Raw genomic sequence first — 115,343 nt, 5'->3', positions numbered from 1 at the left:
ATTTTTGTTCCCGCAATACTTTTAAAATATTATCCTTCACCTCTTCATACGCTAGGTAGTCGTGATGAACGCGATCAATCGAACGGATTAAATACAAGCTATCATTTTGATCAATGACATGTGTCATTTCTCCACTTTCCAACTCCATCGCTAGTTCTAAAACATCACCGATTTCTCTTCCCCTTGATGAAAATTCCTCTGATGTGATAGTCAAATGCTGATAATAAGGTTTTAAGTTTTCATAGGTGTCAACGAGGTCCCCAATTGTCGTCACATCTGACATCTCTTTGGAAAGGCTCTGCAAGTCGTCTCTTAATGCCTTTATTTCACTCTCATCTACATCTAAAATTCCATAGTACGCTCTGATGAATTCAATCTCCATGTCATCATTTTTCACATACAGCTTTTCTTTATTTTCTTCGTAATACTGTTTTCCCACTTCGTCGGAAATGTCCATTCCTTCATTATCCAACTCATTGGTATACAGCTTTTCTAGCGTATTCATTTCATATTCTTTGTATAGATCCAGCGTAAACTGTGCTAACCCATAGACAGGTTCGCCATTGCTAATTTTTGTTTCTCTTGTTTTATTTTCCAACTCATATCTTTCGAGTAAGTCACTATAGCCCATCGTCTCTAAATGGCCCTTGTCCTTGGCAATTTCATACACCGCTTGTGTGGCTGTCAAAGCGTCCACTGTCTGATCCGCAACCATCTGATAGGGGGATTCCCCTTCGAAGTCCTTTAACCAAAAGTCTTTTGTAACCTCTGCACCATATTTATTGTGAAAGTATTGTGTAACTGAATATTTTTCATTGCTCATTGCTTGAAGAAACTCCTCTTGTAGGATTTCTTCTTGCCCAATGACCAGCCCAAGCTTATCGCTTCTATTCATCCCAAGCATGATTGAAACAGCTCCAATAAATACTACAACTACACTAGCAACTGCTATTCTTCGCTTGTTCATACATCTATCTCCTCACATCGTCCCTAGTGATAGAAGAAAGGGTATTCCCTAATGGAAATACCCTACCCTTCACTTACTTTCTTACAAGCCCTTTAACTGCCGCCTGCAATTTAGTTAGTGTTGCCATTAATTCTGTTTTTGTTTGAATCGATTCAAGTGCTGTTTTCGCTACTTTAATCTCAGCCTTCAATGCATTGACAGATTCCACTGTATACACTGAACCACTTTTCGTCATAGATTCTGCTACGACTATGAGTTTTTCAAGTATCGATAAGTCTACATCTGGGTCTACGTTCACAATCTTTTCAACCCGTAAATTATCTAAGATAAACGTGCCTGCACCTGTATGCATATTGAGTGGAGTTCCATCACTAAAGATACCGATATACGTTTGTCCATTATCGGAGCCTTTAACTGTAAACTCAGCACGTTTTGTATCAGTGGATGCAGGAATAAGTTCATTGATACTCAATCCTTTTACATCTTTGATATTACGTGCATCATTTTCCTGATCTCCTGAGATAAAGCGGTATGAACCAGCTGTCGTTTGATAATCAAAGGACACTTTATAATCAAAACCAGCTTCAAAACGGAGGTGCTGAGGAATGGTTTTATAAATCAGACCCGCATTCCCTGTATTCACTTTCACAGACCAATCTCCAGCAATGACATCATCGACTAGCTTCGCACCAGCCCACCCTTTTTGTGTATAAGGAGCATGCAATTCAGATAGGTGAATTCGATTGTCTTCTACGCCTTCTGTATTCCCAATGACAAACGGATAGATCCCTTGTACAACCGTTTCAAAATCTTGTTCGAACACTTTTGAATTCACCTTATTATTCAATGATTTTTCAACAACGCGAATATCATCAAATTTCGTCCATCCCGCACCAGGCTCACGGCTTAGTGTCAGTTGCGCCGTATCTGCTTTGGCTGTGAAGCTCACTTGCATTCTTTGCATTTTGCTCGTATAGCCATTATTCGTTGCATGAGAATCTGCTTTAATATAGTTCTTTTGCAAACTACGTAACGTGTAATTACTTGCTTCTTCTACTCCGCCTGTAACTGCAATGGCAGCCCTGACATCACTTTGGTTTTCAACGTAAACCTCAGCCACATAATCTTTGCCTGGCTCTAGATTAGAAATCGTACGAGTAACCGTTGTCAATTTTGTTGGATTTTCAACGTTTAAGTAATAATCGCCACTACTTACTTGACGAGCCTTTCCAGTTTGATTTGTTCTTTTCACACTTAGTGCTTCCTTATCTCCAGCTACAATTGTTTGATCATCGTTAATTGTTCCAGAATTGAAGCCCGTGTCGTAGACAGGAGAACCTGCACCCCAATCAGTGACTTCTAAGCCATTATCTTGTTTAGTTACAACAATATAAGCAGTTGATGCCTCAGCCGTTAACGTGATTTTATTATCAACCACCTTAACCTCTTGCATATCCGTTCTACCTTGGTCCGTCAATTTGTAGACATAAAGCTTTTCTGCATTCGCATATTCGTCTGCAAGTGTCCATGTAGTCGTCCCACCATCGCGATTCCAGTGATACATTTTTTCAGAATCAGGTGTTGGTGTTTTAAAGTCCTGTTCAACCCAAGGAATGAGGTACGTATGATCGTCAAGAACAACATTATCGTTGAGCTTAATTACACGACCCCTTGACCCATCCTTCCTCGTTACAGTGACAACATCACCATTGCTTGGATCAGCCAATTTAATTTCTTTTTCTAAGTTCGTTTTAGTTGTATCACCTGCAACTGTTTCCCAATTTGTTACATAATACTTCTGCAAGAATTTAGTTGACATATTTGTGTCAAATGTCATCCGGATATATTGGTCAAAGTTCTTATCCGATTGCCAACCTTCAAACCCAGCTAATTCAAAACCTCCAAGTAAAGGATTATCAGCTGTTCCGCCTACTTCAGGCCAGTTCAACACCCATGAATCTTTTTGGTGGTTACTGATAAAGCGCAATACTTCTGAGTTAATCCCTTTACTTGCTGCTCCACCGTAGTTTTTATCCGTTGCCCAGTGCTGCCAAGTTGAATTGTTCGCTACTGATGTACCGAACTCAGTTGTCATTCTCCAGCCTCTTTCAAAAAACTGCTCTGCGATTCGGTTGGATTCCCACTGATCCTGATACCATACATCTAGGTAAATAAAATCAAGATCCGGAACTGCAGCATGTAACTCATCTAGTCTCTCCGCACGGTTACCCGTAGATAAATCTTTAATTTTGTCAATCACATATCCTTGGTCAATCCAGCCCCATCCTCTAGAATCTGGACCTTGAATGAGTTCATCACTAAATGCTTTCGCTTCAGGGTAAGATTCTTGTGCATTAATATGGGTACCAAATTCTGCATTATACTTATGTCCTTCTTCAATCAGCTTGTTCATATCTTCAGCGCCACCGATACGTTCACCAATATCGCCATAGTCAGGGTGCGCACTGTCATGTCCTTCATTTCCATAGCCCTTTAATAGAATCGGTTGTTTTAACCCGTCCGTTGCAAGTGCTACCTTTTTAACGTTATCAAGCGTTTTTAAAAATGGTTGCTGTGCTTGTGAACCAAAGTTCATCACAATTCTTGTACCGATTTTGTTATTTACATCTTCAGAATCTGGGATGTCTTGCATGATATCACGGTAAGCGATTGCAGCATCCTGCCAATTCACTTTTCCGTCATCATTTGAATCTTTTGCAATTGCGATTTTAATCGTTGGTAGTACTGTAGGAGCCTCTGGCATAAATGCACGTTGGTAATAGAGGGCGTTCGATCCAATTCCTAATGACTTCACACCTTCTGCATCTTCAGAGCGCTTCGCTACTAAATTGCGATAGCCATCTACTTCTGAACTTGACCACACACCCGCACTCAGTTCAGCATTCGACAACAGCGCTGTATAGTACGAACTTGAAGTACCAGCACCCGTCATTGCCCCATTAACAGTGACATCCACATCGCCAACCTTTGTCACGTCACTGCTTAAATTCGTTAATTTCGCTTTCGCATCCGCCTGATCAGAATTGACAGAGATAAAATTCATATCCGCAAATTCAATAGTTTCGATGATTGCAGTGCTCTTATTATTGATCTCTTCGAAGTTATAAACAACTTGATTGTCATCCACTTTTAAAGAAACTTTAAAGGTAGCATCCAGCTTCTCATATTCATCTTTCACCTTTAATGTATAAAGCGCCTCACTATTACTTTTCTTCTCAAAGCTTACTTCCGGATAATAGAGTGCACCATTAACCTTCAGGCCGTAGACAGGGTTTACCTGACCATTCATGACTTTTCCATCAGCCTTATATTCCACAACACGTGGGAAGACTTGGTCGATCTTCACGTCCATAAAATCTGAGCTTAATGTATCAATAATTGGCGCTGTCGTTGGAGGTTCCGGAATTGCTTCTTCAAGGATTCTTACGTTTGAAATTGTAATGCTACCAGCCCCTCGGCTCTTTTCAAACCCAAGTAATCCAGGTTGATCCACACCACCTGCCAATGTCCAGCTATTCACTTTCTTGTCGTCGATAAATAAAGTTGCAAGATCATCAGCAATCTTCACACGTAAACGGTACGTGTTTCCTTTTTCAAGTGCGACACCCGTAGTCATGCCTGTATACGTATTTGCTGGACCAAATATTTCTCCAAAATACAGATTGTTCGCGTCCCCAGTTCCAACATACGAGTATGCGGAAGGATCTTGTACACGATAAATCATACCAAATCGGTTCATAGTCTGATCCCCAGGCGTAATATCAGCCTCGAAAACACCATTTTTAATCGGCTTCATTTTGTCATAAACAATTTTATTTTTTTGAGTACTCGTCACTTTATAAGTAACAGACCCATCTGCATTGTAAGTAAGGCTGCCATCTCCAGCAAGAACCTTAAAATCTCCCGCTTCAAGCTTATTATCTGTAATATCTACAAGGTCCTGTTGAGTAGATGTTGCAGTCTGTTCTACCACTTTGGCGGCTTGAACTGCCTCGAATGGAACAACATCCCCCGATTTAATTTCCGCTGCTTCTGCCTTAGGGGCCAACATAGTACCCATTGCCAATGGCTGTGCTAACAATACAGCTGCAAGCAGAGCCTTAAATGATTTATTTCCATATTTACTTCCCATTTTTCTTCCACCTTTCAATAGTTTCTTCATTTAGTGAAGGAGAGAACTTGCTAGTACCATGGCCTAACCCACTTCTCCTTTTTCCTTCCACTGTTCTAGTAACATTACATGGTATTATTTGTGGAATTATACAAAACTATGTAACCCGTTCTTTCCACTATACTTAGATTACGTCCGTTAAAGCGCTTCCACAATAACTATATTGCTTTTATTGTTAGGAATATTGCTCTTTTACTAAAGATTAAGTAAATTGAATAAAATCTAGAATGAATGACCTATTCTATAAAAAGGAAAATAGTCATGGAGCGGATTCTATAAATGAAGTAAAACTCCCATTTTCAGGTACAAGGAATGTAAGTACTAAAAAAACCGAAAAAGATGTAAACGATCACATTTTTTCCGGATTTTCTAGGCACCAATAATTGTTCTACCATTCAACCGCCTGAGCCTGAAACCATAGAATCATTTCCCAGTGCTAAGCAATTCTATAAATTTCGCCTCATGTTCTACAGTTGCATATTGCCTATATCCCCAGTACACGAGAATACATTTTTTTAGCCTTTCAAAATTTCTTATTTTATTTGCCACAGTCGCTATATCTAATAGCTCATTTAAGCCTTCTACGAATGCCTTACTTTTACATAAATACAGCGCGTGTGCGTATTTAAAATCCATATACATCTTTTCTTTAATCCACGGTTCTTTACTGATAGCTAAATCTTCAATAACGTCTTGAAACCTTACTAGTAACCTACGAGCATCTTCTAATCGATTTGAATTCACGTATGCCTCCAACACCCTAGGTAATCCAACATAAATATCATCCCTTTTCTCCAGCCATTTCAAATAATCGTCAACATGCTCCAATTGGCCATTCTCTAATAGAAAATATAATCTATTTCCCTCGGCCAATTCATAAAAATAATCATTAACAACTGAGTATCGATCCGTTAGGTGTAAAATTTCTTTCAATGAGCCATCCAGTCGATTTAATGCATAACTTTGGTACATAAGCGCACTTCCAAAGCGTATGTCGCTATCGGCAATCTGCTCTAATTTCTTCGCATAATACAGTACTTCTTCCCATTCTTCACGCCTGTAATAAACCGCCATTATCCACAGAGTCGCCTCAGTTCTGATATTGAAAGGCAAGTAAGCTAAATACTCTAAGACGTGGACTAAAGCATGCTGCACCTTCTCTGCCCCTTTTAAAATATAAAATTGCCTAAAGTAACTAATCGCCACTTGTTCAGTAAATCGATTGGGTTCATTGTCGATAAACACCTCATACAACGACAAAGCCTCTGTTTCTCTTCCCTCTTTAAATAACTTCTCCGCAATGAAAAAGATATAAGTCAAATTTTTATTGCGAATGGTTTTGGACTTCTCCTCTAACATGGCACTAATGATTTTATCGCTATGCTTTTTGTGGCCCAGGATCACACATTTATATAAAAATTGTTCACTTCTACGTTTGTCCAGATGCCCATTTTTGTTAAAACATTCTTCCACATAAAACGAATAGAAATGACCCTCTGGTAACCCGAGGGCATCCGTAATCGCATCTAATTTTTGCATGTTAAGTGGCTGCTTATGGTTAAAAATACGACTGATATCACTGATAGGGATTTCAGAATGTAAAGCCAAATCTGTTCTACTCAAATTCTTCTTTTGCATATAAAACAAAATTTCCTGATAAAGTGCTCCATTCATCCGACTCACCTACGCATTAGTTTCTTTTGTCTATGTTAAAAAATCATTGGCGTTGTATTAATGTAACACTATACCATAAACAGAATCATGCCAAAACTCTAATAACAATTAATTTAAAATGCTTTTTGCACTCTACATCCATACAAAAAAGCAACGATTAAAAGATCAATCGTTGCTTTTTCGCTATTCATATGCAGTTTACTCATTGACTTAGGTAAAAACTAAAGCTTTTACTAAAGGATTACATACCTAGTTCCCGAAGAATATGTTCTAACGTCTTCCCTTTAAACCGTTCCACCGGTTTCGGTGCATTGTCGACTGTTGGATTTCGCATCAAATAGTTCTTTTGAACAAATTCAAGATCTTTTGCATCTACCTTACCGTCATAATTAATATCCGCTTCACGTTTGTTCTTTCCCCAATGAGTCTGGATATACAGTGCATCCATAACATCGATGACATCATCTTTATTGACGTCTCCACCTTGAGCAGGTTGATAAGTTAAATATTTATTTTGGGAAACAATTTTTCCTTTATCCTGGTATCCGATTGTAAACTCGTCGTGTATCGTAAAGTGACCTGGTGCATTCAACTCAAATTTGAACTTGCTATCGGTTAGCGGCAGATTATGAATCTCATATACGGATGCAGCAGTAGCATAATATATTCCTTCATACGCATGACCGTCCGTGCCCGTTGCCGTTACTTTGACCCCTGCTTCCACATAATCAATCTTCTTTGGAGATCCATCAGCCATTATGAAAGCTTCCGCATCGACAGGTCCGCGTGCTAAGGAATATGTCGGCGTTATATAGATATCTGGATTAGCACTCAATGCCTGTATTTTTTTATTATTTTTATCCGTATAAGAAGCAGTCATGTAGCCAGGATAAAAAATCGGTGCTGCAGAATAAATGCTATTCATCTTAAATGCTACATCTACTAGCGTAAGATCTCCCGACAATGCAGGTTGTCCTTCTTTTACCTTTGCCGTAATGGTCAGCTGTTGGTACGCTCCACTGTACGGAGCCTCATCTATCGTAATATCGATCGAATCGCTAACACTCGCATGCGGCTTTACAATTGGCGCTGCAAGATCAGATCGATAATAGAACGAATACACGGCTTCTGTTACGTTTTCGACATTATTTAAACTGAGCGTAGTCTGTGCTGTCTCCCCCATCAATACAGCATTTTTTTCTGGTCGCATAAATGCAAATGCCTCTCCTTCGCGGACGAAATAAATGTTTTTGCTTTCTTTATAAGTCCTGTTTGTCGCTGCATCTGTTCCGAAAAATTTCAGGTGCATAGGTCTCGTTTGATTGACTGGAATATCCACAGAAAATGTTCCGTCTTCCTTCACTGGTATCTCTATCTGCCTGCCCCCAAGCTGGTCTTGATAAAACATTTTGTTATTTCCTTGCGTAAAATCAAATCCGGCCGATTTCATATCTTCAATTTCTTTATCAAAAATTGTGCCAGATACGGTTACCGTTTTTTCCTCTGGTTTGTATTCGTATACGTCTGTTTCCATATCTAGCTTAATTTCTGGAGCAATGCTTTCAATATACACAGGTGTATCTTTAGAGAATGTTTTTCCTGCATCATTCGTACCGATAAACCTTAACTTATATGAACCTGGATCCGCTAACTTTTGGTTGTGAGCAATTGGCCTTTCAGAGTTCCCTGTAAATGGATAATACAGCCCATAAAAGAGTTGTTTGATATAAAGATTGACCTTCTCATTCATTCGTATTCCATCAAGCGTGCCGACCAATCCAAGTTCTTCATTTGTCTCTCCGTCAACTAAAACCACATCGACCGTACGCATATGGGATATTAACTTCATCATTGCATCTGTCTTATTTGCTATCCCGGGATATCTATAATCTCCTGTTGTTGTAATCGCCTTTGGAACCAATTCTACCGATTCTATTCCCTCTTCAGTGGTCCGAATGGCGAACGGGACTTGATAGGTTTCATCTGGATTTTCCTGATTGGTATACGTGACGTAACCTTCATACGTTCCTAAGTCTGCTGTTTTGGGAACAGAAATAAAAACAGTTGTTTTCTTTTTGCCGTTTCCATTCACCGTTATCGTCTGATCAGTATGAATTTGTACGCCATTTTCATCCGCATCGTTTGAACTTCTAAAGTCATTTGGGTATCTTTCGTTCAATGTTTGGAATTCAACTTCTACATCAAATGTTTTCGCTTGTTGACTATTATTATAGATAAAGAGTGAACGTTGATTTAATATATTCGTCTTACCATTCTGTGCAAAGGTCCCGAAGCTGATGGCCCCCGTAAGATCTTTCATGGGCTTCGGATTGCCTTTTTTATCTACCCAACCTGGTGTTTCATCGACTACTTCGATTCGGGTTGTGGAATGGATCGCTTCATACGGATCCACATTGCCCGCCCCCACTTCATACACACTGTACTCGCCGTTTAACGGATCTGCAGTATTCATAATTACTTGCTTGATGTCTGCAGGCGTCAAATCTGGATTGGCTTGTAACAATAATGCTGCAACCCCTGCTACATTCGGACTTGCCATGGATGTTCCGGATAGTCTGTCATACGCATATTGATAGTCCCCCATTTGGTCTGGTCCATTCATATAGGAAGGAACCGTAGAGAAGATTGATTCACCTGGTGCTGTTACTTCCGGTTTAATATCATAGGTTGTACGTGCAGGGCCGCGTGAACTAAAGCTTGCGAGCTGATCCCCTTCTGACATAACTTGTCCTATTTCATCAAACGAAAAAGTCGCTTCTCCTGTTTTCAATTTTTCTTGCATCGCTATTCCTTGGTCATAGGATAACGAAAATGTCGGAATGAGCCCATACCCTTCCCCGAGGTATGTTGGGATAAAGCCTTCTTCCGGAAGGATATTCCATATCATTACGGCTTTTGCACCCTGTTTTTGGGCTTCCATGATTTTTGATTCTAGTGAGTGACTTATTCTATTGACGAACACTATTTTGCCGTTTACATCTTTATTTTTATAGTCTGAAGCAAATCCTGCTCCTACGTCCACAACGGGAAGATCCATCCCTTCTAACTCTTCAATGTTATCCTGATAGCCTTTTGCCAACAGTTTTAAATCAACTGGTACACTCTCAGCTGCATGCAATGAACCTTTTGAAGTAGCAATACTTTCAGATACATTACTCGCTCCAACAGTGATAGCCAATGCTGCAGCACCCGGGGAGCCAAGCGTATATAATCCCTCACCAGTGTTTCCTGAGGCAACAACTGACGTAACGCCTGCAAGAACCGCGTTATTCAATGCCATACTTGTGATAAACAACGGATCATTATAACTTTGCCCTAGCGATAGATTAATCACATCCATCCCCTCTGCCACAGCCTTATCAATACCCGCTAAAATAGCTTCTGTCGTTCCTGACCCCCATGGGCCCAACACACGATATGCATAGAGGTCAGCATCAGGTGCTACGCCTGTTACACTATGTTCAACATTATTTTCCCCTTGTCCCGCAATAATTCCAGCAACATGCGTTCCATGTTGCGTATAGTAGAGATTGCCAAAGAAATCTCTTTCTGAATATCCAGATGCCTTCCATTCATCGTATGTCGTTTCCATTGGATCATTATCATTATCGACAAAGTCGTACCCGCCTTTGTAGGCATCCTTTAAATCAGGATGATTATAATCGATTCCCGTGTCGATAACTCCGACTTTGATACCTTTCCCTGTAAATCCTTCCTGATGCAACTTGTCAATACCAGGGAACGTCACGCGTTTTGTTTCTTCTTCCCCTTCTACTGTTTCCTGCTTGACCGGTGGCTCCATTTGGACAATTTCATTATTCCAAATCGCTTTTACGGTGTTGGATTGCAACAAAGCCTCTACTTTATTGGCCGGAATCTCCATGGATACGCCATTCAGGGTATTTTTATATGTGTTTTTAACCTTGTAAACTTCTTTTCTCTGTTTAACATCTTCTTTATAAATAGTTTGTAAGTCTTGTTTGAACGTCACATGAGCTGCATCGGCCTTTTGTTGCGCTTTTGCCATAGACAATTTAGTTCCATTCGCCGCTTCTTCCAAAACGGCTACTTTGGCAGGCTTGTCCTTAAACTCAACAATAACCGTAATCTCATCTTCACTCTCTAAGTTTACTTCTGCCCCTAACTGTAACCCAGTCTGATCACTGACTTGCAATTGATGTAAGGCCTTACGCTGTTCAGGTGTCAGCTCAGCTAATACTTGTTCAACGGATGGGACTACATTCGCATAGGCAACTGAACTGTAGGTACTAGTTGGTAGAGAACTAAATAATACTCCTGTACTCAATGCCAAAATAGCAGTGCTTTTCATAAATTTATTTTTCATCTTTCTCTTCCCCTCTTTTTCTATCGTATTCACATCCTAAGTATATGGAGATTTGACGGTATTTCACTATTGAAAAATTCCATCAATTCTACCTTTACAACTTAACCGTGTCCTATTCGAAATGATGAGAGGCTGTTGAATCTAGCTATTTATAAGCCTTTTTTATTACATAGTAAAAAATATACAGTCTATTTTCACCATGCCACTCGCCATGATTTATCTATTTTTGTTTCTTTCGAACTGTTATTAATGGAATCTTCATAATAAAATACAATATTATACCAATTCTGATATAATCATATTTGTACTACAATTTGAATAGGGGGTAGGTAGATTTGGGAACTAAACGTTTTTTGTCGCGATTTTTCACTACTGCAAGTATCATGCTGTTAACTGCTTCAACACTTGGAGCTGGTCCAGCTTCGGCTTTAACTACGAGTGACATCGCTGTTAAATCACAGGCCGAAATGATTTTGCCAGAACGAGATGCCATGCATAAACTACTCACAAACGTTTACGATTCTACAAGCTATGTAAATGCCGGGAACACCAATTATTCTCTGAATGGTGTCAGCGCGAGTAGCATTAAGTTACTGATTGAGCGTTTTGAATCAGAAGGAGAATTTGCCAATAGCGTGGCAGCCCGTGCTCTAAAAACCCATATGACAGCATTGGAGCTGTACGAAAAGCAAGCGAATGCTGATAAAATTGTAAAACACATGAATGGCTTTCTTGTTTTACTTGAACAACAACATAGTAAGCAGTTACTATCTGGGACAGCCTATCAAGCGCTAAAGGACTCTACCGATGAAATGGTCGGACAGTGGGATACTACTTTTAGCTCTGACAGGGCTATGACACACCTTCATAATTTAAGTATAGGCATCGGACCACGAGTTACCGGTACCGCTGAAGAAAGACAAGGCGTCGAATATATTAAAAATGAATTTGAAAAACTCGGTTATGACGTTTCCACACAAGAATTTAAACTGCCTGACCTTTTGACCGGGCAATTGCAGATTACCTCCAATGACAATCAAAATGTAAGGGTAGCCATTGCTGATGGATCAGGATATACAGATGAGAACGGAGTAACCGGTCAACTCTATGCAGCCGGTTTAGGTACAGCCGAAGACTTCACAGCTGATGCAAAAGGTAAAATTGCTTTAATTCAACGTGGGGATTTTACTTTCTGGGAAAAGGTCCAGAATGCAACAGCAGCAGGGGCTACTGGTGTCATTATTTATGATAACGTGAATAGTTCTACACCCATTTTACCGGGCTTAAGTAACAAGAGTTCCATACCAGTAGTTGGTATTACAAAGGCGAACGGAGAAGATTTACTTTCGCAAATGACGACGGGTGAGGTAGAAGCTAATCTTGTCATCCATGCAGATAGCACAAGAAAATCACAAAATGTGATTGCTGTCAAAAAACCAAAAAACATTGAAAACCCTGAAATCGTGTATGTGACATCACATCATGACAGCGTGGCTGGTTCCCCTGGCGCAAACGACAATGGTTCCGGTACGTCTACGGTTCTTGAAATTGCAAGAGCTATGCAAAATGTGCCAGTTGACAAAGAAATTCGGTTCATTGCTTTTGGGGCAGAAGAAATTGGATTGGTTGGATCGACATACTATGTGAGCCAACTTTCCCAAGACGAAATTAATAGAAGTATCGTCAACTATAACTTGGATATGGTCGGAACGAATTGGGCGCCAGCTTCCCAGCTGTATGTAAATACGGTTGATGGCAAAAAAAATCTAGTTTGGGACACCGTTTCTGCCGCTTCTAAAAAGTTGAATATAGACGATGGTGTACTCAATCCATATCAATTCAGCCGCTCAGATCATGTCCCATTCCACGACGCTGGCATTGATGCAGCCTTATTCATTTGGATGGAACCTGGAACTGCGAGGATGGAACCTTATTACCATACACCTCAAGACTCCATCGAAAATGTGAGTCCAGAAAGAATTCAAACGATTGGTGACATTATCACTACTGCCGTTACTGATCTTACTAGCACGCAAGCGAAGGTAACCGAAAAAGCTTCATAAATGCAGAAGATAAAAAGCAGCCGGGATTCAAAACAATTACGAATTGTTTTGAGCCTGGCTGCTTTCATTTGGAGATTTTCGGGATCCCCCTGCTTAACTAAAACTTATGAAGCTAGCAGTAGTGATGTCTCTTCATTCTTCTCACTATTTTTCTCGTAACCAATTAGATTAGAGATAGCTTTAAAAACGACATCCCCAGTAAGTTGTATTCTTGCAGGGCTAACATGCTCGATTGTATCCTCTAACGAATGATAGTAAGGCTCAATATACGCTGCCCCAGGTGGTGTTCCAGGTTCCATCCAGATGAAAAGTGCTGAAGGCACCCCTTTTTCGTGGAATGGAACATGATCGGATCTGCTCAGCATATGAAGCGGCAATAAGTTTTTGCTAATCGCTAGGTCATCAGCAGCCTGATGTGTAGATTCCACAACTAGGTTTGATTTCCCATCTACCGTGTTAATATAAAGTTGCGAGCCAGGTACCCATGCTGTACCAACCATATCGATCTGAAACTGAACTTTTGTTCTGTCAACTTCATCCTGCGTCAAATTACCGATATGGTATCTTGAACCGACAAATCCAAGTTCTTCTCCCCCAAATGCAGCGAAGCGTAATTCTTTGTCACCATCATAATCCTTAAAGATCCTTGCCAACTCTAGTAGTGTAGACGACCCAGAGGCATTATCACTGGCACCCGGCCCATATGGAACACTGTCCAAATGCGCGCCAATGTAATAAATTTCAGGATTCTCAATGCCCTGTGGTTTTTTAGTAGCGATTACATTTATTGTTTTTTGATTAGTAAGTGTTTGAATGGAAAGTTGAGCTTCCAAATTACCCGCAGAAATTTCAGCAAGAAGTGCTTCGCCATCCTTCTTGGTAATCCCCGCAACCGGAATGGTACTGCTTACGCCGCTTAGGGAGATACTTGGAAGTGTATATCTTTCAATGTTGTCATATATAATGACACCTTTCGCACCTGCAGCCATTGCGTTTTTCACCTTTTCAGAGACAGGGATTACACCATTCTGTATTAATGCGATATTGTCATTCGCATCTTCAGTGAACTCATTCGCTTGGCCTACTCCTGCCTGATAGACATTCCTTGTGATTCCATCTGCGCTCGTTTGTGGGGATCCAGAGGCAGCTCTTACAGGAATCCCCTTGTTGTTATTATTAGAGATGATCTTCAGCTTCGGCTCAATCCGATTGCTTCTAGGGGCTTCTTCGATAGCAGTCTCATAACCGTAACTTTTTAACACGCTTTCAATATATTCAGCACCTTCTCTTTCCCCCTGGGTACCCGCTTCCCTTGGCCCAATGTCAACACTTAGACGTTTTACATGTTCCATCGCAATATCGGCGTCAAAAGGACCTTCTATTTTTCCTGTCACGTATTGCGCGTACGTATTCAGGACATCAAACGCTACTTCGGAAAGCACCCCGTTGTTTCTTTGATTGTCTAGCAGTTGTTTAAAACCTTGCATGTGCTGAATGACCTTATCTGTCTGTCCTGTTTTTTGAAATTGATTGACTGCGCTAAGGTGCATTTTCAAGGCACGAACCGTGCTTTCATTCTGTATATCTCCATCGTCTTTAAAATAGTTAATTTGTGTGGCCATATCCGCGAAGACATTTCCCGTATTCGGCATATCATTGAATATACGATCATCCGCAGACGCGGACCCCGCCGTTGGGTTCGCTCCCAGTAGCATTGTTAGTATTACCGCCGTGGAAAAAACTTTTTTCAAACCAAATCTTTTCATGATAATCCTCCCTTTTTCGTTTTCTCAATCTAATACATGCTTTTTTATAACATTCCACGCCTTTTAGTTGAGTCCATTAGTAGCGTGACAAACTCTCCACTCTCTCCAAATTCGTAACTAGGTTCTCAAGGCAGCCATCCTCAAATCATTTTACAAAGAAATCGCCTTGATTATGGAATCCAAGAGCCTTTTATATAACCTCAATTCCTATGTAACTTAAGGGAAGCACCTCTTGAGCACCCAAATGGAAAAGTGTTTACAAACCACCTCCCTTCATTTTTATATGAACCATTTTCCTTCGCCCCTTCCTAAGTTTCAAGATTGGTGTAATCATCGCTCACACATCATAAGGAGATTCGAAATCCAATTTGGTCAGATCATACAACAGTTTAGTAATCTATCCATATATTCCTATTAAGACTTTTTTACAGCATGTCCGTCCGGAAAGTTTGTTCACTTTTCCCAACAATTACCGAGTATATCATAATGATTATTAATATATCACAGCTGACTAAATAGTCAATATATTCCGTCAAGAGGTGACGCTTATTTTAATAAACTCCCCCCTTCATGGTTGCAGGTATTGTTTATTTCATCCTTGTAAATCTATATTTGGACATCATCAATTTATTATCAACTAGCTTTTTCGCTCAACGTAAAAAAGCCCCTAGCCCTAAACAATGTTGAATTGTTTGGTTAATCAGCACAAATGTTGTTCAGTATTCAAAAAAGCCTTCCCCCGATTTCATTCCAAGACGTCCGGCCCGCACATATTTTCTGAGCAAAGGAGCTGGACGGTATTTAGAATCATTGGTTTCATTATTAAGAGTTTCCGAGACAAAAAGCATCGTATCAAGACCTAGAAGATCTGCTAACGCAAGCGGGCCGATTGGATGACTTGCACCAAGCATCATGGCTTTATCAATGTCTTCCGCCGAAGCTATTCATTCCAAAAAAACAAAAATCGCCTCGTTAATCATTGGCGTCAAAATTCCATTCACAGCAAACAATGGTGCTTCTTTTACTGATATAGCAACTTTATGAAACTCTTCAGCTAGTTCATGGAAGGTATTCTCGTTCTCGCTTGCCAATCTCTCCCATAAAAACAAAAACAGTTACAACCACATACCTTTAAACGAAAGAAAGGTTCATACGTATTACACACCGCGCGTGCATTTGGAACTACTTGAAATTACTTCGTTTATCTCTTCATTAATGTATACTTAGAACTAGTTAAGCAAGCTACTTCCTGCTACGTGCTCGATATACGAATCAGAAAGATTCAGATGCAAGGTTCAGATAAAAAAATCAATAAGAAGGCAACCAAGTGTTAATATGGTTGCCTCCTTATTGACTTAATGCAATTATTTCGCGTCTTTTTTCATGGGGGTTGAGCAAATCTACTTCAAGTGAGGATGATCATCCTGGTATGAGGGCGTCCGTATTCGTGCACTAAGTGTCTGCTATGATTTGCGCCATGCAATTAATGGGAGACAGAAAAGCCTTGAATGTGCCGAACAGGCTCGACAGTGACCGGATGCGTCATCTTGGGTTACGCAGGCATTTTTTTAGAAATCGTTTCATTACACCCATTTTATTTGAAACTTGGATCCTCCGTACATATATTGAAGCAATGGCCGATCATCTTCCTTTATTCGTCCTATCACATTTACCTTTTCATCGGCTGGAAGATCCCGTTTCGTAATTTGAATCTCTCCCTGATAGCGTTCATACTTTTCATTATCTACGGTAATCGTACCAAGAGGCCTGTCGACCGTATTCAGCGCTTCAACCGGACGGATTCCAATTAGTCCGTATTCTCTTGATTCCATTGATCGGATGCAATCCCGGGCAGCATCCAAACGATTTGTCTGCACGGCTCCCACTAGTTCAAGTATTGACTTATCATGGATTTCCGGTTCGGCCCGCACTAAAAAAACCCCTTCTTGATAGGAGACAAATTGCTCTAGCGATTCTTCAGTCAGTGTAATATCGCCGACCAAGACCTTGTCCACACAACCATATTCAATCAAGTCCAAAAAGGCAAAAAATGGGGAAATGCTTCGATGGTCTTCCAATGTTGGCAGTCTTTCAAAAAGTGGACCGCGTAAGCTCCCATCTCCTGGGATGAAGGCCATTACGGTCACCCCTTCCTCCTTCAGCCACTCATTCACCTTTCTAAATTCATCTCGATCAAGTCCTGTTTCCGGTCGCGGATAAAAATTATGCCACGCCTCAACAGACTCCGTGCGTAACCCTGCATGTTTCAATGTTGCCAAACTATCCTTTGTCAGTGTGCTTGCATTCAGTGCGACTTTCATTTTCTCGGATAGCTTGACAATTGCAGATTCTGATATTCCATAGTCGACTCGTAATCCCGTTAATCCCCACTCAAGAAGTCCAGCTGCATTTTCCCATGTGAAGCCAAGATGTCCAAGTGACTTTGGCGAAATATCTGCCATTAACTCCATATTATATTGTTTCGCTACCTCCCCTAGCCTTTGAAGGCGCTCTTTATACAGCTGCGGATCTTCTTCAGGGATGTGAAGCGACGTGAAGATGGAAGTAAAACCAATTCCCCTCACTTTTTCAATATAAGTTTCAAACGCTTCATTTAAATCATTTCCCAGATAAACAGAAATACCAATCATACTAATCACCCCCTTTCTAAAAGCAAAAAAGGGGGCATGCCCCCTTTTTTAAATACCGTCCGCCATTTCTTCCGTGAATCCAAACAAGTACGTGAACAGGAAGCCGAATGTATAAGCGATTAATAGACCCAAGAAATAAAACAAAAATTTATTGTCTGCAATAAGCGGAATCAACGAAATACCAGATACGCCGATACCAGAAGCAGCTACCTTCATGACCGCCTGGAAGGCACCACCGACTGCTGCGCCCATACAGGCAGTAAGGAATGGGCGGCCTAGAGGAAGCGTGACCCCGTAAAGCAGTGGTTCTCCGATTCCTAGAAAACCTACCGGGAGTGCTCCTTTAATGATGTTACGCAATCGTTTGTTTTTAGTTTTCACAAAAATTGCGATGGCTGCACCCACTTGACCAGCACCCGCCATTGCTAATATTGGTAATAACGCAGTGTAACCAACAGAATTGATCAATTCTAAATGAATGGGAGTCAAGCCATGATGAAGTCCGACCATAACTAGCGGCAGGAAGAAACCCGCAAGAATAGCGCCTGCAACAACACCACCAACATCCAAGACCACATTGATTCCGGCTGTAATTCCATCAGATAGAACACCAGCAACTGGAACTACTGCATAGAGTGAAAAGAAGCCTACAGCCAATACGGTAATTAATGGAGTAACTATAATATCAATTGAACTAGGCATAACAGATCGGACACGCTTTTCAACCCATGACATCAACCAAGCTGCAAAAATGACACCAAATAAGCCACCTCTACCTACCACTAATGCCTTTCCGTAAATCGTAATATCCGCAAGCGCTGGATTGAACAAAAAGGCTCCGGCAATCGCACCAAGTACTGGTGAACCCCCAAATTCCTTGGCTGTATTCCAGCCCACCAAAATCGCTAGATACATAAAGATACCGCTTCCAAGGAGAAGCAATATTTGCATCCATGTTACCGTCGGATCCACACCCGCGTTTTTCGCGAAGTTTGCGGCTCCGTTAATTAGACCTGATGCAACAAGACCTGGAATCAGCGGAATAAAGATACTACCAATTCTTCGAAGTAGCATTTTAAAGGGTGTTTTATTCTTTGCTTTAATACCGGCTTGCTTCCTCGCCGCTTTTTCGCTAAAAGTCAAGTCATCATAATCCGGGTCTGCCTCTTCCCCAATCGCCAGCCCCGTTACTTTGCTCATTTCCGCGGCAACTTTATTGACTGTCCCCGGACCCACTACGACTTGCAAAGTATCATCTTCAATTACACCCATTACGCCATCGACTTTCTTCAACGCGGCAATGTTCGCCTTACTATCGTTTTTTAATACCAAACGCAAGCGAGTCATACAGTGGGATAATCGCTGGATATTTTCCTTTCCGCCGATATTCGCAAAAATATCGTTGGCCATACGCTCTTCCTTTTTCATCCCAATCCCCCATTTCATTTTTTATATAGACTTTCGGACAAAGCCGCCCGTTAGTTTCAATTTTTCAACCGCTTCTTCGTAAGAACTTTGAAGTAGAATCATGACAATAGCGGTTTTCACATGCTGCTGAGCTCTTTCGTAATAGTCCTCGGCAGTCTCATAGTCAACTTGAGTGGCTTCCATGATAATGCTTTTGGAACGCTCTGTTAACTTTTCATTAGTAGATTGAACATCGACCATAAGATTTTCATATACTTTTCCAATTCCAATCATGGATGCCGTAGAAATCATATTCAGCACTAATTTTTGGGCTGTTCCCGCTTTCAATCTTGTTGATCCCGTTAAAATTTCAGGTCCTGTTGCTACTTCAATTGCCATTTCGGCATGCTTGCTTATTTCAGCATCTTTATTACAAGAGATTGCTACCGTTTTTGTACCTTTCCCTCGTGCATAATCTAAAGCACCTATTACGTATGGAGTCCTACCGCTTGCTGCTATTCCGATAACAGTATCCTTAGCGCAAACTGAAGCAGATTCCATGTCGGAAGCGCCTAAGTTCACACTGTCTTCGGCCCCCTCAACTGCAGTTGTAAGCGCTTCCATTCCTCCTGCTATGAAACCACGAACCATTTCAGGCGAAACTCCAAACGTTGGGACACATTCAACAGCGTCAAGAACACCCAGTCTTCCGCTCGTTCCCGCCCCAACATAAATGAGACGCCCCCCTGTTTGAAACGATTGGATAACAGATTCAACTACTTTTTCTATTTCATCAAGCTCGTTTGCGATGGTAGAAGGAACGGAACTATCTTCTTGATTCATCGCTTCTAGAATCCCCCTTACAGACATTTCATCGAGCTGCATCGTCTTGTCGTTTCTCTTTTCTGTAGTTAACTTTTCAAGCATTCTATCACCCCTCTTAAACTAGTCCTTTATATTGCAATTGTACCCACAAGAAACTATATGTCAAGATTATTCAAATTATTACTGAATCTTAGTTTCATAAGTAATTTTAAAAAATACAGGTGTTGATTAACCAAAAATAACCAGAAAACAACTAAATCAAACACTAGGCGCTCCGAGTACAGTTCCTTTAGATCGCTTTGAATTGAACAACTGCTATACCATTACCGGGATATCTTGATCTATAGGGATGCGACTTTTTCGGTAATCGTATGGTCGTCGTTCATCCGTCGCTCTCCAAAGGTAGATGTACAAGAAGTACTAAAGCTTTTTGGGACGAAAGAATAGCTGACTTCTTATCTAGATAAAGGCCGCCAAAGATACAATTTTGGCGGCTCACTCCTTCTCTATGGTTTGTTCTGTTTTCATTTTAAGGAAGTGTTAATTTCTACTGGATACCACATGATGACAAGTGTGATTTTGCTAAAAGTAAGTAAGGGACGCATTGTAGAATGTGCAAGCGTGCCCGAAATTGTATCTTCGGGCACGTATAACTTCTGTGAAGAGTCATCTATTCTTATTTTCCAAGCAACTGCATTTTGCACTTGAACATTGCAGTTACGCGGCGGACAGATAGTCGCAACAGGATTACTGAAAAGGAGTGTCCGGAAATGAACAAATGCTAATTGCAGACTTGTATGTTTTTCGTACAGGTGCATTATAAAAAAAAAAAGGAAACCCCTAGTCGGTTTCCTCATCTCCGTAAACTCTCCATTTCACTTCTTGCTTCATGATATTGTTTGATTACCTTTTCTCCGACATGATGAAAAATACTCATATATAAGGTATCAATGACTGTCAGCTGCGTCATTCTAGAAGGAATGCTTCCAATTCTAAAATCCTGTTCAACGTTTGGGGTGCAAAGTCTGATATCAGCTGTCCTGTATAAGGGCGACTTATCCAGATTCGTAATCGCGATTACAATCGCCCCTTTCTTTTGGGCAAACTGGGCAAGCTCCAATACATCCCTCGTCATTCCCGATGTACTGATCGCAACAAAAATATCATTTTTATTTAAATACGGAATAACCGTAAGCATATAATGAAAATCCAAAGAGGTAATAGATTGGTACCCCAGCCTAGTAAATTTGTAGTGTGCATCAAGTGCAGCAGTGGATGATCCGCCAACACCAAAGAAAACAATTTTTGGGGCGTCTTTTATCGCATCTACTGCTTTCAATAGCTCCTTCTTATCCATGGAGTCAGTACAAGATTCAATTGCGAATTTATTTACCTGTATGACCTTTTGAAATGAGTCATAGGGGGTATCCTTCTGCTGCAAAATTGAAAAATCTGTTAAATTCATTTCTGTTAACGTTAAATCCTTAACGAGCGCAAGTTTAAATGACTTGAAACTTCCAATTCCAATCGATTTGCAAAAGCGGATCACACTCGCCTCGCTTACCTCTATCTTTTTTGACAACTCTTTAGTTGTCATATTCGGGATTAGCTCCGAATGCAAAATAATATATTCACCCACTTTTCTTTCTGCGGCAGATAGATTATCTAAACCTTGCTCAATTTTATCGATTAATGATTTCATTTCTACACCTCCACGACTCTAGTATATACGACTTGGAAAGATAATGAAGAATTGCTGAAATAGAACAAAAGCGCAAACGCCTGGTCAGAGGCGACAGGCATAGCCGGACCGACTTATGACCCGAGCCTCTAGGCGCTAGAGTCTAGACGTGAAATAGCTTCTTTTGGAGGTTATCCACAGTACAAGATTTTATAGTTTCCTATAATACCAAAAAGCGCCCCCTTTTCAAAAAGAGGTCGCTTGATTTCTTATTTATACAACAAATATTTCTCACGTACATGGGTAAACTTGTCTAGACCAGCCTGCCATGCTTTTTTCATTTCATCTACAGACTTACCTGCTTCAATATCAGCCCGGATGGAACCATTTCCGACAAGATTATCAAAGAAGGAAATCCCGTTGCTACCTGGCGCTCTAAACTCGAAATCGTTTGGATACATATCATGGATGGTTTTTACAATATATAACCCGGTTTCAAACGGCTTATACACGTTTCGATTTGTGATATGGATTTGAACTCCATGGCTCAATTTATTCACATGCTTCGAGAATGTCGGCGTAAACGAAGCCGCTCTGAAAGTGACTCCAGGCAATTTGTAAGAATTCAACCTCGCCGCCAAATCCGCGCTATTGATGAAAGGAGCGCCGATTAGCTCAAACGGCTTAGTCGTTCCCCTTCCTTCTGAAACATTTGTTCCTTCAATTAATGCCGCACCTGGGTAGACAAGAGCCGAATCCAAGGTTGGCATGTTCGGTGATGGCAGAACGAATTCCAATGGCGTTTCATCGTAATACATACTCCGCTTCCAGCCTTCCATTTTCACGACCTTTAAATCGGCTCCAATCTTGAATTCTTTATTGAAAAGCTGTGCTAATTCCCCAACCGTCATCCCATGGCGCACAGGAATCGGGTACTCACCCACAAACGAGGAGTACTTATTCTCGAGAACAGGGCCCTCTACTTTTGTACCGCTAATCGGATTCGGACGGTCAAGAACGATAATCGGAATATTATTCTCCTTTGCCGCTTCCATTGCTAGAGCCATCGTGTAAATATACGTGTAAAATCGTGCCCCTACATCCTGGATATCGAATACCAACACATCGACATTTCTCAGCATTTCAGGTGTTGGCTTTTTCGTGGCCCCATAAAGGCTATACACGGGAACCCCTGTCTTTTCATCAATATATTTTTCAACATATTGCCCAGCCTGCGCATCCCCGCGGACACCATGCTCAGGACCATAAAGAGCTGTCAGTCGAACATTGGAATTGGTGTAAAACAAATCTACGATACTCGTAACATTTTTATCTACTCCCGTTGGATTGGTAATCAAACCGACCCGCTTACCCTTGATCAAATCAATGCGATCCTGCAACAAAACCTCCACACCCAAGCGAAACTTCTTATCCTTCTTATCTTTATCATCTTTGTTATTATCTTTGGCAAATACTGCAGAAAAAGTGGATAGTGCTAGAACGAGCGCAAGTAATCCTGCAAGCCATTTCTTCATAAAAAACGCCTCCCTATTTCCAAATAGTGTTTACCGGCAAATACTCTTGATAAAATAGCCGAAACTTTTTCCTGCAAAAAACCTAGATTAATACCCTAAACCATGTCCAAACTTGTATAGAACGTCGCCATCTTGATCGAAAATGGTAACTGGGAGCTTACCAGTTGGGTTATTTAACCCGAAAATCGTTTTAACGGACGCTTCATAGCTTGCTGGTCTGAATCCATACTGAGCCAGATAAGCATCTACATTCGGGTAGGCCATAATATCATACGGATTTCGAATTCCGACACCAATGACTGGTACATCGGTTTGTTCGATGAGTTGATTTGCCAGCCTCATTAAATTATTACTTAGCGCTCTTCCGCTCACTGTGGAGGTATTGGTTCCTAAAATGATATAATCAGCCGCTTTTGCTTGCGCCAATTGTGATGCTGTAAGGAGTGTTGCAGTATTTAAAATCGTTATATTTTTATGGTGCTTCTGAACCTCAGCAGCAAGGAGATCAGCACTTGAACCGACCACAACGATCTTATCTTCGGTGCCTGTTTTTAGCGGGAGTACAGCATTATTTTTTACAAGCGTAATCGATTTAGCCGCTGCTTCGCTTTCTACTGCTTTATGTTCAGATGAGCCTACCACTTGAATGGCATTAGCAATTTTATCATCTAAGCTTTTTTCAACCTCGGCCTTCACAATGCCTCGATTTAACTTCAGCGTTAGGATTCGTTCAACGGACTGTTCGATTTTTCGGGTTGAAATTTCTCCCTTGTTAACCGCATCATAAAGGCCATTAGCGACTGCCTCAAGACCTACAGGCATAAGAACAATATCTGTTCCAGCTTTTACAGTGCGGATGGCCGCATCAACTGCACCAAAATGCTCAACGATTGCACCCATATTCATCGCATCCGTAACAATAACTCCCTTAAAGCCCATTTGCTCACGCATCAAACCCGTTAATACTTTTGGAGAAAGTGTAGCTGGTAGGGCAATTTCTTTTCCATCTTTTTTCGAAATAACTTTTGTATCATCAATTTTCGGGAAGGTCACATGTGCCGTCATAACTGCATCAATGCCAGCATCCATTGCCTGCTGGAACGGATATAATTCTACCTTTTTCAGACGTTCGATATCATATGGTACTTCCGGAAGCCCTACATGGGAATCAACTGCCGTATCACCGTGACCTGGAAAATGCTTAGCCGTTGCGGCCGTTCCACTTTCATGAAGTCCTTTAATATAGGCATTCCCCAATTTCCCAACTAACCCAGGGTCTTCCCCGAAGGAACGAACACCGATAACTGGATTATCAGGATTATTATTAACATCCAACGAAGGTCCAAAGTTCATATTAATACCTTGGGCGTTGAGCTCTTTACCAATGGCCGCGCCGACCTTTTTTGATACCTCTTCGGATTGTGTCGCCCCTAGCGCCATGTTCCCAGGAAAATCTGTACCAGTCTGAAGACGTGTTACAATCCCCCCCTCTTGGTCAATGGAAACTAAAAGACCATACTTTTCTGCTGCCTCCTGATAAGCACTAACTAGTTTCGTCGTTTGCTCGGCTGTCACTGTATTTTCGCGGAATAAAATCACCCCGCCCAGATGATAATCCTTAACAAGTTGCGCAATTTCAGCATTCATTGCCGTAACATTTTGACCCTTCCAGTTTCTAAAGTCAGGCATTAGCATTTGTCCGACTTTTTCTTCCATCGTCATCTGATTAATCGCCTGTCCGATAAGGTCATAGCGAATGCCTTTTTCTTTTTTAACAATAATTTGATCTTGATTTCCTTTGTATTGAATGGATATCCGATCACTGAATTTGCCATTACTTACCGAGATAAATGTTTTTCCATTGTGACCAGATAGGCTAACTTCTCCGTCTTGAGTAACAGAGGCAACATTTTTGTTAGAAGACGCCCAGGTCACATTCTCTGATGCTAGTATAAAGTGGCCATCGTCATATACATGCAGGCCATTTAAATCAAGCTTGTTATTCATCACATCTCTCGTGACTTGCGGTACGTTAAGGTCAATTACTAAATCCTTGACGCCCGAAGTAGCCGATGCCCCCGTGAATGGAATCCCCATTAACACTAAAGCAAATACAATAATTGAGACGATACATTTCTTGACTATTTTACTCATGCTTTGCCTCCCCATTCATTTTTCTACTATATATTTTGAAATATAGAACTCCATTGAATTCGCTATGGCACTCAGGGATGCCTCCCACCCTAAGCTAAGCAGCTTCGCCGCCAGTCTTAGGGCTTCGGATACCCCTTGTAAGGCGCCCTCGCTCAGTTCATATAGGTATTCATGTATTCAACATGTATACATAATTAATAGTTACGTAGTTCCCATTCATTTTTTGTAAAAGAAAGCTTGCTTTTTGAATTGAGCTTTGGATCTAGAATATAAAAACCGCGGCCATTCACGGTAGAATCGGTCCGATAGCTGAAGCGTAGTTTCGTAGCCTCTTTTGAGATGGCGATTTCTTGATTAACCCAGCCATCGCTTGTACCGGTGAATGAGGCGAGTCTTTCCCATACGCCAGCGTTAAATATTTCTACATAGCCAAAATCAGACTTATTCTCAAGCATATGCCATGTACGAAAAGTTAGTTTGGCATCCTTTTCCAATGCAAGATCAGCTTCCATCACTCGGTTTACATTATCTCCGTAACCTGCAAACCATGCTGAATCCTTACCGGGAATGGAGACCGGAATCGAATCCGCTACCTGCCTAACGAATAGTCTCCGCGTTTGATTTGTCGACACAGTCGCTCGACTTGGATGCACGCGATTGGTCAGTAAAATCGCAATCATTTTGTTGTTCGGGCTAATCACAATCGATGTTCCCGTATAACCAGTATGCCCAAAGGAATATGTTCCTTCTGAAAGCGCATCCATATACCATCCCTGTCCTAACTCCCAGCCAAGACCGTGGTCATTTCCAGGGAACGCTGCATTCTCATTTTGAAGCAACAGTTGGACCGTTTCGGGCTTCAGGATTTTTTGCCCGCCATATATTCCGTTATTCAGGAAAACGTGTGCAAGCATGCCAAGATCCTTCGCAGTCGAGAACACACCTGCATGTCCAGCTACACCATCAAGTGACCATGCATTCTCATCATGAACCTCTCCCCAAACAAGGCCCCTGTCCGGCATTGACTGGAATTCGGTTGCTGCAATCCGATTTTTCAAGGAAGCTGGAGGATTATACATTGTATCCTTCATCCCCATTGGTTCGGTGATGTGCTTCTTCACGAACTCATCCTGACGAATCCCAGACAATCGCTCAATTAAAACACCTAATGTAATCATGTTTAAGTCACTGTAGGTGTAAGTCGTACCCGGAGCCTTGGCTAACGGTTGGCTTAGCACTAACTGCATCCGCTCTTCTCTCGAATTCCCCTTCGAATATAATGGAATCCACGCGACGAACCCCGAGGTGTGCGTCAACAGCTGGCGTATTGTTACGTTTTCCTTGCCGTTTGCAGCGAATTCCGGGATATGCTTGGCAACCGGGTCATCTAGTGCAAATAAACCTTTTTCAAAAAGCATCATCGCGGACGTAGCGGTGAAGATCTTACTAATGGACGCCAAATCAAAGATTGTGTCTGTCTGCATTGGGATTGGATTTTCTATTTCCGTAAATGAACCATCCGTGTATTGGGCTGAAAAACCGTAAGCACCTTGCTCCACAATTTTCCCACCCCTCGCTACGAAGGTAACAGCGCCGGGCATTACTTTTTCCGAAATGGCCTGATTCATAATCTGATCAATTTGTTTCAGTGGGGTCTCCACCATACCCGCCCCTCGTGCTGAGCTTGGGTGAAGTGTGTTATTAATAGGGAAGACGGTTGAATTCCATGTGAAAACTGGATGCGGTTTCTGGGATGAGGTGGTGTGCTTCTCTTGCATTTCAATCGATGGTAAATTGGGCAAATCACTGCTAGCAAAAACTGTCGATGTTCCTAACATAATAGTACAAACAGAGGTGATCATAATCGTTTTTCTTTTCATATATTCCTCCTTTTAATCGAATTATAGGTTGCTCCCCCTGAGTATAAAAGTAGTTAGGCGGTAACCTTTACAACCTATAGCTAAAGCATATCTAATATGATGAATAGTCGTCTAGACCACTAAAGACTTATATCCAACTTATTCCATGACAAAAGTAGGATGTCATTCGATTCGTTTTCAGAAGGTTCAGAATAGGTTGAACGCATTAGTTTAGCGAAAGTATTTGATCTTACCACAACGGTAATCAACAGACATGTCCGAATAAACATGTCTGTTGATTAACCATTTTCTCACACGAAGTTTCTGTTAGAAAAGCATAAATTTGCACTTATACATTTCCGGCTCGCTTTCGGCTAAAATAATCACGATTGTTTTACCTTGGGATAGGAATGGCCAGAAGTAACTTCGTCACTTCTGGCCACACCCTTTGGGGAGGAATTGTAGTTCATTCCTCCTTGGTAACCCTGCATCGTAACGATAGTTTTTTTAATGAAATTTGTATTTTCATTTGTATCATACGAGCATTTTGGGTAGCCTATGAATTTCCCCTCAGATATGTATCTATCGGCTCCCAAAAATGTATCTTATCGAAGGAATCATGTAAATATTTAATGCTCCGAACCTAAAAAAATTACTAACAGAACATCGGCGGCTGTCCGGTGTTTTTTGTCGTTAAATGGTTTCCGTAAAATAAATAAGCACTTGTTGTATCCTTTTTCGTTTAAAGTGTCTATATAATAATTGATAAGTATGTCCATATCACTTCTTTTCACCTAACTGATCATGGCCAATCAAGGTGAAGAACACGGGGGATTTCACAGGGACATAGTACCGTAAAGAAGGTAAGAACTGCTCAAAAAAGTTCGCGAAACACAAAAATCTAACAGACAAATCAACACCTCACAATTGACCAGTAACCCTTGTAAACTGTGGAGTTTATCAAGATGTCGACATGACTGCAACAGTTCTATTAACAGACGCGCAACAGACAACTAACAAGAATGAACAGAATGGAAAGAAAAGTAATAGTCGCAAATAGATTTACGACGAATCATCTTTTTTATCAACTCGCTTTTTCATCCTTTGAAGATTGAATCATGAATATAAAAAAGCACCAGGCCCTAAAACAATGTTGAATTGTTTTAGGACCCGGCGGCAAGTTATCACTTCTGCAACATAAGTGCTGCATAACCCTTAATTGTATTTGCAGCTTTCTCACTCAGTAAACCATTTTTCACCTGTTGATCAAGTAACACTGTAAAGCCGTCCATATGTTTTTCAACTTTATCTCCAGCCTGTTGCTTTTCGTAACGATCCACTGCTGTTAAGTGCGTCGTTAATGCGCGAACCGCCGTTGCATTTGTGATGTCTCCATTTTCCTGAAGACGCTCAACCAATGCCTTGATACCCGCAGCAGTGATATCATTCAGTAACACATTCATTTCAGTAGCTGACTTGCTTGCATCTGTTTCTGAAGTCGCTGTGAAGACGAGGTTTGTTGGCGCTTGTTTGCCCTCTGGAATCTCCACATATACAGGAACATCAACCGTTTCACCTGCCGCCACTTCAATCACATTATGCTGAACTTGTGTCTTCCAGCCCGCTGCTGTCTCAGCTTTGATGCGAATGAGGTCTGTTTCTTCACCCGTATTTGTGACGCTGAAATGATGCGTAGCTACGCGTCCAGGTGTTGCCTGTTCAACTGGACCATTTGCGGCAGTTACGCCACGCTCAAATGAACCAGCGCCGTCCATGTGACGCACAGCTACACGGTAGGATAGCGCGCTGTCTTCTGCCGTCTTTTTATCTAACACATAGAAATGAAGCCTGTTGTGTTCATCCTTATACTCACTTACCACATCGCTATCCGTTCCAGCCTTGAATAGGGCGTCTGATAGTTGACGGTAATCTCCTAAAGAGTACATAGCTTCTTTCCCATTAGGTCTTATGAAGTCTACTTTCTCAATATCTTCTGCATGAGAATCGACGACCCAAATATTTGGTGATGTTTCAGCGTTCTTTGTTTTGGCCATCAATACACCAGAATCTGGAGTAAAGGAGTCAAACCCGACTCGGTCAACTACCTCCATTGTGTAGTTGTTATACCATTTTGCCCCACGTTGCATATCCGCACGCCAATCATCTTTCAATGAGTTTGGTGGCGTTAAATCTTCCATCGTTATGTTGATGCCATGTAAGCCTGTACGTCCAAATTCTTCACCAATCGGCACTGCACGGGCTAAAATATCGGTAAATACTGGCCCAGTCATAGCAAGTTCATCACGGTCTACCGTTAGATAGTTGTCTTCAGACATAAAACCTTGTTTGATTTTGTTCCGTAACATATGGTGTGGTGGTGTCGCTCCACCCATTGTCGGCAAAACCATCCATTGCGTGTGCGGCCCACCAGGACCATTGAACGTTCCACGGCTCATTAATTCCCATGGACCTGAATAGGAACGGGAGACGGGATTACCATAAGGATTATTGTAATTATCGGCAAGGTTCATAATATGACCAAATTCGTGTGCAAATGTAGCCATGCCATCATTTTCACCTTGGATAGACACACCGCCACCCGCGCTCGACCAGATACTACTAGCTGCTAACCAAGATGTCCAAGGTACATAGCGCGTTACAGCAGAATTTGGAAGATTATATTTTGACGGAGCACCGAATTCATCCGTTACATCGTCCGGTGTCTGAAACATCACCTCACCAAACTTTTGCCAAACGCCTGATTCGTCATAGCCTGCATGCAGAATAAATATAAAGTCATATTTCACGCCAGACGCGTCAATATCAGCTTTGGACTTATTAACAGCTTCTGATCGTAAATTTTTCCCAGTAAATCCTTCCGGCATATTGACTTGTTGACCAAACTCATTCATCCCATACTGAAACTCGTTGAAATCCATCCGATAAGGGCCGAATGAATCAACTTCCATCTGCCATTTACCATAAGAATTCTCTCTCCAATATTCATTCATCGTGCGATAGTTGTTCAATGGCTGTGGTGTTTGTAAAAAGTCTACCCAGAAATCTCCAATGTCTTCTCGTGGAATATTTCCGACAGCTATCGGATTCCCTACTACATCCGATCCTACAGGCTGACTTAAGATAAATTCTTTATCTGGAAAATCCACTACAACGAGCGCACCCTTGAGTACTCTTTCTGGCTCGATGTCGGAATCACGCCAGTCAATCCCAGGAACTGGACGGTAATCCTCCCATGTCATATCTTCTGGCAGCACCCAAGACTTAGGATCCACCGGTTCAGGGAATGAAGCCCCCCCTGAGTCAGCTGCATATACCGTTGTAGATGAAGCCACAAGCAAAGACATAACGCTGAGAACAAATAACTTGTTGACGAATCGCATTTTTAAACCCTCCTATTTTGTTTACTTTTCAATAAAAGCACTATATATGTTGAACTTATGATTCTCGCCTGATCTCCAGCGAAGGCGCCTTACTGGGGTAGCCGAATCGATAAGACTTAGGAGGGATGCAGTTCAATCCTTCCTTAAGCGCCAAGCGTTGTAGATAGGATTCTTTCATTCAACATATATAGGTCCTAAAACAACACTAAATTGTTTTAGGACCCAGCGACAACTTACCACTTCTGTATCAAAAGTTCTGCATATCCTTTCACCAAGTTTGAAGCCTCTTCCGAGATCAAACCACTTGCCACCTGCTGGTTCAGCAACACTGTAAAGCCGTCCATATGTTTGACAACCTTATCACTAGCCTGTTGTTTTTCGTAACGATCTACTGCTGTTAGATGTGTTGTTAATGCGCGAGCCGCCGTTGCATTCGTGATGTCTCCATTTTCCTGAAGACGCTCAACCAATGCCTTGATACCAGCTGCACTAATATCATTCAGTAACACATTTGTTTCAGTAGCTGTCTTGCTTGCATCTGTTTCAGAAGTCGCAGTGAAGACGAGGTTTGTTGGCGCTTGTTTACCTTCTGGAATCTCCACGTACACAGGTACTTCCACCGTTTCACCTGCCGCGACTTCAATCACATTATGCTGAACTTGTGTCTTCCAGCCTGCTGATGTCTCAGCTTTGACGCGGATGAGGTCTGTTTCTTCACCCGTATTTGTGACACTGAAATGATGCGTAGCTATACGTCCAGGTGTTGCATGGTCAACGGACCTGCTGACAGTCGTCACGCCCCGCTTAAATGAACCCGCTTCGTCCATGTGACGGACAGCTACACGGTAGGATAACGCACTATCTTCCGCAGTCTTTTTCTCCAACACGTAGAAATGGAGTCTGTTGTGCTCATCTGTATATTCACTCACAACTTCTTCGTCCGTTCCAGCCTTGAACAAAGCATCTGCTAGCTGTTCTAAACCACCTTTGGAAAGCATTGCTGTAGAACCGTCAGCTCTTGTAAAGTCCTCCAGATCAATATCTTCTGGATGTGAATCGACTACCCATATGTTTGGCGCTGACTCGGAGTTCTTCGTCTTGGCGAGCAAGACACCAGAATCGTGAACAAAGGAGTCATAGCCTACCTGATCCACTACTTCAAGTGTGTAGTTGTTGTACCATTTTGCCCCACGTTGCATATCCGCACGCCAATCATCATTGATGGAGTTTGGTGGTGTTAAATCCTCCATCGTGATGTTGATGCCATGTAAGCCTGTACGTCCAAACTCTTCGCCAGTCGGAACCGCACGCGCTAGAATATCCGCAAATACTGGTCCCGTCTTAGCCAATTCATCACGATCAATATTTAAATACTGATCTTCTGCTAGAAAACCTTGTTTGATTTTGTTACGCAACATATGGTGAGGCGGTGATGCTCCGCCTTGCGTTGCCGGAATCATCCAGCGTGTATGTGACCCACCAGGACCGTTGAAACTACCGCTACTCATTAATTCCCAAGAACCGGCATAAGTACGCGAGATTGGATTGCCATAAGGATTGTTATAGTTATCCGCAAGACCCATTAGGTGCCCGAACTCATGCGCATACGTAGCCATCCCGTTACTGGACCCTTGAATGGAGACATTCCCGCTGGCGCTTGACCAGATGGATTTCGCAGCAAACCAAGACGTCCATGGTACATAGCGTGTGACTGCCCAGTTCGGCATATCAAACTCAGCTGGGGGTCCAAATTCCTCGGGGATATCTTCAGGATTTTGGAACATCATTTCGCCAAACTCCTGCCAAACTCCTGTTTCAGCGTATCCCGAATGGATGATGAATTTAAAGTCATAGTCTTCACCGGATGCATTGATATCCGCTTGTGATTTACTAACCGCTTCCGGTCTTAGACTTTTCCCTGAGTAACCGGGAGGCATATTTACTTGTTGTCCAAATTCGTTCAAGCCGTATTGAAACTCCTTACCATCCATACGATAAGGACCGTAAGCATCTAGTTCTACCTTCCATTTCCCTTGGGAGTTTTCCGTCCAGTAATCACTAATTGTTCGATTGTTATTAAGTGGTTGGGGCTTGTTTAAATAATCCAACCAAAACTCTTTTAGATCTTCTTGAGGAATATTACCAATCTGCGGATTGCCCGCTGGATCTGACCCTACAGGCTTCGTTACAGGAAATTCGAGATCAGGGAAATCCACAAGAATTAGTGCCCCTTTCAGTACCCTTTCCGGTTTAACGTCGACATCTTGCCAAGTAAGTCCTGGTAATGGCTTATAATCATCCCACGTCATATCCCTTGGTAAAACCCACGACTGAGAATCCACAGGTTCCGGAAATGATTCCCTTCCCGGTTCATCTGCATAAACCGTTGTAGACGAAGCGACAAGCAAAAGCGTAGCAAAAGAAATGATTGACTTGTTTAATAGCCGCATTGTAACACTCTCCTTTTCCCCCATTGTTTACTAGATATCGAGTAGTTCATCGAATACTAACAATGAATCGGTTACACTACTCACCCCTGTTAACCAATTTACACTTGTCCAATTTCCTCCTTTCTATATAAATAGTATTTAGGTTAATTGCGTTCGAATATTCTGAGTTGTCACTCTCACCATAATACAATTTGAGATAAAAAGGTACATTTTCCGCAAAACATTCCCATTTACTTCTTTTTTATATAAAAAAATCTAAAATGCGACAAGACAATAGCGTGACGCCCCTGAAGTCTAGACGACATAAAAAAAGTACCCGGTTCTAAACAATTCTTCATTGTTTAGAACCTAGCACTTATTTAACGTCTTCAAATAGATTTTCAAATTCATCTGCTTTTACATCGATGTTTGCTTCCTTAATCAGATTCGAAATTTTCTCTTGTGCCGTTGTCGGATCAACTTTTTCGCTCTGTAATTCTCGCTGTAGATCCTCTTTCATTTCTTCATAGGCTTTGACACCCTCTACATCACGTTTATCCGTGACTTTGATAACATGGAAACCATATGACGATTGTACAGGATCACTTACTTGATCGATTTCCATACTAAATGCAGCATCTTCGAATTCAGGTACCATTTTACCAGTTGAGAAATACCCTAAATCTCCGTCTTCCCCTGCCTGCTTATCCGTTGAATACTTCTTGGCTACATCAGCAAATTTGGCTCCCCCATCAATTTCTGCCTTCGCTTTTACAGCTGTTTCTTCATCTTTCACTAAAATATGTTGAGCTTTTACTTCTGTTTTCAACTTATCATAGCGTTTTTTAATTTCATCTTCACTTACTTCAATATCAGCTAGTATGGCTTTGTCACTAAGCATGCCTAAGCGTGCAAAATCACGGAACAAATCCTCATCCGTAAAACCTCGTTGGGCCAACCAAGCCAGATAATCGTCACCCAACTCCTCTTTTATTTTTTTAATCTCCGTATCAACTTCTTCATTCGTCACTTTAAATTTTTCAGACAAGACTGCCTCAGTGACCATTTTTTCCAATACTTGTTTACCATAGAGCTTTTTCAGTTCTTCGTAAAAATCTTCTTTGTTAATATTTTTATCTGCACCCAATGCTACGATAATATCGGAATCCGCTTTACTAGACTCAGCTTTACCTGATTCAGCTTTGTCCGGGCTACAAGCTCCTAAACCTAACACAGATGCAGTCAAAATTGATGCAAGTATACGTTTTTTCAACCCTATTCACTCCCATATGTAAAATTCCATTTTAATAACTTGTCTACTAGTTGAAATTAAGAAAAGAAGGCTATCCCGGCTATTTACATAACCTGTTGGGATAGCCCCCTCCTAGTTATCTTACTTTTCTTCGCCCTCAGTTTGTGTTGCATTAAATGTCCAATCTAGTTTTAGAGCATCCCCTTGGAACTGATTTTGATCTTGTCCATTATCAAGGAAATTGAACTTCACAACGAAGTCATGCGTTGTGTTTACTGGAAGACCTTTATCACCAAGTAACGGATAGAAAATATTTTCATTGATTGCATCTACAGACATACCTTGCAATTTATCTAGAGTCGTTTCGAAAATAACTTCATCAAAGTTATCTACGTTATACAAAAACTCAACTTGGATATGCTTACCAAAGTCGTCTGTGTTTTTTCCATCAGCGTCAATTACAGCGTAACCCGTATCCAATGTCACTTTGCCAATATCCAATGTTCCATCATTTCGAAGTTCGAAATCACGGACGATTGAATCACCAGGTTTAATATTATTTACATCAATGATTGCTGTTGGATTCAAAGCTAGATCCAATGTACCTGCCGCAAATGTATTGTTACTTACTTCACTATCGCTGAAGTATGCATACGTACCTCCGCCGATCAATGAAAGACCTAGTGCTGCTGCTGCAATTCCTGAACCGATTTGTTTTTTAATACCCATTATTATTTCCCCCTTAGTTTTTATCATCATTTGGTTTGTTTGTTAGTGTAAAATGTGAACGACTTCTCACCATTTCTGGCTCAAAAGTTCTGCGTATCCATTAATCGTGTTTGAAACTTCTTTAGTTATCAAACCATTCTTCACTTGCTGTTCAAGCAACACTTTAAAGCCAGCCATATGCTTGACAACCTTATCACCAGCTTCTTGCTTTTCAAAACGATCCACTGCTGTTAAATGCGTCGTCAATGCGCGAGCTGCAGTCGCATTTGTGATATCTCCATTTTCTTGAAGACGCTCAACCAATGCCTTGATACCTGCTGCACTGATATCATTTAGTAACACATTTGACTCAGTAGCTGTCTTGCTCGCATCCGTTTCTGAAGTAGCTGTGAAGACGAGGTTTGTTGGAGCTTGCTTACCTTCAGGAATCTCCACATACACAGGAACCTCTACCGTTTCACCCGCTGGAACTTCAATCACGTTATGTTGAACCTGTGTTTTCCAGCCTGCTGCTGTTTCAGCTTTAACTCGGATCAAGTCTGTTTCTTCACCCGTATTTGTGACACTAAAGTTGTGTGTCGCTACTCGTCCAGGTGTTGCTTGTTCAACCGTACTGCTCGCAGTCGTTACCCCGCGTTCAAATGAACCCGCTCCATCCAAGTGACGTACCGCTACACGGTAGGAAAGCGCACCAATGTCATCATACTTTTTGTCCAAAATATAGAAATGAAGCCTGTTATGCTCATCCGTATACTCACTGAAAACGCCTTCATCTGTCCCAGCTTTGAAGAGGGAGTCTGCGAGTTGTCGGAAATCACCTTTGGAATACATGGCTTCTTCGCCGTTCGGTCTTACAAAGTCCACTTGATCAATATCCTCAGGATTAGCGTCGACTACCCAAATATTTGGCGCCGATTCCGAATTCTTTGTTTTAGCTAACAATACTCCGGAGTCTGGAGTAAAGGAGTCAAAACCAACGCGGTCAACGACTTCAACTGTATAGTTGTTGTACCATTTTGCCCCATTTTGCATATCTGCACGCCAATCATCCTTTAAATAGTTTCGTGGTGTGAGATCCTCCATCTTAATATTGATACCTTGTAATCCAGTACGTCCGAATTCTTCGCCTGTCGGAACCGACCGAGCAAGAATATCAGCAAATACTGGGCCTGTTTTAGCAAGTCCGTCACGATCAATGTTTAAATACTGATCTTCCGTTAGGAAACCTTGTTTAATCTTATTACGTAACATATGGTGTGATGGTGCCGACGAACCCAAAGTTGGAAGAACCATCCAACGCGTATGCGGCCCACCAGGACCGTTAAAGGAACCACGACTCATGAGTTCCCAAGGACCCGAGTAAGTACGGGATACAGGAATACCATAAGGATTATTATAGTTATCGCCAAGGGCCATAATATGACCGAATTCATGAGCAAACACGCCCATTCCATCATTTTCACCTTGGATCGAATACCTCATACCATTGCTTGAACCAGCTCTTGACCAAAGACTTTTCGCAGCTACCCACGATGTCCATGGCACATATCGAGTCTTAGCCGAGTTAGCCAATTCTGGATATTCAGCAGGCGCTCCAAATTCGTCCGTTACTGCTTCTGGACTATTAAACATCATTTCACCAAATTCTTGCCAAACACCTGATTCATCGTATCCTGCGTGCAATACAAATGTGAAGTCAAATTGTTCGCCCGATGCATCCATATCAGCCTTGGCTTTGTTTAAGGCTTCGGTTGCGACATTGTAAGTTTTGAATCCGCCAGGCATATTAGCTTCTTGACCCCATTCGCCCATACCGTATTGGAACTCGTTATGATCCATACGATACGTACCAAACGACTCAAGTTCTACTCCCCATTTTCCATAAGAGTTTTCTTTCCAATACTCATCTATCGTTCGATAGTTGTTCAGTTCTGAAGGTGTGTTTAAAAAATCAATCCAAAAATCCCCTACTTCATCCCGCGGGACATTGCCGACTTGCAATGGGTTTCCTGCTTCCATTGAACCCATAGGCTGACTCAAAATAAATTCCCGATCCTGGAAATCTACTATAATGAGTGCACCTTTTAGTACACGTTCTGGTTTGATATCCGTATCGCGCCAGTCAATTCCAGGGACTGCTTTGTAATCAGCCCATGTCATATCCTCCGGAAGAACCCAAGACTCTGGATCTACTGGTTCTGGGAATCCGTTCAACCCTGCATCTTGTGCATAAGCCGGTGAAGATGTAGCCATAAGTATTAGCGCCGCAAAAAGGCCAGCTGATCTATTCCTTAACTTTTTATAGTTCACGTTAACAACCTCCCACTCTTTGCATATAAAGTATAATTAGAACCACGGTTAGGGAAGTTGGGAGACCAAGATCCCGAAATATGACTACACTTGCTTATAGTAGCTACAATATCCCTCCTCTTTCCGTATTCATTGTCCCCTCTCTTTCTCCTCCTTTGTTTAAGTAGTCTTACATCCTAGCAAGCATCGAAACTCGAAGTTGCCACTATAACCATACAACAATTCACAATAAAAAGACACATTTAATATTAAATATTCCGAATAATTACATAACATTACAAATTACGCTATGATTCGACAGAATGATGTCGGATGCCGCTTTTAAAACTCTTAATTTGATTGATTAATACAATTAATCTGATAAGTGTGTTTAAAATTGGAAAACTTTGTAGAATGCATATCTTTTTATTCTGACTTGTTATAAAGTATGGTTGACAACTAGAAGGAATGCACCTATTAAATACCATTTTAGTAAAGGGGGATTATACAGGTAAAAAACGTGGGTGAACAGGAGGAATCCACCCCATTCAACAGGCTAGATAACTACTAAAATAGGAGGTATGAATATGTTAAAGAAAACGAAGAATATACTGACAGGCATTACACTACCATTTGCGCTCATGGTTACGTTTTCCTCACTTGTCACACCTACTGCTAGTGCACAACAGCAACTAACAGATAGAGCTAGTTACCAATTGGCGAATGGTGTCACAGAACCCATCTATAACTATGGAGATGCGATTAAAGAAACCATTTTTGTTGAATCCACTTTAGACACGGATAAGGACGGTAAGCCAGATCGAGTGGCGGCAGACATTATCCGCCCTAAAGAAACGAATGAGGATCTAAAAGTACCTGTTATTATGGATGCAAGTCCCTATTATAATAGTTTGGGTCGAGGGAACGAATCCGAACTTAAAGATCCTGACAGAGATGGCGTCAATGATATGTTCCCGTTGTATTATGACAATTACTTTGTACCAAGAGGCTATGCTGTTGTCCTCCCTGATATGGTCGGAACAAACAACTCTGACGGTTGCCCCCCTACAGGAGGACCTGAGGAAATTGAAAGTGTAAAAGTGGTCATTGATTGGTTAAACGGAAAAGGTAAAGCATGGGATAAGAATGGACAAGAAATCACTGCAGATTGGTCCACAGGTAAAGTAGGTATGATCGGAAAATCATATGATGGAACACTTGCTAACGGAGCGGCTTCTGCTGGAATCGAAGGATTAGAAACAATCGTGCCAATCGGCGCCATTAGTAGTTGGTACGATTACTACCGTTACGGTGGCGTTCTTCGGACGACAAATGGTCCTGGCGGTCTATCGAATACAGTAACGAATCCTGAAAAAAGGGCTTATTGCGCACCTTTGCGTGACGAGCTACGAATTGCTTCGGATGACACGACAGGTAATTACAACGGCTTCTGGAAAGACCGTGATTTTGTCAAAGATGCTGACAAGGTAAAAGCCAGCGTTTTCGTTATTCACGGGATTAATGACTATAATGTAAAAGCAAACAACTTCTCTAATTGGTGGGAAGGTTTGGCTGAGAACGACGTTCCAAGAAAGCTTTGGCTGACACAAACAGGACACGTGGATCCATTTGATTTTAGAAGAGCTGAGTGGGTCGATACCCTTCATGAATGGTTCGATTACTGGTTATTAGATATCGACAACGGCATTATGGATGAACCGATGGTAGATATTGAACGTGCTGCTGATGAGTGGGAAACACACTCTACTTGGCCAGATGTAGATACTGAATCTGTAAAAGTAAGACTAGCTCCTGCAGACGGAGACTTACTGGGGACACTACAAACTAGCCCGGTGTTAGGCGATTTCACCCAATCATTCACGGATAATAACAGACAAACAGATACACAAATGGCTGAAGGTGAATTTACGGCAAAGGAAAACCGACTACTCTTCTTATCGCCAGAATTAACGGGCGATGTACGATTAAGCGGTGTTCCTCTAGTAGATATCCAAGCGATTATTGATAAAGAGAATACAAACCTTACTGCATTAATCGTAGATTATGGAACAGATGAAAGAGTCAATCATCGCGCTAGTGGGGAAGGTATTCGCACATTGACAACTGAAAGCTGTTGGGGTGAGAGCTCTCCAGTAGATGATGCCTGCTATAAAGAAGCAGAAAAAACAACGATTGTCGCACCATATGAAATCGTAACACACGGTTGGATGGCTGCTAAAAACCGCCTATCTCTCGAAACTTCAGATCTGTTAACTCCAGGGGAAAGTTATCGCTTCCAATGGAAGACACTTCCTGAGGACTATGTATTCAAAAAAGGTCACCGGATCGGAATTGTTATTGCAGGAAGTAACTATGGCCGGATGGTAGCTAATAATGACAAAGCAAACTTCCAAGTTGCTCTTGGAAAAAGTAACATTGTGTTACCGATTGTCGGTGGTAAGAAAGCGCTAGACAATGCATTAGGCTTAAACGGCGGGACTTCTCCAGAAAGTGTAACTGATATGCTGACAATTGTTCAACATTACAAAGATAGCGAAGAATTCACTAACGCTAGTGCTGCTCGCGCATTACAGACGCATTTAACGGCAGTGGAACTTTATGAAAAGCAAGGAGCTTCTGACAAAGTGATTAAACACTTGCAAGGCTTTAAAACTTTGCTTGATCATCAGTTGGAAAATAAATTGATTTCGAAAGAAGCTTATCAAGTTCTGACGGCGGATATGGATTATCTCGTACAGAAATGGCAATAACAATTTACGCAATACAATAAAAGTAACCCCCTTCCCTCCGGAAGGGGGTTACTTTTATTGTTCCTGCTATGAATCTGACACCTTAGCGTTACTGGATTGTGACAGTTGCACTTGCAGTACCTGTAACGGTTGAAGCCACATCACCTATTGATCCAGACATTGTGAAGACGACTAACAAACGGTCTCCACAATCTACGGTAACTGGCGGAATAACTGCCATTGCTCCTGTAAGTGTAGTTCCTACAGGTAAGAGACTTGTTAGTGCTGGCGCTAGGTCAACACTTGCTCCTGTAGGCATAAAGATATCACTTCCTGCTGGCGCACGATAGACTTGAGCATGGACGATTGCATCTTGTCCAATAACATTATATACAGTCGTAATCGTGAAAGATGCTGAAATATTTGTTATCGCACCTGCATGCTGTACTGTATAAGCTTCTGGCACTGGACCCGTTGAGTAGATATTGCCATCCGTACTAATCACACCAGCAACAGCAGTACCGCAACCAATAATACTTGGCTCACCCACTACTCCATTAGCGAGAGTAGTCAAAACAACAGGGGAAACACCAGATGAAAATTGTACATTTTTACATCCACTAGGTGGACAAGCCCCAGGCCGAATCACTCCGCGACGACAGCCGCCACAGCAACCATTATTAACATTTGGAAAACTCATATAAACACCTCCTTTCTTTCCTATCCTATTCAAATCAAGTGCACGGTGGACGGGCTATCAACTATTTATTCATAAAAAAACTCCACTTTTTTCGTAGACATGCCGATTCTCTAGGACATCTACACAACTACCGAAACCCTCACCTTGTGTATCAATCCACTTCTTGTCTCTTTGATTATTCCATCAATAATAGCCGCCCTGATGGTGAGTCAGAGAGACTAATGCCAATAAGAGATACAATTTGCCGATTTTAATATAATTTCTATTTTAAGGTAAGCGCTTAAGGAATTAGACTTACACAAAGGACAAGCCCTATTCATTGTTGAAATGAATAGGGCTTGCACAAATAAAACATTCGTTTCTTATGCTTCACTTTGATCTTTGAATCTACCAATTACGCAATCGTGATACCTGCACTTGCAGCACCTGTTACAGCTCCAGCTGCAGTAAGAATGCCTGTTGTAGTTGTTGAGAACACCATTAGCAAGCGATCCCCCGTATTTACGGATAATGGTGCAAAATTCGATGAAGACCCCTCAACTAGCGCGCCGGCAGCTAGGAGACCGATATCCGGGGCTAGAGTAACCGCCACATCTGTCGCAGTGAAGATATTAGTTCCCGCTGGTGCACGATAAATTCGTGCATTGACGGTCGAAGTCCCAAGTAGAGTAGCTGCAACCGTAATAGTGAAAGCAGCAGAAATAGCTGTTACGGTACCTGGTCGTGGAACCGAAAATGCTTCGTTTAACAGACTACCAGTTAAAACTGACGACAAATCGATTGTATTACCAAGAAGTCCCGCAGTTGGCACACTCGTACCGAATCCAATTAATCCACCCGTACTCACTAAATCGCCTATAGCTGTAGTCAAAACCAATGGAACCAGACCTGATGCAAACGGGATAAGCGCACCAGTGATAGCTGGCGGTACGATACAAGCCGCATCAATCGCAGTGAACGGGCCAAAATTCTTACAATTGACCATTCCATTGCCATGACGTCGAGTACCAAAACCGTCTGAAAAACATCCATGATTACTTCCTTGATTACATGTCATATTAACACCTCCTTTCTTCTTTATCCTATTCACGCTAGTAGCAGGGCGGACGGGCTATCAACTACTCCCTTTGGCAGTTTCTATTTTTTTAGCTTTCTACGTATCCCTTTGTGCATTTTTTGACAACGCCAGAACACCACTTTAAAAACCACAAAAAAACAGCCGCCCCGACAAGAATGCTAGGAGGCTGTTAAATATAGAATCCATCGATTTCGACTTTCCACCCAACCTATACTCAGCTTCTCTTCCGAAATAAATTGAATAATGATAGCGACTCTTTATTCTTATATTGCTGCCGCTTCATTGGATACACATGCTCAATCGACACGATTTCCTCTTCAACGACCGCAACTAGCGGCTCTTTTACTTCGACTGCCGCTACCTGGATTACTTTTTCCTCAAGCACTGCTGCCCGGATTGCTTCCTCATCGACTACCGCTACCGGAGACTCTTCTTCCTCGATTACCGTCTCCGGAGTCGCCTGCTCCTTGATAAACGCCACTAGGTTCTTTGCTTCCTCAAAAAACGCAACTGGATTTTTCACTTCCTTCATAAGCGATACTAGTTTCTTCGCTTCCTCAATAAAAGCCATAGAAGTCTCTTCTTCAACGGATTCTTCTTTCTTAATAGAAGGAAGCGGAGTGACTTCCTCTTCTATTACAGCCACCGGAGTGACTTCTTCCTCAATCAAAGCCACTTGATCTGCTATCAGAGTATCCGCCATCACGATTTCTTTTGTTGCCTGTTCGTTCATCGGGACTATTACGGCTTGAGTTGAATTGTCGTTTCTCTCCATTGAAACGGACTGTTTTGTTGAGACGTTATTGAAATGCAGGTTGGATTTCAACCTCGGTGGTCTCCCCAATCCGCCATACATTTGGCTAGGACTAGCCCCTACCGACGGAAAACTTTGTCTACTGCCCTGTTGCGGCACATGCTGGCTATAGGCAGCTTCAGATTTCCTTGGCGGCATTCCACCTTGAGGAATATTTTGACTTCCACCAGCCCTTCCCAGTAGACTTTTCACTTGCGAAAAGGACTCTGGTCGGCCCGATGGTGGAACAGAAGGAAGTACTCGGCGTTTTTGCACGGGTACAGTTTCTTCTATGACAGCCTTCTGTTCCACACGATTAACAGTCCCCTTTAAGCCCTGCGTTTCTTCAGACGAATTCTTTTTGTCTACAGACTCATCGGATAATTTTTTCTTGACAGTTGAAAGTTCTTGATTCAACCCCTCAACAGTTTGGTTAAAGGAGTTCACTTGTTGTGATAAGTTTTCAATCTGTTGTTCATATTCCTTGATTCGCAAGTCTTTTTTGTCATTCAATCGCTCCATTGAATTTTCCAAATCCGAAAACTTCGTTTGATAACCGTTAAAATTGCTTTTCATGAAAAGATAATCATCCACTGAATTTCCCGTTTTTAATGTACGTAAGGTGTCTCGGTATATGGAAATTTTCTGCTTCAGCTTTTCAATATCCTCAGTGGAATACAAATTAGAATCTCCCATCACTTTTCACCCCTTTACAGTACTTTACTAGTCTATTAATGATCTTTTATTTACGTGACAGATTGGTACCTTTCATGACCATTAAAAATAGAATAAAGAGCCCGACACTGTAATGTCGTCATCTTTCTCCAACACCACATGCAACCGAGCTACATCTCACATCCCCTTCAGGATGTAGTTGAAAAATAAAACCCAATAATTCATTTCTGCGCCCATACACAATTATCTACACATCATATGCTACGGGTGAAAGATAAAAAATTTGGAGGTGTCTGCAAAAATGCAAGACCAAAAGCCGTGTGAAGGTCAAGAAATAATTTGTGTTAATGTTGATAAGGTTTATGATTGGATCGTGAAAGAAAAGTCGTTTGAACTAACTCCTTCTGGGGCCATTCCTTTTCCAGCCGTGACAACAGCGACAAGTCTTACAGGTGCAGCCGTTACATGTGACGTCGCACCAGCTGCAGTAAGTCCAATCGTTATCCTGCATCGGGAAGATCGTACATTCTGCGTAGATGGTAAAAATGTATGCCTTCAACAGCTTACGATCCAAAAGAACTTTGATGTTACGGTTATCGTAACATTACCGAATGGTACGACGTTTAGTAGTGCTCCTATCTCAGTTTCTCGTTGTGAGTCAGCTACTCTATGCGCACCTGAAGGAACAGACGTAACAATAACGTACACAGATTTAGATTGCTTCGTATGTACGACTGGCGGGCTCACTGCCGGCGACGGTTCGATCACATTCACCGCTTTAACAATCTCCGTAGATACTTGCCAAAGCATCCAATCTACATTCCCAGTCACTGTTGAACTGCTAGCTGATTACTGCGAACCACGAGCAGATATTGTAGCAGGCTGTTCTCCACCAAGACGACCACAGCCATGCTCTGTTGTATTCCCAGATGCTGGCGGTGGCAATTGCTGTAACTGATAGCCGCCAATGGTGATAATAACCATGTACCTAACATATTATAAAGAGAGGATACTCCTCTCTTTATTTTTTTTGAAATGGAGGATGTAAAGATGAAAAATGTCACTCACGAGCTGGAAGCAACAGCGAAAAAACTTCAACAACAAACAAAATCCTACTTGGATGACATCAAAAAATTGATCGCTGAACCCAATGACTCCAACAAGGTACATGTCATTAGCTATTTCACTTATTCATTAAACATCTCCCATAACTCTGAACACTCGAGCCTATGTCTCGGGTCCTATCATATACATAATATAAGCAGTCATCCCATCACCAATCCTTATATATGCATAAAAATCCCCACTAAGTCCCCCTTCTCTTTTTCAGGGCGTTATGTGTATGAAAACTTCAAGCAATCATTGAAAAATGCCAGTCAATGGGAACGAATCAATGAAAAAACGAATACCGAAGAATTTTGGCTTAGACCTTTAGGAAAAGCATCCATTGAACCCAATGAGACCATTACATTTTCCAATTTCCAGATTAAATGGTCCCCTACAACATCCTATAGTGGTAGCATCATGGGGTTTACCTATAGCGATCAATCGGAAGAAGGCATCGCTGTCATTAATCCCATCAATCTTAACGGAACAATCCCTATATTGGAGGATGAAAAATGACTGACTTACGTAAAGAAGAACAAGTCATACGCCAATTTATGAAAAACCAACTAAACGATCGACAAGATGACAACCGAGAAAACGACAATAGCTTTATTTTTCTAGAAAAAGCTACACTGAATAGGTTGTTAAACCACCTACTGATAAATTCTGGGCAAACAACTTCGGGTGAATCGTCAGGGAGTTCACAAGGGGAGGTTATAGCGATCCTTGAAAAAATCATCGCCGATAGTAAAAATGATTTCGAAGAAATGATAACTTTTCTTAAAGAAGAAATGTAAAAAGACATTTGAAACGGAGGTGTACTGTTGAATAATGTCAACCGCAATGTTAGCGATTCTCTTCAGCTTCAACAAATGAATATCTTTTTAAGAGCGGAATTAGCGCGGCATAAACACGCATTGAAAAAATATCAAGATGGCTACCAGCATTCAGTCATCAAGAAGTTGGAACAAGAAAATAATCAATTAATAAATGAAAAAGAGGATCTTGCCGGGGAATTGTATAGGCTAAACAAAGAATTAGTCAAGCGATCAAGTGAGCATAAAGAACAGGTCCATTTACACAACATCCAACAGATAAAACAGACCCGCTCCATCGATTCCCTGCAAAAAACAACCGAGAAACTATGGACCACCAACAAGCAATTGACTGAAGAGAATCTTCAATTAAAAATCAAATCCCCTCCAAATGCCAACAACTCCTCTGCCCCTCCTGGTGAGACGGCAGAGAAAAGTAAAACGCTGGAACAATTTGAACAGAAACTTATTCAGGTCATCCAACAAGCTGAACAACAACTACACACAAAATTAGAACGTCTCGATAGGACAAACCAAAAACAAAACCAATTAGAGAAAACCATACGACATTTACTCACAGAAATTGAACAAAAAAATAATACAATCGGCACATTACAACACGAACTTGCCACATTAAAAAAGAAAGGCGAACAACAATCAACTACAGCGCCAATTGACAACGACATGCTTATGCAGTTAGATCGGCAAATCAAAGAGCTGTTAGCCCAATCTATGGAGTTTGAAGAAAAATTGGATGCTAAGTTGATTGTGCTCAGTACGTTAGAACACGAATTGGATCAACTTACCTCCGAAATCAATGGAATGACCGTTCTTAGTCCCCTGATGAAGAAATCCTAACTTCCCTCCCATACAATATTTCTGCTAAACTATGATTAGCCCACAAGCGGAATAAAACGACTTTGGTATCAAAAAAGTCGCGGGAGGCGAAAAAATATCGTAAAACGCTTAGTCGTCACAGGGTATAAACAACATGAGCTTGGCATATTTGATGACAAACATCCTGGGATTCGATTCATTAAAAAAGCATTGGAAAAACGGCTCATCGCCTTGATAGATGAGGGATTGGAATGGGTCATCGTAAGTGGACAGTTAGGCACTGAAACATGGGCTGCAGAAGTCGTGATTGACCTCAAGGAAGAGTATAAGGAATTGAAATATGCCCTTATTACTCCTTTCCTTGAACAAGAAAAAAATTGGAATGATATGAAGAAAGAGACCTACCATCGCATTGTTGCGAAAGCAGATTTCCATACAAGTTTGACAAAAAGGCCCTATGAAGCCCCTTGGCAATTTATCGAAAAAGATAAGTTTTTCATGCGAAATTCCGATGGTATATTGATTATTTATGATGAAGAAAATGATGGTTCGCCGAAGTTTGTCAAAAAAGCCGCAGAAAACTATGCAGTGCACTCCGATTACAAAGTCTTCACCATCACCGCTGATGATTTACAAGTCATCGCGGAAGATGAACAATTGAGTGAATGGCAGTGATTTTTTATTGCAACCGTTACTATATATGTTGAACTTATGATTTCTACATAATCTCCAGCGAAGGCGTCTACTGGGGTAGCCGAAGCAATAAGACTGACAGCGTTTTTTTGTCTGGCTTATTGCGGGAGGCATCCCCAAGCGCCGAGCGTTGTTAGTGGGATTCTTAAATTCAACATATATAGCTCTATCGTTTTATTGAATATAATTGACAGCCCACACTGTTAATGGTATAGTAAATTAGTTAACAAATTAGGTAACTGTCAAGATTTGAATATCTGGCATTCTACAAATGTTTTTGAGAATACTTATTCACACTGGCGCGACTATAGGGTCGCAAGGACGCAAAAGTAGGTAGGGTTTGCGTTGCTTAGGTTAGAGAACACCCAGTGGAACAATGACCGCGGCACTGAAAGCTTATCCTTTCTTAGGAAATTATTCCCCGATGATTCGGGATGAAAATTTACATTCAAAACTTCAATGTTACCGACAATATGAAGGGGTGTTCTCAACTATGAGGGCATCCCTTTTCCAATGGAATTTGCTTCACTTTCTCATACATACTACAATATAACAAAAACAATGAGGTGGTCGACCTATGAATATTTACGCACATCGCGGTTCATCCGGCACACATCCTGAAAATACCATTGCTGCTTTCCAGGAAGCTGCACGCCTTCCCATACACGGCGTTGAATTTGATGTTCATCTGACAAAAGACGGGAAACTTGTTGTGATCCATGACGAAACAATTGACCGTACTTCGAATGGAACAGGCTATGTCAAAGACATGACACTTGCGCAGTTGAAAGCCTTTGATTTCGGTAGCTGGTTTTCTCCAGATTTCAGAGGGCAATCCATCCCAACACTACATGAAGTACTTCAAGTATTTGCTGAAACAACGCATCATCTAAACATTGAACTCAAGTCGGATATTTTCCCATATGAGGGCATGGCGGAGAAAGTGGTAGGTATTATTGGAGAGTTGGAGCTTGATGCTCGAGTGGTCTTATCGTCTTTCGATCATGGAGCGATCCGAAACGTAAAACAACTTGCCCCACATTTGGAAACAGCTGCTCTGTTCATGGAAGTGTTAGTGGATCCGTTAGATTATGTACGTGCTATCCCAGCAGATGCGCTGCATCTATTTTTCCCTTCAGCACTGCGACCTTCTATTCGCCAAGTATTGGAGACAGACGCAATCGTGCGCACCTTCACTGTCAACGAAATACAATACGCCCGAGTCCTACAAGACATCGGTGTGACGGCTATCTTTACTGACTTCCCAGAAAAAATCATGATGGATTTAAAAGAAAAAAGCTGAGAATATCAGCTTTTTTCATTTACCACAAGCGGCTATAAACCTGTCAAATATCCGTAAAGAAACGGATTCCCCTTTTAACGCCATTCGCTCAGGGTGCCACTGGACGCCGAGGACAAATTTTTTGTCGACGCTTTCAATGGCTTCTATAATGCCATCACTCGCCATTCCAGAAACAGTAAACACAGGTGGTACATCTTTCAACGATTGATGATGAAATGAATTCACTTGAATGCGTTCACTACACGCGATATCTTCCAGTAAACTTCCCTTTTCCAATCGAACAACGTGGGATTGATGCGCTTGAGGTGCGTTTTGTACATGTTGCAGCATAAGCCCCACATTTTGTTGATGAAGATCCTGGTATAACGTTCCGCCAACCGCAACATTCAACAGTTGAATACCTCTACATATACCCAAGATTGGTTTATCTTCCACCAACATGTGACGCGCCAGTTCAAGTTCAAATAAATCCCTATTCGGCGAAACTTCACCTAGATGTGTGTGCGGCTCCTCATTGAACAATAGGGGATTAATATCATTACCACCAGTCAATAAAAGACCATCCAATAAGGCAACGACTTGGGCAATATCATCCACATTTCCTATTGGAACAATCAATGGCAATCCACCCGCACGGATAATCGCCTGCATATAATCATTTCTCAAAAAATGCTGATCATTTTTCTCCACATCCGGTGTTATTCCGATAATCGGCTTCACCTACTGATCCCCCCGAATTAAGCTGTGATCCTGAAACCCCAAAACATTTGTGACATCCACTGCAGGCTTAACTCACTTCAGCAGAATTTGCATCCCGCTGAATGAAATCGCTATTTTGGATTAACCTCTTCAATCAAACCTGTGGTGCCGACTGAGTAAGTGAATTAATGAACTCCTCAATCTCTGCTTGTGTTTTGCGATCTTTACTAACAAATCGACCTACTTCTACCCCACTATGGAATCCGATAAAGCTTGGAATACCGAAAATATCAAGCTCTCCACATAGATCGATAAACTCATCACGGTCTACATAGATAAATGTATATTCCGGATAATCTGCTTCAATGCCTGGTAAAAACGGCTCAATCACGCGACAATCCGGGCACCAATCCGCAGAAAACATAAAGATTGTACGCTCCTCATTTTTTAGCTGTTCGAATTGTTCCATTGATTGTAGTTTTTCCATTGCTAATCACTCCTATTTTTTAATAATTACACACATGTTAATTGTATCATTTCCGGAACTACTATTTCATATTTTCAGTGAATTTTCATGCCATCCACCTCATTACGTTCACTTATCGAAACGCCACATGCACCACTTTCCAATATCTACAAATCCCAGCCTTTTATAGATCGAACCTGCGGCAGGATTATCATAAAATAGGCAGAGCATCTTGCCCTCACTTAATAATTCAGCACATAAGATGGACATGCACATGGAAGCCAGCCCTTGTTTCTCAAATCCAGGCAAGGTTCCTACACCAACAATCATAGCCGATTGGCTATTTTCCGCCGTACTTGACGCTGAACTAATGATTCTACCCTCTTCTTCAATGAAATATGTGCGTGCTGATCCATTGCCAAGTGTATCGCGTTTATGTTCCACATTGAATGTACTCATAGAAAACTCAGGGATACTCACCATTTGATCAATGATTCGTTCAGCATCATCAGGTTTCGCTTTTTCCACTTCAATTTGCGCAGAAACCTGTTGTAAATCAGCAATACTTTCACATTTTGCATAATACAGCACACGGGGATTGGATGCTTTGACAGCTAGATACGGCTCCAATTTTTGAACAATATGCTCGATTCCAGAAATAAATTCATATTGTTCATCCTGATTAATCGTTTCAGCAAATCCCTTCGCATCGTATTCTCGCGGTGCATAGACAATGAAATTGCCTGCATATTTCAATAAAACGCCACGAAGCTCACCATTATCCGTGAAATCGCCCCACAATTTCTGAATCGGATTGTCAAACCCATATGCTTCAATATCCCCAATAATAAACAAATTTTCCGCCGGTTTTTCAGATACAAAATCCAGCGTACTCGTTCTGTCTTCTTCTGTAAGAATTCGAATCATCCCATCAACCCCATTTTATTTTTAGGGATAATCTTACCATATAGCACTTCCTAAACACAATCCGAAAAATTTATCTAATGGAATCAACTGCCAAAACTTATGACAAATAAAATTCTCCAATCGGGGAATTCTATCTACACGTATCAAAGGAGGTTTTTTCGTGCGTCATTGGTTGTTATTACCGATGTATATCATCATGTTATCTTTATTGTTTTACACAGTTGTTTCGGCCGAAGAGGAACCGACTAACGAACAGCGGATGGAGCTTTATTTACAATTTGACAGCATGGAAGTACCTTGGTTTAACTTGGCTGCTATTGATCAGTTTGAGCGTAATATCCAACAAGTGCGAAAAGATATTCCGACAAGAGAAGGACCCGTAGCCATCCAATTTTCCGATGAGTATTGGGCAGGTGCACTCAATCCAGCTCAAACGGATACTTCCCCTGCATCCATTGATTTTTTTGATGGCAATGGGCAGGATGGTGATGGAGATGACATCGCTGATTCGAACAATCCGAAAGACGTGCTTTCTACAATGGCTACTTATTTAAGCGGCTACGGCCAAGCAGAAGAGGATTTCAAATTGGCTTTATGGGATTATTACAAGCAAGAAGAAACGGTTAACCAAATTATGACCATTGCCAAATTGTATCAGCACTTCGAAACATTGGATTTGGATGAGCACGCCTTTCCCGTCCCCACAAATTACGATTACAGTTATAAAGGGACATGGGGAGCAAGTAGAGGATGGGGCGGCAGACGGATTCATGAAGGCACCGATCTCTTTGCCGGCTATAGTACTCCCGTACGATCCACGTCCTATGGGGTCGTCGAAGTCATGGGATGGAACGAATTTGGCGGCTGGCGTGTCGGTATTCGCGACAATCATAATACGTATCATTACTTTGCCCATTTAGCTTATTTTAATAAGGACATTAAAGTAGGCGATATCGTTGAACCTAGAACCATCATTGGTTTTGTCGGTAGTTCTGGCTACGGCAAAGAAGGAACTTCAGGTAAATTCCCTCCCCATCTTCACTACGGCATGTACAAATATAACGGTCGAACAGAATGGGCTTTTGATCCATATCCGTCGCTTAGAATTTGGGAACAGCAAGACAAAAAACTAAAATAAAAATGCCTGGCACCGATTTTTTTCGATGCCAGGCTTTATTTACGTTAATGTTTTAAACAAAAACGAATACATATCCGTTTGTTCTTCAATAATTTTCACAGTCGGTTTGCCAAGTCCGTGTCCTGCATTCTTCTCTACACGTAGAAGAATTGGATTTTCACCTTGATACGCAGCCTGCAACGTTGCCGCAAACTTCATCGCATGCAAAGGAACAACACGGTCATCCGTATCCGCCGTTGTCACAAGTGTCGGTGGGTATTCGACCCCATCTTTAACATTATGAAGCGGAGAATACTTGTACATGAACTTGAAATGCTCCGGATTCGCTTCCGCATTGCCATAATCCGTCACCCAATAACGGCCGACTGTAAATTTATGATAGCGTAGCATATCGATCACAGGAACTTGACAAAGTGCCGCCCCGTATAGATCCGGACGCTGTGTCACACAGGCAGCTACAAGCAATCCACCATTACTTCCACCCATAATGGCGAGCTTTTTACCATTCGTATAATTTTGTTCAATCAACCACTCCGCCGCCGCGATGAAGTCATCAAAGACGTTCTGCTTATTCTCCAACGTCCCAGCTTTATACCATTCTTCGCCGAATTCGCCACCGCCACGTAAATTGGCAACAGCGTACACGCCACCCGCCTCTATCCACATGCGCTGCGAAGGCGAGAATCCCGGCGTTAAATTGACGTTAAAACCGCCATAACCATACAACAGCACTCGGTTATCACCCGTCAATTCCAACCCTTTTCGATGCGTCAAGAACATCGGAATCCTTGTCCCATCTTTAGATGGATAAAATACTTGCGTCGTCTCAAAACCTTCCGTATCAAACAGTCCAGACTGCTGGAATACCGATTCCAACTGATCCTGCTCAAAATCATAGCGCGCAATCGTTGTGGGCACTAAGTAAGACGTATAACCAATGAACATCGATGTCGCTGTCTTCTTGCCTGACAGCCCCACCATCGAAACATAGCCAGGAAGCGGCACTTCTTTCAGTATATTCCCTTCCATATCCAAGATACTCAGTTGATCATGCGCATTATGCAAATGGCAAACGACGAATTGTTTATTTATGATTTGTGCAAATGACAAGACATCATCCCGCTCAGCAACAACATCCACCCAATGCTCTTTCCCTGGGTTATCCAACTGCACGGCAATAACTTTCTCCTTTGGCGCACCATAATTCGTTGTGAAATAAAAGAGTCTATCCTCATTACCAATAAATGAATACTCTCCATCATCATCCGCCAACAAATGCACAAATCCCTCATCAGATTGCTCATCACGATAATAGATACGACTCTTATTTTCCGTCCCTTTCCATACTGATAAAATCAAATATCGATAATCATCGGAAAACGATGGATTGAAAGACAGCTCTTTATCTTCAGTATCTTCATAGACCAATGTATCGTCTTGTTGCACAGTACCAACAGTATGCCAGTAGACGCGATTATAATTACTTTCATCTTCCGAATCCACAGTCCCCGGCTCTGGAAAACGATTATAATAAAAGCCACTCCCCTCTTCATTCCAGGCAATACTACTGAATTTACACCACTTGATAAGATCTGGCTCATCCTTGCCCGTTTGTAAATCACGTACACGAATCTCCTGCCAGTCACTACCATTCACTGAAATGCCATACGCCAAACGGCTGCCATCCTTTGTGAATGCCAGATTGGTAATCGCCGCCGTGCCCTCTTCATTCAATGTATTCGGGTCGATAATTACCTCAAACTCATTCGCATCTAAGTCCTTCGTCCGATAAAAAACAGCCTGATTTTGCAAGCCATCATTTTTATGAAAATAGAAATACTCTCCTTCTTTTTGTGGTACGGAGTATTTCGGATAATTCCAGGATTTCGTCAACTTTTCTTTCACGTTTTCCCGCTCTGGATACTTGGCTAAAAAAGAATGGGTTTTGTCATTTTGCGCATCCACCCAATTTTTCACTTCTTCCGCTTCCGGGTTTTCCAACCAGCGATACGGATCTGCCACATCTGTTCCGTGATAATTGTCAATTACTATTTCTCTCTTTGTCATAACGTTCAACCCGCTTCCCCCTCGCAACAATGGATTTCAACTATATTTTACCACACGGCCGATATAATCGAATGATTTTTCTGAATTAACTACTTAAATTAAATAAAAGAATCCTTTCAAATCCGCTGCAGCGCTAGGGAAGGCCTTCCGCCACAAGCCTAGCTGCTGCGCTGCTAGTCTTATGGCTACGGCTCTCCCTTATAAGGCGCCTGCGCTGCATTCACTTACTCAACAGATATAGGCAAACAAAAAACCACAATCCATTTACGAATTGTGGTCTTTCTGCTCGCTACATTCAGTCCATCATCTCTGCAATGATCTCATAAGAACGCAAACGTGCTTGTTGATCGAAAATTTGCGAGTTAATGATTAACTCATTAGCCTTTGTTTCTAGTATAAAGCTCTCCAATTTCCGTTTAACCGTTTCTGGACTTCCCACAATGGTCGAACGGGAATCGAGTGTTTGCTCAATTGATGCCCGTTCCTGCGCTGACCAGACCTCGTTGATGTTATCAATTGGTGGTTGTAGTTGCGTCGGCATCCCTCTTGTTAAGCTAAGAAATTGCTGCTGTTGGGAAGTAGCCAACCAGTGGGCTTTTTCGTCCGTCTCTGCGGCAATAACATTAATGCCAAGCATTGCATAAGGCGTTTGCAAAAATGAAGATGGTCTGAAGTTTTGATGATAGAGTTGCAACGCCTGTAATGTATAGGCAGGTGCGAAATGGCTGGCGAAAGAAAACGGCAACCCTTCCTGTGCCGCAAGTCGCGCACTGAAGCCACTCGAACCAAGCAACCACATCGGAACGTCTTGCCCTTCACCAGGAAATGCGCGAACACGGGCAACACGATCGGGCTTAAAATAGGCTTGGAGTTCAGCCAATTGTTCTGGAAAATCATCGCCGCTACTTTGCAATGTTCGGCGCAAGGCATAAGCCGTTGCTTGGTCTGAACCAGGCGCACGACCTAATCCCAAATCGATTCTACCAGGGTAAATCGCTTCAAGCGTACCGAATTGCTCCGCTATAACAAGTGGCGCGTGGTTCGGCAGCATAATGCCGCCCGAGCCAACACGTATACTTTTTGTCGCACCCGCAATATGTCCAATCAGCACCGAAGTTGCAGAACTACCAATTCCCGGCATATTATGATGCTCAGCTAACCAGTAGCGATTGAATCCCCACTCTTCCACATGTCGGGCCAGCTCCACACTATTTTTGAAAGACTGCCCCGCGTTACTGCCTGCATTGATAGGCGAAAGGTCCAAAACGGATAGCGGTATGGCATTGAATTTCTTTATGTTAGAGGATAACAAACTCACTCACTCCTTATTTCATTGTCATCCAAAATCATACCGCTGCAAACAATATTCCTCTACCAATCCGACTCCACAATTCATTTTTCATTATTTTTTAATCAAATCCAAAATAAAGCGCTTACAAAAAATTCTTTTCAGCGATGTAACGCATTAAAGCAAAATAGACGCTTGACATTTGGTTTTCATTTGTTATGATAAGTTCTAAATTCAATAACGACTTCAACTGTAATGATGGAGACAAGCTTTAAGTGATGAAATCTTAAGAGAGCTGATGGGTGGTGCAAATCAGTGATTTCAACGTAAAGTAGCACTCCGGAATAGATAGGCTGAAATTTTAGTAGGCCCATCCGTCCCATGCGCGTTAAGCATGCTAACGAAGACTGTCAGATGTTGTTTACATCCGCTGACAGTAAATCAGGGTGGTACCGCGTGAGCTAATCTAGCTTTTCGCCCCTTACAATTATTTGTAAGGGGCGGAAGGCTTTTTTTGTTTCCCAAAAATATATTCAAACAATTAGGAGGAAAAAACTATGTTACAAGATCAACAATTTCTAAGAATCCCAGGGCCAAGCCCAATTCCACCAAGTGTGCAGCGTGCAATGAGCCAACCAATGATTGGTCACCGCGGGAAAGAAACATCCGCTATGTTACAAACGATCAAACCAGGACTTCAACAAGTATTCGGCACGAAACAGGATGTGGCGATCATTACCGGAAGCGGAACAGCCGGCTTAGAAGCTTCAGTTGTCAATATCGTTCAACCAGGTGATGAAGTATTAGTCATCGTCACGGGTGCATTCGGTGACCGCTTCACGAAAATTTGTGATGCCTACAGCATTAAGGCACATCGTTTGGATGTAGAGTGGGGCCAAGCACTTCAACCAGAAGCTGTTCAACAATATGTACAAGCAAACCCAGCCATTAAAGCCGTATTCTCTACATATTGTGAAACATCAACCGGAATTTTGAACCCAATCAAAGAACTGGCAACTGCCATTCGTGATGTATCAGATGCACTGATTGTCGTAGACGGCGTGTCATGTGTCGGCGGTGTGCAGACGGAAATGGATGCTTGGGGAATTGACATCATGGTAACGGGTTCCCAGAAAGCATTTATGCTACCTGCTGGTCTGACATTCGTGTCAGCAAGTGAACGTGCATGGGCGATTATTGAAGCCAACACACAACGCGGCTTTTACCTTGACCTTACAAAATACCGTGACAATTTGCTAAAAGATACAACACCATTTACACCTGCATTATCTTTATTGTTCGGTCTTCAACAAGTGCTTCAATTGATAGACGCTGAAGGTTTGGAGCAAGTATACGCACGCCACACATTGATGATGAACATGACACGCGCTGCTTTTAAAGCGTTGGATATACCTTTATTGACAACTGACGAGCATGCTTCCCCTACTGTGACGGCAGTTAAACCTGAAGACTTTGACGCCGAAGCATTCAGAAAAGTCATTAAACAAGAGTTTGGATTAACAGTAGCAGGTGGACAACAGCATTTAAGCGGCAAAATATTCCGCGTTGGTCATATGGGCTATTGTTCTCCAGCAGACGTTCTACAGACAATTAGTATGATTGAAATCGGCTTACTAAAAGTCGGTAAAAAAATCATGCTAGGTACAGGCGTCGCAGCAGCACAACAAATCTATGTAAACGAAGGAGAATTGGTTTAAATGGCTTTTAACATACTAATTAGCGACCCACTCAGCGAAGATGGTATTTTCCCTTTACGACAAGCAGAAGGTTTTAACGTTGTCATCGATACAACGAATACACCAGAAGAACTTGCCGAAAAAATCAAGGACTACGACGCTTTACTCGTCAGAAGTCAAACACAAGTGACACGTGAAATCATTGAAAAAGCAACCAACTTAAAAATTATTGGCCGTGCAGGTGTGGGTGTCGATAACATCGACTTGGATGCCGCAACGGAAAGAGGAATTATCGTTGTAAACGCTCCTGACGGCAACACGAACTCAGCAGCTGAGCACACAATCGCCATGCTTATGTCTTTGGCACGTAAAATTCCACAAGCCTTTAATTCATTAAAAAATGGACAATGGGACCGTAAATCATTCATCGGTGTCGAATTAAAAAATAAAACACTTGGCGTCATCGGCATGGGACGCATCGGTGCAGAAGTGGCAGCAAGAGCCAAAGGACAACGCATGCACGTCGTTGCTTATGATCCATTTTTAACAGAAGAAAAAGCGAAGAAAATGGGCATCACACTGGGGTCAGTAGAAGAAGTCTTAAAAGCAGCTGATTTCATCACAGTTCATACGCCTTTATTGAAAGAAACAAAGCATATGATCAATAAAGAAGCATTCGAAATCATGAAAGACGGCGTTCAAATTGTCAACTGTGCGCGCGGCGGTATTATCGATGAAGATGCTTTGTATGATGCCATTGTATCGAAAAAAGTTGCTGGAGCCGCACTCGATGTCTTTGAAACAGAGCCATTTGTTGGCCATAAGCTACTCACGCTTCCAGAAGTCATCGCAACACCACACTTAGGTGCAAGTACTGTAGAAGCACAGGAAATTGTTGCAATTGACGTCAGCCGTGATGTTGTCAGCTTCTTTAGCGGCGGCACCGTTCGAAATCCAGTAAACCTACCTTCTGTATCAAAAGAAGTGTTGGCGAAAATCGAACCTTTCTTTGATTTAGCAGAAAAACTCGGGATTTTCTTATCTCGTCTATCCAATAAAGTCATCGAAGAAGTCAACATCTACTACTCAGGTGATCTAGCAGAGTCTGATGTTCGACCATTGACACGTAACACACTCAAAGGCTTATTGACACGTAATCTTGGCAACCACGTCAACGATGTTAACGCTAAATTCTTGGCTGAGCGTTTTGGCATAGCAGTAAACGAACACAAAACATCTACAACTAAAGGCTTTTCTAACTTGGTGACAGTGGAAGTTACAACAGCAAGCGGTATCCGTCGTGTTTCTGGTACCCTTCTCAATGGATTAGGTGCTCGGATTGTTAAAGTCGACGACAACTTAGTAGACATTAACCCAGAAGGTCATTTACTATTCATCAAACACAAAGACCAACCAGGTGTAATCGGACGTGTTGGTACACTACTCGCGATCGAAAACATTAACATCGCAACGATGCAAGTTGGGCGGTCAACAGTGGGCGGCAATGCCATTATGATGCTCACTGTCGATCATCATGTTGCAACAGAAAACGTTGATCATTTAAAAGCACTCGAAGACATTTATGATGTCATTGCGATTGACCTATAAGCTAATACAATGGAAAAAACCGCTTCGTCCCCCGGGCATTCCTCGGCTGACGAAGTGGTTTTTTTCGGTTTACATATATCAGTTCAACATTCGTTATTCAACGGAGTTAGCAATTTCAACAAATGTATCAGGCGTTACGTTCGAAGCCCTTTTATCGATCCCAAGCATATATTGCCACTCACCATTTTCAAAAATAAAAAAATTAAATAATTGATGTTCGAAATAAATGGCTTTCTGCCCATTTTTAAGTGTATAGACTTCCTGATTGGCGACATCCTTAAAATTGATTTTATTTTTCAAGGGGCGAATATCGATTTTATAATGATTTTCTACTGCTTTTTCATTCACAAACTTGATTTCCAGTGAGTCATTGATCTTATATTTCTTATCTTCATTAAATCGTCCGAATTGGTGGGTAAAAGGAATAGAAGGCTTGATTGTCGGCAACTTCACATCTTGTTTAAAGTGATTTTCGAATCCTTTAACCGCTGCTTCAACAGATATATATCCCACTTCGGCGTACCCCTCTTCAAGCGATGGGGGTTCATCGTTCGGATTTGCAAACATCTTTTCATTAGTGGAAAAACAAATCGTGACACAGATTATCGAAAGCAAAAAACAAATACTCCTTTGTATTTGTCACACCTCCTTATTTTTAATAAATAGCTCTCCCAATAATATAAAAGTTATCGTTCATTAACCGCCCTTTTAGTTGTTTATCCAGTAAGCTTTATAATTACCTTATTGGCCCGATAGTTCATCTATATGGTGCTTTTCTATGAGCTTTTCCAATGAATTTTTCAAATGACGTACAAAGGTTTCATATCTGACATTTAATTATTGCCCGAATATCTGCTGCGTCCGATCCTTGATATCTTGCTGTACTTTCATTCGTTCATTCTTTTCCCTCGATCTTCTTTCTATTGTCTTTATCATTATTACTTGCTTTTTGAATCTCAAGGAGTTCAGATATCGTCACAAATGTATATCCTTGCTTTTTAAGTTCTGGTAATATTTTTTTTATAGCTTTTACCGTTTGTTCACGATTTCCACCCCCGTCATGAAACAACACCACGTTCCCAGGCTTCGTACCTTTCAAGACAATATCCACAATTTTATTTACGCCTGGATTTTTCCAATCTAATGTATCCATATGCCATGACCACATAACTACTTTATATCCTTCTTTCACAACTGCATCAATCAAATCATCATCATATCGTCCTTCAACAGGCCGAAATAATGTCGGAGAAAATCCACTGATACTATAAATCGTTTCATTTGTTTGTCTTATCTCTTCAAGTAAATTGGGAACATTCGATCTTAATGGATGCGTATAAGTATGATTCGCTAATTCATGTCCTTCTTCAAACATACGTGAAACAACATTAGGGTTTTTCTCTGCATATTCTCCAACTATAAAAAATGTTGCTCGTGCATCATATTCCGCCAATAAATCTAAAATCTCAGTAGTGTACTTTCGATGAGGACCATCATCAAATGTCAAAGCGATAATTTTTTCATCGGTGTTTATTTCCCATAAGATTTGTCCTTTTTCTTCGTAATACTTTCTCCCTTTATCGGCGAATGTACTTTCATATACGAAAAACACTAAGAAAATCAATGTGCATAGGGTTATAAAATGATAAAACTTCTTCAAATGCTCACTCTACTCCTCGCCAGAAATATTTATTTCTTATTATCTGTCTAATCATCAAAAAGATGCACTAAATAAAGAAACATTTTTATAGAGGTTTAAAATTGCTATTACTCCTTACACATGAAAAATAATCTATCTTTCCCCTTTCACTTAATTTATCTCACCAAATACTTCCACTTATAATGATCCACTTGCGAGCTAACATTATTCAGCTACTGCTATCAAGCGCATGATCAATCTGCAACAACAAGTCCTTGCAAATAAAACCTCATATTGTCGACCTCGAAGCACTTTCACCCCTGTGAGCTCTAGCAAATAGCAATAGCCCTCAATTTCTTTTTCTCGAACTAAGCATCCGCTGCCTTCTTCTTCCGTTTGCAAACCGGTTCTTTTTTCCAAAAGATTGTTTTAGCTATATTATGATGTTGTTGATTTCTGCAAAAAATAAAAGAGAACCTCGTATGATGAGGTTCTCTCTCTTCTTCAAATAAAGCATTCGTTAACCAACCATGAAACGCAAAATATGAAAGGTAAATAAGTTCTTTCATGGAAGTTGAAGAAGGATTAGGACACGATATCTTTTAATTCCGCTAAAAATCGAGTTTGAAAGACCGCTTCAAATACTACACACTGGAACCATATACACACATTATATATTATTTAAAAAGCCTAACTGAATTAATCAGTAGGCTTATTTTTTCCCCATACATACCATGGTAATTTATAATCCATTTTCTTACCTTGTTCACTATTTTTATCTGTTACTATCCAATTACCATCTTTCTTTTGTACTTTATAATTTACATTTGTACCATCAGACAGTTTAAAGAGCATATAACCTGTGTTGTCTTTTATAAAGGTAACAGGGTCAATAACATTTTTGTTGGGTATCTTTCTCTCAGGAAGCAAAATGTTGGTTACTATTTCTTCTGCAATATTAAATAGAGATTTAAATTCCTTATTTATTTCTGTTTGGTATTGCAATTGATTGTATGTGTAAGAAGAGTAATACTCTAAATTCAAATTAAAAGACTGTTTTATATCTGAAAGTGTTGCTTTATAAAATTCATTTATATCCTTTTCTAATTTATCTCCCTCATGTTGAAAGCTAACTGTTTTAACACCAAATGGGTCTATATTGAAAGTCATTGTTTCCTTACCATAAGGAGGGTCATGTGCATGATCAAATGTAGTGACTTGGACTTTTGTAATAAAGCCAAACTGCCCCTCATGCCTGATGATACTCAGAATCTTAGCATCATATAAACCATATTGCTTGGGATAGCCATAATAATTAATAATTTCCTTTTGTATGGATGGGTCAAGGGTTGTAATCAATGTATCATATATAAGTTTATAATCAGGTTGCTCACTTTGGGCATCAAGATTTTCTGAAATTAATGTTAACAAAGCCTCTTTGTATAAGTCCTCATTCGGGGGTTTTTCCGCAGCCACTTGATGGTTATTAATATGGATACTAAGGAGAACAAAAGATAATATTACCAGGATTTTCTTCATCGAATACTCCTTTACTATAGTTTTAATTAATGAGTATTTTCCCCTGAAATCTTTAAATTATTCTTCAACTAACCTGCTGCGTTAGCGCAATAAGAGAAGCCATTATTGTTGCGCCGGTAAAGCACCCCTTTAGGTGAAGCAAGAATTACTCGTTCCCATTACTGAATATGAAATTTTAATCTTCTTTCGACGAATGTTTTTTCATCTTTAGTTCCAAATCCGTACCCATCTGAAATAATTGAATTTACGGGAACGTGCGGAATTAAAGCTATCCTCCAATTATCACTCTCTAATACAAGAACTACAAAAAAATAGTTAATCCCATTTATGTGATACTCATCTTCGTGGAAAACCATATAATCAACTGCAACATAGAATATTTTCTTATTAGCATATTGATCAATATAACGAGTTGGTACATAACCTTCAGCATAGTCGTATGGTAGCTCTTTCCACTTTAGCAATCGAGCTTTTCTAATATTGAGTAACCCTAACTTTTTTTCTTGGTTTTCTTTATCATCTAAAAAGCTTCTCATTAGCTTTGCTTCTTCCTTTACATACCACTTATCTACATTTGCCCTTCGACTTTCATTGATATCGTTAAAATAGCCCTCCATTACTCCTATTGCAGGATTATTTCCATCTTCAGTATAGCTTTCGCCAATGGAAGGAAAAGGTTGGTCCGAATTTGCAATGACTGTTCCATAAATCCCCTCACAAATCAATGTGCAAAATAAAGCCAAAAAAAGACAACCACTCTTGTTCAAATTCATCACCCAACATATATTTGAATTTAGTATCTCCAGTTCAGTTACAACAATCCTTATTCAAGTAAAATTTCACGCATTGCGATTTTCTACAATAAGACCTTCGCTTCTCAATAGTGTTGTTACGTAGAGATAATTCTTGGACTGTACGCTATAATTATGAAGAGTTCAAAAACGACAGAAAAGTCAAATTAAAAAAAGGAGAGATTCGTTGATAAAAAATAAAACGGCACTCATTAGCGAAGCTATCATTTTAGGAATATGTATGTATTTATTTTTCCCATTCCCTAATCATAAAATGATAGACGCACGTGTAACATTTATGTCGTTCCCAATCCAGAGGGCTATGTTCCACTCGGAATAATAGGGTCCATTTTATTTACGCTTGCTATGATTTTAGTTGTCCTCGGTTTAAAGAAGTATCATCTTCGAACGATCATCATCGTCGCCATCGCATACACATTTATTCCAATGTTTCTCATTACAGCATATCAAGAGACGTTTGCTCGTGGGATTTCAGCCATTTCATATGATGGAAACGGCTCATGCCTATTTATGCGTGCAGGCAAAGACTTACTATCTGGAGATTGTACCCTCACGTTACATAATCGAAGCAATAATGCGGTGTCATTCGAGGTGGAGTTTCTAGATTCTTTTTTCATGGGCGAAGGATTACAAATGGAGTCACTCATGAATCTAGCTGGTCCTTATAAGATTACAATAGAAGCAAATCGCAAGAAGACTATTCAGCTAAATGAATTACTCGATGTATCCAATATTCCAAAGCATATAAAGGAAGGGGGATCAAGCTATATTCATTTTAAATTAAGTGATGGGGAGACCGAACGCATTTTATAATGATAGACATCTCAGCATATAAAGAACTATCTTGTGAATGCAACAAAGCATAGTCGGTACCATGTCGACTATGCTTTTACTTTTCGGTATCAGCAACCCTTGGGCTCGTAGGCGATGATAAGGCGAATCAAACACTGTTAATAACACTATCAAGCTTCCAATTCATATAACAACCGAGCTGTCCATTAGTTGGATTTTTACCTATCAAGTTCCCTTCGCACACATCTATTCCGAAAACGCACCGCTTCTGCCACGTTTTTCGCCAGTGATTGTCGTAAGACTCATTACTCTTTGCTAATGAACTTACTAGTGGAGAACGTCAAGAAAGTACAAATATACATCGTTAACGATTTTGAAAGATAAAAAAACCTAACTCCTCCGTATCTTGAACGAGGAATTAGGCGTATGATCTTAAAAAATTGCTCCCTATAGTTGAAAAAAAGTCTACATAAGCTTTCCAAACACCCTGAAACCTACTTTAAGTATAGAAATTTTAAAAGGGGATACAAATATAGAATCTTTTATTACCACATTTTTATGTTTCAAGTAGTTTTTAATTTGTTTTCTCCTATTAGGAATCATAAATAAAGGCAACTTTTTAGGGGTAAACCATTCCACCTTTTCCGTTTCAGGACCATCCTTGATTGGCAACCCGTTATTCACTTCTCCTAAGAATAAATGTTGCAAATCATCAGATTGAGGTTGATGATACTCCCCTATTTTCCGTTTAATTGAAATGATATACCCTGTTTCCTCTTCCGTTTCCCGTACAGCACAATCTTCTAATAGTTCATCCTTTTCCAATGTACCTCCCGGTAAATCCCAGAGAGGATAATCTTTTCGTTTAACTAACAGTATACGGTTCTCTTCATTTATAACAATAGTAAAACAACCAGAGGATTTTGCCATATCAATGATTACTCCTTTTGAACTCTACTGCTACATCCGTTCAAGTTTTTCGTTTCACAATCAGGCGCGATTGTGAAACACCCCTTTGCCATTATCACGCCCGTAAATTGAAAAAAGCATTTTAAGGTTCTTGAAAACCAAATGTTGCCATAAGAAAAATAAAAAGATAACAACATAGTGCTACGATATTTATTCCAATTAAACTTATTCTTACATCACCTTTAATTCCAAACCATCCAAATATGACTCCTGACAACCCTAACACACAAGGCAAATACAAACTTATGTCAATGACGCCAAGAAATAACTTGTCATTCCAGAGTGGAGTCGCCACCAACATCAACAATATCAGGGATAATAAGGAAAAACACTTCTTTATCATTTTCGACTTAACTTTTACGATGATATAGTAACTTGCGATAAAAAATAACAACAAAATAAGCCACGCCATTACATCATCCCTTTCTTAAAGTCCTACTTATTTCCCCTCATCATTCAATCTCTCTAGCGTATTCCAACATCCATTTCTTCGACAATCTTGACCTTTTGTTCAGCATTAGCGCCCTAACTTTTGATTAATCATTTGAAAAGGACATACAAAATAGGCGTAAGCAATGCTATGCTGAGACAAATGATGGCCGCTAATTTTGATTGTCTCGTAATTCGTTCATCTTCCTTGTGTACGTTTTCAATAAATGAAAGGGTGTAAGAAAAACAAAAGATAATAAATAGTACTGAAATAATTCCTACCCAGCCCGCAATTTCTATGTTAACCACATTTGTTTCCTCCTTGCCTGAAAAGCTTACTTAGGGAATATGCAATTTAACATTCAAGCCCTATCGAAACTTATGTTGACTATTGTTTTCGGTGTCGTAAAGTCGATCATCGCCTCAAATGATTATTCATTCCGCTCCACTTTTTTCTGTTTCTTATTATCAATAATTTTAAATAAAAAGAACACTAGACTACAAGAAAAAACCATCGACATCACACCTGTAACCGCACGCATTATAAAGGTATCATTAGTGAAACCGTATAAAATATGTCCCACACAATAGATCCATGATATACCTATAAATAATTTATATAATAGATTCTTCATAAAAAATTCTCCCTTGAATAAACTGCTCTTTTCCTCTCCGTCAAAACATCCCATTAAAAAAAATCATAACTTAGCAAAGTTCGAATGATGTAATTTGCACCTATCCTAACTCATCGAATGACTACAGTTTAACGAATGTGAAGTTTTCACATCCCCAACAATTAAATCTAAAAGTAGACTTACCCTATTCCGTGTATAATCGCTGAAATCACATAATATGTGATGACCCCTAAAAAAAATATTTTTATATTTCGCTTGTTTATGTATTTTTTCACTTACCCACTCCCTTCCCCGGATAATCTAACTAGTTAAACCGGTCTTATCGAAGTAATAGTCCTGTTAGCGATAGAAAAATATATAAAAAACCACAAAAAGTAATGCTAACCCATATTTCCTGACATTTCCAATAACACTATTCGCCTTCCAACATGTAACGATTTTGTAAGCAATGCCAATGGTAAATAAAATAACTGCTATATCACCCAATAGTAAAATATCAAAAATCATAAAACCAATTACCAAAAGCAAGTATCCCAGAACTAGAAAAAAGTCAAAAATAAGAACGATAGGTTGCTTCTTTTGTTCGTCTGTTAATTTTGCAAAGTCTTTTTTCAAAGCGATAAGGCTTCCAATAATTAAAAATCCCCCGAAGATGATTTGAACAATTAATCCCACAAAAAACGCACCCTTCGTACTCATCTATCCCCATACTGAAGTCTTTATGGCTCATGCTACTCATTACATAAGCAATCCTTTATGGGCATATAATTAAATGGAGTTACTCTATTTTTTTATATAGGAGGCTGCCTTATCAATCCGGCTAGTCCAACCATAAAACTCCACTCATGTTCCAGAAATTTATCCCTAGGCTTAAACAGAGAATATTAACTTTCAACAAAAAGTTCTTCTATCAGCTCCACTACCTGGTTATTTGGGATATAGTAAAAATCATCAATTTTAGATGTATCAAAAAAGATTTTTACTTCATTTCCCTCAAAAATTTTTACTGAATATAGATAACCCACACTACCTTCTTGTTTGTCTGCAGGTTCAAAAGTAATGTCTTTGAGGCTCTCTAGCCAATCATCGATCATCTCTTTATCCGTAAACTTCTTTAGTTCCCCATTACCGTGCCTAATTTCTATTTCTGTTACATCAGAAAGATTAGCGGGATAAATTTCTTCGAAGGTCCTCGGCATAAGTGAACGCTCTGACTGGCAACCGACTAACCCAAACAAGCATATACACAAAATAATGAATCTACATTTGTTTAATTTCATTCGCTCATTCCCCATGTAAGTCATCAAAAAATTTGATTTCCGTTAGTCCGACAACAGCCTCACTATTATTGCCCTACAAAGATCGCCTATATTGAATTAGTTGGGTTTCCATTCCTAAGTATTCTTCTTTACCAATCCTACTGATTTCTTTAAATCCTATTTTCTCCAGCATTTTTCTGGAACGATTATTCGATTCGTGGCTTTCAGCATTAAAAACGGTAATTCCTAACTTCTTAACCGCGTAATCCATCATACATAGAATCAAATTTGACCCAATTCCTCGTCCCTATAACGCACGCTCACCAATTGCAATACCTAATTCAGCTGTATGATCTTTCATGCAGGCTAAATCGACATAGCCAACTAATCTTTGTTCAAATTCTATTCCCATTCGAATAAAATCATCAGCTTCCAAACTTACACAATGAAGCCACCATCTATGTAATTCTTCTTCACTTCTATTTTTCTCCCATCCATTCGCTAAACAAAAAACGTCATCCTTACTCCAATTTAAAACGGTCTTATAGTCATCTATGCTTAAAGGTCTAATTTTTTTAGTAGGTGCAACTCCATGACTAATGTTCATTCTTCTACCCCTCTCGATAGTTAGAATAATTAGACTTATTAAAACAGTTAAAGTTTCAGTTACTCCCCGAACTGTTCGATTGAATTTTGCAATTCCAAAAGAAATGATATAGTTAAAAGTATCTCTTGATGAAAGTAGTGGCGCTATGATTATCACCCGATTCAATACAACTGACACCGAAGAAATCCTTCACTTATTTTATGATACCGTCCACACCATTAACGCCAAAGACTATTCGAAAGAACAGTTAGATGCTTGGGTTCATTCGGCTGATTTGGATAGCAAAATTGAAAGTTGGAGTGAGAGTTTAAGCAAAAATAGTACGTTTGTCGCCAAGATAAACGATAAGATTGTGGGTTTTGGTGATTTAACACACGATGGCATGCTAGATAGACTTTATGTTCATAAAAACTATCAAAGAAAAGGCATTGCATCTGCTTTACTACAGAAACTTGAATCTGAGGCACTGACATTACACAAGCAGGAAATACTGACATACGCCAGTATTACGGCAAAGCCTTTTTTCGAAATCCATGGCTATTCGCTCATTAGTACGAATCATGTCGAGCGCAAAGGTATAACACTAACGAATTTTCTTATGAAAAAGATTTGCTCATTGCCTACATAATCTACAAGTAAATTGACGAAGATAAGGCGAGCACTTGATGTATGACAGCCCATTTTTAGGAACATCAAAACAACAGTTACATTGCCTTCGCTCCATTCGACAATCACTTTAATAATATTTTTTTACCTAAGCCTATCATCACTATAAAAAGAATTGCGACTCCTGTAATTGACAGTAAACCGAAAGAAGGAGATGCAATCAGCCCAAATGCTATTTCATCTTGAAGTACCACTACTCCGCCCTGTGAAAAGGGAGCATCAGTTTTATAATTCTTCGTTTTAATATAACCGGCTACCATCATACCTACTATATAGATTATATGAACTGCGATTGCAGCGATAATTGATTGAAGGACAACTTTCATATAGACACCTCCACACTAGTTTTTCCTTGTATTGGATCTACTGTTGACAAGTCGGAACAAAATCGCCAGCAACAGGAGAACAATTGGCTTAAGCCCCACATATTTAACAGCATGATTCGCCCCTGAAAAATAGTAAGCAATTGGTATAAAAGTAAGCAATTGGTATAAAAGTAAGCAATTGGTATAAAAGTAACTGCACTGATTAACATGAAAAACCCAGAACGTCTAATGACACCTAATCCTAATGTTCCTATTGAAACCAATAATGAAAGATTCCACAGTATAAGCAAAATAAAATCCTCCGTTTCACTTTTTTTCGACCACCGGCTTTAAACATTCTTCAGACTTACAAAAGATGATCCCCTTAACTTATTTCATGAACAAGCGAAGTACCGCCTCTTTCGCATTCCGATTAACGAATCTAAGCAGTGCGATAACGATCGATCCTATCCCGATTAGTAGAAAACTAACGAAAAAGATTTTCAAACCCATAGTCGGGGAATTTGATACAAAACCACTTAACACTAAAAATAAAACGCCAATTCCAGATAGGAAAACCGACAATGATCGATCGCTACGATTGAATAACTTGTATCCTATAAGGAATACGAGGTATGTACCACTCAGTAACATAAGTAAAGGAAATGTAGGTGCAAATTTTGCTGCATAGACAAAACGGTCAATTGGTAAAATATCATTTACGACTTCCACTTGTCCATTTGCCATCTGCGAAAAGATAGCAGTATGTTTCCATTCCCAAGGAATCTCTGCAATCGTGCCACCTTCATACCAAGCTGCGCCAGTAGAAAAGAGTAAAACGATTGAAGCTAAACCAAATTGGACAAGCATCTTAAAAGACAATTGAATCACCTCATATAGATTAATGATTATAGAAAGGCACCATGTTCGTTGCATAAGAAAACGGTATTTACTTAATTTCATTACGAAGTTTTATAATGATTTGGATTGTAAGTAGGATGCTAAATAAAGTAATGGCTAGAAGTAAAATACGATCGTCCTTAGAATAGTTAGAGCCCTGACTAACAATCAACCACAAGATACAAGAAAGTGAGTTTAATCTGAATAGAATCCCCCATAAAACTTCCTTTACTATTTTATACATTCTATTACCGATTAAATTCCTAATATAAAAGTAAATAATCAAACCTATTCCTAAAGCTATAAGCCACGATTTCCCAAAAGATGAAGTGAAAGATATCGGCTCTTCCCATACCATATCTATATAAATTAAATTAAAGAGGTTGGCCATATTGAACATAATGATAAAGAGAAGTACACAGACGTATAAAATCCATTCACCCACATAAATCAATGGAAAAATAGCCTTTTCCAATATTTTCCACTCTCCTATTTTCACCTTTTCACACCTAAAAATTTCATAATTCACGTGCTAAGCAACACTGGTTTCATTCCATCGTAGCCCTTTCATAATTTTGTTTGGGCATCAATTATTTCATCACCGTGCCCGCTACTTAAATGTGGAACCCTCCTATACACTATCACGTTCTCTCCGACTAAAATGTTCCATCAATTCAAGTGTCCATTTACTTTTACTACGTTTAACAAGAAAATAGGGCCTGTTTTGTAACAAATGATAACCTAGTTGATATGGCTCAAATAGATATCTCAATGTATAAATCGGATCGGGAATGGCTAACGTTTCGTAAATATAGCGCATTAAGTAAACTGCAAAAAGCCCTGTCGGCTTAAGTAAACGCTCTGACTGAATGGCAACCCACTCTTCCACTATTGCACTAACTAGCCGTTAACGCCTTCACTTTTTTGTCAAATATCGTTTATAAAAAAGTCATTCTGAAATTGATTCAATCATATGTCGATGATAAGCTTACTATATGGAGATGATGCAAATGGTTCATTCTACTAAAACCAATAATTTACTAGTGGAAGCTACACAGTTTATCCAAAATTGTTACGATGAACTAGGAATGTCCAACGAAAAGCAATTGGAACGAATTGAAGACATAAAAAACGAAATAGATACTACTGGTACCTATACGCATAAGTCTTTTGAATTAACACACGGAGCAAAAATGGCTTGGCGGAATAGTAATCGTTGTATAGGCCGATTGCTTTGGAATACTTTACATATTTTCGATGCACGGGATGTACGTACAGCAGAGGATGCATATGAAAAATTAATTGAACATATTGATTTTGCGACAAATGAGGGGAGAATCCAATCTACAATTACGATTTTTGCACCTCGTAATAATGGAGTAGATCCTATTCGAATTTGGAACCATCAATTACTTCGCTATGCCGGATACGAAGAGGCTGATAACGTAATTGGTGATTCAGCTTCTATTGAAGTGACAAAAATGTGCGAAGAAATGGGTTGGAGAGGGGCTAAAACGCCTTTCGATATTCTTCCTCTAGTCATTCAGGAAACAGGAAAACAACCTAAATTATTTGAAATTCCTGGCGAAATTATTAAAGAAGTGCCCATCATTCATCCGGAACTTGATGGAGTTAGTCAGCTGAATGCAAAATGGTATGCTGTTCCAATCATTTCAAACATGCGTTTAGAGATTGGCGGCATCGATTATCCGATGGCTCCGTTCAATGGTTGGTATATGGGTACTGAGATTGGAGCAAGAAACTTAGCGGATCCAGACCGTTATAATTTATTGCCAAAAATCGCAGAAATAATGGGACTAGATACGAAGTCAAACCGCTCACTGTGGATTGATAAAGCTTTAGTAGAATTAAATATCGCGATATTGCATTCTTATCAACAAGCTCAGGTAACGCTGGTTGATCACCATACTGCAGCAAAACAATTCAAGATCTTTGAAGAAAATGAACTAAAGAGCGGGCGAGCTGTCACAGGTAATTGGGCATGGCTGATCCCACCACTCTCACCTGCATCCACTCACATTTACCATAAACCGTATAACAATGAAATCTCAACCCCGAACTATTTTTACCAAGGGGATCCTCGAGAAGACTAAACGGACGATTAAAGTCACTCTATTTTTTTCGAACTTGTAATCCTGTTATGCCAGTACCTTTATAGTTGTAGATATTTCAACTGAAAAAAGAGGATATTAAGAAAAAGAGATCCATAAACCGGGTCTCTTTTTTTGTTAGAAAATAGTTATTTCCGCTATATATTTCTAGTCAAAAGTAACTTTAATATTCACTTCTCTTATTCAACTGACCTGATTGTTAACGTTATATATAGCTAAAATGTCACCACCAACAAAGCAGATAAACATGTATGACGAAAGGTTATTGGATGCTACCTCTGAAAGAGGAAGGTCAATCAACTGTGGTGTTGTAGAGCGCATTTCTTAGTTTGAGAATGGAGTGTGGAATGGAAAATAAAAAAGAAAGAGCAAAGTACTCTTTCAAATGTAGGATAAGTATTAATAAGATTATCTAGCCTATTAGATCAGTTTCCATAACAACATTTTTTTATACAACTGTAGGGATTTTAAGAATATAAACTACGAGGCAAAAAAGTTTCGAACTTAAAAATTACTTTGGAATGATTTGATTTTGGACTTTTTTTGTCAGTTTTTCAAAAACTAAATCGTAGGAATGTAGAATTAAATTTTCTAAAAAATCATTGGATAGATTTGAATCAAAATAAATAGAGTTCCAGTGTGTTTTATTCATATAATGCCCAGGAATAATACCTTGATAGGTTTCTCTTAATTCTTCAGCACGACTAGGTTCGCATTTCAAAGTGATAATTGGCTTTCTTTGAGAGTCTCCTCCCATCATAGCAAACATCTTTCCGCCAACATGATAGCGATCTGCTTGCCAGTCTACTTGGTAATCATGTGTCATTCCGGGTAGTGTCAGACAAAATGATTGAAGTCTAGCTTTATCCATTTATAAGTCTCCTTTTATAAAACGATTACTAAACACACATGTTCGATTACATTTATTATAATCAAAAACCTATTTATTTCAATAGCTTTTGTAAATGTAACGAATTTACTTGTAATAAAACATGAAAAGAAAAAAGACCATTACTCCTTGGTCTTCCCTCTTAATAAATCTAGTTTTTCAATGACGATTAAATAGCAGAGGACGCAAGTTATAAAAGCTTCGGCAAATAAACAGGAATATCGAATTGAAGGAAAAAAAAGGGTATCTTAAATGTGCATGTCAAAACGTGGTAATCCGGATCTATATAACAAACTTGACGACGTTCTTCGGGAACTTAGGATATAAAACGCAAACACGGAACGTCCAACTGGCGTCCTTTTGTATACTTATTTCCATATTATTGGTATAATATGTTTGAATTCGAATGGAGGAATTTTACATGAAATCCAAATTATTATTAGGTTCGATTATTCTTGTTGCTGGTGTTGCAATCGTGGGCGTACGTGCATACACGGGAATGGGGAACGCAAGCGCTGACTACGAAATAGAGAACATAAAGGTTGTCGAAGTTCCAGAGGAATCAACGGAACCCGTAACTAAAGCTTACGACGAGGAAATGAGCTTGTGGATTTCGGAAATAAATGCACTCCTTTCCGCACCGTTGGATGACCCTCGTTTGAACGAAGCGAACAATGACGAAGGCTTCGAATATTACTTGAAGGCACAGAAAGTCATGGACTTATACCCGAACCTGGAAGATGTAAGTGGCACTGAATTCGGAATAGAATATAGTAATTTTACTATGCTTGCCGCTCGGATCGGGCATTATCAATTTGAACGCACTGCGCATTTAGACTCGTACGGGCGAGCGAAGGAAGACACGTCACTTTCCGACAAATGGAAACCGATGCATGAAAATATGATACAATCGTTCGAATACTTGAAGCAGATGGTGAACGACCTTGACGTTGCGATTAATCATGGCGGGGAAGGCGAAACGTTTGGCGTGACCCATCTATTGAATGGCGGCAAGGTTTCAGAAATGGAAGCATTTATCTCTGGGAAAACGATGGATGATTAATTCGCTTTTGAGCCCTTGGGAACTCCAATAGGGGTTTCCGAGGGCTCAAATAGCCTCACCCGAATCCAACAACTAAAAATAGAATAAGTACAAAGTTATACATTTTTTTGTGATTCGAAAAGAAACCAAGTGAGAAGATTAGCTTTATCTTCATAGACATTCGGTGATTTACCTTTACATCAGTTCTGCTTAATCGATTCCTTAGACAAATAATCTTCTAATTGATTGAAGGTACCTGAGAATCCTTCTTGAACCATTTTTTGTGATTCTACAAAGGTTTTAAGTTCCTCTTCTGTTGCTGATATAGGAGTCTCATTCATCGTAACGGTTGTTTTGCCGTCGCGTTCTATGAACGTAAATGTATTCTGTACTTTCAGAGGCCAGGAATTGTCAAAAGGTGCACGCACGACATTGCCGTCTTCATCGGAAAAGAATTGAGTATAAACAAACTTTTCCGGAACGCTAATTTCATCATAAATGAATTTGACCCACATGATATCGCCGTCAGGGGATTTCTGACTATAGCGGAAGACGCCTCCTTGGCTGAAATCGAACGTAGAAACATTAAACTCCCATCCTTTTGGTCCCCACCAATTTCGCAGATGTTCAGCTTGGGTAAACGCTTTAAAAACAATCTCCCGGGCAACATTGTACGTGTGGTTGATTTCAATAATAGCAGACATAATTTTCCCTCCAATAATTTAATGATCCCCTACGCGAATACTTCGTTAAGGAAATATTCGTGTCAAGGACTTGATATTTTTATAATAAAAGTAATGAGGTTTATTTTTATAATAACCAAAGTATCACTTTTTACACATTATGACTTAAATATGTATTAAGGTCGCCTTACCTTGTTGTAGAAATGCAGCCATTCGTTTAATAAGACTCACTGTATTGTTTGTTCAACTTTTCAATGATCAATGGCAATTCCACTAAATCATCAACTATATAATCTGCATCGACATTTCCCCATTGAAAGTCTTTCTTCCAGACCCCTTTCATCCCCACCTTCTGGGCACCTAACACGTCATTTACGGGATGATCCCCAATAAATATACTCTCACTAGCTGTAACATTTAGTTTCTCTAATGCTTTGTTAAATATTTGGGGGTCTGGTTTTTTGATTCCTTCCCATTCAGATACTAAAATAAGATCAAAATACTTTTCAACCCCTAACGCTAGAATATTGTCCATTTGAAACTGCCCATAGCCATTTGTAATCATTCCCAATAGGAGATCATTCCTTTTTAATTCCTCCAACATATCAATGAGATGAGGAAAGGGAATACAGTGATTCTTAAATTCACTGATATAATCTTGAAGTAGTTCTTCCCAAGTAATCGCAGTGCACTCAAATTCTTCGACTAGTTGCTGATATACTTTATCTTTCCAAACGTATCCACGACTATCCAATTCTATAAACCTTGTCATATATTTCTCTTTCGAAATATGTCCTATTTGCGCTATCAATCTGTCGTATTGTCTATCAATAAACATTTTTACAGACTCATCTCTATTCAATAAAGTTCCATCCAAATCAAATATCGCCGCTCTTATCATTGTCCATTCCACACTCCCCATTCATCATACTTACTATCCTTCTCTATCCATCAGACAAAATCCTTTTCCACTAAACTGCTCGTTAGCTCAATAAAACACAAATTTCTTTTATTGCTTAAAATTTTTATAAGAACATATTTACAGTTCCCATTTGAGTAGTAACAATTAATTAAAGTAGAAAACAGAAGTCACTTTTATCAACCTGCTCATGACTCTCCATCCCTCACACCTCCCCTTTGCTAAAGTCTAATTCGAATAGCTGCGGCGGACCGCTTTCTGGCGACTCGCTTCCCCTCGATTTTTCCAAAAAGTTTTCAAAATTCATCGCATTGAATAACGTGGAAGGGCGTTAATATTTCTACCAATGTGGATCATTCAGCCATTTTTCAGCTTTCGTATCAATGACCTTTTTGAAATCCACAAAAGTGTACCCTTCACTGAAACGCCCTGTCACCGATCACACCGTCACCTTCGAAGACGCTTTAAATTGCTTGCTCGCTTTGTCATTCAAATAATCAAAGTCAGACACAACGTCGAGATCGTTCTCGACATGTTCTTTTTTAATACTCTTATTCTCTTTAGTTATTGCTAGGGGCATTTTGCCCTCTGTAGAGGGGGCAAAATGCACTCCCTCTTGAGCTGATTTTGCCGTCATTGATGATGCATCTTGCACTGACTGCCGTTGATGCTTTTTATCATGAATGTGATACCCTTTCGTCTTGTCCATTTTAATCCAATTATACGAATAAGCCGCAACATTACACCTTTTATCTTCCAGTTCTGGAGTCACTCTTTTGATCGTTTCGACAGACAAAAATGGAAATTTTTCATTTTTCAACTCTCCATATGTTTTGTAAACTCACTTATGCCCATCCCGAATAGTAGTCGAGATGAGCAATTTAAAATATAGTAGCCGAAGTAAAATGGCCGTATTCAACCGCACTTGAAGCGGTGACTCTTTTATTAGTAAATTCATCACGAATCCTCCTTGGTGTTTTCTGACGACAGCACGACGTCTTGCGCCTAGACGAATGTTGCCTTCACCCTCTATATAGATAATTCATTCTAAAAAGTGGACAAAATGATGGAAATTTTTTTCTTTACGCAAATAATGATTACAGCCATAAGAATGCACCACTTCTATCCAGTTTTTTATAGTGATTGCCGCCAGACTTACCAATGGGTAACATCAAGAAAGTGTAAAGTTACAACATTTTGGGTTTTGAAAGATAAAAAAGCCTACCCCCTCCGTTTCTTGAACGAGGAATTAGGCTTATGAATTTTCAACAATCGCGATCGATATTCGAAAAAGAAGTTGGACAAGAAAATCCACTTACTTATGAAATTCGTTTAAAATCTCTATTTATACAGGCTCTCTTTAATTTTTTCGTTTTCAATAAATTTCTAACATCGGAGCTGTTATCGTATGAAAGTTGAACATAAAAGTAGTTAATAAACTCTAAAATCGCAAAAATATAAATAAACACTGCTAATAATAAACCACCCAACGGCAATGCCGAGTGCCATCTAACAATATCTATCGCAAACATAATGATTGAGACAATAATCAACCCAAAGTTTATTTTCTTTAAACTTTTTAATCGTCGGATTACCCCAACAGAAGTTATAGATTTATTTTCGTTTCTTAAACGTTTCAGTTTCGTGTACCAATAAATAGAGCCTTGCAGTAAAAGAAATTCTAAGAAAAAGAAGGATGCCCAAAAAGAATAAAGTGTGTATAATCGCAGATTAGGGTATGAAAGGTTCAATAAATAACTAAGAGGTATAAACAAAATTAGTGAAAATAATTCTCCTGAATATAAATATATAAGTCTGTTTTCTAACCTTTTCTTCAATTATTTCTCTTGCCCCCTTTTAGCCAATTTTCTTTTGTCAAATTCATATTAATAGAATCTATCCATTCTCCTTCAAATTCTAGTTCATTTTTATCGATACTATCTATCACAAAGCCAACCTTTTCATAAACATACTTAGCCCTTGGATTGAAATCAAAAACACTTAAAGTAAGTTGATGAAGTGTAGTGTTTTTAAATACATAATCAATTATAAGTTGAGTTGCTTCAGTTCCTAATCCACGATTTCTTCCCTTTGGTCCAATAAGTATCCTAAAATTCATGCTATTATTTTTTTCATCATATAAATTGACTACTACCTCTCCCACTAAGACACTTTGGGATTTGTCAACAATAGCAAGATCCAAGCGATTGGTTTGTTCATTTCTTGTATTGTACCAATGGAGAATTGGTTCCTTATCAAAATCCGAAGTGCTTCCCGTCAGTTTTATTACTTCAGAATCATTTAAGCATTCCTCTATATAAGGAAAATCCTCATCTATAAAAGGTCTAAGAACAACTTTCTCGCCTTCTATTAAGGGTTTATGACCTAAATATATCAATACACTCACACTCCATTATTTTCAAAAAATATTTCCCTGTATTATCAGTTATCTACTAAAATTAACCTGCCTGTGTAGTGCAAGCGAAAAGTTAAATACTCGGAATTTAAAACACCTTACCTGACAATATGGACCGATTGTGGAGTAGCTCAGCTTTATTGCCAGGTAACAACTTCCTACTCAATCAGTTTTCCCAAATCTTATTAAGCAATCGTCCCTTTTAACTGAAGAACAATTACATTGAAAAGAGTGTATTTGTACAGTCTTTCACCATATGTTTCCTTTTATTGGTATACTCACTTTCGAAAGCATTAGTTTCTGTATTGAAGTAACTACAACCTTGTTGAATTCCCCTGTTTTTTTCTCTCTGGATGTATACATATTTTTCTTCCGGTTCATCTTTAAAAATGACACGGGCGCGTGTTCTGTTTATACCTGCATCTTTCTTTATTGAAAGAATGCTTTAACTTCTAATAATTCATCGGAATTATATCCAAGCTTAAGAAGGTGATTTTTTGTTGTATTTTCCATTAATAAGGAGCGAACAGGGTTACCATTAAATACATCATAAACGAGAAAAGGCACCCCTATAATAACTCCATGAATAATAAAAAAAATAAACGTTTAGTTACTTTCAGTATTCTTCCCCCCTTTTTAAACAATCTGGCTCTTTAATATTACTCCCACCGAAAACTGTACTTTTTTATCCACTAATTAATTTTTCATCCATTTAAAAATAGAAATATTTGGTTGAAATAAGTTAATGTTTTCTGAACAAAATAAACATTAAAAGGTGGTGTTTAAATGAAAAAAGTTATTATAGTTCCTTCTTTTTTACTGTTATTTCTACTATCAGCAACAATTACTTACGCTGAACCAAATTATTATCAACCCGCTGAAAGGTCAAAAGAAGAACTCGTGATGGACATGTATTTCTCACTACTTTTACCGAATGTTCAAAAAGCAGTATCTAATTACTATTCAGATTATCTTACCATAAGTCCTTTAGTGTATCCGTATCAAATAAATATTCTAAAGATGGAAAGAACTAATGGATATCGAGGTTTCATATTTTTAGTAACCCTTGAAGTTACTCCAGTTGTCGGTCCACATAACCCAGTAGGCAGGGACCAACTAACATTTTCTATAACTCCGGGTGAAGTAAAACTTAAAAATTTTACTCATATGGAGACTTATGAACTTCCTCCGAATTGGCAAGACATTATTAAAAAGAAGAAATACTTACATGCCTTGAATCTTTCGCATTAAGTCCCCATTTCGGGATTTTTTTATTGGCAAACCTTTATAATTATATGCATAGACCAAACACAAATAACGTTTTAACATAAATCAAAAAAAACACTCAAATGAATAATTACACTAAAATAAAAATCCACATTTACAAACACCTATTTTCTCGGTTAGTAAAATGCGTCCCTATTAGCTGTAGAGACTCTTCGCGTTAGTTGAAGTAGGAAACGGTATTCACTTTATTTCATTAAGGAGTTTTAAGATGTTTATATGATAAGAAAAGGCAAACCATAATCTTCCCTTTGTACATCAAGTATTAATCTTTATTAACAAACTCATTTACCTCGTGAGTGGAACTAGTTGAAAGTAAATATATCGTATGAGTGTCTTTTGTGTTCATAATCGTTCCATCGTCTTCTGTAATCCAGAGGAAATACGATTCTTCACCCACACTGAAGGAATACTGTGGATTTTCCATATTCGCAATGCCTGGTTCCTGAGTCGAATCACTCACTGCTTTATTGAAGATAGCGATTTCATTTGTTTCCTTCAAATCTAATTGTTCCATTTTTGTCTCAGGGTCACTATTTTCCACCGGTCCACTTGTTTCAATTTGTTCTTTTTGAGTACAACCGACCAATAATAGTCCGACAGCAGCAAGTGCAATAACTAATTTATTCATATTATCCTCCTTTTAACAGTAGACGTACATCGCCTAAGAATAGTTACATGATCTCCTTTTCAGACGATACTAACTGCTAGTAAAAAGAACAAGGAACCGAAAAGACCTATTCGCCACCACGAATAGGTCTTCATTTTCCCATGCTATTTTATTAGTCTTTCTCCAACAGAAAATCCGTAGCCCTATTGTAGAGCCTCTTTCTTAGTCAACGACTCTAAAATCGGGAATAGTTTCTCTAAATCATCAATTTCATATGTCGGTGTACTTCCTTCAACCAACTCTTTTTCCTCACGATTAATCCACACTGAACGCATACCCACGCGCGACGCACCTAAAATATCTGTCATCAAATTATCGCCTACCATTACCGCCTCATCTGCCGCAATTCCACATGTTGTAAGCACATGTTGGAAAATGGATACGTCTGGCTTTCCTTTACCGAATGCACCGGAAATGACGATATGATCAAAATAGGGGGCGATCTCAGGTGTAATTTCAAGTTTCGTTTGTTGCAAACTAGGTGAACCATTCGTTAGCAGCACAAGTTCGAATCGTCCTTTTAACTTGTCTAGCACACTAAAAGTCTCTTCATATATAAAAGGATGTTTTCTCCGCTCCTCCGGGAATAATTCAGCCAACTCACTACCAAGTTGCGCATCTTCAATCCCAAGTCGCTGCAGTCCTTTCGTCCATGCTTCACGACGATAGCCTGAAACGATCACTTTCATCTTCTGAAAGAATTCCCCCGCATCATCAAACGTTCCCCAAAGCCCTTCGAATGGATTAATGCCAATCATCTGTGTGAATTCGTATGTATCATATGCAGCATATAACTCCCTGGCTTCAGCTCGAACCGCCTCTTCAAGCGCTGTAGGATCAATCTCATGAAGCTGTGCCGCCCGCTCACATGTCTTCCTAAATGCAGTCGCTACGCTTTTTTTATCCCATAACAATGTATCATCTAAATCAAAAATTAGTGTTTTAATCATTAGTGAACAACTCCTTTTTCATTTATAGGTTGAATACGTGTATCCATTGAGCAAAGGTACTTGGCTTATAGCGACAGGCATCCCCTAGCGCCTTAGCAGGTTCAATGGAAGTCATTATTTCAACTGATCTAGTCCAGTATACATCACTATCAGACTCTTTAGCAGGATAAAAGATGAGTTAAATACAGTCCACTTTTCATAAATTTAAGGTTGTTCAATAGAAAATCATAGCCTCTCCACAACTAACGTTATAAGCGATAAAGAAATTCTACTTCTCCCCAAATTTCCTTCAAGCGTTTTCCCTCAATCATCCCATTATCTAAAAGTTCTTGTGCTGTTTTAAAATAGGTAAAACGCTTTTGATCCTCACCAAGACCTCTGCCTTCTGGGACATTAATTATTCCATATAATTTGCCATTAAATTTAAATTCAATTTCATGTCCAATATGTACATCTCTTTCTAATTCCTCATAGGTGTAATTCAATTTTTCACTCCTATCCTTTTCCCCACTATACGACATTTCCAGTATATTTCCCTCCGCTTTGATACAATATAAAGCACTTCAAAAAAGACCCACCTGAACGTTTATTAAACAGCCAAGGTGAGTCTCCATATTTAATTGTCTTATCGCCTTACCGCAAAACCATCAAATTCTACTAAACCTTTTTTCCCAGATACTACGTTTGTTGCCGTCATGAATAATCCCACGTCCTGCGTTGCTTCTGTACTAGAAATAGTTGCTGTACCTACTGTTGTCCAAGTCTCCCCATCCTGGCTACAAGACCCCGTAAATGTTTTGCCATTCTTAGTGAGTTTCAAATAAACAGGCCCCGAGAAATCTTTTTGAGAAAAGTTATCGAAATAACCGTCATTATTTGAATCCCACGAAAGCACACAGCCGTTTCCTGGGGTAAGCGCTAAATTTACAGTTCCTGTTGAGCCATATTGGGTCATATCGTTCCGAACCATGATCCCAGCTCGCGCCCAAGCCCATGTATCATCCTGACTCACTACTCGTGTGATGACTGTTGTTCCATCCTTCATCTCTTCTTCGCGGTAAATGGAACCAAATTCATTCGTCCCACCCCAAAGATCCGCTCCCCCCCCATAAATACCAAATAAATTGCCTGATTGGCCAAAAGTAGAGTCATTAAACGAAACGGTTTTGAATTCTGCTCCAACTGCATTGGCTGTCATCAGCTTCACTTCACTTGTGGAACTTTGACTTTCGTCCCCAATCCGATACGTGGCTTCTGCTGTCAGCATTTCAACAAGTTTGTACTGTGCTTCCTCGTCAGATAGCGTAATGCCGTACTGAACAGACATTAATTCACCTGGCGCTAGAGATGTAGATGTTGTGTCGCCAAGTGGTTTCACATTAAATCCTGTGGCAGAATGTAATGCAAGGTTAATATCCTCCACTGTCGAAAAACTATTATCATTCATAAGTGTCAAAGTGACTGTTACCGTCTCTCCCTTAGCGATTGCTCCACTAGATGCGGAGACTTCACTTGTTAATGGAAATCCGAATGTCGATAGGTTATTAAGCACGTCCTCTGAAATTTCATGAATATCGCCAACTGGTGTCGTTGGATAGTCGTTTTGACTACGCGCCCACTCATCTCCCATTGCATACCAGTCAATCTGCTGAGGTTGTCTATTTTCATCTAGCGCATTACTGAGTTCAGTAAAGTAGGTGTTCCATCTGTCATAATAGAAACTCTCGACTAGACCTCCCCATTCACGATTAGCGTAATCATGTAGGCCCCCTCTAGAAGGTTGGGCATGTCCCCAAACTGTAATAAGCGAACGGGCATCATACTCATATTTTGCGGCTTCTTCTTTATCTGAAGCCCATGATTGTGCTTGTTTTAGCCAAGTCCCCAACAACATTTGGTCGTTTGTAGAAACTACTTCATCCATTAGTTTCATCCACTCAAGCCATTTTGTCGTATAGCTTGTAAATAATGCTTTATCTTTGGCGTCATAGGCTTCTTTAATTTTTGGTAACAAGACACGGCTTTGATTTGACAGCACTTGGCGGGTAACATCCATTAGATCATACCGATATGCGCTGCTGTCTCTCAATTCCGGAGCTACTTGAAGAAGTTCTGATAACGCTTGATTGAATTGCTGTGTATTGTACCGTTCACTTGCAGGGGACCATAAAGCCGCAGTATCCACGCTTAAGCTTGGTTGAGCACCAAACAATCCGTCATGCGCCTCACTCCATCCATCTGCAGGCATATTGTAGGCGGTATCCTGTAATGTTTTCCATGCTGCTTGTGCATGTTTGTCTACCTGTCCATATCGGCGCTCCGACCACTTGGCAAACCAACTATCCATGTCGACAGGACCGTCTTGCCAAGCCATTTCAGTAAGGAAGTCAAAGGCTACTGGATTATTATTACTTCCTTCTGGCATCAGTGCTATGCCCGAAAGATTACTTCCTGTTTTGTTTTTCCATTCCCAATACTTTTCGTTCCATACGGACATATTCGCCCCCATGGTTGTATGGCCTCCAAAATTCCAAATAGAACCGAATGCATAAGGTGTATCTGGCCAAGTCGATTCTCGATTGAGGTCCGAATAACGATCTGATAAACCATCTAGGATCAGAATCTTGTCTTTATCAAGAGAAGAAATCAACTGTTTGCTTGGATTGTTTTGCCAGCCAAGAATTGTCCAAATTGCTCCCGGATGCGCTTGTTGAAGAGCAGACTCTACCGCTTTTGCCGCAGCTGGGATAGGAACATCTCCCGGTCTTCCCCCTTCATGTAAAAGATCCATCTTGAACATAGTTGTCTTGCCAAATCGTTGTGCTTGTTTTTCGTAAAATGTCTCCGCAACTTGAGGGAATAGCTCATTTCTAGGATCAAGCCAATCTGGTCGAACAAATCCGGATATCCAATCCCCTTGTGGAATTACTCTCCCTTGTGGATTTTTGTCTACAAAATCTAAAGGAACGGTTCCGAAATAACCCGGAAATACAGGTGTCATTCCCAGTTCACGTAATCGATCAGCTATTTTCTTGCCAAGCTGCGCTCTTGCATCAATCAACTCTTCTGTAACAGGTCCTCCAAAACTACTCATATTTTGGAGTAACCACCAAGGTTGGTGACTAGGCTGTGGAATCCAATTGAGCATCTCCTCTGAACTGTAGCCAAATTGCTTAAAGGTGTCATAATACACGGCTTCTTGTCCCACCGTTACGAGTACTTCATTGACTCCTTGCAAGGCAAGAACATCTATCGTTCTCTCCCATTCCTCCCAATTCCGATAGGCTCCTGTATAGCCATCATCTGTATCATTTAAGGCAAATCGATGCGGTACATTGGCTGTTTTCTTCAATTCAGCTTCAGGCGCAGGTAACGTTTTAGGTAAATGTAATTGTTCCCCATTCCAATTGATATTTCCATTGGCTGTATATTTTAAATACCAATTAAAACCTGTTAACAAAACAGCTGGAGATGTTCCCTGAATCTGAATCTTCCCAGGGGTACCCGTTAGTTTAAAATAATCATTGCCGTCTTCATCCTGTGGTACAGCAAGAAATTCAACCTGTTGGTAATGATCCGGAATCAATCTTTTTAGTGACTGTATTGCCGGTTTAGTGTCAAAAACACCTTCTTCAGGGTTATCCTGATTGAGCAAATCATCCGTAAGGGCAGTTAAATCCGTAAATGCCTCGTCAGAAATCAACTTGCTGTTATGCAACTTAGCAAGTAATTCTTTAAAGCTTGTCAAATGCTTCACAACCTTGTCAGTTGCCCCTGTTTGTTCATAACGTACTACGGCAGTCAAGTGAACTTGAAGGGAACGAGCGGTAGTACTATTAGCGAATTCTCCCGATTTCTGAAACTCTTCAACGAGTTTCAACAAATCCGCTACGGTTTGAATGTTACTTTGCTGTCCACCCACTTTTTCCTTTGCCTCCACTGCATGTTCAGAACGATTTTCCTGCATCGCATGAACCTGGGTTGGTGAAGGGAACATTCCTAACAACAAGACGACTAATAAAAACAAGACTCCACACTTTTTAAGATAAAAACGACTTTTCATCATCATACACCCCCACAAATTTTAAAAACTAATTTTCTGTATGGATTCTATAAAAGTACTACTCTAAGTACTTTAGATTAGTCGATTCATCCATAGATGTATGGTTCAAGTACACACGATCCTATTAAATGATTTTAGGATCCTATTCAAACAAATAATGCTCGGATTCCTATTACTTCTTATTGTTTGCTCACCTCCTTCAATCCAACCTAGAATTCCATATGATCATTTCTGATTTTTTGTGCTAATATATAATAATTTTCTCTATGGTGTTTAGTTTCGTATTCAAAAATTCTCCTCTACATAATCACCAACTTCAATATTCGCATTATTCAGACTCCCAACTACGGATGATTTTATATGAATAGTATTGTCTGGTCAACCCACCCAGTTAATAAAATGTAAAAATGGTTAATTTCACACATCTATAAATAAGTCCTTAAAACATTAGTAAACGTAAAAAAATCCCCACAAAAGACTCGAAGAGATTTTTCCGTTTCTAAATATAGGTCAAATAAATGAATACATTTGAGGGTATGCATCCTCAAAGCGTTTAGTTGAAAAAGCATCAGGTTCTAAACCATTTCGAGTTATTAATAGTAACTCGCACCTCAAAAACGAGCTAATTTTCCTGCCTTTCCAAATTTGTCAACAATTTTTAACGAATCTCCAACGTTTCGATTCTTACTCCGCAGTTCATCCAATGCTGCAGTTAATTGGGCAAACGCTACAGCAATTTCTGCTTGGCTAGGGATATGTGCAAGCACCTCTTTGGCGTTTGCTAGTGCTCTACTAAAGGGTGTCCAGCTTTCTGCGATGTAGTTTTCTTCTTGCTTTTTATCAACCTTAACAATTAATGCTATCAATGAATTCTTACTGATTTCATCATCGATCAACTTGTCCAACACAGCTGCACTTTCGTTACTATGTTTCCCCATGGCATTTACCTGTGTTGGTAGTGGATAAATTCCACACAACATGGTGACAACTAACAACAAGATTCCAAAATTCTTAACATACACACGGCTTTTCTTACTTTTCAACATCAAGCACCTCCGCAAGTTTTCTGATGGATTCTATGAAAGTATTGGTATATGGACCATAGTTTAGTCATCTATCCAAAGATAAATGGTTCAAGTACACATAGATTCCTAGCACTTCTTATAATTCTCTCTACCCTCCACTAGAATGTATTCGCGTTGAATGGACAACCCATCCAGTCAACCATATGTGGGAACTGTAAGTCATATTCATAAAAAAATACCCGGTTCCAAAACAATTCAGGATTGTTTTAAAACCGGATACGCCAAAAATATACCCCTCAATAAATCTGCCTATTCCAAAATCGTTGCTGTGCGATTGCTTTGACAAACTCTTGATCGAAGTCCGGATTATCGGTTGCGAAAACAATCCCTGGCCCCACTTTGGCATTTGAGGCTTCAAAAAACGCCAGCCCCGTTGTAGCAAAACCAATGGGCTTAAAATGCTTGAACGCCTCGTCGATAAAATACTCGATATTATAATTGAACTTCGCTTGATTTGCTGCTGTACCCCCAACGACGTACAATGCATCAAACAACACGGGATCTGTCGTCAAGAATGTTTCATTGGCCATTACTTTTAACCCATCTGTACCGCGTACAGCTCCTAACTTTTCGCCGACAATGTCAACCGTGATGCCATAGTTTCTGAACGTTCTTACGGCCGCCTTCACTTCTGCGCCGTTAAAGTCATTGCCTATTAACACGCCAACCTTCAATGTTTGCGGAAACCATACCGTATTCGCTTGACTGAGTGCTGGTGATGATGCGGTGACAGGCGATTGTACAACTGCTGTCGGTGGATTCACTCCAACACCTTCCGCAATGAGCGTTGCCATCTGCTTATCAACATGCGCAAACATATCCACCACTTGTTGTCGCACGCTACGGCTATTTACTTTGCCTACCTCAAAGGTGAACGCATCAATGATATGCTGCTTTTCCCAGGATGACATACTGTTCCAGAAAAGCCTTGCCTGCGAAAAGAAATCCTTAAACGAATCGCTACGTGCTTGAATGACACGGCCCTCTACTTTTTCCGGGTAATGTACAAAGCCGCCCTCTTGTGCAGTTGAAGTAGAGGGTGTATTATCTGCAAGGGAATTTTTATGATAGCTAATCTTTCCAACATTGATCGTCTGCCGACTATACCCGTTGCGCTGATTATTATGGAATGGACAAACAGGCCGATTGATTGGTATTTCTGTGAAATTTGGACCGCCGAGTCGGATGAGCTGGGTATCTAAATAAGAAAATAATCTACCTTGTAACAATGGATCATTCGTAAAATCAATACCTGGCACGACATTTCCCGGATGAAATGCTACTTGCTCCGTTTCCGCAAAAACATTATCTACATTGCGATTTAACGTCATCTTGCCAAATATCTTAACGGGAACAATCTCTTCAGGCCAAAGCTTCGTCGGGTCAAGAATATCAAAATCAAACATGAATTCATCTGCTTCATTGATCATTTGCACGCCTAGTTCATACTCTGGAAAGTTGCCATGTTCGATCGACTCCCATAGATCTCGGCGCTGGTAATCAGGGTCTTTCCCCGAAATTTTTTGTGCTTCATCCCAAACTAAAGAATGGACGCCTAGTAAGGGTTTCCAGTGAAACTTCACAAATCTAGATACCCCTTGTGCATTGACGAATCGAAACGTGTGTACACCGAAGCCTTGCATCATACGAAAGTTCTTTGCGATGGCTCGGTCGGACATTTGCCACATCACCATATTTGCCGATTCTTGGTTGTTGGCAACGAAATCCCAAAACGTATCATGCGCAGAAGAAGCTTGTGGAATTTCATTATTCGGTTCCGGTTTAATGGCATGAATGAGATCCGGAAACTTCAACCCATCTTGGATGAAAAACACCGGAATGTTATTGCCAACGAGATCATAATTCCCTTGCTCCGTATAAAACTTCACCGCAAAACCTTTGACATCCCGTACAGTGTCTGACGAACCGGAACTTCCTACCACATTCGAAAATCTAGTAAATACCGGCGTAATGGTTCCAGGTTCCTGTAAAAACCCCGCGGTCGTGAATTCCTTCATTGATTCATACAATTCGAATTCCCCGTGCGCCGCATAACCTCTTGCGTGGACAACCCGCTCTGGAATTCGTTCATGGTCAAAATGGGTTACTTTTTCCCGAAAATGAAAATCCTCCATTAATGTTGGACCACGGACCCCCGCTTTTAATGACTCTTCATCATTGGAGACTTTCAACGCTTGGTTGGTCGTCATTTTCTTTCCAAAGTTATTTACACGGTACTGTTCCAACTGCCGATCCTTGCTGTTTCCGGCGACAATCTGCCTTTCATTTTCCAATGATTTGTCCACGCAATCCCCTTTCCTTTGCCTAACATAGATGCATCATTACTATATGCAAGCCTTTTGAAAACCGGCACAAGCGCACACAAAAAAGGATAGCTCAAGGGCTATCCTTCTTGCACCTGATATAAATATTCGTGCATTATGCTTTGATGGTGTCAGCAACCTCTACAACCCAACCAAATGGATCTGCAATTTTTCCATACTGAATAGCCGTAAACTCTTCATATAGCTTTTCAGATAAACCACCAATTTCACCGTTATTAATGATGATTTTTTCATCACGCCAATTGAGTTCGCCAATCGGAGAAATAACGGCTGCTGTTCCCGTTCCGAAAGCCTCTTCCAACGTCCCCGCTTGATGCGCCGCATAGATTTCTTCAATGGAAATTTTACGCTCAATCACTGGGATATCCCAATGATTTAATAATTGGATGATGGATTTCCTCGTAATTCCCTCTAAAATACTGCCATTCAAAGCAGGCGTAACGACTTCACCGTTAATTTTAAAGAAAACGTTCATGCTACCGACTTCTTCAATATATTTTCGTTCTACGCCGTCCAACCACAGCACTTGTGAATAGCCTTTTCCGTCAGCGATTTCTTGGGCTCTTAAGCCGGATGCGTAGTTACCTGCTGTTTTCGCCATCCCGGTTCCGCCTGCTACAGCCCGTACGTATTCATTCTCAACCAAAATTTTAACGGGATGGATGCCTTCTTTGTAGTACGACCCGACCGGGGACAGAATAATGATGAACTGATATTTCTTCGAAGGTGCAACCCCTAGATACGGCTCTGTTGCGACCATGAATGGTCGTATGTATAAGGATGTGCCCTCAGCTGTTGGAATCCATTCTTTATCGATTGTCAAGAGTTCCTTTAACGCATCAATTGCACTTTGTTCAGTAAATTGAGGCATACATAAGCGATCACTTGACTGATTCATACGGCGCATATTTTCCTCAGGACGGAACAGGAGGACCTTGCCATCTTGACCGATATAGGCCTTCATTCCTTCAAATACGGTTTGACCATAGTGGAATATCGTAGCGGCAGGATCTAACGCGATCGGTGCATATGGAACAATTCGATGCCTCGTCCATCCTTGCCCTTCACAATAATCCGCAATAAACATATGATCTGTAAATACTCTTCCAAATTCCAATTGATCGGATGACGGTTTTTGTTTTTTGTTTTCGCTTAATGTGATTTCGATTGTGTGTTTAGCCATGATGTTTGCATCTCCCTATTCCTTTTTTTATTCCGATCAATTGTTACTTAAAAAGGAATATCAAGATAAGCCCAAGTAGATGGCTTCATGATATTCCTTCCTCATAGCGATTTGCGGAATTCATTTTTCTGATAATATTGATTATACCAACACATCGAACAATATGCTATCCTATCCTAAAAAAAATATTTACAATCCTATTTGTGTGCTACCCGACTGAATGTAGCGTATTCAGTTCACAATAGAAGTTGTAAAGGAGGAATTTTACATGCAACAACATTATTTTATCGGTATACGGATTCCATCGACTTTCGAAGAACAAGTCGAGAGTTTTAAAAAGAAATACCAACTAGAAACAGCCTATAAAGTGATTCCACATATTGAGGATTTACATGTGACATTGCTCTATTTAGGTACTATACCAGAAAACCTTTTACCTGTACTCAAAAAAGAACTTGTCGAAATCGCCGCGCGTCATCCGGCATTTTCAATATATGTAGATGGTCTATCGTATTTCGGAACTTCTTCTGGACCACGCGTCGTCTATTTATCGGTTAAGGAATCTATAGCGTTAGCTGAACTACAAAAGGAGATTGACCAGACGATTGGCAACCAACTCAGAAGGCCTATGTCAGAACGTTTCGTCCCACATGTCACTATCGCCAAAAAGCGTAAGTCGACAGATGCCCTTGTCATTCAAAAGGAATCCATTCAGCCGATCGAAGTTGCCGTCCAGTCCTTTTCATTTTTTGCGGTACATCCCGATAAAACGCCGAAGTATGAAGTAATCGAGACGTTTGAACTGGACTAAAACGTGTCAGGCACAAAGGATGATTAGGACTTAAATATCCGTAACCATCCTTTGAATTTAAACAACATCATCATGGCCACCCCAATTATGAACATAACACCAAGGATAATTCCATACCCATAGCGCCAGTGCAGTTCAGGCATATAATCGAAGTTCATCCCGTACACACCTGCTATGAACGTCAACGGGATAAAGATAGATGAAATGATTGTCAGCGTCATCATAATACTGTTCATCCGATTCGAATTGATAGATAATTGGCTATCCCTTATATCAGAGGTCAATTCTCGATTTGCTTCAATCATTTCACCCAATCGCAGCAAGTGGTCGTGAATATCTGTGAAATAAGCGAGCTCATGGTCAGTTAGGTCTAACCGCCTTGAATAGAGCATCCTATATAAGAGTTCCCGCATTGGATAGATGGTTCGACGTAAACGTAGTAAATCACTACGGACTTCGAATACATAATCCATCGACAAATGCACGGTCGTTGGGGACAATTGGTCCTCAATTTCATTCAAATGATCTTCGATTTTATAAAGGATTGGGAAATAATGATCGACCAGTTTATCAATGATTTGATAGGCTTTAAATAGATGACCCCGTTTCCACTTTTTCGGATTCTGTTTAATATCTTGACGTGCAAACTCCAATTCCTCTACTGCATTGTAGTGGAATGTCACCACAAAATTATCACCAAGGAACATATTCAATTCATCTGCTGTCAAATCGTCGTGGCAGAGGGAATGCAGGACAAAGAAAGTATAGTCATCATAGTAATCCAGCTTCGGCCGCTGCAAGCGATGCAAACAATCTTCAATCGCAAGCGGATGAAAATTAAAAAATGAATGTAAAAATGTTTCTTCGTGGGTATCTGGCTGATCGAAATCCACCCAGTACCAGTGCCATGAACGGCCCGTTATTTCATCCAATGAGAAATCAAAAATCAATTCATCGTCCTCTGTAATTCCCATCGTACGAATCATCATTCACACTTCTTTCCCACTATCGTCGATAACTTCCGATTACTTAAAATCCTAGATGTACAATTTACCAGGACCTTCTCTTCCTTCATAGTACTTCTCGAATGTACGAGATACCATACATAATGAGACATTTTTTATCTAACATAATTATCGGCTAATCGGAAATACTAAATGCAGATATCCAACGATAATTGGGGATGTGAAAATAGATGGACTTTTTTTATGGACAAGAAACACTTACGTCAATCCAATGGATTTTGCGAGCAATCATTTCATTTTTCTTCCTGCTTATCGCAACTAAAATGATGGGAGCGCGATCTATATCACAGTTGCGACTAATCGACTTCGCCATCGCTTTAATCATCGGAAACATTCTTGCACACCCTTTATCTGATGAAAGGTTAGGGATGAAAGGATCCTTGATAACAACAACCGTTTTAATTGTCTTATACATTCTATTCGTGTTTATTAATTTAAAATGGAACACACTTAGAAAGTGGTTTGAACCTTCCCCTTATCCTCTAATCAAAAATGGGGAGATCATTTATGCGAGCTTAGCAAAAGCAAGAATCACGATTGATCATGTATTGTCGGAATTACGAAAAGAAAAAATTGAAGACATCCAAATGGTAGCCCTTGCACAATGGGAACCAGATGGCACCATATCGTTTTTCCTATCGCCCCAACTCCAAGCACTGACCCCGGCGGACATGCAATTGGTCAAAAAACCATTTGCATTTCCAAGAACGATTATTCGGGAAGGCAAAATTGATTTCAATGAATTGCATCAATCAGGGAAAGACCAGGCTTGGCTAGAAAACAAATTTTTAATCTTTAACGTAGAGGCGCGTGATATTTTACTGGCTACACTTGATGACAGTGACGAGATGAAAATCTATTTGTATCACTAAGTAAACATAGCAAAGCCATTCCATCTAAAAAGCTTCTTTGATGGAATGGCTTTGTTATTTACAGCCTATTATTTTTCTGACTCAACGACCTTTTTTACTCGTTGTACAAATTCAACAACAACCTTGTCGTTCCCAAATAGTAAAAATAATTTTATGAACCATTTTAAAGGACGATTCGTCGTTGTATATGTAAATAAGGTTTTATTCTCATTAATCTTAACCAGTTTATAGCCCGCCGTTATGTCAAACATGTTTGCAAGAGTAAAACCTACTTTCATCTTTTTTTCGTCTGAGGAATTGAAATACTCCAACGTTTCTACATTGTATTCCATCACACGCTTGCCCTCTTTATATTTTTGTAAATACACACTGCCAACCATTTCATCTGTAATTGTTAACGGTTTATTTTCAACAACTTGTGGCATAATTTTTTGCATATTTTCTAATGACCCATCGAATAACTCCCACACCTTTTCGATCGGCGCATCAATCTCCACTTCGCTTGTCCATTGTTTCATCTTAATATCTCCTTTCAAATATTAATTTACTCCGTATTATCTATTTCCCTAATCTTTATCATACCAGTTTTACTCAGAAATGCTCTCGTCCTTTCATTTTCGAAAAATCAAATCAAAGCCCCAGGCATGTTCATTTCTAAATCAATACAAATCGTCATACACATGAGTAGATCACTAGATTCTGGCAGCATAAGGACTACACTAACCAATCACCGAGTGTGCAAGGAAACTAAGTTCCTCTGTGAGGGTAGGTCGCTTAGTACATCCAGATATTCAACTTATTAGTAACCCATGTTTACTTTTTCACAGTGAGATTGAATGAAGGCTAACAACATCAAAGTAACTTCAATAAATATATACAAATATCTATTAAGAATGAATAAGGAGGTGAAAGCCGTTCGCCAAATTTTATGTTTGTCTTGTTAAATATCGGGTATAAAATTGATAGTCCGTGTGAATCCCGTACATTGCGAAAGTGATGTAATCATCGAGTAGAATCGTGAGGGTGTCGGTGTATACAACAAAGCGAAAACCGAGCATAGTAAAAGTTGAGGAATTTCACTACACAAGAAGACTCAACTATGTAGGATTCGTTGTATCCGAATTTACACCTGTGGAGTGTCACACCAAATGCAAGTAGCCACGGCAAAAGCAGGCACGATGAAGCGGGAAGCAAACAAAGCTTATAGATTTTTATAGGTTTTTGGCAACGGTTGAGGGATGCGCATGCACTCAAAAAAACAATCCAGACGGCATCTATCTCCACCAATCTTTATGGCGAGATTTTTTGCTTTACTGATTATCCTAGGTACTCTACTTTTTAAATTACCATTTGCAACTACACAGCCCATCACATGGACGAACGCACTCTTCACTGCTACCTCTGCTACGACAGTGACAGGTCTTAGTGTTTTTGAAATCGGAACTACACTCACATTGTTCGGACAAATCGTGTTACTTATACTTGTTCAAGTCGGCGAGATTGGGCTAATGACATTTGCTGTAGCTATTCTGATCATCGTAGGGAAAAAAGTAGGCTTTCAAAACAGTGTTCATATGCAAGATACGTTCAACGAACAAACAATGGGTGACATGGTGAAATTAGTCAAGCAGATTATACTTTTTGTGCTGATCGCTGAGGGATTAACCATCTGTATTTTATCCATCTACTGGGCACCTGATTTTGGATGGCGTACAGGGATTTATTACAGCATTTTTCACGTAATTTCCACCTTTAACAATGCAGGTTTTTCCCTTTTCCCAGAAAACTTAATCCGATTTTCCGAAGATCCGGTTGTGCTCTTCATTTTATCTTCCTTATTAATTGTAGGTGGCATTGGTTTTGTTGTTGTGACAGACATATTCTCAAAGAAATCTTTTCGTCAGTGGTCACTGCACACAAAGATGTTGGTTGGCGGGACTTTGTTATTAAATGGCCTAGCAACCCTTATATTATTTGCTCTTGAATACCACAACACGCATACCATCGGTGAATTTCCAATTGCTAAAAAGCTACTGCATTCTTATTTTCAAGCTGTATCGTCACGAACTGCTGGATTTAACGCCATTCCGATTGGCGAAATGGAGGATTCCTCCCTACTCTTTATTATGTTTTTAATGTTCATCGGAGGCGGTAGTACATCGACAGCTTCTGGCATTAAACTAACGACATTTATCATCGTGATTTTTACGACGATTCATTATATAAAAGGCATACCTGAGCCCCGTTTTTTTGGCAAGGCTATTAAAACCGATGTCCTCTTTCGTTCATTGGCGATCACAATCGTCAGCATGATTGTTGCATTTGGCGCACTATTTCTATTGAACACCTTTGAACATTTCCCATTATTACCTTTAGCCGTTGAAGTGTTTTCTGCTTTTGGAACCGTCGGATTGTCGATGGGCATCACCGGAGAACTCAGCGATGACGGGAAAGGTTTACTGTGCATAGTCATGTTTATCGGACGTCTCGGTCCATTAACCCTATTCTATTTACTATTAAAAAAAAGAAAAAAAACCTATCATTTTCCGTACGAGCAAGTTCGCACAGATTGAAACAAGCGGATTGTATTGTGCAATCCGCTTGTTCTCCTCTATATCTCCAACAACTCCCGAATATCATCCTCGGTTATTAATGTATTTGCGCTAGCTTTCGGATCAATGATTTTCCCGATCAAATCTCTTTTCTTGTCCTGTAATTCATTCATTTTATCTTCAATCGTTCCACGGGCAACGAGTTTGATGACATGGACAACCCGTTGTTGACCAATGCGGTGAGCGCGGTCCGCGGCTTGTTCCTCCACCGCTGGATTCCACCAAAGATCGTACAGGATGACCGTGTCGGCCCCGGTCAAATTGAGTCCAGCCCCGCCCGCCTTCAATGAAATCAAAAATAAGTCACGCTCTCCTGCGTTAAATCGATTACATATGTTCAACCGATCTTCTGAAGGTGTTTGGCCATCTAAATAGAAGAAAGGGGTACCGTTTATCGCTAAGTCCTTGCCGATAATGCCAAGCATCTTCGTGAATTGTGAAAAGATTAATACCCTTCTACCGGCAAGGTTCGATTCTTCAAGTAACTGTTTCAGCTGCTCAAACTTCGCCGAACTTCCTTGATAGCCGTCCACGAACAATGCGGGGTGGCAACAGATTTGCCGCAACCGTGTCAGTCCAGCGAGAATTTTGATTTTATTCTTTTGGATTGTATTCTTATCCAAGTGCTTTAACGTATCGTGACGCAGCTTTGCTAAATAGGCGGCATAGAGCTCCTTCTGTTCAGGAAGAAGCTCCGTCGTTTCCATTGACTCGATTTTTTCCGGCAGTTCCGCGAGGACATCTTCTTTCAGCCGCCGCAGCAAAAATGGTCGAATGCGGCGGGCTATCGCTTTTGGCGTAAGCTCACTATATTCACGCAACCCCATAAATAACTCAGGAAATACGACGTGAAAGATGGACCACAATTCTTCCTCCGAATTTTCAACAGGGGTTCCCGTCAGCGCGAATCGATTGTCCGCCCGCAATTTCTTCACGGCTCGTGCTGTTTGTGTAATCGGGTTTTTGAATGCTTGCGCCTCGTCAAAAAAGATCGTCAGGAAGTCTTGTTTCTCAAACCATTGAATATCCCGGCGGATCAACGGATAGGACGTGATCAACACATCTATGCCATCCAATTCATTCTGCTGCTTCGTCCTCACCTTTTTAGGCCCGTCTATGACTACGGCATGAATGTCAGGTGTGAATTTTTTAAACTCACTCAGCCAGTTATACGTTAAAGAAGAAGGGCAAACAATTAACACCCGCCGTTTTTTCGCACGAATTTCGGGGAGCACGGACAAGATGAACGCAATGCTTTGCAACGTTTTTCCAAGCCCCATATCATCTGCCAGCACGCCCCCTAAGTTATGGGACGCGAGCGTTTTCATCCACTGGTACCCCTGTTTTTGATAATCACGTAGAACCGTTGCCAAATGCTTCGGCACTTCAATTCCTGTACTACTAGGGTTAAGGAGGTGTTCAAAGTACTGGCGCGCCGATGCTTCTACGGAGAACATACCATCCTCATTGGCACCCGCGAGAAAGCGCATTCCACGTGCTATTGGAACGGATAAGCCCTTTTCCAGTTCGTCCAGCCCCACGGGTACTTCATTCAAAAAACGTTGAATTTCTTCAAATTCCTTTGTTTCTAATGAAAGAAGGGCTCCGTCTCGTAAACGGTAGTACTTCCGTTTTTCCTCCAACGCCTCGAGGACTTCACGTATTTGCTTGTCCGGTATACCGTCCAGCTCAAATTTAAATTCGAGCCAGTTCGTTCGCTCTTCCTGTGACTTGACGCGAATCCGCGGACGGGCATGCCCTCTGAAAATCCGATTCTTAATCGCTGTCGTCGCATATACCTTCACAAGCTTTTGCAATTTCGGCAGGATATGCTGTAGAAATTCATACTCCAGTTCTTCATTGTGCAATAAATAGCCTTCATCATATTCGGTAAACGAACTTTCCTTCATGAACGCAAGGATACTTCCTTCTTTCTCCAAGTCACGAACCAGCACTGAACTCGTAGGCAAATCCCCTTCTGTTAACGGATTAATGACGATCTGTTCATACTGGAACTCCACACTTGCAAGAAGACGATTATTGACACGATCGATGTACAGCATGGCTTGCAGTGGTGATTTCACCAGTTTGTCCAGGACGGTTTCGTTCAGTTGAACTTCACCGATCCTCCGCAACCCAGGGACGACCTTTTCGAGGAAAAAACCAATTTGTTCATTGGAAATCGGTAGTTGGCGGGCTCCCAAAGTTTCGACCATCTGTTTGAGATCAACGAGACGTTTGCAATCTTCATCGTCCAGCTGAAACAATTGCCCATTGCATAGGACGGCATGATAAGCCGGAAGCACAAGAACTTGGGCCAATCCGTCGATTTCCAAATAATGTCCCTTACCTTCCTGCCTGTCAAAACGAAACTTTACGGGCAATGTCTCATTTGAAAGGGGCATGCCGGAAATAGTCTTTCCACCATATTTCGATCTTACTAAAGGTGCACTGTTCAACAACGGCAGGAGTCGATCCCATGATGTCGGTGGGATAAGCAACGTCTGCGGGCTGATGGTTTGGTCGGCTATGTACACCTGTTCCTCATGATGAATGCGAATGAGCTGTTGAAGAACAGCATCCGCCTCGCGCGGAAAACAATGGAGGTTCGCATCAAACGTTAAAGTCGGCGAAAGGGCAGTAGGTTTTCCTTCATGCACCTGATTCAAAAAGTCTCGGATATGCTGAACAGGAACTGAGTCGATTTGCATTTCGATGCCCAGCATATGCCCGCCCTTAACGGCGATAGGCATCCACGTGAACAGCAGGTTCATCACTTCTCGGTCTTCAAAATGAAACTGATGCCCACTTGACCTTATAGGCTTTTCATTGAAAAGGGATAGCAAACCTTCCGTCATCGCATGATCCCTTGAAGGCTCGTTAATTTCAGAGACAGCCAGCATAACCGCAGCGACATGCTGGCATTTATGCGGATAGAAAGGCAACGATGGACAACTGCATTCTGTCCGAATGCCATCTTCCCCGTCATCGTCAATTGTGACATGAAAGATTTCCGTTCCTGTCACAGTCGCTTGACAATGCATGCCGGTATAGTGTTCAATCGTCACTTTCCCCGAACGCTGAAAAGCTTTGCCTTTTTTAAACGAAATGTTTCCACACATGTCCAGTATCTGCTTTTGCGTAATCACGAAGTTCAACCTCCTTTCTATATGAAATGAATTCCTTCTATACATTTCATTATAGCGAATAAATGTTCCTTTGTGTGATTTCAATAACCAGATACGAATAATTCCAGACCACCATCACTACAAATTCACTAATCATTTCAGCAAACCCCCCTCAAGTCAGGGAAGACTTGAGGGGGTTTTTGATGCTTATGAAAACTCTTTTAGTTGTTGATTATGGTCATACTCCCAAAACGGCTACTGAAATAATTGATAATACAAAACTTAGTACTAGGGCTATCGTCCAATCAATTTTCTTTATTTGACCGAATAGAAGATTCACAATACCGCAAACTATTACATTGACAACAAATAATGCACCAATCATTATTAATACCATGGAAACACCCCATTTTAGAATTATAGATCTACAAGGACCCTTGAATCACTAGAATACTTGGCATAATTATAAGGTTCTTTATCATACCTGTTGTACTTAAAACAACAATAACATATTGCTACATAGATCCTCTATCAAACTTCCCTTATTTTAACCATAATACCCGAAAAATGTTTATGTAGATTGCATGCATGGAAAAACAGTGTTCAAAATATACTTACCTTATTCTAATTTGTGAAATATACACTACGGGAATACAGCATCATGTAATAGGTTTACTTTTTTATAGAAGGGGAATTTTAATCTAATAACAGAAGATAGGGAGATGCGTATGCATTCAACAAAATCGGCAAGACGGCACTTATCTCCACCTATTGTCATTGCGGGAAGCTTTCTTCTGTTGATTATCCTAGGGACTTTATTATTAAAGTTACCGGTGGCAACTACGCAGCCTATCACGTGGACGGATGCGCTCTTTACAGCTACATCTGCCACAACCGTAACCGGTCTTAGCGTATTCGATATTGGCACTACATTGACATTGTTTGGTCAAATTGTTTTACTCATACTGATCCAGTTTGGCGGTATTGGATTGATGACTTTTGCTGTTGCCATCCTGATGATGTTCGGAAGAAAAGTAGGCATGCAAAATAGAATATATATCCAAGAATCGTTTAACGAACAATCCATTGGGGGCATGGTGAAGCTTGTTAGACGGATTTTACTTTTCGTAGTCATTGCCGAAGGGCTTGCGATTTGTCTATTAGCCGTCTACTGGTCAGCAGATTTTGGCTGGGGGAAAGGAATCTATTACAGCATTTTTCATGTAATTTCTGCCTTTAACAATGCTGGTTTTTCACTATTCCCTGATAACCTTATCCAGTTTGCTGGTGATCCGGTTGTAATTTTCATTTTGTCTTCCTTATTTATCGTTGGTGGTATTGGATTTGTTGTTGTGACCGATATATGTACAAAGAAATCTTTTCGTAAGTGGACGCTACATACGAAGATGATGATTAGTGGGACATTACTCATCAATGCCGTTGCGACGCTTGTGTTGCTCATTCTTGAATATCATAACCCGCATACTATCGGTAATTTTTCATTTGCTAAAAAGTTGCTTGTTTCTTATTTTCAAGCTGTATCACCGCGAACCGCTGGATTTAATGCAGTTACGATAGGTGACATGGAGGATTCTTCTTTACTATTTACCATGTTTTTAATGTTCATAGGAGGTGGGAGTGCATCGACAGCCTCTGGCATTAAGCTGACGACATTTATCGTTGTTATTTTCGCTACGATTCATTATATAAGAGGGATACCGGAGCCTCATCTATTTGGGAAGTCGATTAAAATCGATGTACTCATTCGATCATTAGCAATCACTACTTTAAGTATTTTCGTCGTGATGGGTTCACTTTTTTTGTTGACAATCACTGAAAAACTTCCACTATTAGCTTTAGCTGTTGAAGTATTTTCTGCTTTTGGGACAGTTGGATTATCAGTGGGCATTACAGCGGACTTCAGTGATATTGGCAAAGTATTGCTATGTATCGTTATGTTTATCGGACGAATTGGCCCACTAACTGTATTCTTTTTACTATTGAAAAAAAGAAAAGAATCCTATCATTTTCCGTACGATCAAGTTCACACAGGCTGATTGCATTATACAATCAGCTTGTTTTCAGCTTGTTTTCGTCTCATTCTTCCTCTACTATTATAACTAACAATAGGAAAATACCTCCATATATGTTGAACAAATGATTTACACCCAATCTCCAGCGAAGGCGCCTAACTGGGCTAGCCGAAGTGATAAGACTAAGGAGGGATGCAGTTCAATCCTTCCTTAAGCGCCAAGCGTTGTTAGTAAGATTCTTTAGTTCAATGTATATAGAAACATTGTAGATATTAAAGTAAGTGGAGGGTCTATGAAAAAACTTTCAATCCTATTAGTAGGACCGACAGCTATGATTTTTCTAGGTTTAATCATCTTCAAAAGCGTCCTCATTACGTTTGCGCTCTTTTACGGCTGGCTCTTAATCGTTCCACTTTTCAGCTCTATCAGAACTACACAACCAAAAATGAATCTACACAAACAATTTAGTCGCCAATCTATTGGAATCGGCCTGATTAGTGGACTTATTTCTTTACTAGCTATTTATGGTGCCGTGACCTTATTAAAAGAAACGGTATTCGACCTTGCTGCACTGCGTCAATTATTAATGGATTGGAATTTTACAGGAAATCATGTCGTTTGGCTCGTCTTAATTCTAATTTTCATCAATCCTTTTTTGGAAGAGCTATACTGGAGAGAATTTATGTACAAGCTTCTCGAAACTAAAACTAGTATCACCAAAACGGTTGTCATCACGTCCGCTTTTTACAGTCTCTATCACTTAGTGTCTCTCGTTTTCATATTCACATTCCCATTCAATTTCATCGCTGTCTTACCTGTATTTTTAGCAGGTCTTTTATGGGGCTATTTAAGATACAAATTACAGTCCATCACAGCTCCAATCATCAGTCATATCCTTGCTGACTTAGGAATTATGCTCGTTTACTTGACTTATATTGCCTAGGTTAGAAAACTAGTTCTGAATTCTAACGAAACTTAACAGCCAATCACCGGTACAATTCCGGCAATTGGCTGCATAATAGGGTGTTTTATTTCTGTCTTAACAAGGTTCGTTAGTGCCCTTTTTGTTCAAGTTCCCGAAAATGCTCCTTTTACCACTTTTGAAGTATATAATCTGCATCCGCTTTAAGAACTTTATAAGCCTTCTCAGATATCAACCCTTTTTGTTTTTGATAGTCCAGTAATATTTTAAAGCTGTTCATATGCTTGACAACCTTATCGGCAGATTCGTTTTTCTCGTATTGCTCCACAGCGGTCAAATGCATTAGTAAAGTATGGGCGGCGCTATCGTTCTCAAATTCTCCTGCTTCTTTAAAACGTTCAATAAGCATTTTCATATCTGACGCTGTTTTGTCTAGCGTGGATAGAGCCGAATCTATCGCCTTTTGAAGGGCAATCTGAGCCGCTTTAATCTCCAATTGAGTATCCGCACCGTACAGTTTCGGGCCAGGCGTGTTATTCACTAATTCATCCCAATCATATTCCTTATTCAGTAATATTTTCGCTTCTTTTTTAGCGTTTTGAAGTAGTTCCCACAAGTTTGAATCCTTGATGTTTTCCTCCACCAATTGATCCGCCTTCTGATAAGTTACGGGTAACCCTGGAAGTTTGATGCTGATATCATGTTCAGGCAACCATTGTTGCGTCACGAAGTTTCTCGCGCTGAAGTAGATTTCGTCTTCATACACATAGACCTCGTAGCCGTTTCCATTCGCCTTATCTCCATTCCAAACTTGACTAAAGGAAGGGAGGTCTACCAAGACGCCATAAGACCGTTGCATCGCCTCTACTACGCCAAACCCATTGTGGGCATGACCCGAGATAAACACCGTTTGCGGATGTTTTTCTAAAATTTCCTTTACCGCCCCGTCCTGGGGACCAAATCCATTGTTCACATTACTTTGCCTATGGGTATCATTTAAACTCTGGTGGCCAATAACAAAGATCGGTTTAGTCGGATCCTCGTTTTCCGATAGTTTTTCATCTAGCCAGTCCAGCTGATCCTGTGTCATCCATGCAGTATCCTTTGCCGAGTTTTCTGGATTCAAAATTATGAAGTGATAACCTTCTATCCATCGGTCAAAATACGTGGTAGTTGTATCCTCCGGCATATAGACTGCGTTATTTTCCATATAAAGTTTGTACGCAGTATTCCAGTAGGTATTATTCTCGTCTGGAACAGACTGCCATACATTTCGAACAGTCTCCCCAGTCACGGGATCTACGATAAGAGCCCCGGATGGCCCCCGAACATCGTGGTTCCCCAACGCAATCAACGCATTATTATCCTTAAAAGGCTTTTTGTCCTTTATCGAATTATAAAAATCCATTTTCTCACTGGGCTTTCCATCCTGCGTATTATCGCCTGCAGTCACAAGCGCTGCTGCATTGGGATTAATATTTTTCATATCAGTAAGAGCCGCAGAAAAGTTCGCTGCTGCTGAACCTGACCCTACATGTGTGTCGGAAACCAAATGGAAACTGAATTTCTCCTTGCCGTTTCCTTTCATAAGGTTTTGGTATTCTTCCTTAAGTGTATTTAAAATCCCGTTAGCTTCTTCAACAGGTAGATTGGCAACCATCTCTTCTAGCCTAATCAGCTTAGCGATTAGTTCCTCTACAGCAGTCTTCTCATAGCGGTTGCCTATGATAAGGCTTTCTACTTTCACGCGTAGGTCGGTGATTTCTTGCTCTATAAAGATGTTCCCACTCTCTCTATTGATAATTTGCCCAATTTGATCTGGGGTAAGTGCTGCTTTATACACCGCTAACTGGTCAACCGCAGCTTTATTCAGCCCGTATTTATGATTTACACCATCGGCTCCCAGTACAAAATCTGCCACATCTATGCTACCAGTATGTTTGCTAATATCAACAGTGGAGCTATTTGATTGAAATCCTGCGCCGCCTTTGGCAGGTTTCCCATCAATATAAAGAATCATCTTGTCAACCTCACGATCTACTACTGCTGCAATATGATGCCATTGGTTGTCTTTGGAAGAGGAAAATCGATCCGTCTCCGCTCGGCCAGAATGTCCTAAAGCGTTAAAGTTAAGATTCAACCCTTGTGCCATATTGCCAATGTTGAATCCTGGATTATTACCGGTATACCAATCCTTGTTGCTAATAACCGAACTCTCTGGTTTACTATCAGAGGCCGTCTTATACCAAAAGACGGTTGTAAAGCTTCCGGTACCAAATTTCAAAGCGTCTGGTTGACCGAAATTAACATATTGCTCAGCTACTTTGTTTCCATCCAAAGGGTTCTTGAAGTAAATGGCCTTCCCACCGTTGACCCCATCCACATATTCAGTCGTCCCCACCACTTCGGCCGCTATATTGTTAGGGCTACTATCGGTAACTGTTTCATCATCGAAGTTCACTTGCAGTACTGGGGTTGGTAAGTCAATCATTTCGGTGTTTCCTTCGAAGGGTAGAGAGTTATTGTTGGTCAAGCCACCTCCATTGTCTTTCGCCATTGTCACAGTCGAATAAGGTCCAAAACACAATACCAATGCTAGCAGAGTTAGTAGTGATCGTTTTATCATCTAGTATTCCTCCTGTTATTCTAATAATATAAACTACCTGTATTACCAGTATGAATTTTTCAATAGTGCGCTTGTCCAACAAGTGATTTCCTTTTCAGACTCCATAAGCCCAATCGCATCATACCGATTATGCCCCTTCGATTACAAAGATCCCTACACCCCGAATGCTCCTTTTGCTATTTTAAAATTTAAGATACTTTGATTTTATACGTCAGGAACTAAAGGAAAATAATATAGAACCTGATAACTTGTCTTTATCCATTCAAAATTCATACCTCCTTTTTATCAACTTTATGGCGAGTCTAATTAGTTTGCAATACTTAAATTGGATTTATTACAAAAACTTAACAAACATAATATAAAAAACAAGATTTCCTACTTTGCTGTCCATGAAACTTGCATGTACCAATTTCTAACTGTTTAGTCCCCCCTAGTATTACTGTCACGACTTAATGACCCTCAATTGACGGCAACCATCATCCTATTATCTCCATTCGGTCCAGATAGACGAGTCTACTCTGAAGGTCAATCCGTTGCCGAATCGCAATGAAAGAATGCAATCTCAGCCTATCACAAAGTTCGATTTTCCCAACAAGAACAAGTGCCATCGGGCTTTGTGCATCCATCTTAAAATTCAAAAGAAAACGAACTTCCTCAAGCATTTCTCGATCGAGAAGGTGTAGTTCATCTACAACGAGTACCGGAGGCTATATTTCTTATCTAGCTTCGTATTGCTTTTCTGCTATATGCGTAAGCGCCTTTTTAACGCTTACATATAAAAGTAGAAAAGAGACACCTTCTGTTCATTTCCGAACAAAAAGTGCCTCTTTTTTATTTTAAAAAACTTCATTCTCTATAAAGCTAAGCTTTTCACTGTTTTCTTCACATTCTATTTGGAGTAAAAATGTAAAAAGAGTTGAAACGCCAACCCTTTTTACAATATTTATATCTTTATACATATTGCTATAATATTTCTACACAAACAGTTGATGTACCTTTTCCATTTAGTTATTTTCTCGAATTTCTTTATGAATTTTCCGGAGTGCTTTTTTTGAGCCTCGTTCAATATCATGATTCAATTTTCGAGTTTTACTATCAATGAATATAGCGTCTAAGTCATAGCCTTCTGGATATAACTCTACAGCTTTTAACTCAAGACCCAATCGTTTTGCGTTTACCTCAATAAAATGATTTTGATAAAACACAGTAACGTTAAAATATTTGTCTTTTTCTTTGTACACGATTCCAATGTCGTTGTGGTCAAGTAATTTAACACGATCTCCTTTTTGATAGTCGATAATGTTCTCAGCTTTTTCAACAATAACTTTGGGTTTTCGGATTTTGCTTTCATTTAATCGTTCCAAGCGATACTCTTTATTTTCCATATAGTCTTCTGCTCTTTTTAGAACACTTTCCGGTACATTCATTTTTCTGGAAATCCATAATGCATTACTGTCCCCAGACTGCCCGATGAGAAGTTTAAATAACGGTTCTAATGTTTCATGATTAAATTGCATGGCAGCGTTCATAAAGTCATTATGCATTTCGGAAAAACGCTTTATTTCTCCATAATGCGTTGTTGCAACGGTCATACATCCTTTAAGATAAAACTCTTCTAAAAGAGAGATTGCTAATGCTGCGCCTTCATTTGGTTCGGTCCCACTGCCAATTTCATCAAATAGTAACAGAGTGTTGTTGTTTACTGATCGAAGTATCTCTGATAAGTTCTTCATGTGAGAAGAAAACGTACTAAGTGCATTTTCTAAACTCTGATTGTCACCAATATCTACAAACATGCGCTCAAATACTGCAATTTCGGTTTCTTTCGAAGCTGTAATATGGAACCCAGACATAGCGGCCAAAGTAACAAGACCAATTGTCTTCAGCACGATTGTTTTTCCACCAGCATTAGGCCCGGTTATGATTAAGCTACGATAACTGCTCCCAATCTGAAACTGAAGCGGTATAACATGACCCGATAGTAATGGATGCTTGCAATTTATTAATTTTATGTTCCCATAATCGTTTATATTTGGCTCAATTCCATCCACATGTTTGCTATATTTAGCTTTAGCAAAAATCATATCGTACTGGGATATAAGTTCAATATTAATATGAATGGCTTGCAGATTTTCAGTCACTAGCCCTGTTAAAGTAGCTAGTATTTGATATTCCAACATCGCCTCTTCAGATTTTAATGTTGCTAATTCAACACTTAACTTTTCCACTACACTAGGTTCCATAAAGACTGTCGAACCTTTAGATGATAGTTCAATTATAGTTCCCTGTACTTGATTTTTGTATGAGGATTTTATTGGCACTGTATAGCGATCATTCTTGATACTAATTATGAATTCCTGAATATAATTTCTATTTATGCTATTGTTTAGAAATTTGTTTAATCGTTCCTTTATTTTTTGTTCAGTTGTTTGGATATGTTGACGAACACGTTTGAGTTCTTTACTGGCGCCCGAGTCAATCTTATTATTTTTTATAGAAAAGTTAATTTCCTCTTCTACCTCCATGAATTCTGTCATGGAATTGGCATAGGATGCTAATGTCGGGGCAAAAAATTCTTTACCAGACATGAAAACTTTTATTTTTCGGCAACCTCTTAAAAAATCGGAAATACTTACAAGCTCTGATGGGGCTAAAATTATGCTTTTCTCCAATTTATCGATTGTATATTCAATGTTTGAAACACCCATGAGAGGCACGTTTCCTCCTGCATCCAGAATCGCACGTGCTTCAGATGTTTCGGTTAATCGATGTTTGACTACTTTTAAGTTAGAACTTGGAATTAATTTATCGAATAGTTGTTTGCCTATTCCGCTAACGCAATAAGATTTTACGATCTCTTTTAGCTCGTTGTACTGTAATTTTTCAAAAGTATTTTCATTCATGTTTTCATTCTCCTCCATGTGATTAATAGATCAGCAATGAAGAAACCTAACGACACAATTTCAATGAGTTGGATATAAATATAAAAAAGCTGCGGTATCCACCGCAGCTTACATTTACAATGCAAAAGTAAAATACATAAATAAAACCATCAATAACGATAGTTCTAATCATGAAGTGATGCACTTGTTTGTAAAGTTTGGTAGGTATCTTCATAAGCGGAAATAAGTCCACAACAAAATAAGGGGGCTGAAACGAACTTAAATCCCCTGTTGTTAAAACTTCCTTATTTCCTATAATGTTTACTTATTTAGAAACTACCACACTCACAAAGTTCACCTCTTATATTGGATTAGTATACTCATTGAAATTGCCTTTACAAAGGATATTATAATTTGTATTGGCGAAAATGTAAAGAATGTCAAATATCCCATTAACCCTGAATAACTCTGAAAAAATCATTTTGTTAGTGCGGATCAACGACACATGCTAAGCAATAATTAGTATTGTAAAACCAAGTGAAAATAGCCTGATTAATATATCTTCAAAGTTAAAAGTGCTGTTTGTTGATTCTAAATTAAATTTCCCCTTCCCCTTTGCAACTTCTGTTAAATGGTCCTATTCCAGCAATATTTGTACGACAATATGGCCCGATTGCTGAACACCAGTTAAACAACACTCTTCAAACAGGAATGCTGCCTCGTTAGTTCAACAAGTAAGAAGAACTACCTAAGCAGCTACATGATCTTTCAGTAAAGCCCCCGTTAGTTTAAGTAAATGTATTCACATTTACATTAAAATATCTATTAATGAAGAAATATTTCCCTACTATTTTCCAGTAACTAAAACGGTATTATCTAAACCATTTTCGCAGCCTTCAAGAATATAATCAGTTCTTTCGGTAGTTTCGACCACCTCAATTGAGGTACAAGTAGTATTAATAATGCTTCCTTCACCAAATTTATCTCTTCGTGTGTCTGTTGTTGATTTTATAACTTCACCATCATATTCAAGTTCATGAAGCATTGGGTCACCTTCTACTGTATATATAACTACTCGTATATTATCATTCTTCCCTTTTTCAACATTATTCAGGAATTCCTTAAATCTCTCGATATTTTCAATTTCACCATTCATACCTATAATATCTTCAGATCCAGGTGTGTAATCCGGAATGTTATTTTGTTCCAGATTTTTAATTGTTGAGTTTTCTGAGTTTTGACAACCAGCAATTAAGAACGAAATAAATAAACAAAATATAATATTTATCTTTTTCATCGCTGCACTTCACCCCTTTTGTAATAAGACGTTTCTTCTCTTATAGGTGTTACAAGTCTTATTCAACTATCCTACTCCGTTAAGTAAAAAAGCGTCTCCACTTGTTGTAGAAACGCAACCGTTAGCCATCCATGAAGCGCAAAAATATGAAGGTGATTAAGTTCTTTCATAGGGGCTACTCATGTTGCTTTAGCTCATCTGAATTGCTGCTAAAAGAACCTTTTACCCCACATTTTATTGACTATATTCCTTATTAAAACTTTCAATCCAATTCATATCGACTGGTCCATTTATAACCTTATAATACCCGTCGCTAGCAAATATAAGGCGATCCCCAAAAATTGAAACCATTTCAAGTCTATCTTTACCATAACGAGTGTACGCCCAGAATCCTTTTTCTCCAGAGAGATTGGAATCCCACTCCGAATCTTTCATCTTTTTAACTTGATATTGGCTCAAAAACTCCATTAACTCTTCCATCGGTTGTTTTTCATTTGCGCTCCATGGGTCATGTCCAATATATTCAAACTCTAAAGATTCAAAGCTAGATTCATGATAAGCATATAAATCTCCTAAGTTCTTTTCTCTATACTCGTTATACTTTGAAAACAAAAATCCTGCCGCAAATATACCAACTATTAGATAAACAATGATTTCCTTTTTCACTACTTTTAAAAAGAGTTTTGCAGAATTATAAGCTGCGGGAATCACCACAAAGATCACTATAATAAAATTGATAACGTCAGTTATAGCATTTACAAATATCAACAGATTCCACGCTAACGCAAGGATTTTAAAATACAATATAAAAAATATGACTACCAAAAGAGTAAATGCAAAATCGCTTTTCGTAGACTTCATTTCATCGCCCCTTCTGAGCTTTCTTAGTTATTCAAGTCAAACTAACAATATGGCCCGATTGTTGAACACAAGTTAAACAACACTCTTCAACTAACCACCCGCCTTTTTAGTTTAAGCACATTTCCCTACAAACTCCCATATTTAATTTCTATTATTTCTATAAATTCAGTTTACACTCAACTACTTCATAAAGTAAGTCCTTATACACGAAACACCCCTTTAGATAAAAATCCAAAGAGGTAAAGTTTCGCGACTTTATTTTAAATCCACACTAGTTCCTTTTCATAAAATACAATGGTCATTCGCTCATTGATTTTTGTGATTTTACCCGTCTTACTATACCCTAGCTTTTCGTATAACCTACATAATTTTTGTTCTTCAAAGATCGTATCTAGTTCCCAAACGATAGCGTCTTCATAAAAACGCTCAACTATTTGCATGGTTGCCGATGCAATTCCTTTTCCCTGGTATTCAGGGAGAAGGAAAATTGGAGAAACCCGATAACGTCGATTGTCTTTCCTCACGATTCGTATCGCACCAACCGTAATCTTGTCGTAAATCATTACATAATAGTCGGTTTGTTTTTGTTGTAAGCGAGTGATTGTCCGCTCTATCGTTTCGTTTGCTGGGCTTGTTTCAAAGTCTTGATACTTCTCTAACAAAGGCTTAAACGCTTCAACTTGAATGGAGTGGATGACTGCTGCATCCTCGACGACCGCCTTCTGAATAACTAGCTTCTCCAACCTAACACCCCTTTCCATTTAATCAGTATCAGGTCCCGCAGCAATATTTTTCTCCAATACGATTCTATGAATGCCAGCATCATCTGTAAACACTTCCATCACATCGAAGCCGTTTTTTATATTAAGAATCAGCATGCTACGCCACTTATTCCTAGTCTTTGTTTGAATAAGTGTATAGCCAGCTTTCCCTACTATATAATGCTGCTGTTTCATTAGCTCGGATGCAATTCCCTGCCCTCTGTAAGCTTCATTCACCGCTCCGTACCAACTATAATACTTGTGTGCATCAAGCTCATATCCAATTTTATAGCCTACAACGGTTGATTGATCGAAGGCTACGTTTATCAGGAGTTTTGGTCTTGATTTCATTTTATCGGCTAATGTAGCGGATTCTTCAAAAACACTGTTATGCACCTTCAAAATTCCATCTATAACATCCTGGTCAGGCATTCCCCAATAGGTCTTATAGGATAACATCGAATTCCTCTCCCCCCGCATTACACATTTACACCAACCATATGTAATTCATGCATTGGTCTTGTCATCGCAACATACAACAACTTCCGGTCAATCGGATGGTCTCGGAATGGCTCGTCAAACGCCACAACAATGACTGCATCGAATTCCAGCCCTTTTGCTAGATGGCTTGGAACGATTAGTAGACACGCCCCACTCATATCTGACTGTTCGCCTAATAATTGCACAGGCAAGTCGAAATCTCTTAGCCTCATATGAATACTTTCCGCTTCGACTGTTGTTTTACAGATCAGTGCGACCGATTTATGGCCACGGTGAATGATTTCATGATAAATCTGAGCGATTTTGTCCTCCTCAAACGCTGGCATTTCGTAAAAATCTGGCTCCCGCCCATGGCGAACGACTGGTTCCACAAGTGGCAGATCCTCATCCATTTGGGCAAGTACCTGATTCGCTAAATCCATAATTTCAATGGTCGTTCGGTAACTTTTTTGAAGTGTCGTATAGGTCGCTCTTGGAAATAGTTCTTTGACTGGCTCCCATGACGTTAACGCCCGATAACTGTGAATCCCCTGCGCCAAATCACCAACCATCGTAAACATATCGGTCTCAAGCCCATCTTTTAAAGCAGCAAGCTGAAATTCACTATAATCTTGTACTTCATCAATGAAAACAACCCTCATTTTCCATTTATCTTCAATCCCCTTTAGCTTTGCGTGTAAATAATAGATAGCTGCTAAATCCTCGATTTCCCATGTTTCCTTCCGATGCGCTACAGAAAAAGCATTTTTCTCCTTCTCAGACCATTGACCGGCGAGCTCTGTTTGCAACTCCTCGTTCGTCAGCCATTCGCGATACAGCTTCTTGATGTTGAACTTTTTAAACCTGCGCATATAAGCGGATACTGTCGACTTCCCTTCCTTTTCAATGGCTGGTAGCCTATCATCCCGCTCATCTAAAATTCTCGTTAGCTTCGCTTTTCTTCGCTCATCATCACGGATACCATAGAGTGCTTTATCAAGCGCCTCTTCGTACTTCGTCGTTAAAGTTGCCAGTAACTTTTTATGCTTGCGCTTGACATCACTTTGCAAAATAATCTTGATTCGCTCGAGTCTTTTTTCAACAGGCATATAAGCAAACTCCTGAAGAAAGAGCTTCTTTAATTGTGAAGCTTTCACAATTCGATACTTTTCAATAAAGACATCTTCAAATAGCTCCGCCATGCCCCGCTCCAATTTTGTAGCGTAACGATGCATGATTGCTCGATAGTCAAGCGTTCCTTTTACCCGCGTCACAAAAAGCTTGTCCGCATCCAACGTTGCCGATTGCGCTAACTGTGCCAACTTCGCATCCGGGTCTGTTAGCTTCAACTTCAATCCTGTCGCATTCAAAACATACTCGGCATAGGTCGTCTGACAGATCTGCCCCACACCTAACTCGGGTAGTACGTCTGCAATATAGTCCATAAACAATTTACTAGGTGCTAAAATCATCAATTTATTAGCCGGGAAATGTTCACCCATCGTATATAAAAAATATGAAATACGGTGCAAGGCGATCGTTGTCTTACCACTTCCCGCCGCCCCTTGTACGATAATGGGTTGCTTCAAATTCGCACGAATAATCGCATTTTGTTCCGCTTGAATGGTCGATACGATTTCCGTTAAACGAGTGTCCGCTTTACCTGCAAGCGCCTCTTGGAGTAATTCATCATTCGTTGTCAGGTCAATATCGCGAATATCCAGCAGCTCGCCCTCTTCAATTCGGTACTGCCGCTTCGAGTAGAGATGCCCTTCAAACTCTTCATCTCGCACTTGGTAGGTCAAATCACCGAGTCTGCCGTCATAATACACATTGGCAACGGGTGAACGCCAATCGACAATGATCGGTTCTTGCGTCTCCCGGTGAAATAAAGAAGTCTTGCCGATATAGAGCAACTCTGCGCCCTCATCTTCTTTTTGGAAATGAATCCGAGCAAAATAAGGTTTCATTTGAATCGCTTCGAGACCTTCCTTTTGGGAACGAGCCATTTCAAAAAAACGGGCATTTGTTAAAATATTGATGTAGCTTAAACTGGAGTCTAAATACTCCAAGTCCGCCATCGATTTACGGATTTCGTCTTGAGAGGATTTTACGTCACGTCGCGATTCTTCTAATAATTGCTGCATATAGCTTTTGGTGTAATCAAGGCGCTCTAATTCAAACTCAAAATCAGGATGTTTCTGCATCAGACAGGCCCTCCATTTTGTGTATTTTGCGTCCTGCATCGTTATATAGGAGATGTTGGGGATTTTCAGACAGAATTGAATTCTACCATTCAGAGGTGACTGAATCAACATAATCTTGCATAATGTCCAAACAATTCGGATTAAAGTAAGGATTCATCGTAAAAATACTTCACTCACACGGTTTGCTTCCATAACATTAGATTTTCTACTAGCGCTATCTCCCATACAAAAGGTACATCCGGTTTCTCATCAAATTCTCATATTCGTCTCATGCCTCTCTAATTTGGAAACGTTATGCTATGTACATAGACAAGGTAAGTTCTTATCAACCCGTTACGATATGCTACAAAATATAAAAAATGGAGGGTACCAGTATGTTAACTACATTTCAAAAACGAATTCACGAATGGTTATTAGCAAACTTCCAGGAGAAAGACCTTTCAGCGCTCTCTTACAATGCAGTTACAAACTGGTTTAACCCAAATCCATTAAGTAAGCATGAAATACAGCAATTACAACAGGCCAAAATCAATGCAAACGCTAAACTGCACAACTTTATTTAATCACCTTGTAGCCGCACGCTAAAGTACTTAACCTATAAAAAACGGAGGTAATATATTATGTACCATCAATTCCAAATTACAAAAACGTTATTTCAGAACCAAATTCATGAACGGTTTTCCTTTTCACTACAATACCAAGGCAATGATTTTCAAGGAATCTATCACGATGGGATGATCAACTGGTTCAACCCACACCCCTTAAACAGAATCGGGGAACAACAATTAGGAAAAATTGAAGCCGGTGTAACTACTAACATGCACCAGTTTCTCGTCTCTATGTAAAAATAGTATAACGCACAAATCTCGCGCAACGTACGAACAATTCTGATTAAAGCGAGGATTCAACGTAGAAATACGCCACTAAAACAGTTTGCTTCCAAAGCCTCAGATTTTCTACTCTCACTATCCACAATATAAAAAGTAAATCCGATTTCTCATCAAATTCTCATCTTCGTCTCATACCTCTCTAATTTGGATACGTTATTCTATGTACATAGACAAGTTAAGTTCATCAACCAAATACAAAATATAAAAAATGGAGGCTACCACTATGTTAACTACATTTCAAAAACGAATTCATGAATGGCTATTATCAAACTTCCAAGGGAATGATTTTTCAGCGCTCTCTTACAATACAGTTACAAACTGGTTTAACCCAAATCCATTAAGTAAGCATGAAATACAGCAATTACAACAAGCTAAAATCCAAGCAAATGCCAAGTTGCATAACTTTGTTTAAGCATCTTGTTGATCCAAGCTAATGTAATGGAAATTCATAAAATCGGGGCACAACAATTAGGAATCGTTGAATCCGATTTGACTACTAACATGCAGCAACTTCTCGTCTCTATGTAAAAATAGTATAACGCACAAATCTCGCATAACGTCCGAACAATTCTGATTAAAGTGAGGATTCAGCGTAGAAATACGCCATTAAAACAGTTTGCTTCCATAGCCTCAGATTTTCTACTATCGCTATCCACAATACAAAAGGTACTTCCGATTTCTCATCAAATTCTCATCTTCGTCTCATACCTCTCTAATTTGGATACGTTATTCTATGTACATAGACAAGTTAAGTTCATCAACCAAATACAAAATATAAAAAATGGAGGCTACCACTATGTTAACTACATTTCAAAAACGAATTCATGAATGGTTATTATCAAACTTCCAAGGAAATGATTTTTCAGCGCTGTCTTACAATGCAGTTACAAACTGGTTTAGCCCAAATCCATTAAGTAAGCATGAAATACAGCAATTACAACAGGCTAAGATCCAAGCAAATGCCAAATTGCACAACTTTGTTTAACCATCTTGTTGACCACGCTAAAGTACTTAACCTATAAAAAATGGAGGTAATACATTATGTACCAACAATTCCAAATTACAAAAACGTTATTTCAGAACCAAATTCATGAACGGTTTTCCTTTTCATTAAACTACCAAGGCAATGATTTTCAAGGGATCTAACATGAAGGGGTTATCAACAGGTTCAATCCACACCCATTAAATAAGATCGGGGTACAACAATTAGGAAAAGTTGAAGCCGGAGTAACTACTAACATGCACCAACTTCTCTTCTCTATGTGAAAACAGTATAACGCACAAAACAAGCTGACTGCACATGGCAATCAGCTTGTTCGTTCTTATTTATTACACTTTAAATCGTCCCATATCTTTTTGCAGCTTCTCTGACAGTTCCGCCAGCAATTGTGCACTGGACGAAATTTCCTGATTGGCAGCTAACTGTTGTTCTGTTGCTGCACTTGTAGACTGCGCAGCTTCTGATGATTCCGCAGCTAGTTCCTGTACTTTTACAGAACCAGCAGATACTTCATCCGTCATAGAACGGATCTGCTCAATTGCTGCAGAAACGGTGGATACTTTGTCACCAACGTCGCCCGCAGCCTGTTCGATTCGCCTAAAGACATCACGCGTACGTTCCGTCACAACAAGTCCTTCTTCCACACGGTGACTGCCATCTTCTGTGCTAGTAACAGCTTGTGCAACGCTACCAATCATCGTATCGATCATCGTGCCAATTTCTCCAGCCGAACGTTTTGACTGTTCTGCAAGATTTCGTACTTCTTCCGCAACAACTGCAAAACCTTTTCCATGTTCGCCAGCACGTGCCGCTTCAATCGCCGCGTTGAGTGCCAATAAGTTCGTCTGATCTGCAATCTGCGTAATCAATGACGTAACTTTCCGGATTTCTTCTGAATAATTCGCCATGCCACTCATGATTCCTGCCGACTGTCCAATAGCAGAACTAATCACAGTCATTTGCCCGTTCACATCCTCCATGAGAGAGGCACCTTCTTGAACAAGCCGTGCAACATCTTCTGATGACAACAGCATTGCTTTATTGTTTTCCGTAATTTGATTAATACCCGTGACAACTTCCCCAATCGCTAGATTCGTCTCATTAACAATTGTAGCTTGGGACTCACTCCCCAATAAGTTTCTTTCTGTCGTTTCAGCTACCATTTCAGACGCTGCCAAACTCTCTTCTGAACTCGCAGACAATTCTTCTGCTTGGGCAGCGAGCTGAAGCGCAGACTCATGTGCATTCGAGATAATCTCGCGAAGATCTTTCGTCATCCCATTAAATGCGATGGCCATATCACCAATCTCATCTTTATTTCGAATCACGACCGGCTCAATCGCAAAATTGCCATCTGCAATTTCTGATAGTGCTGTCGTCATTTTCCTAACAGGACGTGCAATACTTCGACTAATTACTGCGGCAACAGCAATACTTAGAACGATGGCTATAGCGATCAGCCCAAACGTTAACACACTAGAACTCTTTATTTGTTTTGCAATAGCTGCATCTGCATATTCCGTTTGCTCTGTTTGATAATCAATTAATTTGGTGATGCTTTCCTCAACTTCCTTTTGAAATATAGAAGCATCAGCTGCAATGTTTAATGCTTTTTCATCATTGCCGCTATTAAATTCACTGATTGCTGAATCTGTACTTTGTACATAACTTGCCCGCGCTTTTTTTAATTCATCCAGTAATTCTCTTTCTGCACTAGAGCTAACCATTTGGTCCAATATTCCCCACTGCGCATTAAACTTCTCATCAAACACTTTTTTATTTTTCAGATAGGAGACTTCATCAAATAATAAAAATCCACGGATATCATTTGAACTTTTAGATTGTGTTGATCCTATCATTTCAAGTACTAACATCTTTGTAATTTGATCATCTATCATAATGCGATACTCATTATTCATTTTAGTTTGCGACCAAAAACCCGATAATCCAACGACCACCATTACCAGAAGCACCGCCACGAAGCCGCTCCATAATTTTCTACCTACTGTGAACTTCATACTTACCCTCCTAAATAATAAACCTATCTATGAGTATAGCCTAATTACATAGTCTATCATAGTTGTTTTATCTTATAAATTTACAAATTTCACTCTAGGTACTATTATTCAATCATTTTAATCTATCTAGCTTCAATCGTTTATCCAATCAGCAAAATAATCCTCCCCTACTTATTTTAGTAGAGGAGGATTATTATCTAAATGAAAGTATTATGCCTTTTCAAAATGAACAACCCATTGATCATCCACTTGTGAAATTGCTGTTCCACGCCAGCCGTCTTGTAGATAACGCTGCTGCAGTTCAGTGTCTTCCATGATTATTTCGCAACTTGTGGAAGCCTCGGTTTGCAAAGGCTGCGTTAAGTCTTTCATTAAAATATACCTAAGCAAATCATCATATTTCACTTTGAGCGCAACAATCTCCATACCATGTGCAAATTTATCTTTCAAACTGGCGATATTAAATGGCGCGACTGTTGTACACACATAGCGAAACTGCTGTTGGTTGACCGATTGCATCAGAATTGTCCCCAGTAACACCTGCAAATTATTTCCCCTGAAATCTGGATCGACGTTGGAGATTTCAGAATAAATGACAGTAGACAATTCGTTCATCGATACGCCTGCATCAATGCCTAAATGGCCTTCCTCATCGATATCAGGCTCCAACATCGCTCGAAAAGCAACGAGTTGTCCTTCATAATAGGCTCCGATCATCATTCCCTTACCTTGCAAAATATAAAGAAATTCTTCCTGCGTCAATGGTTGTAAAAAGGCACCCGATGTCAGAGTATCGATCACTTTTTGTTGGAGTGTAAGAATTT

93 protein-coding genes, 1 pseudogene and 1 other annotated feature (2 of these 95 cut by a window edge) are annotated in these 115,343 nt (G+C 40.0%); of the genes and pseudogenes, 25 read left to right on the top strand and 69 right to left on the bottom strand.

Going from position 1 to position 115,343, the window contains the following annotated elements; all coding sequences use genetic code 11:
- The 4 genes from ACIQ0H_RS09525 to ACIQ0H_RS09510 all read right to left on the bottom strand — a co-directional run.
- Nucleotides 1-967 carry the 5' portion of a hypothetical protein gene (locus ACIQ0H_RS09525; RefSeq protein ID WP_403413713.1) on the bottom strand. 92 nt of this gene lie to the left of the window's left edge, so the window shows 967 of its 1,059 coding nt (coding positions 1-967); its start codon is at nucleotides 965-967; the stop codon falls past the left edge of the window.
- 73 nt (nucleotides 968-1,040) lie between these two features.
- Nucleotides 1,041-5,120 (bottom strand): endo-alpha-N-acetylgalactosaminidase family protein, encoded by a 4,080-nt coding sequence (locus tag ACIQ0H_RS09520; RefSeq protein WP_403413711.1) that lies wholly within the window; start codon nucleotides 5,118-5,120, stop codon nucleotides 1,041-1,043.
- 462 nt (nucleotides 5,121-5,582) lie between these two features.
- On the bottom strand, nucleotides 5,583-6,833 hold the full coding sequence (locus ACIQ0H_RS09515) for a hypothetical protein (RefSeq protein ID WP_403413709.1): 1,251 nt from the start codon (nucleotides 6,831-6,833) through the stop codon (nucleotides 5,583-5,585).
- A 241-nt stretch (nucleotides 6,834-7,074) separates the two neighbouring features.
- Nucleotides 7,075-11,199: a S8 family serine peptidase gene (locus ACIQ0H_RS09510; RefSeq protein ID WP_403413707.1), complete on the bottom strand. Its 4,125-nt coding sequence runs from the start codon at nucleotides 11,197-11,199 to the stop codon at nucleotides 7,075-7,077.
- Between the two features lie 335 nt (nucleotides 11,200-11,534).
- On the opposite strand from ACIQ0H_RS09510, the gene ACIQ0H_RS09505 reads away from it, so the two are divergent.
- Nucleotides 11,535-13,262, top strand: coding sequence for a M28 family peptidase (locus ACIQ0H_RS09505; RefSeq protein ID WP_403413705.1), 1,728 nt, complete (start codon nucleotides 11,535-11,537; stop codon nucleotides 13,260-13,262).
- A gap of 104 nt (nucleotides 13,263-13,366) precedes the next feature.
- On the opposite strand, the gene ACIQ0H_RS09500 is transcribed toward ACIQ0H_RS09505, so the two are convergent.
- The 15 genes from ACIQ0H_RS09500 to ACIQ0H_RS09430 all read right to left on the bottom strand — a co-directional run bounded on the left by ACIQ0H_RS09500 (nucleotide 13,367) and on the right by ACIQ0H_RS09430 (nucleotide 37,261).
- The gene (locus ACIQ0H_RS09500) at nucleotides 13,367-15,028 is read right to left on the bottom strand and encodes a M28 family peptidase (protein WP_403413703.1); all 1,662 of its coding nucleotides are present in this window, start codon (nucleotides 15,026-15,028) and stop codon (nucleotides 13,367-13,369) included.
- Between the two features lie 716 nt (nucleotides 15,029-15,744).
- On the bottom strand, nucleotides 15,745-15,972 hold the full coding sequence (locus ACIQ0H_RS09495; RefSeq protein WP_403414480.1) for a 3-hydroxyacyl-CoA dehydrogenase family protein: 228 nt from the start codon (nucleotides 15,970-15,972) through the stop codon (nucleotides 15,745-15,747).
- On the bottom strand, nucleotides 15,973-16,119 hold the full coding sequence (locus ACIQ0H_RS09490) for a hypothetical protein (RefSeq protein WP_403413701.1): 147 nt from the start codon (nucleotides 16,117-16,119) through the stop codon (nucleotides 15,973-15,975).
- Between the two features lie 492 nt (nucleotides 16,120-16,611).
- Nucleotides 16,612-17,679 carry a DUF871 domain-containing protein gene (locus ACIQ0H_RS09485; protein WP_403413699.1) on the bottom strand — a complete coding sequence of 356 codons (1,068 nt, stop codon included), beginning with the start codon at nucleotides 17,677-17,679 and terminating at the stop codon, nucleotides 16,612-16,614.
- 48 nt (nucleotides 17,680-17,727) lie between these two features.
- Nucleotides 17,728-19,107, bottom strand: coding sequence for a PTS transporter subunit EIIC (locus tag ACIQ0H_RS09480; protein WP_403413697.1), 1,380 nt, complete (start codon nucleotides 19,105-19,107; stop codon nucleotides 17,728-17,730).
- 21 nt (nucleotides 19,108-19,128) lie between these two features.
- Entirely contained in the window at nucleotides 19,129-20,013 is an 885-nt protein-coding gene (gene murQ / locus ACIQ0H_RS09475) for an N-acetylmuramic acid 6-phosphate etherase (protein WP_403413695.1), read from the bottom strand.
- A gap of 751 nt (nucleotides 20,014-20,764) precedes the next feature.
- Nucleotides 20,765-21,613: a MurR/RpiR family transcriptional regulator gene (locus tag ACIQ0H_RS09470; protein ID WP_403413693.1), complete on the bottom strand. Its 849-nt coding sequence runs from the start codon at nucleotides 21,611-21,613 to the stop codon at nucleotides 20,765-20,767.
- Nucleotides 21,614-21,861: 248 nt separating this feature from the next.
- A complete protein-coding gene (locus ACIQ0H_RS09465) occupies nucleotides 21,862-23,127 on the bottom strand; it encodes an exo-beta-N-acetylmuramidase NamZ family protein (protein ID WP_403413691.1) in 1,266 nt (421 codons plus the stop codon).
- 87 nt (nucleotides 23,128-23,214) lie between these two features.
- Nucleotides 23,215-25,281, bottom strand: coding sequence for a glycoside hydrolase family 3 protein (locus tag ACIQ0H_RS09460; RefSeq protein WP_403413689.1), 2,067 nt, complete (start codon nucleotides 25,279-25,281; stop codon nucleotides 23,215-23,217).
- A 194-nt stretch (nucleotides 25,282-25,475) separates the two neighbouring features.
- Complete coding sequence (locus tag ACIQ0H_RS09455) at nucleotides 25,476-27,161, bottom strand: serine hydrolase domain-containing protein (protein ID WP_403413687.1); 1,686 nt, start codon at nucleotides 27,159-27,161, stop codon at nucleotides 25,476-25,478.
- Between the two features lie 1,163 nt (nucleotides 27,162-28,324).
- Nucleotides 28,325-30,541 (bottom strand): M6 family metalloprotease domain-containing protein, encoded by a 2,217-nt coding sequence (locus tag ACIQ0H_RS09450; RefSeq protein ID WP_403413685.1) that lies wholly within the window; start codon nucleotides 30,539-30,541, stop codon nucleotides 28,325-28,327.
- Nucleotides 30,542-30,774: 233 nt separating this feature from the next.
- Nucleotides 30,775-32,991 (bottom strand): M6 family metalloprotease domain-containing protein, encoded by a 2,217-nt coding sequence (locus ACIQ0H_RS09445; RefSeq protein WP_403413683.1) that lies wholly within the window; start codon nucleotides 32,989-32,991, stop codon nucleotides 30,775-30,777.
- Nucleotides 32,992-33,346: 355 nt separating this feature from the next.
- Nucleotides 33,347-34,243, bottom strand: a complete 897-nt coding sequence (locus ACIQ0H_RS09440; protein WP_403413681.1) for a peptidylprolyl isomerase — start codon at nucleotides 34,241-34,243, stop codon at nucleotides 33,347-33,349.
- A 120-nt stretch (nucleotides 34,244-34,363) separates the two neighbouring features.
- The gene (locus ACIQ0H_RS09435) at nucleotides 34,364-34,951 is read right to left on the bottom strand and encodes a TasA family protein (RefSeq protein WP_403413679.1); all 588 of its coding nucleotides are present in this window, start codon (nucleotides 34,949-34,951) and stop codon (nucleotides 34,364-34,366) included.
- Nucleotides 34,952-35,017: 66 nt separating this feature from the next.
- Nucleotides 35,018-37,261 (bottom strand): M6 family metalloprotease domain-containing protein, encoded by a 2,244-nt coding sequence (locus tag ACIQ0H_RS09430; RefSeq protein WP_403413677.1) that lies wholly within the window; start codon nucleotides 37,259-37,261, stop codon nucleotides 35,018-35,020.
- Between the two features lie 566 nt (nucleotides 37,262-37,827).
- On the opposite strand from ACIQ0H_RS09430, the gene ACIQ0H_RS09425 reads away from it, so the two are divergent.
- A complete protein-coding gene (locus tag ACIQ0H_RS09425) occupies nucleotides 37,828-40,011 on the top strand; it encodes a Xaa-Pro dipeptidyl-peptidase (RefSeq protein WP_403413675.1) in 2,184 nt (727 codons plus the stop codon).
- A gap of 88 nt (nucleotides 40,012-40,099) precedes the next feature.
- On the opposite strand, the gene ACIQ0H_RS09420 is transcribed toward ACIQ0H_RS09425, so the two are convergent.
- The 3 genes from ACIQ0H_RS09420 to ACIQ0H_RS09410 form a co-directional block, all read right to left on the bottom strand.
- Nucleotides 40,100-40,690, bottom strand: a complete 591-nt coding sequence (locus ACIQ0H_RS09420) for a hypothetical protein (protein WP_403413673.1) — start codon at nucleotides 40,688-40,690, stop codon at nucleotides 40,100-40,102.
- Nucleotides 40,691-41,084: 394 nt separating this feature from the next.
- Complete coding sequence (locus ACIQ0H_RS09415) at nucleotides 41,085-41,747, bottom strand: exosporium glycoprotein BclB-related protein (RefSeq protein WP_403413671.1); 663 nt, start codon at nucleotides 41,745-41,747, stop codon at nucleotides 41,085-41,087.
- Between the two features lie 235 nt (nucleotides 41,748-41,982).
- On the bottom strand, nucleotides 41,983-43,257 hold the full coding sequence (locus tag ACIQ0H_RS09410) for a hypothetical protein (RefSeq protein ID WP_403413669.1): 1,275 nt from the start codon (nucleotides 43,255-43,257) through the stop codon (nucleotides 41,983-41,985).
- Nucleotides 43,258-43,537: 280 nt separating this feature from the next.
- Here ACIQ0H_RS09410 and ACIQ0H_RS09405 point away from each other — a divergent pair, with 280 nt between their 5' ends.
- The 6 genes from ACIQ0H_RS09405 (at nucleotide 43,538) to ACIQ0H_RS09380 (ending at nucleotide 47,991) form a co-directional block, all read left to right on the top strand.
- Nucleotides 43,538-44,194, top strand: coding sequence for a BMQ_0737 family morphogenetic spore coat protein (locus ACIQ0H_RS09405; RefSeq protein WP_403413667.1), 657 nt, complete (start codon nucleotides 43,538-43,540; stop codon nucleotides 44,192-44,194).
- Between the two features lie 92 nt (nucleotides 44,195-44,286).
- On the top strand, nucleotides 44,287-44,859 hold the full coding sequence (locus tag ACIQ0H_RS09400; protein WP_403413665.1) for a hypothetical protein: 573 nt from the start codon (nucleotides 44,287-44,289) through the stop codon (nucleotides 44,857-44,859).
- Entirely contained in the window at nucleotides 44,856-45,140 is a 285-nt protein-coding gene (locus tag ACIQ0H_RS09395; RefSeq protein ID WP_403413663.1) for a hypothetical protein, read from the top strand. The genes ACIQ0H_RS09400 and ACIQ0H_RS09395 overlap by 4 nt, the downstream gene beginning before the upstream one ends.
- A gap of 27 nt (nucleotides 45,141-45,167) precedes the next feature.
- Complete coding sequence (locus ACIQ0H_RS09390) at nucleotides 45,168-46,016, top strand: coiled-coil domain-containing protein (protein ID WP_403413661.1); 849 nt, start codon at nucleotides 45,168-45,170, stop codon at nucleotides 46,014-46,016.
- A gap of 96 nt (nucleotides 46,017-46,112) precedes the next feature.
- Nucleotides 46,113-46,670 carry an SLOG family protein gene (locus ACIQ0H_RS09385; RefSeq protein ID WP_403414477.1) on the top strand — a complete coding sequence of 186 codons (558 nt, stop codon included), beginning with the start codon at nucleotides 46,113-46,115 and terminating at the stop codon, nucleotides 46,668-46,670.
- Between the two features lie 595 nt (nucleotides 46,671-47,265).
- The gene (locus ACIQ0H_RS09380; RefSeq protein WP_403413660.1) at nucleotides 47,266-47,991 is read left to right on the top strand and encodes a glycerophosphodiester phosphodiesterase; all 726 of its coding nucleotides are present in this window, start codon (nucleotides 47,266-47,268) and stop codon (nucleotides 47,989-47,991) included.
- A gap of 15 nt (nucleotides 47,992-48,006) precedes the next feature.
- Here the strand turns inward: ACIQ0H_RS09380 and ACIQ0H_RS09375 are convergent, their stop codons facing one another.
- The 3 genes from ACIQ0H_RS09375 to ACIQ0H_RS09365 form a co-directional block, all read right to left on the bottom strand.
- The gene (locus ACIQ0H_RS09375) at nucleotides 48,007-48,711 is read right to left on the bottom strand and encodes a gamma-glutamyl-gamma-aminobutyrate hydrolase family protein (RefSeq protein ID WP_403413658.1); all 705 of its coding nucleotides are present in this window, start codon (nucleotides 48,709-48,711) and stop codon (nucleotides 48,007-48,009) included.
- A gap of 133 nt (nucleotides 48,712-48,844) precedes the next feature.
- Nucleotides 48,845-49,177 carry a thioredoxin family protein gene (locus ACIQ0H_RS09370; protein WP_403413656.1) on the bottom strand — a complete coding sequence of 111 codons (333 nt, stop codon included), beginning with the start codon at nucleotides 49,175-49,177 and terminating at the stop codon, nucleotides 48,845-48,847.
- A gap of 108 nt (nucleotides 49,178-49,285) precedes the next feature.
- On the bottom strand, nucleotides 49,286-50,083 hold the full coding sequence (locus ACIQ0H_RS09365; protein WP_403413654.1) for a GNAT family N-acetyltransferase: 798 nt from the start codon (nucleotides 50,081-50,083) through the stop codon (nucleotides 49,286-49,288).
- 184 nt (nucleotides 50,084-50,267) lie between these two features.
- Here ACIQ0H_RS09365 and ACIQ0H_RS09360 point away from each other — a divergent pair, with 184 nt between their 5' ends.
- Nucleotides 50,268-51,221 carry a M23 family metallopeptidase gene (locus tag ACIQ0H_RS09360; protein WP_403414475.1) on the top strand — a complete coding sequence of 318 codons (954 nt, stop codon included), beginning with the start codon at nucleotides 50,268-50,270 and terminating at the stop codon, nucleotides 51,219-51,221.
- Nucleotides 51,222-51,260: 39 nt separating this feature from the next.
- Here the strand turns inward: ACIQ0H_RS09360 and ACIQ0H_RS09355 are convergent, their stop codons facing one another.
- Both ACIQ0H_RS09355 and ACIQ0H_RS09350 read right to left on the bottom strand, forming a co-directional pair.
- Nucleotides 51,261-53,288, bottom strand: a complete 2,028-nt coding sequence (locus ACIQ0H_RS09355; protein WP_403414472.1) for a prolyl oligopeptidase family serine peptidase — start codon at nucleotides 53,286-53,288, stop codon at nucleotides 51,261-51,263.
- A 295-nt stretch (nucleotides 53,289-53,583) separates the two neighbouring features.
- Complete coding sequence (locus ACIQ0H_RS09350; protein WP_403413652.1) at nucleotides 53,584-54,600, bottom strand: LLM class flavin-dependent oxidoreductase; 1,017 nt, start codon at nucleotides 54,598-54,600, stop codon at nucleotides 53,584-53,586.
- Nucleotides 54,601-54,822: 222 nt separating this feature from the next.
- Nucleotides 54,823-55,061 (top strand) — a binding site (T-box leader).
- Between the two features lie 72 nt (nucleotides 55,062-55,133).
- Between ACIQ0H_RS09350 and ACIQ0H_RS09345 the strand changes: the two genes are divergently transcribed.
- Both ACIQ0H_RS09345 and serA read left to right on the top strand, forming a co-directional pair.
- Complete coding sequence (locus ACIQ0H_RS09345; RefSeq protein WP_403413650.1) at nucleotides 55,134-56,294, top strand: pyridoxal-phosphate-dependent aminotransferase family protein; 1,161 nt, start codon at nucleotides 55,134-55,136, stop codon at nucleotides 56,292-56,294.
- Nucleotides 56,295-57,881 (top strand): phosphoglycerate dehydrogenase, encoded by a 1,587-nt coding sequence (gene serA / locus ACIQ0H_RS09340; protein ID WP_403413649.1) that lies wholly within the window; start codon nucleotides 56,295-56,297, stop codon nucleotides 57,879-57,881.
- 93 nt (nucleotides 57,882-57,974) lie between these two features.
- Here serA and ACIQ0H_RS09335 read toward each other — a convergent pair whose 3' ends face one another.
- The 5 genes from ACIQ0H_RS09335 to ACIQ0H_RS09315 all read right to left on the bottom strand — a co-directional run bounded on the left by ACIQ0H_RS09335 (nucleotide 57,975) and on the right by ACIQ0H_RS09315 (nucleotide 61,826).
- Entirely contained in the window at nucleotides 57,975-58,496 is a 522-nt protein-coding gene (locus ACIQ0H_RS09335; protein WP_403413647.1) for a carbon monoxide dehydrogenase, read from the bottom strand.
- 280 nt (nucleotides 58,497-58,776) lie between these two features.
- A complete protein-coding gene (locus tag ACIQ0H_RS09330) occupies nucleotides 58,777-59,541 on the bottom strand; it encodes a polysaccharide deacetylase family protein (RefSeq protein ID WP_403413646.1) in 765 nt (254 codons plus the stop codon).
- Nucleotides 59,542-59,888: 347 nt separating this feature from the next.
- The gene (locus ACIQ0H_RS09325; protein WP_403413644.1) at nucleotides 59,889-60,089 is read right to left on the bottom strand and encodes a hypothetical protein; all 201 of its coding nucleotides are present in this window, start codon (nucleotides 60,087-60,089) and stop codon (nucleotides 59,889-59,891) included.
- A 130-nt stretch (nucleotides 60,090-60,219) separates the two neighbouring features.
- The gene (locus ACIQ0H_RS09320; protein WP_403413642.1) at nucleotides 60,220-61,059 is read right to left on the bottom strand and encodes a DUF3888 domain-containing protein; all 840 of its coding nucleotides are present in this window, start codon (nucleotides 61,057-61,059) and stop codon (nucleotides 60,220-60,222) included.
- Nucleotides 61,060-61,217: 158 nt separating this feature from the next.
- Nucleotides 61,218-61,826, bottom strand: a complete 609-nt coding sequence (locus tag ACIQ0H_RS09315) for a hypothetical protein (RefSeq protein WP_403413640.1) — start codon at nucleotides 61,824-61,826, stop codon at nucleotides 61,218-61,220.
- A gap of 390 nt (nucleotides 61,827-62,216) precedes the next feature.
- Here ACIQ0H_RS09315 and ACIQ0H_RS09310 point away from each other — a divergent pair, with 390 nt between their 5' ends.
- Complete coding sequence (locus ACIQ0H_RS09310; protein ID WP_403413638.1) at nucleotides 62,217-62,684, top strand: hypothetical protein; 468 nt, start codon at nucleotides 62,217-62,219, stop codon at nucleotides 62,682-62,684.
- Nucleotides 62,685-63,128: 444 nt separating this feature from the next.
- Here ACIQ0H_RS09310 and ACIQ0H_RS09305 read toward each other — a convergent pair whose 3' ends face one another.
- From ACIQ0H_RS09305 to ACIQ0H_RS09280, 6 genes are all read right to left on the bottom strand, one after another.
- A complete protein-coding gene (locus ACIQ0H_RS09305; protein ID WP_403413636.1) occupies nucleotides 63,129-63,593 on the bottom strand; it encodes an NUDIX hydrolase in 465 nt (154 codons plus the stop codon).
- Nucleotides 63,594-64,172: 579 nt separating this feature from the next.
- The gene (locus tag ACIQ0H_RS09300) at nucleotides 64,173-64,370 is read right to left on the bottom strand and encodes a hypothetical protein (RefSeq protein WP_403413635.1); all 198 of its coding nucleotides are present in this window, start codon (nucleotides 64,368-64,370) and stop codon (nucleotides 64,173-64,175) included.
- 665 nt (nucleotides 64,371-65,035) lie between these two features.
- Entirely contained in the window at nucleotides 65,036-65,371 is a 336-nt protein-coding gene (locus ACIQ0H_RS09295) for a hypothetical protein (RefSeq protein WP_403413633.1), read from the bottom strand.
- A gap of 209 nt (nucleotides 65,372-65,580) precedes the next feature.
- Nucleotides 65,581-65,991: a hypothetical protein gene (locus ACIQ0H_RS09290; protein ID WP_403413631.1), complete on the bottom strand. Its 411-nt coding sequence runs from the start codon at nucleotides 65,989-65,991 to the stop codon at nucleotides 65,581-65,583.
- Between the two features lie 58 nt (nucleotides 65,992-66,049).
- The gene (locus tag ACIQ0H_RS09285) at nucleotides 66,050-66,253 is read right to left on the bottom strand and encodes a GNAT family N-acetyltransferase (RefSeq protein ID WP_403414470.1); all 204 of its coding nucleotides are present in this window, start codon (nucleotides 66,251-66,253) and stop codon (nucleotides 66,050-66,052) included.
- 9 nt (nucleotides 66,254-66,262) lie between these two features.
- Complete coding sequence (locus tag ACIQ0H_RS09280; RefSeq protein WP_403413629.1) at nucleotides 66,263-66,562, bottom strand: GNAT family N-acetyltransferase; 300 nt, start codon at nucleotides 66,560-66,562, stop codon at nucleotides 66,263-66,265.
- Nucleotides 66,563-66,707: 145 nt separating this feature from the next.
- Here ACIQ0H_RS09280 and ACIQ0H_RS09275 point away from each other — a divergent pair, with 145 nt between their 5' ends.
- Entirely contained in the window at nucleotides 66,708-67,190 is a 483-nt protein-coding gene (locus tag ACIQ0H_RS09275; RefSeq protein ID WP_403413627.1) for a GNAT family N-acetyltransferase, read from the top strand.
- A 103-nt stretch (nucleotides 67,191-67,293) separates the two neighbouring features.
- Here the strand turns inward: ACIQ0H_RS09275 and ACIQ0H_RS09270 are convergent, their stop codons facing one another.
- The 4 genes from ACIQ0H_RS09270 to ACIQ0H_RS09255 form a co-directional block, all read right to left on the bottom strand.
- Nucleotides 67,294-67,554, bottom strand: a complete 261-nt coding sequence (locus tag ACIQ0H_RS09270) for a hypothetical protein (protein ID WP_403413625.1) — start codon at nucleotides 67,552-67,554, stop codon at nucleotides 67,294-67,296.
- Between the two features lie 369 nt (nucleotides 67,555-67,923).
- Nucleotides 67,924-68,415, bottom strand: a complete 492-nt coding sequence (locus tag ACIQ0H_RS09265; RefSeq protein WP_403413623.1) for a YjdJ family protein — start codon at nucleotides 68,413-68,415, stop codon at nucleotides 67,924-67,926.
- 67 nt (nucleotides 68,416-68,482) lie between these two features.
- Complete coding sequence (locus ACIQ0H_RS09260) at nucleotides 68,483-68,932, bottom strand: hypothetical protein (protein WP_403413622.1); 450 nt, start codon at nucleotides 68,930-68,932, stop codon at nucleotides 68,483-68,485.
- Between the two features lie 132 nt (nucleotides 68,933-69,064).
- Nucleotides 69,065-69,322: a hypothetical protein gene (locus tag ACIQ0H_RS09255; RefSeq protein WP_403413620.1), complete on the bottom strand. Its 258-nt coding sequence runs from the start codon at nucleotides 69,320-69,322 to the stop codon at nucleotides 69,065-69,067.
- Nucleotides 69,323-69,443: 121 nt separating this feature from the next.
- Between ACIQ0H_RS09255 and ACIQ0H_RS09250 the strand changes: the two genes are divergently transcribed.
- On the top strand, nucleotides 69,444-70,547 hold the full coding sequence (locus ACIQ0H_RS09250) for a nitric oxide synthase oxygenase (RefSeq protein WP_403413618.1): 1,104 nt from the start codon (nucleotides 69,444-69,446) through the stop codon (nucleotides 70,545-70,547).
- Nucleotides 70,548-71,076: 529 nt separating this feature from the next.
- On the opposite strand, the gene ACIQ0H_RS09245 is transcribed toward ACIQ0H_RS09250, so the two are convergent.
- Complete coding sequence (locus ACIQ0H_RS09245) at nucleotides 71,077-71,436, bottom strand: MmcQ/YjbR family DNA-binding protein (protein WP_403413616.1); 360 nt, start codon at nucleotides 71,434-71,436, stop codon at nucleotides 71,077-71,079.
- Nucleotides 71,437-71,875: 439 nt separating this feature from the next.
- Here ACIQ0H_RS09245 and ACIQ0H_RS09240 point away from each other — a divergent pair, with 439 nt between their 5' ends.
- A complete protein-coding gene (locus ACIQ0H_RS09240; protein ID WP_403413614.1) occupies nucleotides 71,876-72,517 on the top strand; it encodes a hypothetical protein in 642 nt (213 codons plus the stop codon).
- A gap of 179 nt (nucleotides 72,518-72,696) precedes the next feature.
- Here the strand turns inward: ACIQ0H_RS09240 and ACIQ0H_RS09235 are convergent, their stop codons facing one another.
- The 6 genes from ACIQ0H_RS09235 to ACIQ0H_RS09210 all read right to left on the bottom strand — a co-directional run bounded on the left by ACIQ0H_RS09235 (nucleotide 72,697) and on the right by ACIQ0H_RS09210 (nucleotide 76,505).
- The gene (locus ACIQ0H_RS09235; protein WP_403413612.1) at nucleotides 72,697-73,200 is read right to left on the bottom strand and encodes an SRPBCC family protein; all 504 of its coding nucleotides are present in this window, start codon (nucleotides 73,198-73,200) and stop codon (nucleotides 72,697-72,699) included.
- 196 nt (nucleotides 73,201-73,396) lie between these two features.
- The gene (locus ACIQ0H_RS09230) at nucleotides 73,397-74,080 is read right to left on the bottom strand and encodes an HAD family hydrolase (RefSeq protein ID WP_403414468.1); all 684 of its coding nucleotides are present in this window, start codon (nucleotides 74,078-74,080) and stop codon (nucleotides 73,397-73,399) included.
- Nucleotides 74,081-74,438: 358 nt separating this feature from the next.
- The gene (locus ACIQ0H_RS09225) at nucleotides 74,439-74,534 is read right to left on the bottom strand and encodes a conserved phage C-terminal domain-containing protein (RefSeq protein ID WP_403413610.1); all 96 of its coding nucleotides are present in this window, start codon (nucleotides 74,532-74,534) and stop codon (nucleotides 74,439-74,441) included.
- 3 nt (nucleotides 74,535-74,537) lie between these two features.
- Entirely contained in the window at nucleotides 74,538-74,918 is a 381-nt protein-coding gene (locus ACIQ0H_RS09220; RefSeq protein WP_403413608.1) for a hypothetical protein, read from the bottom strand.
- 499 nt (nucleotides 74,919-75,417) lie between these two features.
- On the bottom strand, nucleotides 75,418-75,936 hold the full coding sequence (locus tag ACIQ0H_RS09215) for a general stress protein (protein WP_403413606.1): 519 nt from the start codon (nucleotides 75,934-75,936) through the stop codon (nucleotides 75,418-75,420).
- Nucleotides 75,933-76,505: a GNAT family N-acetyltransferase gene (locus ACIQ0H_RS09210; protein ID WP_403413604.1), complete on the bottom strand. Its 573-nt coding sequence runs from the start codon at nucleotides 76,503-76,505 to the stop codon at nucleotides 75,933-75,935. Before ACIQ0H_RS09210 ends, ACIQ0H_RS09215 begins: the two co-directional genes overlap by 4 nt.
- 795 nt (nucleotides 76,506-77,300) lie before the next feature.
- On the opposite strand from ACIQ0H_RS09210, the gene ACIQ0H_RS09205 reads away from it, so the two are divergent.
- Entirely contained in the window at nucleotides 77,301-77,765 is a 465-nt protein-coding gene (locus ACIQ0H_RS09205; protein WP_403413603.1) for a DUF3888 domain-containing protein, read from the top strand.
- 298 nt (nucleotides 77,766-78,063) lie between these two features.
- On the opposite strand, the gene ACIQ0H_RS09200 is transcribed toward ACIQ0H_RS09205, so the two are convergent.
- The 7 genes from ACIQ0H_RS09200 to ACIQ0H_RS09170 all read right to left on the bottom strand — a co-directional run bounded on the left by ACIQ0H_RS09200 (nucleotide 78,064) and on the right by ACIQ0H_RS09170 (nucleotide 88,094).
- Nucleotides 78,064-78,429, bottom strand: a complete 366-nt coding sequence (locus ACIQ0H_RS09200) for a YhfM domain-containing protein (RefSeq protein ID WP_403413602.1) — start codon at nucleotides 78,427-78,429, stop codon at nucleotides 78,064-78,066.
- A 182-nt stretch (nucleotides 78,430-78,611) separates the two neighbouring features.
- Nucleotides 78,612-79,418 (bottom strand): HAD family hydrolase, encoded by an 807-nt coding sequence (locus tag ACIQ0H_RS09195; protein ID WP_403413600.1) that lies wholly within the window; start codon nucleotides 79,416-79,418, stop codon nucleotides 78,612-78,614.
- Between the two features lie 248 nt (nucleotides 79,419-79,666).
- A complete protein-coding gene (locus ACIQ0H_RS09190) occupies nucleotides 79,667-79,903 on the bottom strand; it encodes a hypothetical protein (protein WP_403413598.1) in 237 nt (78 codons plus the stop codon).
- 140 nt (nucleotides 79,904-80,043) lie between these two features.
- Nucleotides 80,044-83,481 (bottom strand): alpha-N-acetylglucosaminidase, encoded by a 3,438-nt coding sequence (locus ACIQ0H_RS09185; protein ID WP_403413597.1) that lies wholly within the window; start codon nucleotides 83,479-83,481, stop codon nucleotides 80,044-80,046.
- Between the two features lie 611 nt (nucleotides 83,482-84,092).
- Nucleotides 84,093-84,524, bottom strand: a complete 432-nt coding sequence (locus ACIQ0H_RS09180) for a hypothetical protein (RefSeq protein WP_403413595.1) — start codon at nucleotides 84,522-84,524, stop codon at nucleotides 84,093-84,095.
- Nucleotides 84,525-84,802: 278 nt separating this feature from the next.
- Nucleotides 84,803-86,860 carry a catalase gene (locus tag ACIQ0H_RS09175; RefSeq protein WP_403414466.1) on the bottom strand — a complete coding sequence of 686 codons (2,058 nt, stop codon included), beginning with the start codon at nucleotides 86,858-86,860 and terminating at the stop codon, nucleotides 84,803-84,805.
- Nucleotides 86,861-87,005: 145 nt separating this feature from the next.
- Complete coding sequence (locus tag ACIQ0H_RS09170; RefSeq protein WP_403413593.1) at nucleotides 87,006-88,094, bottom strand: branched-chain amino acid aminotransferase; 1,089 nt, start codon at nucleotides 88,092-88,094, stop codon at nucleotides 87,006-87,008.
- A 268-nt stretch (nucleotides 88,095-88,362) separates the two neighbouring features.
- Between ACIQ0H_RS09170 and thpR the strand changes: the two genes are divergently transcribed.
- Entirely contained in the window at nucleotides 88,363-88,905 is a 543-nt protein-coding gene (gene thpR / locus ACIQ0H_RS09165; RefSeq protein ID WP_403413591.1) for an RNA 2',3'-cyclic phosphodiesterase, read from the top strand.
- A gap of 23 nt (nucleotides 88,906-88,928) precedes the next feature.
- Here thpR and corA read toward each other — a convergent pair whose 3' ends face one another.
- Entirely contained in the window at nucleotides 88,929-89,891 is a 963-nt protein-coding gene (corA, locus tag ACIQ0H_RS09160; protein WP_403413589.1) for a magnesium/cobalt transporter CorA, read from the bottom strand.
- 209 nt (nucleotides 89,892-90,100) lie between these two features.
- On the opposite strand from corA, the gene ACIQ0H_RS09155 reads away from it, so the two are divergent.
- Nucleotides 90,101-90,802 carry a DUF421 domain-containing protein gene (locus tag ACIQ0H_RS09155; RefSeq protein WP_403413587.1) on the top strand — a complete coding sequence of 234 codons (702 nt, stop codon included), beginning with the start codon at nucleotides 90,101-90,103 and terminating at the stop codon, nucleotides 90,800-90,802.
- Nucleotides 90,803-90,870: 68 nt separating this feature from the next.
- On the opposite strand, the gene ACIQ0H_RS09150 is transcribed toward ACIQ0H_RS09155, so the two are convergent.
- Nucleotides 90,871-91,320 (bottom strand): SRPBCC family protein, encoded by a 450-nt coding sequence (locus tag ACIQ0H_RS09150; RefSeq protein ID WP_403413585.1) that lies wholly within the window; start codon nucleotides 91,318-91,320, stop codon nucleotides 90,871-90,873.
- A gap of 774 nt (nucleotides 91,321-92,094) precedes the next feature.
- Here ACIQ0H_RS09150 and ACIQ0H_RS09145 point away from each other — a divergent pair.
- Entirely contained in the window at nucleotides 92,095-93,375 is a 1,281-nt protein-coding gene (locus ACIQ0H_RS09145) for a TrkH family potassium uptake protein (RefSeq protein WP_403413583.1), read from the top strand.
- Between the two features lie 38 nt (nucleotides 93,376-93,413).
- On the opposite strand, the gene ACIQ0H_RS09140 is transcribed toward ACIQ0H_RS09145, so the two are convergent.
- The gene (locus tag ACIQ0H_RS09140) at nucleotides 93,414-96,572 is read right to left on the bottom strand and encodes a DEAD/DEAH box helicase (RefSeq protein ID WP_403413582.1); all 3,159 of its coding nucleotides are present in this window, start codon (nucleotides 96,570-96,572) and stop codon (nucleotides 93,414-93,416) included.
- A 698-nt stretch (nucleotides 96,573-97,270) separates the two neighbouring features.
- On the opposite strand from ACIQ0H_RS09140, the gene ACIQ0H_RS09135 reads away from it, so the two are divergent.
- Nucleotides 97,271-98,599, top strand: a complete 1,329-nt coding sequence (locus ACIQ0H_RS09135) for a TrkH family potassium uptake protein (RefSeq protein ID WP_403413580.1) — start codon at nucleotides 97,271-97,273, stop codon at nucleotides 98,597-98,599.
- A gap of 268 nt (nucleotides 98,600-98,867) precedes the next feature.
- Nucleotides 98,868-99,518: a CPBP family intramembrane glutamic endopeptidase gene (locus tag ACIQ0H_RS09130; protein ID WP_403413578.1), complete on the top strand. Its 651-nt coding sequence runs from the start codon at nucleotides 98,868-98,870 to the stop codon at nucleotides 99,516-99,518.
- A gap of 148 nt (nucleotides 99,519-99,666) precedes the next feature.
- On the opposite strand, the gene ACIQ0H_RS09125 is transcribed toward ACIQ0H_RS09130, so the two are convergent.
- From ACIQ0H_RS09125 to helD, 8 genes and pseudogenes are all read right to left on the bottom strand, one after another.
- Nucleotides 99,667-102,123, bottom strand: coding sequence for an FIMAH domain-containing protein (locus ACIQ0H_RS09125; RefSeq protein ID WP_403413577.1), 2,457 nt, complete (start codon nucleotides 102,121-102,123; stop codon nucleotides 99,667-99,669).
- A gap of 476 nt (nucleotides 102,124-102,599) precedes the next feature.
- A pseudogene (locus ACIQ0H_RS09120) lies at nucleotides 102,600-102,815 on the bottom strand (AAA family ATPase); the annotation flags it as partial.
- A 312-nt stretch (nucleotides 102,816-103,127) separates the two neighbouring features.
- The gene (locus tag ACIQ0H_RS09115) at nucleotides 103,128-105,026 is read right to left on the bottom strand and encodes an endonuclease MutS2 (RefSeq protein WP_403413575.1); all 1,899 of its coding nucleotides are present in this window, start codon (nucleotides 105,024-105,026) and stop codon (nucleotides 103,128-103,130) included.
- Between the two features lie 826 nt (nucleotides 105,027-105,852).
- Entirely contained in the window at nucleotides 105,853-106,302 is a 450-nt protein-coding gene (locus tag ACIQ0H_RS09110; protein WP_403413573.1) for a DUF4362 domain-containing protein, read from the bottom strand.
- Between the two features lie 234 nt (nucleotides 106,303-106,536).
- Nucleotides 106,537-107,163: a hypothetical protein gene (locus ACIQ0H_RS09105; RefSeq protein WP_403413571.1), complete on the bottom strand. Its 627-nt coding sequence runs from the start codon at nucleotides 107,161-107,163 to the stop codon at nucleotides 106,537-106,539.
- 260 nt (nucleotides 107,164-107,423) lie between these two features.
- Complete coding sequence (locus tag ACIQ0H_RS09100; RefSeq protein WP_403413569.1) at nucleotides 107,424-107,906, bottom strand: GNAT family N-acetyltransferase; 483 nt, start codon at nucleotides 107,904-107,906, stop codon at nucleotides 107,424-107,426.
- A gap of 18 nt (nucleotides 107,907-107,924) precedes the next feature.
- A complete protein-coding gene (locus ACIQ0H_RS09095; RefSeq protein ID WP_403413567.1) occupies nucleotides 107,925-108,383 on the bottom strand; it encodes a GNAT family N-acetyltransferase in 459 nt (152 codons plus the stop codon).
- Between the two features lie 20 nt (nucleotides 108,384-108,403).
- Complete coding sequence (helD, locus tag ACIQ0H_RS09090; RefSeq protein WP_403414463.1) at nucleotides 108,404-110,614, bottom strand: RNA polymerase recycling motor HelD; 2,211 nt, start codon at nucleotides 110,612-110,614, stop codon at nucleotides 108,404-108,406.
- A 371-nt stretch (nucleotides 110,615-110,985) separates the two neighbouring features.
- Between helD and ACIQ0H_RS09085 the strand changes: the two genes are divergently transcribed.
- The 4 genes from ACIQ0H_RS09085 to ACIQ0H_RS09070 all read left to right on the top strand — a co-directional run bounded on the left by ACIQ0H_RS09085 (nucleotide 110,986) and on the right by ACIQ0H_RS09070 (nucleotide 112,486).
- The gene (locus ACIQ0H_RS09085) at nucleotides 110,986-111,174 is read left to right on the top strand and encodes a hypothetical protein (RefSeq protein WP_403413565.1); all 189 of its coding nucleotides are present in this window, start codon (nucleotides 110,986-110,988) and stop codon (nucleotides 111,172-111,174) included.
- 57 nt (nucleotides 111,175-111,231) lie between these two features.
- Complete coding sequence (locus ACIQ0H_RS09080) at nucleotides 111,232-111,456, top strand: hypothetical protein (RefSeq protein ID WP_403413563.1); 225 nt, start codon at nucleotides 111,232-111,234, stop codon at nucleotides 111,454-111,456.
- A gap of 268 nt (nucleotides 111,457-111,724) precedes the next feature.
- A complete protein-coding gene (locus ACIQ0H_RS09075; protein ID WP_403413561.1) occupies nucleotides 111,725-111,913 on the top strand; it encodes a hypothetical protein in 189 nt (62 codons plus the stop codon).
- Nucleotides 111,914-112,297: 384 nt separating this feature from the next.
- On the top strand, nucleotides 112,298-112,486 hold the full coding sequence (locus ACIQ0H_RS09070; RefSeq protein ID WP_403413559.1) for a hypothetical protein: 189 nt from the start codon (nucleotides 112,298-112,300) through the stop codon (nucleotides 112,484-112,486).
- Between the two features lie 344 nt (nucleotides 112,487-112,830).
- Here the strand turns inward: ACIQ0H_RS09070 and ACIQ0H_RS09065 are convergent, their stop codons facing one another.
- Nucleotides 112,831-114,519, bottom strand: coding sequence for a methyl-accepting chemotaxis protein (locus ACIQ0H_RS09065; RefSeq protein WP_403413557.1), 1,689 nt, complete (start codon nucleotides 114,517-114,519; stop codon nucleotides 112,831-112,833).
- Nucleotides 114,520-114,729: 210 nt separating this feature from the next.
- Nucleotides 114,730-115,343, bottom strand: partial view of a GNAT family N-acetyltransferase gene (locus ACIQ0H_RS09060; protein ID WP_403413555.1) — the 3' portion only. 73 nt of this gene lie beyond the right edge of the window; 614 of the gene's 687 nt are visible here — the last part of the coding sequence; its start codon lies off the right edge, out of view — the gene reads right to left on this strand; it ends in the stop codon at nucleotides 114,730-114,732.

Source organism: Sporosarcina sp. NPDC096371 (assembly GCF_044762865.1).
In the GTDB taxonomy this organism is placed as follows: domain Bacteria; phylum Bacillota; class Bacilli; order Bacillales_A; family Planococcaceae; genus Sporosarcina.
The sequence above is the reverse complement of the archived record's forward strand: the minus strand, read 5'-3'. Positions and strand labels throughout refer to the sequence as shown.

What these genes read in the sequence shown, in the direction of transcription:
- ACIQ0H_RS09170 (WP_403413593.1), bottom strand. Translation starts at nt 88,094, where the DNA reads ATGGCTAAACACACAATCGAAATCACATTAAGCGAAAACAAAAAACAA.
- ACIQ0H_RS09185 (WP_403413597.1), bottom strand. Translation starts at nt 83,481, where the DNA reads ATGAAAAGTCGTTTTTATCTTAAAAAGTGTGGAGTCTTGTTTTTATTA.
- ACIQ0H_RS09455 (WP_403413687.1), bottom strand. Translation starts at nt 27,161, where the DNA reads ATGAAAAGAAAAACGATTATGATCACCTCTGTTTGTACTATTATGTTA.
- ACIQ0H_RS09275 (WP_403413627.1), top strand. Translation starts at nt 66,708, where the DNA reads ATGATTATCACCCGATTCAATACAACTGACACCGAAGAAATCCTTCAC.
- ACIQ0H_RS09245 (WP_403413616.1), bottom strand. Translation starts at nt 71,436, where the DNA reads ATGGATAAAGCTAGACTTCAATCATTTTGTCTGACACTACCCGGAATG.
- ACIQ0H_RS09105 (WP_403413571.1), bottom strand. Translation starts at nt 107,163, where the DNA reads ATGAAGTCTACGAAAAGCGATTTTGCATTTACTCTTTTGGTAGTCATA.
- ACIQ0H_RS09500 (WP_403413703.1), bottom strand. Translation starts at nt 15,028, where the DNA reads ATGAAAAGATTTGGTTTGAAAAAAGTTTTTTCCACGGCGGTAATACTA.
- ACIQ0H_RS09235 (WP_403413612.1), bottom strand. Translation starts at nt 73,200, where the DNA reads ATGTCTGCTATTATTGAAATCAACCACACGTACAATGTTGCCCGGGAG.
- ACIQ0H_RS09125 (WP_403413577.1), bottom strand. Translation starts at nt 102,123, where the DNA reads ATGATAAAACGATCACTACTAACTCTGCTAGCATTGGTATTGTGTTTT.
- ACIQ0H_RS09415 (WP_403413671.1), bottom strand. Translation starts at nt 41,747, where the DNA reads ATGACATGTAATCAAGGAAGTAATCATGGATGTTTTTCAGACGGTTTT.
- ACIQ0H_RS09230 (WP_403414468.1), bottom strand. Translation starts at nt 74,080, where the DNA reads ATGATAAGAGCGGCGATATTTGATTTGGATGGAACTTTATTGAATAGA.
- ACIQ0H_RS09470 (WP_403413693.1), bottom strand. Translation starts at nt 21,613, where the DNA reads ATGAAATCATTAATCGATAAAATTGAGCAAGGTTTAGATAATCTATCT.
- ACIQ0H_RS09065 (WP_403413557.1), bottom strand. Translation starts at nt 114,519, where the DNA reads ATGAAGTTCACAGTAGGTAGAAAATTATGGAGCGGCTTCGTGGCGGTG.
- ACIQ0H_RS09345 (WP_403413650.1), top strand. Translation starts at nt 55,134, where the DNA reads ATGTTACAAGATCAACAATTTCTAAGAATCCCAGGGCCAAGCCCAATT.
- ACIQ0H_RS09280 (WP_403413629.1), bottom strand. Translation starts at nt 66,562, where the DNA reads ATGAACATTAGTCATGGAGTTGCACCTACTAAAAAAATTAGACCTTTA.
- ACIQ0H_RS09360 (WP_403414475.1), top strand. Translation starts at nt 50,268, where the DNA reads ATGTATATCATCATGTTATCTTTATTGTTTTACACAGTTGTTTCGGCC.
- ACIQ0H_RS09250 (WP_403413618.1), top strand. Translation starts at nt 69,444, where the DNA reads ATGGTTCATTCTACTAAAACCAATAATTTACTAGTGGAAGCTACACAG.
- ACIQ0H_RS09405 (WP_403413667.1), top strand. Translation starts at nt 43,538, where the DNA reads ATGCAAGACCAAAAGCCGTGTGAAGGTCAAGAAATAATTTGTGTTAAT.
- ACIQ0H_RS09155 (WP_403413587.1), top strand. Translation starts at nt 90,101, where the DNA reads ATGGACTTTTTTTATGGACAAGAAACACTTACGTCAATCCAATGGATT.
- ACIQ0H_RS09325 (WP_403413644.1), bottom strand. Translation starts at nt 60,089, where the DNA reads ATGAAAGAACTTATTTACCTTTCATATTTTGCGTTTCATGGTTGGTTA.
- ACIQ0H_RS09320 (WP_403413642.1), bottom strand. Translation starts at nt 61,059, where the DNA reads ATGAAGAAAATCCTGGTAATATTATCTTTTGTTCTCCTTAGTATCCAT.
- ACIQ0H_RS09480 (WP_403413697.1), bottom strand. Translation starts at nt 19,107, where the DNA reads ATGAAAAAGGAAGAGCGTATGGCCAACGATATTTTTGCGAATATCGGC.
- ACIQ0H_RS09290 (WP_403413631.1), bottom strand. Translation starts at nt 65,991, where the DNA reads ATGGGGAATGAGCGAATGAAATTAAACAAATGTAGATTCATTATTTTG.
- corA (WP_403413589.1), bottom strand. Translation starts at nt 89,891, where the DNA reads ATGATTCGTACGATGGGAATTACAGAGGACGATGAATTGATTTTTGAT.
- ACIQ0H_RS09370 (WP_403413656.1), bottom strand. Translation starts at nt 49,177, where the DNA reads ATGGAAAAACTACAATCAATGGAACAATTCGAACAGCTAAAAAATGAG.
- ACIQ0H_RS09355 (WP_403414472.1), bottom strand. Translation starts at nt 53,288, where the DNA reads ATGACAAAGAGAGAAATAGTAATTGACAATTATCACGGAACAGATGTG.
- ACIQ0H_RS09095 (WP_403413567.1), bottom strand. Translation starts at nt 108,383, where the DNA reads ATGTTATCCTATAAGACCTATTGGGGAATGCCTGACCAGGATGTTATA.
- ACIQ0H_RS09450 (WP_403413685.1), bottom strand. Translation starts at nt 30,541, where the DNA reads ATGCGATTCGTCAACAAGTTATTTGTTCTCAGCGTTATGTCTTTGCTT.
- ACIQ0H_RS09195 (WP_403413600.1), bottom strand. Translation starts at nt 79,418, where the DNA reads ATGATTAAAACACTAATTTTTGATTTAGATGATACATTGTTATGGGAT.
- ACIQ0H_RS09520 (WP_403413711.1), bottom strand. Translation starts at nt 5,120, where the DNA reads ATGGGAAGTAAATATGGAAATAAATCATTTAAGGCTCTGCTTGCAGCT.
- ACIQ0H_RS09460 (WP_403413689.1), bottom strand. Translation starts at nt 25,281, where the DNA reads ATGAGTAAAATAGTCAAGAAATGTATCGTCTCAATTATTGTATTTGCT.
- ACIQ0H_RS09420 (WP_403413673.1), bottom strand. Translation starts at nt 40,690, where the DNA reads ATGAGTTTTCCAAATGTTAATAATGGTTGCTGTGGCGGCTGTCGTCGC.
- ACIQ0H_RS09395 (WP_403413663.1), top strand. Translation starts at nt 44,856, where the DNA reads ATGACTGACTTACGTAAAGAAGAACAAGTCATACGCCAATTTATGAAA.
- ACIQ0H_RS09310 (WP_403413638.1), top strand. Translation starts at nt 62,217, where the DNA reads ATGATTTTAGTTGTCCTCGGTTTAAAGAAGTATCATCTTCGAACGATC.
- ACIQ0H_RS09075 (WP_403413561.1), top strand. Translation starts at nt 111,725, where the DNA reads ATGTTAACTACATTTCAAAAACGAATTCATGAATGGCTATTATCAAAC.
- ACIQ0H_RS09510 (WP_403413707.1), bottom strand. Translation starts at nt 11,199, where the DNA reads ATGAAAAATAAATTTATGAAAAGCACTGCTATTTTGGCATTGAGTACA.
- ACIQ0H_RS09485 (WP_403413699.1), bottom strand. Translation starts at nt 17,679, where the DNA reads ATGATTGGTATTTCTGTTTATCTGGGAAATGATTTAAATGAAGCGTTT.
- ACIQ0H_RS09515 (WP_403413709.1), bottom strand. Translation starts at nt 6,833, where the DNA reads ATGAATGGAGCACTTTATCAGGAAATTTTGTTTTATATGCAAAAGAAG.
- thpR (WP_403413591.1), top strand. Translation starts at nt 88,363, where the DNA reads ATGCAACAACATTATTTTATCGGTATACGGATTCCATCGACTTTCGAA.
- ACIQ0H_RS09205 (WP_403413603.1), top strand. Translation starts at nt 77,301, where the DNA reads ATGAAAAAAGTTATTATAGTTCCTTCTTTTTTACTGTTATTTCTACTA.
- ACIQ0H_RS09145 (WP_403413583.1), top strand. Translation starts at nt 92,095, where the DNA reads ATGGCGAGATTTTTTGCTTTACTGATTATCCTAGGTACTCTACTTTTT.
- serA (WP_403413649.1), top strand. Translation starts at nt 56,295, where the DNA reads ATGGCTTTTAACATACTAATTAGCGACCCACTCAGCGAAGATGGTATT.
- ACIQ0H_RS09130 (WP_403413578.1), top strand. Translation starts at nt 98,868, where the DNA reads ATGAAAAAACTTTCAATCCTATTAGTAGGACCGACAGCTATGATTTTT.
- ACIQ0H_RS09445 (WP_403413683.1), bottom strand. Translation starts at nt 32,991, where the DNA reads ATGCGGCTATTAAACAAGTCAATCATTTCTTTTGCTACGCTTTTGCTT.
- ACIQ0H_RS09465 (WP_403413691.1), bottom strand. Translation starts at nt 23,127, where the DNA reads ATGAAGAAATGGCTTGCAGGATTACTTGCGCTCGTTCTAGCACTATCC.
- ACIQ0H_RS09115 (WP_403413575.1), bottom strand. Translation starts at nt 105,026, where the DNA reads ATGAATGAAAATACTTTTGAAAAATTACAGTACAACGAGCTAAAAGAG.
- ACIQ0H_RS09135 (WP_403413580.1), top strand. Translation starts at nt 97,271, where the DNA reads ATGCATTCAACAAAATCGGCAAGACGGCACTTATCTCCACCTATTGTC.
- ACIQ0H_RS09150 (WP_403413585.1), bottom strand. Translation starts at nt 91,320, where the DNA reads ATGAAACAATGGACAAGCGAAGTGGAGATTGATGCGCCGATCGAAAAG.
- ACIQ0H_RS09070 (WP_403413559.1), top strand. Translation starts at nt 112,298, where the DNA reads ATGTTAACTACATTTCAAAAACGAATTCATGAATGGTTATTATCAAAC.
- ACIQ0H_RS09200 (WP_403413602.1), bottom strand. Translation starts at nt 78,429, where the DNA reads ATGAATAAATTAGTTATTGCACTTGCTGCTGTCGGACTATTATTGGTC.
- ACIQ0H_RS09380 (WP_403413660.1), top strand. Translation starts at nt 47,266, where the DNA reads ATGAATATTTACGCACATCGCGGTTCATCCGGCACACATCCTGAAAAT.
- ACIQ0H_RS09400 (WP_403413665.1), top strand. Translation starts at nt 44,287, where the DNA reads ATGAAAAATGTCACTCACGAGCTGGAAGCAACAGCGAAAAAACTTCAA.
- ACIQ0H_RS09085 (WP_403413565.1), top strand. Translation starts at nt 110,986, where the DNA reads ATGTTAACTACATTTCAAAAACGAATTCACGAATGGTTATTAGCAAAC.
- ACIQ0H_RS09410 (WP_403413669.1), bottom strand. Translation starts at nt 43,257, where the DNA reads ATGGGAGATTCTAATTTGTATTCCACTGAGGATATTGAAAAGCTGAAG.
- ACIQ0H_RS09080 (WP_403413563.1), top strand. Translation starts at nt 111,232, where the DNA reads ATGTACCATCAATTCCAAATTACAAAAACGTTATTTCAGAACCAAATT.
- ACIQ0H_RS09240 (WP_403413614.1), top strand. Translation starts at nt 71,876, where the DNA reads ATGAAATCCAAATTATTATTAGGTTCGATTATTCTTGTTGCTGGTGTT.
- ACIQ0H_RS09270 (WP_403413625.1), bottom strand. Translation starts at nt 67,554, where the DNA reads ATGAAAGTTGTCCTTCAATCAATTATCGCTGCAATCGCAGTTCATATA.
- ACIQ0H_RS09110 (WP_403413573.1), bottom strand. Translation starts at nt 106,302, where the DNA reads ATGAAAAAGATAAATATTATATTTTGTTTATTTATTTCGTTCTTAATT.
- ACIQ0H_RS09435 (WP_403413679.1), bottom strand. Translation starts at nt 34,951, where the DNA reads ATGGGTATTAAAAAACAAATCGGTTCAGGAATTGCAGCAGCAGCACTA.
- ACIQ0H_RS09305 (WP_403413636.1), bottom strand. Translation starts at nt 63,593, where the DNA reads ATGGCAAAATCCTCTGGTTGTTTTACTATTGTTATAAATGAAGAGAAC.
- ACIQ0H_RS09425 (WP_403413675.1), top strand. Translation starts at nt 37,828, where the DNA reads ATGTTAAAGAAAACGAAGAATATACTGACAGGCATTACACTACCATTT.
- murQ (WP_403413695.1), bottom strand. Translation starts at nt 20,013, where the DNA reads ATGCTTGAAAAGTTAACTACAGAAAAGAGAAACGACAAGACGATGCAG.
- ACIQ0H_RS09365 (WP_403413654.1), bottom strand. Translation starts at nt 50,083, where the DNA reads ATGATTCGAATTCTTACAGAAGAAGACAGAACGAGTACGCTGGATTTT.